This window comes from Vibrio sp. G-C-1 (genome assembly GCF_021728015.1).
Classification (GTDB): Bacteria; Pseudomonadota; Gammaproteobacteria; order Enterobacterales; family Vibrionaceae; genus Vibrio; species Vibrio splendidus.
On sequence record NZ_JAKKCR010000011.1, the window covers coordinates 1 to 115343 of the forward strand.

Annotated in this window: 119 protein-coding genes (1 of these 119 running past the window's edge); 37 read left to right on the top strand and 82 right to left on the bottom strand. The window is 45.2% G+C overall.

Translation table 11 applies throughout. The features are described 5' to 3' along the window. Window positions 1-178 precede the first annotated feature (178 nt). From L3V36_RS16090 to L3V36_RS16105, 4 genes are all read right to left on the bottom strand, one after another. Window positions 179-535, bottom strand: coding sequence for a DUF2799 domain-containing protein (locus L3V36_RS16090; protein ID WP_004735288.1), 357 nt, complete (start codon window positions 533-535; stop codon window positions 179-181). An 81-nt stretch (window positions 536-616) separates the two neighbouring features. Beyond that, on the bottom strand, window positions 617-973 hold the full coding sequence (locus L3V36_RS16095) for a gamma-glutamylcyclotransferase (RefSeq protein WP_004735287.1): 357 nt from the start codon (window positions 971-973) through the stop codon (window positions 617-619). A 49-nt stretch (window positions 974-1022) separates the two neighbouring features. Next, window positions 1023-4781 carry a translocation/assembly module TamB domain-containing protein gene (locus tag L3V36_RS16100; RefSeq protein ID WP_208775149.1) on the bottom strand — a complete coding sequence of 1253 codons (3759 nt, stop codon included), beginning with the start codon at window positions 4779-4781 and terminating at the stop codon, window positions 1023-1025. Continuing rightward, entirely contained in the window at window positions 4778-6490 is a 1713-nt protein-coding gene (locus L3V36_RS16105) for an autotransporter assembly complex family protein (protein WP_208775147.1), read from the bottom strand. Before L3V36_RS16105 ends, L3V36_RS16100 begins: the two co-directional genes overlap by 4 nt. A 195-nt stretch (window positions 6491-6685) precedes the next feature. On the opposite strand from L3V36_RS16105, the gene msrA reads away from it, so the two are divergent. Beyond that, window positions 6686-7315, top strand: coding sequence for a peptide-methionine (S)-S-oxide reductase MsrA (msrA, locus tag L3V36_RS16110; protein ID WP_208775146.1), 630 nt, complete (start codon window positions 6686-6688; stop codon window positions 7313-7315). A gap of 111 nt (window positions 7316-7426) precedes the next feature. On the opposite strand, the gene L3V36_RS16115 is transcribed toward msrA, so the two are convergent. Beyond that, a complete protein-coding gene (locus L3V36_RS16115; protein ID WP_004735283.1) occupies window positions 7427-7627 on the bottom strand; it encodes a DUF1107 family protein in 201 nt (66 codons plus the stop codon). Between the two features lie 252 nt (window positions 7628-7879). On the opposite strand from L3V36_RS16115, the gene L3V36_RS16120 reads away from it, so the two are divergent. From L3V36_RS16120 to L3V36_RS16150, 7 genes are all read left to right on the top strand, one after another. After that, window positions 7880-8431 carry a YtfJ family protein gene (locus L3V36_RS16120; protein WP_054542375.1) on the top strand — a complete coding sequence of 184 codons (552 nt, stop codon included), beginning with the start codon at window positions 7880-7882 and terminating at the stop codon, window positions 8429-8431. A 90-nt stretch (window positions 8432-8521) separates the two neighbouring features. Next, complete coding sequence (locus L3V36_RS16125; RefSeq protein WP_017078801.1) at window positions 8522-8812, top strand: DUF2607 family protein; 291 nt, start codon at window positions 8522-8524, stop codon at window positions 8810-8812. Between the two features lie 41 nt (window positions 8813-8853). Beyond that, entirely contained in the window at window positions 8854-9630 is a 777-nt protein-coding gene (locus L3V36_RS16130; protein ID WP_208775144.1) for a DUF2796 domain-containing protein, read from the top strand. 139 nt (window positions 9631-9769) lie between these two features. Beyond that, window positions 9770-10486, top strand: coding sequence for an ABC transporter ATP-binding protein (locus L3V36_RS16135; protein ID WP_004735279.1), 717 nt, complete (start codon window positions 9770-9772; stop codon window positions 10484-10486). Continuing rightward, window positions 10483-11742: an ABC transporter permease gene (locus L3V36_RS16140; RefSeq protein ID WP_004735278.1), complete on the top strand. Its 1260-nt coding sequence runs from the start codon at window positions 10483-10485 to the stop codon at window positions 11740-11742. Before L3V36_RS16135 ends, L3V36_RS16140 begins: the two co-directional genes overlap by 4 nt. A 14-nt stretch (window positions 11743-11756) precedes the next feature. Next, window positions 11757-12272, top strand: coding sequence for a DUF3299 domain-containing protein (locus L3V36_RS16145; RefSeq protein WP_004735277.1), 516 nt, complete (start codon window positions 11757-11759; stop codon window positions 12270-12272). Window positions 12273-12799: 527 nt separating this feature from the next. Beyond that, window positions 12800-13708 carry a TIGR03899 family protein gene (locus L3V36_RS16150; RefSeq protein ID WP_208775142.1) on the top strand — a complete coding sequence of 303 codons (909 nt, stop codon included), beginning with the start codon at window positions 12800-12802 and terminating at the stop codon, window positions 13706-13708. A gap of 166 nt (window positions 13709-13874) precedes the next feature. Here the strand turns inward: L3V36_RS16150 and cysC are convergent, their stop codons facing one another. From cysC to cysD, 4 genes are all read right to left on the bottom strand, one after another. Next, window positions 13875-14495: an adenylyl-sulfate kinase gene (gene cysC / locus L3V36_RS16155; RefSeq protein ID WP_017083764.1), complete on the bottom strand. Its 621-nt coding sequence runs from the start codon at window positions 14493-14495 to the stop codon at window positions 13875-13877. Window positions 14496-14519: 24 nt separating this feature from the next. After that, window positions 14520-16244 (bottom strand): SLC13 family permease, encoded by a 1725-nt coding sequence (locus L3V36_RS16160; protein WP_017080873.1) that lies wholly within the window; start codon window positions 16242-16244, stop codon window positions 14520-14522. Window positions 16245-16309: 65 nt separating this feature from the next. After that, entirely contained in the window at window positions 16310-17740 is a 1431-nt protein-coding gene (cysN, locus tag L3V36_RS16165; protein ID WP_017083766.1) for a sulfate adenylyltransferase subunit CysN, read from the bottom strand. A gap of 18 nt (window positions 17741-17758) precedes the next feature. Continuing rightward, on the bottom strand, window positions 17759-18703 hold the full coding sequence (gene cysD, locus L3V36_RS16170; RefSeq protein ID WP_226088532.1) for a sulfate adenylyltransferase subunit CysD: 945 nt from the start codon (window positions 18701-18703) through the stop codon (window positions 17759-17761). A gap of 414 nt (window positions 18704-19117) precedes the next feature. Between cysD and L3V36_RS16175 the strand changes: the two genes are divergently transcribed. From L3V36_RS16175 to L3V36_RS16225, 11 genes are all read left to right on the top strand, one after another. After that, complete coding sequence (locus L3V36_RS16175; RefSeq protein WP_017069395.1) at window positions 19118-21094, top strand: bifunctional 2',3'-cyclic-nucleotide 2'-phosphodiesterase/3'-nucleotidase; 1977 nt, start codon at window positions 19118-19120, stop codon at window positions 21092-21094. A 349-nt stretch (window positions 21095-21443) separates the two neighbouring features. Next, on the top strand, window positions 21444-22031 hold the full coding sequence (locus L3V36_RS16180) for a DedA family protein (RefSeq protein WP_208775140.1): 588 nt from the start codon (window positions 21444-21446) through the stop codon (window positions 22029-22031). Next, the gene (locus L3V36_RS16185; RefSeq protein WP_017083768.1) at window positions 22028-23161 is read left to right on the top strand and encodes an ATP-grasp domain-containing protein; all 1134 of its coding nucleotides are present in this window, start codon (window positions 22028-22030) and stop codon (window positions 23159-23161) included. Before L3V36_RS16180 ends, L3V36_RS16185 begins: the two co-directional genes overlap by 4 nt. 19 nt (window positions 23162-23180) lie before the next feature. Then, window positions 23181-23723, top strand: a complete 543-nt coding sequence (locus L3V36_RS16190; RefSeq protein WP_017083769.1) for a hypothetical protein — start codon at window positions 23181-23183, stop codon at window positions 23721-23723. Between the two features lie 2 nt (window positions 23724-23725). Continuing rightward, the gene (locus L3V36_RS16195) at window positions 23726-24475 is read left to right on the top strand and encodes an NRDE family protein (protein WP_208775138.1); all 750 of its coding nucleotides are present in this window, start codon (window positions 23726-23728) and stop codon (window positions 24473-24475) included. A 12-nt stretch (window positions 24476-24487) separates the two neighbouring features. Beyond that, window positions 24488-24925, top strand: a complete 438-nt coding sequence (locus L3V36_RS16200; RefSeq protein ID WP_208775137.1) for a YHS domain-containing (seleno)protein — start codon at window positions 24488-24490, stop codon at window positions 24923-24925. A gap of 10 nt (window positions 24926-24935) precedes the next feature. After that, complete coding sequence (locus tag L3V36_RS16205; RefSeq protein ID WP_004735264.1) at window positions 24936-25379, top strand: hypothetical protein; 444 nt, start codon at window positions 24936-24938, stop codon at window positions 25377-25379. 12 nt (window positions 25380-25391) lie between these two features. After that, window positions 25392-27146 (top strand): lysophospholipid acyltransferase family protein, encoded by a 1755-nt coding sequence (locus L3V36_RS16210; protein ID WP_017089940.1) that lies wholly within the window; start codon window positions 25392-25394, stop codon window positions 27144-27146. 71 nt (window positions 27147-27217) lie between these two features. Then, window positions 27218-27784 (top strand): Crp/Fnr family transcriptional regulator, encoded by a 567-nt coding sequence (locus tag L3V36_RS16215; RefSeq protein ID WP_004735262.1) that lies wholly within the window; start codon window positions 27218-27220, stop codon window positions 27782-27784. Window positions 27785-27841: 57 nt separating this feature from the next. After that, a complete protein-coding gene (locus L3V36_RS16220; protein ID WP_102492158.1) occupies window positions 27842-28294 on the top strand; it encodes a GNAT family N-acetyltransferase in 453 nt (150 codons plus the stop codon). Then, window positions 28294-29142 carry a DMT family transporter gene (locus L3V36_RS16225; RefSeq protein ID WP_102495618.1) on the top strand — a complete coding sequence of 283 codons (849 nt, stop codon included), beginning with the start codon at window positions 28294-28296 and terminating at the stop codon, window positions 29140-29142. The genes L3V36_RS16220 and L3V36_RS16225 overlap by 1 nt, the downstream gene beginning before the upstream one ends. Window positions 29143-29201: 59 nt before the next feature. Here L3V36_RS16225 and L3V36_RS16230 read toward each other — a convergent pair whose 3' ends face one another. Then, a complete protein-coding gene (locus L3V36_RS16230) occupies window positions 29202-29786 on the bottom strand; it encodes a LysM-like peptidoglycan-binding domain-containing protein (protein ID WP_208775135.1) in 585 nt (194 codons plus the stop codon). Between the two features lie 213 nt (window positions 29787-29999). Here L3V36_RS16230 and L3V36_RS16235 point away from each other — a divergent pair, with 213 nt between their 5' ends. Together L3V36_RS16235 and L3V36_RS16240 are read left to right on the top strand one after the other, a co-directional pair. Beyond that, window positions 30000-30620, top strand: a complete 621-nt coding sequence (locus L3V36_RS16235) for an FKBP-type peptidyl-prolyl cis-trans isomerase (protein ID WP_017078817.1) — start codon at window positions 30000-30002, stop codon at window positions 30618-30620. Window positions 30621-30754: 134 nt separating this feature from the next. Beyond that, window positions 30755-31249 (top strand): DUF2780 domain-containing protein, encoded by a 495-nt coding sequence (locus L3V36_RS16240; protein WP_017083776.1) that lies wholly within the window; start codon window positions 30755-30757, stop codon window positions 31247-31249. A gap of 311 nt (window positions 31250-31560) precedes the next feature. On the opposite strand, the gene rplQ is transcribed toward L3V36_RS16240, so the two are convergent. The 37 genes from rplQ to fkpA all read right to left on the bottom strand — a co-directional run bounded on the left by rplQ (window position 31561) and on the right by fkpA (window position 53108). Then, complete coding sequence (gene rplQ, locus L3V36_RS16245) at window positions 31561-31941, bottom strand: 50S ribosomal protein L17 (RefSeq protein ID WP_004729812.1); 381 nt, start codon at window positions 31939-31941, stop codon at window positions 31561-31563. Window positions 31942-31965: 24 nt separating this feature from the next. After that, complete coding sequence (rpoA, locus tag L3V36_RS16250; protein ID WP_004729813.1) at window positions 31966-32958, bottom strand: DNA-directed RNA polymerase subunit alpha; 993 nt, start codon at window positions 32956-32958, stop codon at window positions 31966-31968. A gap of 22 nt (window positions 32959-32980) precedes the next feature. Further along, the gene (gene rpsD, locus L3V36_RS16255; RefSeq protein ID WP_004729814.1) at window positions 32981-33601 is read right to left on the bottom strand and encodes a 30S ribosomal protein S4; all 621 of its coding nucleotides are present in this window, start codon (window positions 33599-33601) and stop codon (window positions 32981-32983) included. A gap of 31 nt (window positions 33602-33632) precedes the next feature. Continuing rightward, window positions 33633-34022, bottom strand: a complete 390-nt coding sequence (gene rpsK, locus L3V36_RS16260) for a 30S ribosomal protein S11 (protein WP_004738778.1) — start codon at window positions 34020-34022, stop codon at window positions 33633-33635. Window positions 34023-34041: 19 nt separating this feature from the next. Then, entirely contained in the window at window positions 34042-34398 is a 357-nt protein-coding gene (gene rpsM / locus L3V36_RS16265; RefSeq protein ID WP_004738779.1) for a 30S ribosomal protein S13, read from the bottom strand. Window positions 34399-34546: 148 nt separating this feature from the next. Then, entirely contained in the window at window positions 34547-34660 is a 114-nt protein-coding gene (gene rpmJ, locus L3V36_RS16270; protein ID WP_000868186.1) for a 50S ribosomal protein L36, read from the bottom strand. Between the two features lie 41 nt (window positions 34661-34701). Then, window positions 34702-36036 carry a preprotein translocase subunit SecY gene (gene secY / locus L3V36_RS16275; RefSeq protein ID WP_004736759.1) on the bottom strand — a complete coding sequence of 445 codons (1335 nt, stop codon included), beginning with the start codon at window positions 36034-36036 and terminating at the stop codon, window positions 34702-34704. Between the two features lie 20 nt (window positions 36037-36056). Continuing rightward, a complete protein-coding gene (rplO, locus tag L3V36_RS16280; RefSeq protein ID WP_004736758.1) occupies window positions 36057-36491 on the bottom strand; it encodes a 50S ribosomal protein L15 in 435 nt (144 codons plus the stop codon). Between the two features lie 5 nt (window positions 36492-36496). Continuing rightward, window positions 36497-36673: a 50S ribosomal protein L30 gene (gene rpmD, locus L3V36_RS16285; RefSeq protein WP_004736756.1), complete on the bottom strand. Its 177-nt coding sequence runs from the start codon at window positions 36671-36673 to the stop codon at window positions 36497-36499. A 7-nt stretch (window positions 36674-36680) separates the two neighbouring features. Then, window positions 36681-37181, bottom strand: a complete 501-nt coding sequence (gene rpsE / locus L3V36_RS16290; protein ID WP_004736754.1) for a 30S ribosomal protein S5 — start codon at window positions 37179-37181, stop codon at window positions 36681-36683. Between the two features lie 14 nt (window positions 37182-37195). Continuing rightward, window positions 37196-37549, bottom strand: a complete 354-nt coding sequence (gene rplR / locus L3V36_RS16295; protein WP_004736752.1) for a 50S ribosomal protein L18 — start codon at window positions 37547-37549, stop codon at window positions 37196-37198. 9 nt (window positions 37550-37558) lie between these two features. Continuing rightward, complete coding sequence (gene rplF / locus L3V36_RS16300) at window positions 37559-38092, bottom strand: 50S ribosomal protein L6 (protein WP_004736750.1); 534 nt, start codon at window positions 38090-38092, stop codon at window positions 37559-37561. Window positions 38093-38102: 10 nt separating this feature from the next. Then, window positions 38103-38495 carry a 30S ribosomal protein S8 gene (gene rpsH, locus L3V36_RS16305; RefSeq protein WP_004736749.1) on the bottom strand — a complete coding sequence of 131 codons (393 nt, stop codon included), beginning with the start codon at window positions 38493-38495 and terminating at the stop codon, window positions 38103-38105. Window positions 38496-38524: 29 nt separating this feature from the next. Then, window positions 38525-38830 carry a 30S ribosomal protein S14 gene (gene rpsN, locus L3V36_RS16310; RefSeq protein WP_004736747.1) on the bottom strand — a complete coding sequence of 102 codons (306 nt, stop codon included), beginning with the start codon at window positions 38828-38830 and terminating at the stop codon, window positions 38525-38527. A gap of 16 nt (window positions 38831-38846) precedes the next feature. Further along, window positions 38847-39386, bottom strand: a complete 540-nt coding sequence (rplE, locus tag L3V36_RS16315) for a 50S ribosomal protein L5 (protein ID WP_004736744.1) — start codon at window positions 39384-39386, stop codon at window positions 38847-38849. Between the two features lie 24 nt (window positions 39387-39410). Then, the gene (gene rplX / locus L3V36_RS16320; protein WP_004736742.1) at window positions 39411-39728 is read right to left on the bottom strand and encodes a 50S ribosomal protein L24; all 318 of its coding nucleotides are present in this window, start codon (window positions 39726-39728) and stop codon (window positions 39411-39413) included. A gap of 11 nt (window positions 39729-39739) precedes the next feature. Beyond that, window positions 39740-40111: a 50S ribosomal protein L14 gene (rplN, locus tag L3V36_RS16325; protein WP_004736740.1), complete on the bottom strand. Its 372-nt coding sequence runs from the start codon at window positions 40109-40111 to the stop codon at window positions 39740-39742. Window positions 40112-40273: 162 nt separating this feature from the next. Then, a complete protein-coding gene (gene rpsQ / locus L3V36_RS16330; RefSeq protein WP_004736739.1) occupies window positions 40274-40528 on the bottom strand; it encodes a 30S ribosomal protein S17 in 255 nt (84 codons plus the stop codon). After that, window positions 40528-40719 (bottom strand): 50S ribosomal protein L29, encoded by a 192-nt coding sequence (gene rpmC, locus L3V36_RS16335; RefSeq protein WP_004736737.1) that lies wholly within the window; start codon window positions 40717-40719, stop codon window positions 40528-40530. Before rpmC ends, rpsQ begins: the two co-directional genes overlap by 1 nt. Then, window positions 40719-41129, bottom strand: coding sequence for a 50S ribosomal protein L16 (gene rplP, locus L3V36_RS16340; protein ID WP_004736736.1), 411 nt, complete (start codon window positions 41127-41129; stop codon window positions 40719-40721). Before rplP ends, rpmC begins: the two co-directional genes overlap by 1 nt. Before the next feature lie 11 nt (window positions 41130-41140). Beyond that, window positions 41141-41839, bottom strand: coding sequence for a 30S ribosomal protein S3 (gene rpsC / locus L3V36_RS16345; RefSeq protein ID WP_004736734.1), 699 nt, complete (start codon window positions 41837-41839; stop codon window positions 41141-41143). A gap of 18 nt (window positions 41840-41857) precedes the next feature. Then, entirely contained in the window at window positions 41858-42190 is a 333-nt protein-coding gene (gene rplV, locus L3V36_RS16350) for a 50S ribosomal protein L22 (protein WP_004736732.1), read from the bottom strand. Window positions 42191-42200: 10 nt separating this feature from the next. Beyond that, a complete protein-coding gene (gene rpsS / locus L3V36_RS16355) occupies window positions 42201-42479 on the bottom strand; it encodes a 30S ribosomal protein S19 (RefSeq protein ID WP_004736729.1) in 279 nt (92 codons plus the stop codon). 19 nt (window positions 42480-42498) lie between these two features. Then, complete coding sequence (gene rplB, locus L3V36_RS16360; protein WP_017076297.1) at window positions 42499-43323, bottom strand: 50S ribosomal protein L2; 825 nt, start codon at window positions 43321-43323, stop codon at window positions 42499-42501. 14 nt (window positions 43324-43337) lie between these two features. After that, window positions 43338-43640, bottom strand: coding sequence for a 50S ribosomal protein L23 (rplW, locus tag L3V36_RS16365; RefSeq protein WP_004736765.1), 303 nt, complete (start codon window positions 43638-43640; stop codon window positions 43338-43340). Further along, entirely contained in the window at window positions 43637-44239 is a 603-nt protein-coding gene (gene rplD / locus L3V36_RS16370) for a 50S ribosomal protein L4 (protein WP_004736764.1), read from the bottom strand. Before rplD ends, rplW begins: the two co-directional genes overlap by 4 nt. Window positions 44240-44255: 16 nt before the next feature. Continuing rightward, a complete protein-coding gene (rplC, locus tag L3V36_RS16375; protein ID WP_004736763.1) occupies window positions 44256-44885 on the bottom strand; it encodes a 50S ribosomal protein L3 in 630 nt (209 codons plus the stop codon). Between the two features lie 14 nt (window positions 44886-44899). Continuing rightward, on the bottom strand, window positions 44900-45211 hold the full coding sequence (gene rpsJ / locus L3V36_RS16380) for a 30S ribosomal protein S10 (RefSeq protein ID WP_004736761.1): 312 nt from the start codon (window positions 45209-45211) through the stop codon (window positions 44900-44902). Between the two features lie 445 nt (window positions 45212-45656). Continuing rightward, window positions 45657-46841, bottom strand: coding sequence for an elongation factor Tu (tuf, locus tag L3V36_RS16385; protein WP_012604914.1), 1185 nt, complete (start codon window positions 46839-46841; stop codon window positions 45657-45659). A 146-nt stretch (window positions 46842-46987) separates the two neighbouring features. Beyond that, complete coding sequence (fusA, locus tag L3V36_RS16390) at window positions 46988-49084, bottom strand: elongation factor G (protein ID WP_208775134.1); 2097 nt, start codon at window positions 49082-49084, stop codon at window positions 46988-46990. A gap of 166 nt (window positions 49085-49250) precedes the next feature. Continuing rightward, window positions 49251-49721 carry a 30S ribosomal protein S7 gene (gene rpsG / locus L3V36_RS16395; protein WP_017073678.1) on the bottom strand — a complete coding sequence of 157 codons (471 nt, stop codon included), beginning with the start codon at window positions 49719-49721 and terminating at the stop codon, window positions 49251-49253. Window positions 49722-49824: 103 nt separating this feature from the next. Beyond that, a complete protein-coding gene (gene rpsL / locus L3V36_RS16400) occupies window positions 49825-50199 on the bottom strand; it encodes a 30S ribosomal protein S12 (protein ID WP_012604917.1) in 375 nt (124 codons plus the stop codon). A 181-nt stretch (window positions 50200-50380) separates the two neighbouring features. Then, window positions 50381-50656: a sulfurtransferase complex subunit TusB gene (gene tusB, locus L3V36_RS16405; protein WP_017085995.1), complete on the bottom strand. Its 276-nt coding sequence runs from the start codon at window positions 50654-50656 to the stop codon at window positions 50381-50383. 8 nt (window positions 50657-50664) lie between these two features. Beyond that, window positions 50665-51021 carry a sulfurtransferase complex subunit TusC gene (tusC, locus tag L3V36_RS16410; RefSeq protein WP_017085994.1) on the bottom strand — a complete coding sequence of 119 codons (357 nt, stop codon included), beginning with the start codon at window positions 51019-51021 and terminating at the stop codon, window positions 50665-50667. After that, window positions 51018-51407, bottom strand: coding sequence for a sulfurtransferase complex subunit TusD (tusD, locus tag L3V36_RS16415; protein WP_017083781.1), 390 nt, complete (start codon window positions 51405-51407; stop codon window positions 51018-51020). The genes tusC and tusD overlap by 4 nt, the downstream gene beginning before the upstream one ends. Then, complete coding sequence (locus tag L3V36_RS16420; RefSeq protein WP_004729851.1) at window positions 51401-52126, bottom strand: transcriptional regulator; 726 nt, start codon at window positions 52124-52126, stop codon at window positions 51401-51403. The genes tusD and L3V36_RS16420 overlap by 7 nt, the downstream gene beginning before the upstream one ends. A gap of 205 nt (window positions 52127-52331) precedes the next feature. Continuing rightward, the gene (gene fkpA / locus L3V36_RS16425; RefSeq protein ID WP_004729852.1) at window positions 52332-53108 is read right to left on the bottom strand and encodes an FKBP-type peptidyl-prolyl cis-trans isomerase; all 777 of its coding nucleotides are present in this window, start codon (window positions 53106-53108) and stop codon (window positions 52332-52334) included. Between the two features lie 131 nt (window positions 53109-53239). Between fkpA and L3V36_RS16430 the strand changes: the two genes are divergently transcribed. Then, window positions 53240-54217: a lipoprotein gene (locus tag L3V36_RS16430; RefSeq protein WP_026012360.1), complete on the top strand. Its 978-nt coding sequence runs from the start codon at window positions 53240-53242 to the stop codon at window positions 54215-54217. Between the two features lie 5 nt (window positions 54218-54222). Then, window positions 54223-54450: a SlyX family protein gene (locus tag L3V36_RS16435; protein WP_004729640.1), complete on the top strand. Its 228-nt coding sequence runs from the start codon at window positions 54223-54225 to the stop codon at window positions 54448-54450. A 143-nt stretch (window positions 54451-54593) separates the two neighbouring features. Here L3V36_RS16435 and L3V36_RS16440 read toward each other — a convergent pair whose 3' ends face one another. From L3V36_RS16440 to kefG, 5 genes are all read right to left on the bottom strand, one after another. Then, window positions 54594-55559 (bottom strand): isoaspartyl peptidase/L-asparaginase, encoded by a 966-nt coding sequence (locus tag L3V36_RS16440; RefSeq protein ID WP_102447447.1) that lies wholly within the window; start codon window positions 55557-55559, stop codon window positions 54594-54596. A 251-nt stretch (window positions 55560-55810) separates the two neighbouring features. Continuing rightward, the gene (slyD, locus tag L3V36_RS16445) at window positions 55811-56401 is read right to left on the bottom strand and encodes a peptidylprolyl isomerase (RefSeq protein ID WP_004729642.1); all 591 of its coding nucleotides are present in this window, start codon (window positions 56399-56401) and stop codon (window positions 55811-55813) included. A gap of 94 nt (window positions 56402-56495) precedes the next feature. Continuing rightward, complete coding sequence (locus tag L3V36_RS16450) at window positions 56496-56696, bottom strand: YheV family putative zinc ribbon protein (protein ID WP_086048637.1); 201 nt, start codon at window positions 56694-56696, stop codon at window positions 56496-56498. Window positions 56697-56907: 211 nt separating this feature from the next. Beyond that, window positions 56908-58704 carry a glutathione-regulated potassium-efflux system protein KefB gene (gene kefB, locus L3V36_RS16455; RefSeq protein ID WP_029406061.1) on the bottom strand — a complete coding sequence of 599 codons (1797 nt, stop codon included), beginning with the start codon at window positions 58702-58704 and terminating at the stop codon, window positions 56908-56910. Continuing rightward, window positions 58691-59275 carry a glutathione-regulated potassium-efflux system ancillary protein KefG gene (kefG, locus tag L3V36_RS16460; protein WP_004729645.1) on the bottom strand — a complete coding sequence of 195 codons (585 nt, stop codon included), beginning with the start codon at window positions 59273-59275 and terminating at the stop codon, window positions 58691-58693. Before kefG ends, kefB begins: the two co-directional genes overlap by 14 nt. 174 nt (window positions 59276-59449) lie before the next feature. On the opposite strand from kefG, the gene L3V36_RS16465 reads away from it, so the two are divergent. The 6 genes from L3V36_RS16465 to crp all read left to right on the top strand — a co-directional run bounded on the left by L3V36_RS16465 (window position 59450) and on the right by crp (window position 65239). After that, complete coding sequence (locus tag L3V36_RS16465; RefSeq protein ID WP_004729646.1) at window positions 59450-61372, top strand: ABC transporter ATP-binding protein; 1923 nt, start codon at window positions 59450-59452, stop codon at window positions 61370-61372. Beyond that, a complete protein-coding gene (locus L3V36_RS16470; protein ID WP_004729647.1) occupies window positions 61369-61839 on the top strand; it encodes a TIGR02444 family protein in 471 nt (156 codons plus the stop codon). Before L3V36_RS16465 ends, L3V36_RS16470 begins: the two co-directional genes overlap by 4 nt. 276 nt (window positions 61840-62115) lie before the next feature. Then, window positions 62116-63108: a hydrolase gene (locus L3V36_RS16475; protein ID WP_102447448.1), complete on the top strand. Its 993-nt coding sequence runs from the start codon at window positions 62116-62118 to the stop codon at window positions 63106-63108. 99 nt (window positions 63109-63207) lie between these two features. Continuing rightward, a complete protein-coding gene (locus L3V36_RS16480; RefSeq protein WP_004729649.1) occupies window positions 63208-63420 on the top strand; it encodes a YheU family protein in 213 nt (70 codons plus the stop codon). A 77-nt stretch (window positions 63421-63497) separates the two neighbouring features. After that, window positions 63498-64367 carry a phosphoribulokinase gene (locus L3V36_RS16485; RefSeq protein ID WP_004729650.1) on the top strand — a complete coding sequence of 290 codons (870 nt, stop codon included), beginning with the start codon at window positions 63498-63500 and terminating at the stop codon, window positions 64365-64367. A 239-nt stretch (window positions 64368-64606) separates the two neighbouring features. Beyond that, complete coding sequence (gene crp, locus L3V36_RS16490; protein ID WP_004729651.1) at window positions 64607-65239, top strand: cAMP-activated global transcriptional regulator CRP; 633 nt, start codon at window positions 64607-64609, stop codon at window positions 65237-65239. Between the two features lie 183 nt (window positions 65240-65422). Here the strand turns inward: crp and L3V36_RS16495 are convergent, their stop codons facing one another. The 21 genes from L3V36_RS16495 to pilM all read right to left on the bottom strand — a co-directional run bounded on the left by L3V36_RS16495 (window position 65423) and on the right by pilM (window position 92533). Next, window positions 65423-66214, bottom strand: a complete 792-nt coding sequence (locus L3V36_RS16495; protein WP_102441706.1) for a DUF1338 domain-containing protein — start codon at window positions 66212-66214, stop codon at window positions 65423-65425. A 257-nt stretch (window positions 66215-66471) separates the two neighbouring features. After that, entirely contained in the window at window positions 66472-67929 is a 1458-nt protein-coding gene (gene astD, locus L3V36_RS16500) for a succinylglutamate-semialdehyde dehydrogenase (RefSeq protein WP_017085988.1), read from the bottom strand. A gap of 39 nt (window positions 67930-67968) precedes the next feature. After that, window positions 67969-68988, bottom strand: coding sequence for an arginine N-succinyltransferase (gene astA / locus L3V36_RS16505; protein ID WP_004729654.1), 1020 nt, complete (start codon window positions 68986-68988; stop codon window positions 67969-67971). 107 nt (window positions 68989-69095) lie between these two features. After that, entirely contained in the window at window positions 69096-70307 is a 1212-nt protein-coding gene (locus L3V36_RS16510) for an aspartate aminotransferase family protein (protein WP_076668796.1), read from the bottom strand. A gap of 465 nt (window positions 70308-70772) precedes the next feature. After that, window positions 70773-71351 (bottom strand): aminodeoxychorismate/anthranilate synthase component II, encoded by a 579-nt coding sequence (locus tag L3V36_RS16515; protein ID WP_009848915.1) that lies wholly within the window; start codon window positions 71349-71351, stop codon window positions 70773-70775. A 147-nt stretch (window positions 71352-71498) separates the two neighbouring features. Then, complete coding sequence (locus L3V36_RS16520) at window positions 71499-72383, bottom strand: endonuclease (RefSeq protein ID WP_102447452.1); 885 nt, start codon at window positions 72381-72383, stop codon at window positions 71499-71501. Between the two features lie 47 nt (window positions 72384-72430). Then, the gene (locus L3V36_RS16525) at window positions 72431-75799 is read right to left on the bottom strand and encodes an ExeM/NucH family extracellular endonuclease (protein WP_208775127.1); all 3369 of its coding nucleotides are present in this window, start codon (window positions 75797-75799) and stop codon (window positions 72431-72433) included. Window positions 75800-75912: 113 nt separating this feature from the next. Beyond that, window positions 75913-79110: an ExeM/NucH family extracellular endonuclease gene (locus L3V36_RS16530; RefSeq protein WP_208775125.1), complete on the bottom strand. Its 3198-nt coding sequence runs from the start codon at window positions 79108-79110 to the stop codon at window positions 75913-75915. Window positions 79111-79132: 22 nt separating this feature from the next. Beyond that, on the bottom strand, window positions 79133-80236 hold the full coding sequence (locus tag L3V36_RS16535) for a porin (RefSeq protein ID WP_102447455.1): 1104 nt from the start codon (window positions 80234-80236) through the stop codon (window positions 79133-79135). A gap of 595 nt (window positions 80237-80831) precedes the next feature. Beyond that, entirely contained in the window at window positions 80832-81848 is a 1017-nt protein-coding gene (gene trpS / locus L3V36_RS16540) for a tryptophan--tRNA ligase (protein WP_004729658.1), read from the bottom strand. 175 nt (window positions 81849-82023) lie between these two features. Continuing rightward, window positions 82024-82710 carry a phosphoglycolate phosphatase gene (locus tag L3V36_RS16545; RefSeq protein WP_017077621.1) on the bottom strand — a complete coding sequence of 229 codons (687 nt, stop codon included), beginning with the start codon at window positions 82708-82710 and terminating at the stop codon, window positions 82024-82026. A gap of 119 nt (window positions 82711-82829) precedes the next feature. After that, the gene (gene rpe, locus L3V36_RS16550) at window positions 82830-83504 is read right to left on the bottom strand and encodes a ribulose-phosphate 3-epimerase (RefSeq protein WP_029222055.1); all 675 of its coding nucleotides are present in this window, start codon (window positions 83502-83504) and stop codon (window positions 82830-82832) included. 200 nt (window positions 83505-83704) lie between these two features. After that, window positions 83705-84553 (bottom strand): Dam family site-specific DNA-(adenine-N6)-methyltransferase, encoded by an 849-nt coding sequence (locus L3V36_RS16555; protein ID WP_004729661.1) that lies wholly within the window; start codon window positions 84551-84553, stop codon window positions 83705-83707. A 69-nt stretch (window positions 84554-84622) separates the two neighbouring features. Next, window positions 84623-86140: an AAA family ATPase gene (locus L3V36_RS16560; protein WP_208775124.1), complete on the bottom strand. Its 1518-nt coding sequence runs from the start codon at window positions 86138-86140 to the stop codon at window positions 84623-84625. A gap of 79 nt (window positions 86141-86219) precedes the next feature. Next, window positions 86220-87308, bottom strand: coding sequence for a 3-dehydroquinate synthase (aroB, locus tag L3V36_RS16565; RefSeq protein WP_004729663.1), 1089 nt, complete (start codon window positions 87306-87308; stop codon window positions 86220-86222). 25 nt (window positions 87309-87333) lie between these two features. After that, the gene (gene aroK / locus L3V36_RS16570; protein WP_004729664.1) at window positions 87334-87852 is read right to left on the bottom strand and encodes a shikimate kinase AroK; all 519 of its coding nucleotides are present in this window, start codon (window positions 87850-87852) and stop codon (window positions 87334-87336) included. 176 nt (window positions 87853-88028) lie between these two features. After that, a complete protein-coding gene (locus L3V36_RS16575) occupies window positions 88029-89747 on the bottom strand; it encodes a type IV pilus secretin PilQ family protein (RefSeq protein ID WP_054542267.1) in 1719 nt (572 codons plus the stop codon). A 35-nt stretch (window positions 89748-89782) separates the two neighbouring features. Then, complete coding sequence (locus L3V36_RS16580) at window positions 89783-90301, bottom strand: pilus assembly protein PilP (protein ID WP_208775150.1); 519 nt, start codon at window positions 90299-90301, stop codon at window positions 89783-89785. After that, the gene (gene pilO / locus L3V36_RS16585) at window positions 90288-90917 is read right to left on the bottom strand and encodes a type 4a pilus biogenesis protein PilO (protein WP_017095852.1); all 630 of its coding nucleotides are present in this window, start codon (window positions 90915-90917) and stop codon (window positions 90288-90290) included. Before pilO ends, L3V36_RS16580 begins: the two co-directional genes overlap by 14 nt. Then, window positions 90910-91524, bottom strand: a complete 615-nt coding sequence (locus tag L3V36_RS16590) for a PilN domain-containing protein (RefSeq protein ID WP_065682837.1) — start codon at window positions 91522-91524, stop codon at window positions 90910-90912. The genes pilO and L3V36_RS16590 overlap by 8 nt, the downstream gene beginning before the upstream one ends. Further along, window positions 91508-92533 (bottom strand): type IV pilus assembly protein PilM, encoded by a 1026-nt coding sequence (gene pilM, locus L3V36_RS16595; protein WP_102453779.1) that lies wholly within the window; start codon window positions 92531-92533, stop codon window positions 91508-91510. The genes L3V36_RS16590 and pilM overlap by 17 nt, the downstream gene beginning before the upstream one ends. Before the next feature lie 151 nt (window positions 92534-92684). On the opposite strand from pilM, the gene L3V36_RS16600 reads away from it, so the two are divergent. Beyond that, window positions 92685-95246, top strand: a complete 2562-nt coding sequence (locus L3V36_RS16600; RefSeq protein WP_208775122.1) for a PBP1A family penicillin-binding protein — start codon at window positions 92685-92687, stop codon at window positions 95244-95246. Window positions 95247-95358: 112 nt separating this feature from the next. On the opposite strand, the gene oxyR is transcribed toward L3V36_RS16600, so the two are convergent. Further along, a complete protein-coding gene (gene oxyR, locus L3V36_RS16605) occupies window positions 95359-96252 on the bottom strand; it encodes a DNA-binding transcriptional regulator OxyR (protein ID WP_017080198.1) in 894 nt (297 codons plus the stop codon). Here oxyR and L3V36_RS16610 point away from each other — a divergent pair. The 3 genes from L3V36_RS16610 (at window position 96251) to L3V36_RS16620 (ending at window position 99009) form a co-directional block, all read left to right on the top strand. Beyond that, window positions 96251-96430 carry a hypothetical protein gene (locus L3V36_RS16610; RefSeq protein ID WP_017080197.1) on the top strand — a complete coding sequence of 60 codons (180 nt, stop codon included), beginning with the start codon at window positions 96251-96253 and terminating at the stop codon, window positions 96428-96430. The two genes, oxyR and L3V36_RS16610, sit on opposite strands and share 2 nt — an antisense overlap. A 43-nt stretch (window positions 96431-96473) precedes the next feature. Continuing rightward, on the top strand, window positions 96474-97202 hold the full coding sequence (locus L3V36_RS16615; protein WP_004729672.1) for a glutathione peroxidase: 729 nt from the start codon (window positions 96474-96476) through the stop codon (window positions 97200-97202). Between the two features lie 340 nt (window positions 97203-97542). After that, a complete protein-coding gene (locus L3V36_RS16620; RefSeq protein ID WP_065682834.1) occupies window positions 97543-99009 on the top strand; it encodes a dihydrolipoyl dehydrogenase in 1467 nt (488 codons plus the stop codon). A gap of 159 nt (window positions 99010-99168) precedes the next feature. Here L3V36_RS16620 and L3V36_RS16625 read toward each other — a convergent pair whose 3' ends face one another. Next, on the bottom strand, window positions 99169-99516 hold the full coding sequence (locus L3V36_RS16625; protein ID WP_004729674.1) for a RidA family protein: 348 nt from the start codon (window positions 99514-99516) through the stop codon (window positions 99169-99171). An 87-nt stretch (window positions 99517-99603) separates the two neighbouring features. Here L3V36_RS16625 and L3V36_RS16630 point away from each other — a divergent pair, with 87 nt between their 5' ends. Continuing rightward, window positions 99604-99852: a DUF3624 domain-containing protein gene (locus L3V36_RS16630; RefSeq protein ID WP_102453778.1), complete on the top strand. Its 249-nt coding sequence runs from the start codon at window positions 99604-99606 to the stop codon at window positions 99850-99852. 261 nt (window positions 99853-100113) lie between these two features. Here L3V36_RS16630 and argH read toward each other — a convergent pair whose 3' ends face one another. From argH to argC, 4 genes are all read right to left on the bottom strand, one after another. Next, window positions 100114-101988, bottom strand: coding sequence for an argininosuccinate lyase (argH, locus tag L3V36_RS16635; RefSeq protein ID WP_004729676.1), 1875 nt, complete (start codon window positions 101986-101988; stop codon window positions 100114-100116). A 347-nt stretch (window positions 101989-102335) separates the two neighbouring features. Then, entirely contained in the window at window positions 102336-103547 is a 1212-nt protein-coding gene (locus L3V36_RS16640) for an argininosuccinate synthase (RefSeq protein WP_009848894.1), read from the bottom strand. A gap of 113 nt (window positions 103548-103660) precedes the next feature. Next, window positions 103661-104449, bottom strand: a complete 789-nt coding sequence (gene argB / locus L3V36_RS16645) for an acetylglutamate kinase (protein WP_004729678.1) — start codon at window positions 104447-104449, stop codon at window positions 103661-103663. A 12-nt stretch (window positions 104450-104461) separates the two neighbouring features. Further along, the gene (gene argC, locus L3V36_RS16650) at window positions 104462-105466 is read right to left on the bottom strand and encodes an N-acetyl-gamma-glutamyl-phosphate reductase (RefSeq protein ID WP_017077605.1); all 1005 of its coding nucleotides are present in this window, start codon (window positions 105464-105466) and stop codon (window positions 104462-104464) included. A gap of 153 nt (window positions 105467-105619) precedes the next feature. On the opposite strand from argC, the gene argE reads away from it, so the two are divergent. The 3 genes from argE (at window position 105620) to L3V36_RS16665 (ending at window position 110557) form a co-directional block, all read left to right on the top strand. After that, window positions 105620-106756 (top strand): acetylornithine deacetylase, encoded by a 1137-nt coding sequence (argE, locus tag L3V36_RS16655; RefSeq protein WP_004729680.1) that lies wholly within the window; start codon window positions 105620-105622, stop codon window positions 106754-106756. Between the two features lie 251 nt (window positions 106757-107007). Further along, a complete protein-coding gene (gene ppc / locus L3V36_RS16660) occupies window positions 107008-109644 on the top strand; it encodes a phosphoenolpyruvate carboxylase (protein ID WP_017077604.1) in 2637 nt (878 codons plus the stop codon). 373 nt (window positions 109645-110017) lie between these two features. After that, a complete protein-coding gene (locus tag L3V36_RS16665) occupies window positions 110018-110557 on the top strand; it encodes a PadR family transcriptional regulator (RefSeq protein ID WP_004729682.1) in 540 nt (179 codons plus the stop codon). 115 nt (window positions 110558-110672) lie between these two features. Here L3V36_RS16665 and metF read toward each other — a convergent pair whose 3' ends face one another. From metF to L3V36_RS16680, 3 genes are all read right to left on the bottom strand, one after another. Continuing rightward, window positions 110673-111572, bottom strand: a complete 900-nt coding sequence (gene metF, locus L3V36_RS16670) for a methylenetetrahydrofolate reductase (RefSeq protein WP_029224094.1) — start codon at window positions 111570-111572, stop codon at window positions 110673-110675. 275 nt (window positions 111573-111847) lie between these two features. Beyond that, the gene (locus L3V36_RS16675) at window positions 111848-114259 is read right to left on the bottom strand and encodes a bifunctional aspartate kinase/homoserine dehydrogenase II (protein WP_004729684.1); all 2412 of its coding nucleotides are present in this window, start codon (window positions 114257-114259) and stop codon (window positions 111848-111850) included. Between the two features lie 2 nt (window positions 114260-114261). Further along, window positions 114262-115343 carry the 3' portion of an O-succinylhomoserine (thiol)-lyase gene (locus L3V36_RS16680; protein WP_029222061.1) on the bottom strand. Its footprint extends 100 nt past the window's final position, so the window shows 1082 of its 1182 coding nt (coding positions 101-1182); its start codon lies off the right edge, out of view; it ends in the stop codon at window positions 114262-114264.

Genomic DNA, 115343 nt, shown 5'->3' on the forward strand with positions numbered 1-115343 from the left:
ATCTTCAATGGTCTCGTGTGCCATTGCTAATTCTTGTTCAAGCATAAAAAAATCCCCATCAACGTTGTTGATGGGGATTATCTGCTAACTGCAAGATCGTTCAAGTCTTCTTAAACGATCGGCATTAAGCATTTATATGCTGGCTTTTTGTTGTTCGCTGAATTAAACAATCACCGAACTATTGAACGCTATACTTTGATTCAGCACCACGCTCGTAATTAAAACGGAACCATTTATCGACGTCATCGCAAATGCCAAGGTAGGTCTCACCGCGGCGTCCTAGCGCTCGCGGGTTCTGCGAACAGTACTGAGTTTTACCCACTTCATAACCTTGGTCGTAAGCCGCATACAAATCGGCATCAATCGATGGTGAAGACGCAGCTTCTGCCAAACTTGCTTCAGTCTGCTTCGTTTTGCCTTTCATTGCCATTTCTTCGCCAAAGCTCTGCCAATCGGTCGTATTCATTGATGTTGGTGGCGGGGTTTGCGCACAACCAAATAGCATTACTGATAGCACCAATAATATATATTTCATAATTTCCTCCTGATGGAAAAGACTAGCTCGTACATTGAGACTTTTAGCTATTACGTCAGAATGCTTCCAGTAGTTCATTCACTATAGCGGGTTGTCCCGCTTACACCAGTCACCCGAAAGTATTTCTTTATTAGCTGTTAGATCAAGCTGATACAAATATACCCATGCTAATCCAAATATAGTCTCTATTTGCTCGCGACGATACTCAACAGGAACATCTTCTAGCCGATCGAGCGACTCCAAAATTTCGTCGTTAATGATATAGACCTCGCCAGCGACACTTTTCTTTCCGAAAATCATCGCCGGATACGCAACTAAATCAAAAAGTGCGTATTCCTCAGGTGTGTCAAACCTTCCTAAACACTCACACTGTTTTAAATAGTGGTGGTTTGATTGGTCTTTTCTCAATGTCCCATAAACAAAAACGAGGTGCTGCATACTCACTCCCTAGCATTCGTCATCCGCTAATCAATCACCGCTCAAAGTGTTACTCAAATTCAAATTGATAGAGAAGATCCACAGCACTGTCTAGACCCGATACTGCCTCAACGTAGAGATCCTGCATCAATCGATAACGAACGGTAAACTCGCCTAACGAGTTAAAGATACCCACACCATATTTCACCTGTAAACCTGGGAGAATATAGCCGCTTACCGTAACCTGAGAGTCATCCCCAGAGCCTGCTGTATCCAGTTGTAAATCTTGTACACCAAAGGCTTCGCCGATTTCGCCAACAACCTTACCACTCTTCGCCAAACTCAAACCGATCAAGGTTGTTGTCATCGAACCGCTGGACTCACCATCGATATCTTGGCCACGCAGAATATAAGACAGCGCGTTCGCTTGTGGCATCGCTGGATCAGAGTAAATCTCGATGGTCGGCTCTGTCGCAGGGCCTGTAACTCGAATACCTGCGGTCACATCATCCTGAGTATTATCAGGGTTACGAATCGCATTGATGGCTACATATGGTTGATCCGGTGGACCATTCATTAGAATTTTACCCTCTTCGATCAAGAGGTCTTGCCCGAATGATTGGTAAGTACCATCGACGATATTCACTTCACCAGTGATGAATGGACCTTGGTCTTTTTGAGCTACATTGAGCTTACCAACCAAGTCGCCTTCAAGACCAAAGGCAGACAATTTAAAGTCATCACCAATGGAGATATTAATATTGGTCATCACATTGAATGGGATCGTATCTTCACTTTCAGGCTCAAGATCTTTGTTCAATATCACCTGATCGGAAGACACACCAACCGCTGACGGTGGTAAGTCTTCTACCACAATTCGTCCCCATGGTAGTGCAATATCACCGGTAATTTTCGCCAGTTCTGGTGTGACATCAATGGTCATATCAGGCACGACCTTAACCTTGACCATCGGCGGAATATCAACCATCAACTCATCGGCAAAAACTCTAACGTTAGAGTGCCATGCTTTAAGATCTTGCCAATCTCCGGTTCCCTCAATATCAAGGTGGCCGTCAGGCGTTTCTACATTCGCATCAAGCTTTGCACTATAACCATCAAAGTCGAGATCGACACGGCCATCTTTCACATCAACAGGCGTAACGTCGCCTTTGACTTGAATACCATCAACCGAGAACTGACCAAAAACTTGAGGGTGCATCAAAGAGCCTTTAACTTGAAGATCACTCTCAAGGTCGGCTTTCAATAGGCTGTATTCACCTAGGATTGGTTGCAAGAAATCGAGGTGGAAAGTGGTCAGCTTAATTGCAGCATCGACCATTTTGTCTTCGGCAAGAATATCCGGTAACGACACCGTACCAGACAGGTCACCATTGTCGGAAACATCCAGCTTAAAATCGGCATCCAGTTTGTTGTCTTTCAACTGGGCATTCAATGCAACGCTTTCCCAACCCAGTGTGATTGGCTCACCAACTTGTTGAACAACCTGACCTTTCGGCATATCAACGCTTACCGTAACCTCAGGCTCACCTTGTTCAGACCACTTAGCATGGGCAGTCGCATTAACTAAGCCCTGTAATTGCGTCTCTTTAGGCACAAAGGCTTTAATCTGCTCGAAATCAAATTTATTAATGGCCACCTTGGCCTCACCCGATTTTCCGACACGAACATCTTCATCCAAACACACACTCGAACCAGATTGTTTCCAACAGTGCGCTTGAACATCGGCAAACTGTTTATCGACATCCGCCTTTATCGCGACAGGTTGATCTAATACCCAAGGACCTTGCTGAGTGGTTATTTTGACGCGATCTAACGACCCATCCCAAATAATAGAAGGCTTTTGAATCAACTCACCAGAGATGGCCAAACTTGTCGACACGATGTCAGATATCACATCAAGTGTCACTGTGTGTTTCTTCTCGCCACCACTCACCGTGAGATCAATGCTTTCCACACTTTGATCTTGATAGGTTAAGTTCTTAGCTTTGAGTACAAGATCAGCTTGAGCCTCAGGTAATGGAAGAGGAACTACAGAGCCATTAAGCGACAAGGATTCGAGTGTTGCTTCGTTATTCCAATCGACCTTATCAACATTTAAAGCAAGATCGACTTCAGGCTCTTTCGTTGGGCCGCTAAGTTGGATGCTACCGATCACTCTACCTTTCAGCTCAGGACTACTTTTTGCAAGCTCAGGGAAGAAGATCTCAACGCCCATGTCCCATTGCTTATCAAGTTGCCCCTGTGCTTTAATCGAGTTAACACCATGAGCCAAGCTCAAACCGCTGGTTTTCAGCTTTGGTTCACCGCTCGCGCTGCGATCCGACGCTGACAACTGACCTTCGATATCCAGAGGGTATTCTCGCAAGATCCCTTCAATATCCAACTTAGGCAGTTCAATCGCCCAACCGCCCGCTTCCGTCAACTCACCCGAGGTGACGATGCTTCCGCTAATGTTACCCTCGGCTTCTGGCCATTGCAGGCCCGGCTGAATGTCTTTAAGTGTCACGTCAGCTTGCCAGTTAACGAGACTCTTCCAATTCGCTTTAACGACACCGTTAAGTTCACCGCCTAGCGTGTTTAGCTTTAGACGTTCGAGCTCAATCTGTTCCGTCGTGCCTTTACCCTGTAGATCGATTGATAACTCAGGGATTTCCTTACCATCGGCCTCACCTTTAAGTAGAACATTGAAACCATCTAGTGAGCCATTAGCTTTGAATTGCTCAATTGTCGCTTGGTAATCGCTTTTTCCGGTAAGAGGCCACTGCGCTTGTCCGCCCTCTAAAAGAAGGTCAAATGGTAGAGTTGGCTCTAAGGGTTGAATATCCCCATACAACTTTGCCTCAATCAATTCAGAAAATTGGGAGTCTAGGTTCAGCTTAGCCACGCTCCCTTGCGCTTTCAGAGACAACTTCTGCCCAGCAAGGTCGGTTTCTTTCACTAACGCATCCAAAGAAAGCTCTAACGGGTAGCCACCTTTAAGCTCAACCTTCGTCGCTAAATTCGCACTTGCTTGAGGCATATCGAGCTCTAGAGTGGAAACATCTACCGTGTGCTTACCCGCTTTAGCTTCAAGGCCAAGGTGGTTGACAATAATTGGCGTTTCTTGTTCTAAGGTGAAACGGTTTAGGTCAAAACGCTCAAGTACAACCTGCAAAGGAATTAAGACTTCAGGCAACTCGATAGCCGTTTTAGTGGCAGCCTCTGGTTCTACCGTTTCTGTTTGCGGTTCTTCTGTCGATTCAGCAAGCTTAATTTTTAGGTCATTGAACAAGGTTGGCGAAACCGTCAGTGTTTCTCCCTGCATACTCAGAGCGGTTGAGAACAAACCCCATTCAATTTCATGACCCAAGATATTCAATTTGATATCAGACAACGCGATACGATTGATCACTATTGGTAGTGGTGTTTTTACCGATGTCACGGGCGGAGTCGGTTCTACTTCTTCTGTAGAGGGTGGAGGCAGTTCAGTAAATGCGAAGTCCAACCCTTGAATCGCTAAACGATCAACACACAGCTTAGGATCAAGCAAACAACGAGGGTTAATAGCCAAGTTCAGCTTTTGAACCTTGGTGTCGATATGCAGGCTGTCATCTTTAAACTGAACATTATTAAGCGTAAAGCTTGGGAACAGGGCCCCTTTAGTACTTTCCACTTTAAGTTGTGGTAATGCTTTTTCAGCGCCCCACAACACGGTGTTCAACCCTGGATTGGTGAACAAAACAAAACCGAGCAGGGCTATCAACAATAGCAAAATAGACGTCAATGAGATCGACGTCCATTTCAGGCACTTGCCCATCACTTTGATCATAATTCAGGTCCTAAACTAAAGTGCAGTTGGAACTCATCGCCTTTCTTCGCATCTAGGCCCCAAGCAAAATCTAGACTCACTGGACCAACGGGGGACGCCCAACGCACCCCGACACCGGTGCCGTGCTTCCACTCTGGCTTGTCATTAAATGCATCACCAATATCGTAGAATGCAGCGCCCCACCAGTTTCCAACCAAGCGATATTGGTATTCAAACGAACTGGTTGCGATAAATTTTGCACCCGTTAGAGCGCCACTTTCATCGCGCGGAGAGATCGACTCATAGCCATAACCACGAATACTGTTATCACCACCGGCAAAGAATCTTAGGGAAGGAGACAGCTTCTCAAACTCGTCGGCAAAGTTACCGCCAAATTGAAGCCGAGTTAGGCCTCGGTGGTTATCGCCAATGCTTCGAATCCAAGCGGTTTGGCCTTGAAAACGAACAACCTTAGTTTCGGATAACAAGGTATCATCGGCCGCTTCAAACATAATGGTTTGTTTATCGCCCCACATCGGCATCGAACCACCTCGCGTTCGAGTTCGTGAGAAAGAGAAACCCGGCAAAACAAACTGTGCCAAGTCATCTTGTAAACCTTGTTCATAGTTTTCGACCAAGTATCGAATGAACACCGTACGTTGCCAGCCGTTATCTAGGCGCCAATATCTTTCTAAGGCGAGGTTTGATTCCAAACTCTTGGTATCACGGTTATCCAAGTTCTTCATTCCGTACTTAACTTGATAGTAGTCATTAAGTACGTCATCCAATGGAATTTTATAAGCTGCAGTAATCGTCTGCTCCGGCTTAGAAATCGACAAGCTACTATTGAAGCTATGGCCTCTGTCGTTAACCCAAGGTTTTTTCCATTTGAGAGTGCCTTTCACACCAAGGTCTGTTGAGACACCGATACCCGTTTCGATTTGGTTACGCGCTTGCGGAGCAAGGCTGACCTTCATCGGGATCTCTCGACCTTCACCTAATTGACTTAAATCGGGCTCAACAAATACGGAAGAGAACCAATCTGTATTCGACAAGTTTTGGTTGTATTCGCCAACTTTGGTAATTGAGTAAGGTTCGCCATCTTTAAACGGCTTAAGAGATTGCACTTTGTCATCTTGAATTTGACTGCCCGTCACTGTGGTTGTGCCAAAGTGGTAGCGTATACCACTGTTATAATGAAGGCGGACATAAGCGCGGTTTAATTCAGGAGCGACTTCTAGCTTGCTAAGATCATACGCCCCATCGAAGTAGCCTTTCGCTAATCCAAGGTTGCGGATCGATGATTTCAAAGAATCATAATTGCCATGATTAAGAATCGAACCTTTAGACAACTTACTCTTAGCTATTAAAGCCAAAAAGTCAGGATCATCTTTGGCTTCACCAGTCAGAATGATATCTGAGGTATAAATAACAACAGGCTCTCCCGGCTCAACCGTAACGGTCATTTCGGTATCATCTTCGGGGTGAGAAAATGTGATATTAGGGTGGTAGTAACCTAACGCATTCAGGGCTTCTTTTATCATAGACTCCAAGCGAGATTGGAACCTTAATGAAACCGAGTACTCTTCTTCAGGAATCGCACTCAGATAAGCATCAACATTATCCTCAAGCGCTCCATTAAGCCCTTTAATTTCAAGGGAAACATCAGCGAAAGCGAGCGTCGATGACAATAGAGTGCCAATCAGAACTGGTAAAGTTTTTCTTATCATGCTTAATTGGTGAAGAAGTTATCAATACGTTAATAAATGAAAAGAAATAATACCGCTAAAAAGACACTGAGTCTGTAATAAATCTTGGAATAACACGGTCTAATTTAAAGACTTAATCAATATGAACCAGCCGTTAATATGAACCTGGATCTAATGTTAACTTACGCGGTAAACGTATGCGAAAAGGAATATAACATGCTAAACAAACAACAACTGGTTTCCGCAGCAACCGCATTACCGGGAAATGCAGACCCAATCCGAATCACTGAGTGCCATTTTGTCAATCAAACTGACTTGCTCGATGCTCCTATGGGTTCCCAACAAGAAGTCCTACTTGGTATGGGATGCTTTTGGGGAGCTGAGCGTTTGTTTTGGCAACTTGATGGTGTTATTTCCACATCCGTTGGCTACGCTGGTGGATACACAGTCAATCCCACTTATGAGCAGGTATGCAGCGGACAAACCGGTCATACCGAAGTCGTTCGTGTCATTTTTGATAGCGAACAAACATCTTTAACTCGAATACTTGAGACCTTTTGGGAGCGCCATAATCCAACCCAAGGTATGCGCCAAGGCAACGACTTAGGGACTCAATACCGTTCCGCGATATACACATTCAGCGAACAGCAACAAGCCGTCGCCGAGCACTCTAAACGTGAATATCAACGAGCAATGACTGAATCATTAGGCAACGAGATCACGACGGAAGTTCTGCCTGCTGGAAAATATTTTTTCGCAGAAACCTACCACCAACAATACCTAGCCAAAAATCCTAACGGTTACTGTGGGTTGGGCGGTACGGGTGTCTGCTTCCCTCCGCAATAATGTGCGTTAGGCATACAAGCTAAAACAACATCCATTAAAAAAAGGGCTTCCGCTAGGAAGCCCTTTTTCATTGGAAATCTTTTTGACGCAATGCAAATCTACAACAGTCAGTTACACCGGCAGCGCAGCAATGGTGCCGTTAACTTCTTTAAAAATAGTGAGCTTTTGTTTGTCTGAAACTTCAGGAAGAAGCACTTTGCCTTGGTCGAAGCGAAACTCTCCGATACCCTCAATAGCAAACTGGCCTTTGAACAGGACTTTAACGAAACGCGCCACCTGATGTGGACGGTAAGTAGAAAATTTTCTTAACATAATACAACCTCAATTCCATTTGAGTACTACAGTCACGTACCTGAACACCACCGTATTCAAAGCACATTAAATCGCTAATTCCTTTAGCAAACAGCAAGATAATCTATTGTTCATCTCGATATTGATGCATTATACCTTTTGGTAACAAGCCTGCAACTTATTTCTACGTCGTACGATAAAAAAGTTAAAGAGGCATTTTTCAAATTTCATATTATACTTCCAGAGCAAACCAATAAGCGGAACAAAAATATAATGAAAAACAAAACTCTACTGGCTTTTTTAGCCGCAGCCTCTCCACTCTTCGCCAATGCTCACAACTTATCTGTAGGTGAAACTCTGCCTGCTGTCGATGTTAGCAACTATGGTGAAATCGTACTAAACGACGGAAATACTGGATATCAAGCTTGGGCAACCAACGCTCTTCTAGGTAAAGTTCGCGTCGTTCAAGCAATCGCTGGCCGCAGCAGCTCTAAAGAGCTCAACGCACCACTGATGGCAGCCATCACAGCATCGAAATTCGCAGAAGACAGCTACCAAACCACTACCATCATCAACCAAGATGATGCGATTTGGGGTACTGGGTCTTTTGTTAAATCGTCAGCAGAAAGTAGCAAAGAAGAATTTCCATGGTCTTCTATGGTGCTAGATGAAGACGGCACGGTAGCGTCATCATGGGCTTTAAAAGAAGAAAGCTCTGCGATTATCGTTCAAGACAAGCAAGGTAAAATCTTGTTTGTTAAAGAAGGGGCATTAAACGAATCAGAAGTCACTCAAGTCATTGAGTTGATTAAAGCGAGCCTTTAATAAGATATTCGCGTCTTTTTCGAGACCTGACCAAAGGATATTGTTATATTATAACAGTATCCTTTTTTAATTCTGTGGTTAATCATACTCATGTGGCAAAACACACCTAACAATGTGAAACGCAAAACAGGCTTCTTGCTTGGGCTGATGCTCATGTTAAGCGTGTTAGCGGCAACACATATGGTGGATATTGACCCCGATCACCACACTTCGCATCACTGTGAGCTGTTTTCGATAAATCAGTTCATTACTGCGCACTCACTGCCACAAGTTCCAGAGTTCCATTCAGAATTTACAGCCACTATTACAGAGTCAGTAATTTCGTTACAGCGCCTGTATTTCGCTTATTTAGCACGTTCACCTCCTGTAAATATCGCTTAATTACCACTACTTTTTAATTAACCTTTATTCAGGAAAAAAACATGAAACCTACTATTTTAGCCGTTGTTATCGGCATGACTGTCTCAACGAATGTTCTAGCTAACGAAGAATTCCGCTCTCACGAAGCACACGTGCACGGTAAAGTTGAAGTGAACATCGCTCAAGATGGGCAAGAGCTGCTTGTTGAAGTAACAGCTCCCGGCGCTGATGTGGTTGGCTTTGAACATGCTCCAGAAACTGCCGAGCAAAAGAAAGTGTTTGAACAAGCGATTGCGCAACTGAACAAGCCAGAAGAACTATTTGGTTTCAACAATGCAAGCTGTACTTTGAAGTTCAAGTCAGTGACGAACACCCTAGAAGACGATCATGATGACCATGAAGGCCATGACCACGCTGAAGGCGAACATGACGACCACGAAGGTCATGACCACGCTGAGCACGATCATGACGACCACAAAGACCATGACCACGCGGAACACGATCATGACGACCACAAAGGCCATGACCATGCTGAGCACGATCATGATGACTACAAAGGCCATGACCATGCGGAACACGATCATGATGACCACGAAGGCCATGACCATGCTGAGCACGATCATGATGACCACGAAGGCCATGACCACTCAGAAGGCGGCCACGGTGAGTTCACTGTCGAGTACCACTACCAATGTTCTGACATTGAAAAACTGGATACCGTGAATACTCAGTGGTTCTCTAAGTTCAGCAACACAAAATCAATGACTGTGAACCTGCTAACTGACAGTGCTCAAATTCAAGAAGTACTTAACGCAGATCGTATTAGTTTTCGATTCTAATTAGCATTAGATTGAATTAAACGTAGATAAGCAGCCAAGTAAGTATTCACTTACTTGGCTGTACAAATCGGTGTGCTCTGGGAATTTATTATTCTAATAACTGTCCAGTAGAGACACCGCTTTAATTATTGGAGCTAATATGTCTTTTGACAGTTCATCACTTGTGGTCAAACTCGAAAATATCAGCTTTCGTTGGAAGCCTGAATTGCCCCCAACGCTAGAGATCCCCTCACTGCATATCCAAGCCCAAGAGCACCTTTTCATCAAAGGGCCTAGTGGTTGCGGGAAATCAACATTGTTAGGGTTACTGACCGGAATCAACCAAGCTGAACAAGGTGAAGTATCTATCCTTGGCCAAGATCTCACACAGCTAACACCTCGCCAGAGAGACAAATTCAGAGCCGATCATATTGGTTATATATTCCAACAATTTAACCTGCTTCCTTACTTGTCAGTCATCGACAACGTGACGCTTCCTTGTCAGTTTTCTAAGATTCGTAAGCAGCAAGTCACTGAAAGTCAGAACAGCCTGCAAGCAACCGCTCAAGAGTTGTTGCTCAGATTAAAGCTACCTCAAGCTCTAATGGACAAGCCCGTTACCGAGTTGAGTATTGGTCAACAACAACGTGTTGCTGCCGCTCGTGCTTTGATCGGCCAACCCAAAATCATTATTGCCGACGAACCGACATCGGCTCTGGATCATGACAACCGAGAAGCCTTTATCGAACTGTTGCTAGAACAAGCGAATCAGGCGGGTTCTACCCTGATCTTTGTCAGTCACGATCCAACATTAGAAAAACTGTTCACTCGAACCATAGATTTAAAAACCGTTAACCAAGCTAAGGTTGTCGTATGAAAGTAATTACTCACTTAGCCTTAAAAAGCGTACTCAACCGTAAAGCCACAGCCATTCTGACTATTCTCACCGTGGCGGTGTCAGTCATTCTATTACTCGGTGTGGAACGTGTAAGAACCGAAGCTAAGAGCAGCTTTGCGAATACGATTTCAGGTACTGACCTTATCGTCGGTGGCCGCTCTGGTCAGGTAAACCTGCTGCTTTATTCCGTATTTCGAATCGGTAATGCGACCAACAACATCGACTGGAAAAGCTATGAAGAATTTAGCCAGCACAACGCTGTAAAGTGGGCGATCCCAATCTCATTGGGTGATTCACATAAAGGCTTCCGCGTAATGGGCACGAACCATAGCTACTTCGAAAATTATCGCTATGGAAGTAAGCAACCACTTACTTTTCAGCAAGGTAAAGAGTTTAATCAGCTATTTGATGTCGTGATTGGTGCCGATGTCGCGAAGAAGTTAGATTACAAGATTGGTGATCACATCATTCTGGCGCACGGTATCAGTGATGTCGCCTTCAGTCGCCACGACAATCTGCCCTTCACCATTGTCGGAATACTCGCGCCAACCGGCACACCAGTAGATAAAACGGTGCATGTTTCGTTAGAGGCCATTGAAGCGATTCACGTTGGTTGGGAATCGGGGGCTAACCTCGGGCACACACCGAATGCTGAAGCGCTAAAGCAACGTGACTTCCAACCGAAGCAGATTACCGCGATGATGGTTGGCCTTAAATCGAAGATCCAAACCTTTGCACTGCAACGAGAAATCAATAACTACCGCCAAGAACCTTTGAGCGCCATTATGCCAGGCATTGCGCTTCACGAATTATGGGGAATGATGGCAGTAGCAGAACAAGCACTACTGATTGTTTCAGGGTTTGTTGTAATCGCGGGACTGTTAGGGATGCTGAGTAGTCTACTCACTAGCTTGCAAGAAAGACGTCGAGAGATGGCCATTCTGCGCGCGATGGGAGCAAGGCCTCGTCATGTGTTTGGTTTACTGATCAGTGAAGCAAGTGCCCTAACCTTCCTCGGTATCACATTGGGTGTTGCCGTGTTGTTTGCCTTGATCGCAGTAGTTGCTCCTATTGTGCAACAAAGTTATGGTATCAACATATCGATATCCGCAATCACACCTCATGAGTGGAAACTGCTTATGTTGGTGCAAGTTGCTGGAATCATTATCGGCTTTATTCCCGCTTTCAGGGCTTACCGTCAGTCATTGTCTGATGGCATGACTATTAGAATCTAAAATAGGAACCTACGATGCAACGCAAATTCCTACTGATACTTGGGTTACTTATGTTCCCATTTATCAGCACAGCTCACGCTGAAACCACTCAGACTGACGAATCGGTATTAACACTCGATTGGATTGACTTGATTCCAGAGTCAGAGCGAGCACAACTCGACTCATTTGGCATGCCGATGGTTAACCACGACAGCATGGACAAACCTCAACAATCGACACTTGGCGCTGTTCGCCCAGAGCTGAATGGCAGCACAGTCAAAATTCCTGGCTTTGTGATTCCATTGGAAGGCGATGAGAACATGATCACTGAGTTTCTGCTGGTACCGTACTTTGGCGCATGTATCCACGTGCCACCGCCACCACCAAACCAAATCATCTACGTGAAGTTCCCTAAAGGTGCACCAATCCAGCAGTTATGGGATGTGATCTATTTAGTGGGTACGCTGAAAACTGAGTCAATAAGCCATGACTTGGCGCAAACCGGTTATCTTATTGAAGGTACTGCGATTGAAGAATATGACGACATGTAGTCATTAGAAGGGTGGCTCAAGGATGAGCTGCCGTCACTGAACGAGTGAGATCATTCAATAACAGTTTAATAACGATTATTTTATTCTAAATTACGTAATGTAATTAGATAAGTACGCTAGAACAGCGACATAAGTAGCGAGTAATAACCCTATACTAAGCTGTTTCTTCAGCTTGTTATCATTGACTTGATTCATAACTCCTCCTTGAGAATTACAACAAATTTAACATTTTATTATCATTGGCAAAAGTAAAATTTTGTTGAAACCTTCAACTCTGCACGCAAAATCTAGCCACCAATAAGATAAAGAGTTACATTTTAGACAGTTATACCAATCACAATAAGTAAGTGTTCAGAAATAGCGTAAGAAAAAGGCTTGAGAACAAGGAAGCTCTTTTCAATAAATAGTTTTGATAAGTAGTTATTCTACAATCAAAAATTCTAACGCTGTTATCGAGCGTTTTAACAAGCTAGCGCGAGCAATTAATTACTACGATTGGTGTTGGGTCGTCTCCTTACGGTACTCTTATGTCAGAAACTAAACAGCCAGTGGTCATTGAGCATGCTAGCGATACACAGCAAAAGCATGAGAAAAAGCCTCATATTGCCGACAGTGCAAGCAGAATGCTGCACATCGCACAAAGCTTCGGCCTCGATTCCTTAATTAGTCATAGTACAAAGCCAAACGATAAAGCTGAGAGTACGCTTATCGAACGGGCACTATTACGAGAGAAAAAACGTAGAGAGCTTCGCCAAAAGAACCTAGAACAGATTCTAAAGTTGGCACACTCTTCATGTAAGGATGAAGCAGCTGGAGACCCTGATCAGGACTGGCTATACCGTTTCTTCGATATGGCACAAGAGATCCACAATACATCGATGCAGAGGCTATGGGCTCAAGTACTGAAACGAGAAGTCACCAACCCAGGCTCGACGTCAATGAAGGCGCTTCAGATCTTAAAAGACATGACACCAAAAGAAGCACTCACCCTGCAAAGAGCCGCGTCACTGGGTTGTAGCTTTGGTAGTGATAACAGCAGAAAACTATTACTCGGCTTTAAATCCCATGCTGGAATCTTCAGCTTTGGCAAAAGAGACACCACCAACACCATCAACCTTGGTGGACACAACCTGCCCTACTCTAGTTTGCTCCACTTGATTGAGCTCGGGATTATTCTAGGAACAGAATTAGAATCTGGAGAGATTGATTTCGACCCAGCCCTACACCTGACTTATCAAGGTAAGAGCATGTCACTGGCGCCTATTTCAAAAGGGGTTAAACTGGTTTATTACCGATTCAGTCCAACAGGTAATGAGCTGTGCACCTTACTTGGCAACAAACCCAACATGCAGTATTACGATCAACTGATTGCTCTATTAAGTCAGAAGTTCACGGTACAGACAGAAGTGAAAAGCAGTGTGAATTACACCGTCTAGGCACTCGACGGTGCAAAAAATAGACGGTGTAAAAAGTGAAGAATATTGAGAAGAATAAAGAGAATCTAGAGGATAGGTTTCTTGTCTCGGTAAACCAAGGCTGCACTATTTATCGGTCGTGAATAAACAGATAAACAGCTGAGTAGCCTTAGTCATACCAACGATCTCAGTTGGCTAAAATATTACGCTTCTCTAAAGCATCAATACACAATTCCACCAGTTCATCGAGTGTCTTCTCACCCGCAGGTAAATCTATCTCAGGGTTCTGAGGCGCTTCGTACACTGAGCTAATGCCTGTAAAATTCGGGATCTCTCCAGCTCGTGCTTTCTTATACAGGCCTTTAGGGTCACGCTGCTCACAAACCTCGAGTGGCGTGTTCACAAACACCTCTAAAAACTCGCCTTCAGGTAGCAAGTCTCGCACTAACTGTCTTTCAGCTTGATGTGGGGAAATAAACGCTGACAACACGATCAAACCCGCATCCGCCATCAATTTAGCGAGCTCACCAATACGACGAATATTCTCTCGGCGATCCTGCTCAGAGAAGCCAAGGTCGCTACATAACCCATGACGCACATTATCGCCATCCAATAAGTAAGTATGGTAACCAAGCTGTGCCAAGCGATTTTCTAATGCTCCAGCGACTGTCGACTTCCCAGAACCAGATAATCCCGTGAACCAGAGCACGGCTGGCTTTTGTGATTTCAGATCAGAGCGAAATGTTTTATCAATCGAGTGTTGATGCCACACAACATTCTCATCTTTTGGTTTGAGTACTGCGGTCATAATTAGTCCTTTAAATAAACAGCATTAAAATGGGAAAAAATAAGGAATTAGGGTCAGCACCAAACCCGAATAAACAATCGAGATTGGGATGCCGATGCGCAGATAATCCGTAAGGTGGTAATTACCTACGCTATAAACAAGTAAGTTGGTTTGGTAGCCGTATGGCGAAATAAAACTGGCACTGGCACCAAACAGAACCGCCATGATGAACGGCATTGGATCGACGCCATAGCCTACTGCCATACTGTAGCCAATGGGGAATGAGAGTGCCGCTGCCGCATTGTTGGTCACCAACTCAGTTAGGACCAACGTCATGAAATAGGTCGCGACTAGCGCTCCAAACACGCCCCAGCCATTAAAGGCCTCCATAAACATCAGCCCCATTCGCTCAGACAACCCAGATGAAATCATCAGTTGAGCAATAGAGAGTGCCGAACCAACGATCACGACAATATCGACGGGGAAACGGCGGCGAAGCTCACCAAGTTGTACTACACCAAATGCCACCAGCAATAATAAAAATCCCGCTAGCCCTTTAATAATCGGGACTACATCAGCGAGCGATAACCCAATCACACTAGCAAAACCGAGCAACACAAACGTCGATTTATCGGCATCAAGCTTGGCGCTTGAGTCTAGGTCGTTCATCAACACAAACTCTTTATTGTGTTGTTGACGCTGTTCTTCAAAACGTTTGCCTGGAACCAAAATCAAGGTATCGCCAGCGGTTAATGTGATGTTTCCAAGGCCACCTTCAAGGCGTTCATGACCACGACGAATGGCAACCACAACCGCATCGAAGCGATCTCTAAACTGGCTGGTCTTGAGGGTTTTATTACAGAAGCTTGCCGATGAACTGACTACGACCTCAACAAAGCTCTGGCCGTTCAGGTGGTGCTGACCAAACAGAGTTAGCCCTTGGATCTCTTGCAGTGTCGCAACACTCTCAACATCACCACAAAACAGTAGTCGATCACGAGCTTGAAGAATAAAATCAGGGTCAATAGACGCGGTTGTTTTACCGTCTCGAATCACTTCCGCTAAGAACAGTTTTCTCAATGCTCTGAGGTTATTCTCGCTAACGCTGCGGCCAACTAAAGGAGAACCAGGTTCCACTCTTGCTTCTAAAAAGTAAGGCAGATCATCTTGAGATCCATCATCGTAGCTTGGTAGGAAGTAACTCAGCGGGATAAGGATCAACACACCACCGACCAACACCGCTAAACCGATCAAGGTCGGTGTGAAAAAGTTTAAACTTGGCAAACCCGCATCTTCAACAAAGCTATTGATGATCAAGTTGGTAGAGGTGCCGATCAATGTCAGCGTTCCACCTAAGATGGCAGCGTATGACAAAGGGATTAGCAGTTTAGATGGCGCATGCTGTTGATTACGTTTGATCGCCCCGATCAAAGAAACAACCACCGCCGTGTTATTAGTAAAAGAAGAAAGTAACGCTGTGGAAATACCCAACTTCGCAACCACGGTACCTAGCCTACCTTCAGAGATATTACGGCTAACCCAACTGATTAAGCGAGTTTTCTCCAACGCACTTGATGCGAGGATAAGAAGAATTAAAGTCAGTAACGAGGAGTTAGTGAAGTTATTGGCTAAGCTCGACAAATCGATCATGCCAGCCATAAAAGCAATAAACGCCGCGCCAGCAAAGATAAAGCTTGGCTTAATACGGGTAACGAGCAGGCAAGTAATGATGCCGAGCAAAATCGCTAATACAAATCCTTGTTGCCACATATACCCGTCCTTTATGGCGGAAACGATGGGTTTCCGCCTGATTCAATAAGCTGTTACTTAGTCGTTTATGACTTCAGTAATTGGCTTAGATCTTTGGCATCCCAATGAGGGAAGTGCTTGCGTACCAATGCGTTGAACTCAAGTTCAAATGCAGAGAAGTTACCGACTTGCTGTTCAACAGAGTCCAAACGGTCTCGAATCAAACCAGCACCCACCGTCACGTTAGTCAGGCGATCGATAACAATGAAACCACCGGTATCAGCACTCTCACGGTATTTATCCAACGCGACAGTCTCGTTCAATGACCATTCACACAAGCCAATACCATTCAGTGGTAACTCATCAACTGCGTAAGTCGACAAGTTGTTGATGTCATATTGGTGACGAACCGTTTCAACCTGACCGACGGTTTTCTTACCTGCGATTTTGATGTCGTAAGCTTTACCCGGTTGCAGTGGTTGCTCTGTCATCCATACGATGTCAGCCAATACATGGTTAGTAGATTCAATTTGCGCGTTTTCCAGCACAATCAAATCACCACGACTGATATCAATTTCATCTTCAAGAGTCAGTGTTACCGCCAAACCCGCTTGTGCCGATTCAAGTTCACCATCAAAGGTCACAATGCTTGCCACCTTAGAGGTTTTACCTGAAGGCAACGCCTTGATTTCATCACCCACGCTGACACGACCAGAAGCCACAGTGCCGGCAAAGCCACGGAAATCTAGGTTAGGACGATTGACGTACTGCACTGGGAAACGGAATTCGCCCGCTGAACGTTTTTGGTCAATGTCGACGTTCTCTAACACTTCTAATAGAGACGGACCTTCGAACCATGCAAGCTCTTTGCTTGGCGCTGCAACGTTAATGCCTTCAAGCGCGGAAACAGGCAGAATTTGAATATTAGTTTCGCCTTCTAGGTTTTCAGCAAACTCTAGATATTGATCGCGAATCTCCTCAAAACGATCTTGCGAGTACTCCACCAGATCCATCTTATTAACTGCGACGATGAAATGCTTCAAACCAAGCAGGTTAGAAATAAACGAGTGACGACGGGTTTGATCCAGAACGCCCTTACGAGCATCAATCAAGATCACAGCCAGATCACACGTTGAAGCGCCGGTTGCCATGTTGCGCGTGTACTGCTCATGCCCTGGGGTATCAGCAATAATGAATTTACGCTTTTGAGTCGAGAAGTAACGATAAGCCACATCGATCGTAATCCCTTGCTCACGCTCAGCCTGCAGGCCATCAACAAGCAGTGCTAAATCAGGCTTCTCACCTGTGGTACCCACACGTTGGCTATCCGAGTGAACCGCTGCTAGCTGATCTTCATAAATCTGTTTTGTATCATGGAGCAAGCGACCGATTAACGTACTTTTACCGTCATCTACCGAGCCACAAGTTAAAAATCTAAGCATAGATTTATGCTGATGCTGACTTAGATAACCTTCAATCCCTAGTTCAGCCAATTCGGCTTCTACTGCACTATTCATTTTTCTTTCCTTAGATTCTTAGAAATAACCTTGGCGCTTTTTCAGCTCCATAGAGCCCGACTGATCATGGTCAATCGCTCGACCTTGACGCTCACTAGACGTCGCCACCAGCATTTCTTCAATAATGCCTGTTAGCGTATTCGCCTCAGATTCAACCGCTCCGGTTAATGGGTAACAGCCTAAAGTACGAAAACGAACGCTTTTCTCTTCAATCACTTCACCTTCTTGCAGCTCCATACGGTCATCATCAACCATGATCAGCATGCCATCACGCTCAACTACAGGGCGTTTGTCTGAAAGGTAAAGTGGAACAATATCGATGCTCTCTAGGTAGATGTATTGCCAGATATCAAGCTCAGTCCAGTTAGATAGTGGGAAGACACGAATGCTTTCGCCCTTATTAACCTGACCGTTGTAGGTGTGCCAAAGCTCTGGACGCTGGTTTTTTGGATCCCACGTATGGTTCTTATCGCGGAAAGAGTAAACACGTTCTTTCGCACGAGATTTTTCTTCATCACGACGCGCACCACCAAAAGCCGCATCGAACCCATACTTGTTTAACGCCTGCTTAAGGCCCTGTGTTTTCATGATGTCAGTGTGCTTCGAAGAACCATGTACAAATGGGCTACAACCCATCTCAATACCTTCTGGGTTCTTATGTACTAAAAGGTCGAAGCCGTACTTTTTAGCCGTACGATCACGAAACTCAATCATCTCGCGGAATTTCCAATCCGTATCTACATGCAATAGCGGGAATGGAATCTTGCCTGGATAAAACGCTTTGCGAGCTAAATGAAGCATCACAGAAGAATCTTTTCCGATGGAGTACATCATCACTGGGTTATCAAACTCAGCCGCTACTTCACGGATAATATGAATACTTTCCGCTTCGAGCTGTTTTAGGTGGGTTAAACGTTCTTGGTCCATTTCAGTGCTTCCTTTAAGGCTCGCGTTACGAGCAATTCATTACTTGGTCTTGCCAAGCAAGGGATTTAACTCATCCACTGTTGTGAATGGGAGTATTGGCACTAGAAGAAAACAGAAGCTTCGTTTTGAGCTATCCTTGCTATTCATCTGCCTGATACGTCCTTGATATAGGCATTATGACGAGCCTCTCATATTACTGGAAATTCTAAAATTTCATTTTTTATTCGAAAAGCTGATAAGGGATTGAATTTACCGATAAGCAGGTGAAATGAATGGACTAATATTATCGATATCAGTTGCGCATCGATTGAACAGCTTTGGGAGGCGTCTTGCAGAACACCATAAAGTAATCGATCTAAGTCACGAATTAACATTCGTTGTAATCATTGTTTCATTCGGTTTTGTTACATTACGCAACGAATTTTCTACTATCCACTTTGGAGCTACAAAATGAAAGTTGCAATGAAACCTTTGTCATTGGCTGTACTTGCGGGTCTTGGTTTGACTTTAGCAGGCTGCACAACAACACCAGATACCGATGAAGTGATTAAATTACGTGTCGTAGAAACGACGGATATCCATACCAACCTAATGGATTACGACTACTACAAAGACAAGCCATCGAAAAAAATTGGCTTAGCACGTACTGCAACTCTAGTAAAAGAAGCTCAAAGCGAAGTAACCAACAGCGTATTAGTTGATAACGGTGACTTGCTGCAAGGTAGCCCAATGGGTGACTACATGGCAGACAAAGGCATCGAAGCGGGCGAAGTTCACCCTGCATACAAAGCTATGAACCAACTAAGCTACGACGCTGCAAACCTAGGTAACCACGAATTCAACTACGGTCTTGAGTTCCTAGAAGAATCGATCAACGACGCTGATTTCCCGTACATCAGTGCTAACGTTTACGACGCAGAAACCAAAGAACACTACTTCACGCCTTATATCATCAAGACGCACACGTTCGAAGATACTGCTGGCGTAGAGCACGAAGTAAAAGTGGGTTACATCGGTTTTGTTCCACCACAAATCATGACGTGGGATAAGAAGAACCTTGAAGGTAAAGTGATCGCTCGCGATATCATTGAGACGGCTAACGAGTTAGTGCCTCAAATGAAAGCGGAAGGTGCAGAGGTTATCGTTGCTATCCCTCACTCAGGCGTATCAACTGACCCATACAAAAATGGCGAAGAGAACTCAACGTTCTACCTATCTGAAGTAGACGGCATCGATGCGATCGCATTCGGCCACTCCCACGCAGTTTTCCCAGGTAAAGGTTTTGATGACATTCAAGGCATCGACAACGAAACGGGCACAATGAACGGCGTTGCGGCAGTAATGCCAGGTCGTTGGGGTAGCCACGTTGGTGTTATGGATCTAACACTTGCACAAAAAGACGGTAAGTGGGAAGTTGTTAAAGGCCAATCAGAAGCGCGCCCTATCTACGACAAAATAGAGAAGAAATCTCTTGCTGCAGCTGATGAAGGCATCGTAACAGCACTAGAAAAAGACCACGCTGGTACTCGTGAGTTTGTTAACCAACCGATTGGTAAAGCAGACGATGTGATGTACAGCTTCTTGTCTCTAGTACAAGACGATCCAACAGTTCAAATCGTTAACCTTGCACAGAAAGATTACGTTGAACAGTTCATCCAAGGTGACCCTGACCTAGATGGTACGCCAGTACTTTCAGCAGCTGCACCATTCAAGGCCGGTGGCCGTAAGAATGACCCAGCGAACTTCACTGAAGTTGAATCTGGTCAACTGACATTCCGTAACGCAGCTGACTTGTACCTTTACCCGAACACGCTAGTTGCGATGAAGGTAACAGGTCACGAAGTAAAAGAGTGGCTCGAGTGCTCTGCTGGTCAGTTCAACCAAGTGGATGTTAACTCAACAGCACCACAACAGTTGATCGAGTGGGATAATTTCCGTACTTACAACTTCGATGTTATCGACGGTGTTGATTACCAAATCGACGTAACTCAACCTGCTAAATACGATGCAAACTGTAAAGTGGTTAACCCTGACTCACAGCGTATTGTTGGCCTAACTTACCAAGGTAAGCCAATCGACATGAAGCAAGACTTCCTGATCGCAACCAACAACTACCGTGCATACAGCGCTAAGTTCCCAGGCACAGGTGAAGACTTCATCGCATTTGATGCACCAGATGAGAACCGTACTGTTCTTGCAAACTACATCTCTCGCGTAAGCAAAGAGCAAGGTCAAGTGAGCCCAAGCGCGGATAACAATTGGTCATTTGCACCAATCAAAACGGATAACAAGCTAGATATCCGCTTTGAAACATCTCCAAGCGACAAAGCAGCAGAGTTCATCAAAGAAAAGGGTCAATACCCGATGAAACGTGTTGCGACTGACGATGTTGGTTTTGCTGTTTACCAGATTGACCTAACTAAATAGATTGCTTAAGTAATCCATAGTTAACGTTCTGAAAGGCTGAGTTTAACGACTCAGCCTTTTTCTTTTCTTCTAAATGTTCAGCCCAAAGCCCTAATTTTCGAACGACAAACTCTCATTCAACCCGCTTCCAAATGCCACGCCTTTAGCTTCAAAGCAGCAGTCAAACAGCAGTCAAACAGCAGTCAAACAGCAGTCAAACAGCACGACTCAAACCACCAATTGAATAAATCCAACACAAAAAAACACTAATCAGCTGTAAGTTTTTCTCTGCTCCTCCTGTCTATTTAATTTACTACACTCAATGAATGGCCAATAAGCCATTCATCTATAGGATAGATAAGGACATTTGATGAGCACCGTCGAGAGCATTCAAGCATGGTTACATTCAGGAGAGGAGTCGCTGCTATGGCTGATGCTTGGCATCATCGCGCTTTCTTACCTGCTTGAAGATCTTGCGATTGTTACGGCGGCAGGTATCGCGACTCAAGGTCTAATACTTCCTCAATATGCGCTGCTTGCTATTTTCATCGGTATTGCCACGGGTGATCTCGGTCTTTATTACTTAGGGAAGTCAGGACGTTATTTCCGAGGTGTTCGATATAAAGCCCTCACGAATAAATACTTTCGTTCGCTTCGTACCAAATTACGTCAGAACGCATTCAGCAGCCTTTTTGTTATCCGCTTTATTCCAGGGCTTCGCACCGTCGGGTTTACCTTAAGTGGCTTTTTCGCCATCCCACTGCCTACTTTCTTGTTTGCTGTCATCAGCGCCACCGCGATCTGGACTGGCATTGTCTTCTCTGCCATCTACTATTTAGGGACATCAGCGTGGCTGCAAGCCTCTGAATATCAATGGATCGTTATCCCGTGTGCCATCGCTTTACTGTTTATCGGTAATCGATTAATGCATAAAACCTACTCTAGAGGATTATCATGAGTTCACCGCAAGATATTCGCATCATTCCCGCACATCAAATCAATGCAGGCATGCCTTTGCTTGAAAAAGATACCGTGCGCAGTGTCTCTCCTTATGAGTTTCTTCCGACTTGGTTCTTCTACACGCCAGTCGTGATTCAAAGCCTGATGCAAGGGTTACGGCACTTTGACTGGGCACTGCCGCTCATCGCCAACCCAAGCATCAAGTTAAGCGGTATGGTAGGCGAATCAAAACACGAGATATTAAGCCTTGCCGGATCTTCAAGTCAGCGTTGGATCTCTCCGTTTATCACCCTCACCAAAACGGATCTCAGCGGTAAGAAACAAGCTGAAGATGCACGCAGCGCACTCATACAATCCGATCTTGATTTCCCGATTGTAGCGAAACCAGATCTTGGCTGTCGAGGCGTTGGCGTCAAGCTGATCAACACACAAGATCAACTTGAGCAATATGTTGAATCTTTCCCAAATAATGCTCGCTTTCTACTGCAAGAAAAGGCGCCTTATCAGGCAGAAGCTGGCGTTTTCTATGTTCGTTACCCAAACAAAAAGCAAGGCGAGATCATCTCGATCACACTCAAATATGCGCCAATGGTGATGGGTGATGGCAAGTCGACACTCAAGCAGTTAATTGAAAATAGCCCGCGTGCTGGGCAACTCAGCCACCTGTATCTACCAAGGCATGAAGATAAATTGGATCAAGTGCTCGCAGAGGGCGAAGAGTTCCAACTCGCGTTCGCAGGTAGCCATAGCCGTGGCTGCATCTTCCGCGATGGCAATCAATACATTACTCAGGCTTTAACTGAACGTTTAGACGAGATATTCGATGACTTCGATGGTTTTCATTTTGGCCGACTCGACGTCAAGTTTAAAGACATGCACAGCCTAATGAACGGCGAGGATTTCACGATCCTTGAGGTCAATGGCGCAAGCAGTGAGGCTGGGCATATCTGGGATCGCAACACACCGCTGCGAGAGATATTTTCTACGCTACTTCTGCAATACCGCATTCTTTTTGATATTGGCGCTCAGCAAAAACAACGAGGCCATAAGACTCCCTCTTTCAAGAGCTTATTCGCTGCGTGGCAAGAAGAGCGACGTCTTGTTCAACAATATCCGACCACTGACTAACTTTGTACGAGGACCATGAATGAACCCCATAGCCCAACCGAGCGCCCTCACTTCTTTCTCTCCTAGTATCAAGGGAGCGGTAGAAATATTGAATCAGGGTCTAGAGTTTTTGTTAGCGATATCTGACAGCGACTATCTGACACGAGCAAAGCCGCATGTCACAAGCTCTATTGGTGAGCATACTCGTCACACGCTCGATCTTTTTCACGCCTTAATCTTAAAAGAGAATGCGACCGTTGATTACAACACTCGTCGTCGTGGTCATCCCGTCGAATACGACCGCTCAATTGCAGTAAAAGAGATCCATTATGTGATCAACTGGCTTGAACGATTAGACCGCAGAGATCTCGAAGCGCCTATCATGATCCAAACCGAAGTTTCAATGGATACACAAGTATTCGCCAGCCTGCCTTCTACGTTAGAAAGAGAGGTCACCTTTGCTGCTCTGCATGCCAATCATCACTATGCGATGATCAAAGTGATCACGACCTTTCTTGATGTCGAAACATGCAATACCTTTGGTTATGCCCCAACCACCAGCAGCTATCTGAGGGAGCAATAATCATGTGTTCAGTATCTTGGCTGCTTGAAGAAAATGGTTATCAGGTCTTTTTTAACCGTGACGAACAAAAGACGCGAGCACTAGCAATGCCGCCTAAACAGTATCGAGTCAACGGTGTCGATATCATCATGCCACTCGACCCAACTGGCGGTGGTAGCTGGATCAGTATCAATGAGTTCGGGCTTTCGCTATGCCTACTCAATAACTATCAAGGCATAGTACCTGTTGGATCTTTAGTCAGCCGTGGTTTGTTACTCAAGAATCTATCATCGAGTCGTAACATCAGTCAGCTCTCTGAAGCATTTCATCAGCTCGACCTGCACTCTTTTGCTCCATTTACCTTGTTGGCTTTCGCGCCGAATTTAACTCAGAACAATGGTTTGGTTATCGCCTACATGTGGGATGGTATTCAACAGCACATCGTCGACACTGATTCTCCACTCTTCTCATCCGGTGTTGATTTAGAGCGAGTACAAGCCTACCGACAAGCAAAATACGATCAGCTTATGACAACAGGTAAGAATCAGCAGAACTTACTTCAATTTCACTCTCACCATCATAGCGAACAGCCTCATTTAGCGACCTGTATGCATCGTGAAGACGCACATACGGTGAGCTTTACACACTTACGCAATCTACACGGCCAAGCCTCGATGTTTTATGCACCCGGCTCGCCTTGTGAACCCATTAAGCCATGCCAGATAAATCAACAGCGCTTTACCTTCGATTTATCACCCGTAATCAATCTATAGATGGAGTCCATCATGAGAAAACTATTAACCATGGTCATGCTACTTGTTAGCCCGTACGTATTTGCCGCCGATGAAATCTACACAGGATTCTTTAGCAGTAAGGCGCTCGATGGCTACGACACTGTGGCTTATTTCACTTCAGGCAAGCCCATCGAAGGCAGTAACAAATTCAGCACCGAGTACAAAGGCGCGGACTGGTATTTCTCTTCTGAAAAGAATCTGACTTTATTTGTTAATAATCCTGAAAAATATGCCCCTCAATATGGGGGTTATTGCGCTTGGGCTGTTTCAGCAAAAAGTGACTTTGCACCCGGTGACCCGAACCAATGGACAATTGTTGATAACAAGCTTTACCTCAACTATAACCAAGAGATTAAACAGCGTTGGGAACAAGATCGAGCACAGCATATTCAAAAAGCCGACACCGTTTGGCCACAACTGATCAAATAAGGGAATAACCATGACATTCACTCCAGCTAAACATATTCCTGCGGCATTTATCGCTTTCGTATTTGTTCAGTCGCTGTTTTTTAAGTTCACAGGCTCATACGAGACTGAGCATATCTTTGGCACCTTGGCGACATGGTCTGGCTTAAGTTGGTTCGGTTCATTTGGCGGCTACTTGATTGGGTTCGCTGAATTGATTGCGGCCATTTTGCTGTTTACTCGTTGGCATGGTCTGGGTGCCATCATGAGTGTGGGGATTATGAGTGGCGCGATATTTTTCCATCTGTTTACGCCGCTCGGTATTCAAATGCCTGAGTTTAACGCAGCGGGTGAAATTGTCGGTTATGACGGCGGATTACTGTTTGGCATGGCATGCCTAGTATGGCTTTGCGGTGCATTTTTAAGTGTAAAAGATTTCAAGAATCAAGACGGTTTCCTAAACAACTTTAGTCAATAAGGTAGCTTCATTATGATTGATAGTCCTTTTCGTTTACCACGTTACACGCCTTTTGGTTTAGGTGAGTCTGTTGTCGAGTGGGCAACTGGGCTATCTAAGCTAGATAAGCTCTATCAAGATAGACCTGATGAGTTATCTAGCTTTGAATTCATGCATCACACCTTGTCAGCATTGAATATCGACTATTCCGTTTCAGCAGGCGCCACTGATAATATTCCCGAACAAGGGCCAGTAGTCATTGTGGCTAACCACCCACTTGGTGCGATTGAAGGCGTGATCCTTGCTGATCTCGTAGGATCGGTAAGAAAGGATGTGAAGGTGTTGGCCAATGAGTTGCTCAAGCGACTGCCTGAACTGGATGATCTTTTCATTGGGGTCGATGTCTTTAACAGTAAAGAATCGAAACGCACCAATGCTAAAGCTATTCGAGATGCCAATCGTCATTTAGCAGACGGTGGACTCTTGATTGTGTTCCCTGCTGGCGAAGTATCGAGTTACCGTAAAGGGGCCAAGACACTAACAGACATCGAGTGGAGCAAATCAGTCGCAAAGTTTGTTAAGCGTCACCAAGCCACCACGGTGCCTATCTTTATCAATGGCAAGAACAGTGAGCTTTTCTACCAAGCGGGCCGTGTTCACCCACTACTGAGAACGGCTTTACTTGGCCGTGAACTTCTTAATAAACAGGCGACGACTATCTCTATCTCGATTGGCTCTTCGATTCCGTATTCAGAGATCAAATCGTTTGAAAAAGAGATGGATATCGTCAATTACCTACGACTCAATACCTACCTAATGAGTCAACAAGATAGTCCGAATACGCCAATCCACGCGCCCTCTTTTGACACTCAAGTGATTGCGCCGATTCCACCAGAAGTGTTGGCAATAGAGGTCGGTTCTCTTCCTGAAGAGATGAAGTTACTTGAGCAAGGGGACTTCGAGGTCTACTGTACGCCAAGCCAATCTATTCCTAACTTAATGCGCGAAATTGGTCGAGTTAGAGAAGAGAGTTTCCGAGAAGTCGGAGAAGGCAGCGGGCTTGCCTGTGATTTAGATGAGTATGACCTTTACTACCACCAACTGTTTGTTTGGAATAAAACCAAGGCTGAATTAGTGGGTGCATACCGACTTGGTATGGTCGACAAGCTCATCGCTGAGCACGGGCTTGATAAGCTCTACTCTCGTAGCCTGTTTAACTACAATCAAGAATTCATCGATACCTTAGACAACAGTATCGAGCTTGGGCGTTCTGTAGTAAGCAAGCCTTATCAAAAGAGCCTTAACTCACTATTACTATTGTGGAAAGGTATCGCGGCCTTCGTGTATCGTCACCCTCAATACACTCACCTATTCGGCCCTGTCAGTATCAGTAATGATTACAGTCATAATGCGCGTCTGTTGATTGCGACGACCTTATCCATACACCATTACGATGAACAAAAGGCGAACCTGGTTTCTCCTTCGTCACCACTCAATACCAGTAATAATGTGTTCTGGCAGAATCACCTGCTATCGTCATTGGCGAGTGTTCCTCTGCTCTCTAAAGTGTTAGCACGTATGGAGCAAGGGAAAGGCCTACCGGTACTGCTACGCCAATACTTAGGGATGAACGGTAAACTTGTGTGCTTTAACGTCGATCCATCGTTTAATGATGCCTTGGATGGCTTGATTGTGGTTAATCTTAAGAAAGTACCATTGAAAACCCTAGGCAAATACATGGGCAGAGACCTCGCTCAAGATTATCTAGAACAGCACGCTCGACGTTGATTTAGCCTGCTCTGTACCTCTCCACAAATAAGTGCGATGATTTCGGCACTTATTTGGGTTAGGTTATTTTCATGCACACCTCTTTTATCGAACAACTACAAAGCTTTGACTTCTCTGAGAGTCAGATTGAATCTCTATTAGCTGTCGCGAAGCCGCTTGAGCTACCAACCCGACACATCCTGATCAATCAAGGTGAGATGGCGAGTTCGATCTACTTTGTACTTGAAGGCTTATGCCACGCTTGTTATCTCACTAATGACGGTAAGCAATACAGCAAAGAATTCTACTGGGAACAAGACTGGATCATCGGCTTTGAGAGTTTGATAAAGAACCAAGCGTCCCCTTACCTACTAGAAACGCTCACACCCATCACAATGTTAGAACTGCCAATGAATGCGGTTATCGAGTGGCGTGCATCAAATAACCCTCTGTATTTAAAGCTGTTAGAAACTCAGCTCATGCACAAGGAAAACAAAGAACGCTTTATGTTGCTTTATACCCCAGAGCAACGCTACCAACTGTTCTGCGAACATTACCCCGACCTTGAACAGCGCTTGAACGACAATCAAATTGCGGCTTACCTCGGTATAACCGCGATCAGCCTGAGCAGAATCAAAGGTCGAATTAACAATAGTTAATGCCAACAATCATCGCACATAGTACATTCAGAGCATCGATAATCTCTGGATGTAAACATGATCACTTGGCACTCAATTCCCTTCTCTGAACTTTCAACACAACAGCTTTATCAATTACTTAGATTACGAGTCGATGTGTTCGTTGTTGAGCAAAATTGCCCTTATCCAGAGCTCGATGGTAAAGATACACTCGCAGGTGTTGAACACTTGCTTGGCTATGCTGATGCAGAGCTAGTGGCGTGTGCCCGTTTGTTACCACCAGGTACTTCTTACGACAATACCAGCATCGGCCGAGTGGCGACCAAGCAATCAGCAAGAGGTGATGGCTTGGGTCATCAATTGATCAAAGAAGCGTTAACACGCTGTGAGACTCTTTGGCCGAGCAAGACCATCGATATTGGCGCGCAACAACACCTAGAAAACTTCTATGCGAATCACGGGTTCGAAACTATCTCTGAGATGTATCTGGAAGACGATATTCCGCATGTAGACATGAGATTTGAAAAGTAATGACGAATATCACTGTCGGTATTCTATTGTTGGTTGCAGGTAACTTGTTTGCCTCGCTTTCCGACGTAGCGGTAAAACTGTTGAATGGCGAAGTACCGCCTCTTCAGTATATTTTTTTCCGACAGTTGATATCTCTGCTCATCATCACCCCTTTGTGGCTACAGCAAAAAAAGGAACAACGACGCTTACAGCAAGCCAAAGTGACCATCATACGCGGACAGCTGATACTAATTGGCAGTGGATGTATGGTTGTCGCGATTACCCATTTATCTTTGGCTACCGCCAACGCAGTATTTTACGTCGCGCCCCTGTTGATGTTACCTCTCTCTATGTTTCTACTGAAAGAGCAACCGGCACTTGGCAAGGTTATCGCCACCACTATCGGTTTTATTGGTGCATTGATTGTCTTGAGGCCATCACAATTTCATTGGGCAGCACTGTTTGCTTTGGGTACAGCACTCACCCTCGCACTATTCAATGTATTGGTAAGAAAGCTTCCTAGTGAGCAAACGGTGGTCACTACGCTGTGGTGGACAACCTTATTCTCTATTCCAGCCTCATTAGTACTGTGCTTCTTATACTGGCAGCCGGTGTCTGGGGAACATTTGGGATACATAGCATTAAGTGCGACGCTAATCTTAAGCTACAACGGACTTGCGGTCGCTGCCTACCAAAAAGCACACTCTAGTCAAATTGCCTTGGCTGAATACTCAGGCTTAGTGTTTGTCGCCATAATAGGCGCTATATGGTTTGATGAGATTCCGGATACGTTAACCTTTATCGGAATTATGCTCATCATCTTACCGCTTGCACCTTTCAAGCGACCAAAAAAAAGAGCTAATCATTAGCTCTTTTCTATCGACTATCTGTATCTGACGAAACGCTTTAACGCAGGCTCAGTATTGAGCTACTTACTACGGCCAAAGCCACCGTCAGACAATCGGAAAAACATCACCGAAGTGTTGCCTTTTTCTAGCTGAAGAATGTCTAGTTGCCCGGTCTCGGCGAGTTTGAATCGAACTAGCTGGCCTTTACGAATCTGACTAAGTGGTTTGTCTGCCCCTTCAATACGCACTAGCGCGTTCAAGTCAGACAACGGTAAGTCGTTATTTCGAAAAACCTGCGCTAACGTATCCCCTTGCTTTACAAGATACTCCTGCCAGTTGTTGTTACTCGGTTCTGATGAACTGCTCTTGGCATTTTGCTGTTCGCTTAAGCCAACCGTGTTTATCTCAAGCTCAACGCGCGATGTTGCTGGGGCTGCGTCTACTTTAGGTTCTGGTAGCGGCACAAAAAGTAAGATCAATACGATCGGCGAAATCACCATCAATAGTCTTTGGTGTAATTTCGGCAATGATCCCCAAGCCTGCACGGTTGAGGTTTTTATTTTCTTGATATCGATCGAGCTTAATTTCTCTTTGACCTGATTCAGTCGATCCTTGAACTCTGCTAAGTGGTCTACTTTCTGTTTTTTCTTTTGACGACGATTCATGCCACTGCGTCCTATACATTGAATAACTACAGTATAAAAACCAAAGTACCAACAGTATAGATCTTTCCGCTACAACAGAGACCAAAGCAAGAAAATTGACATAGCTGTGATTTGGACACGTTAAAGCGTAAGTGATCAGGGGCTAGCCGTTTATTCAGGCTGCTAATACTGGTATTCTTACCCTTTTCGTACTGACAAAAAGAGTGACTTTTCATGTCTGAAGTAAAATTTGAAACTGTAGAGCAAAAAGCTAGCTACGGTATCGGTCTACAAATGGGCCAACAACTTGCTGGTTCTGGTCTTGAAGGCCTAAACGTTGACGCAATCGCTGCTGGTATCGCAACAGCTCTAGTTGGTGACATGCCAGCTATCGAAGTTGACGAAATCAACAACGCACTACAAGAGCTACACACTCGTGGTGAAGCTGCACGTCAAGAACTAGCTAAAGCAGCAGCAGCTGACGGCGAAGCTTTCCTAACTGACAACGCTCTTCGTTCAGAAGTAACAGTTCTTGAGTCTGGTCTTCAGTACGAAGTACTAACTGAAGGTACTGGCGAAATCCCTACTGCAGACAAGCAAGTACGTGTTCACTACCACGGCGAACTAACTGACGGTACTGTTTTCGACAGCTCTGTATCTCGCGGTCAACCTGCTGAATTCCCAGTAACTGGCGTAATTCAAGGTTGGGTACAAGCTCTACAAATGATGCCTGTTGGCTCTAAGTGGAAGCTATACATCCCTCAAGATCTAGCATACGGTGAGCGTGGCGCAGGTGCTGCAATCCCACCATTTGCTGCTCTAGTATTCGAAGTAGAACTTCTAGCTATTCTTTAATTTTTATAAAAACCTTTAGTAAAACAAAATACTATAGGTAAATAAAATTGAAATAATTCAACGGCGATGTGACTACATCGCCGTTTTTCGTTTATAGTGAATAGGTCGATTACTTTATTACTTAAGGAAGAATAATGAAGAAAATACTCATCACTATGCTCAGCAGCCTTGCTGTAGTCTCTTGCGCTAGCACTAGCGACTCTGAACAAACCGGTTCAACATCAGATACCAACTATTCCCAACTATCGCAAACAGCCCTGATGGCAGCAGTGAATATGTGGTCTCAACAAAACGAAACAACACCACTTGCTGATACCGTTGCTGATCAAGCATCTGTTACCAGCGATCAAGCAATTGGCGGTATCGGTTCAATGTTGGCGCTTGCACAAAATTCACTTGGCTCAGCAGACAATAAAGAACTCGCATCACTCATTCCTGGAATGTCTTCACTTGAATCGACTGGCTTATCATCAGTTCTAAGCTCACAAGGTGCTGTTGAAAGTGCGTTTGCTGGGTTAGGTATGGATTCGTCAATGGTTACGACATTTGCACCAATCATTCTTCAGGCACTTCAATCACAAGGTGCAACGAGTGGCCTTATGGATTCACTTGCCGCTATTTGGCAGTAGGCCATCGCGATTAGCGACTAGTTGAAGAATATTGTAAGGGCACTTCGGTGCTCTTTTTTGCGCGTGGAAGAAAAGATATTTGAGATACGAGATACGAGATACGAGATACGAGATACGAGATACGAGATACGAGATACGAGATACGAGATACGAGATACGAGATACGAGATACGAGATACGAGATATTTTTAAAAAATAGAGCAGAGCAGGCAAGTAAAAATGCCAAACATCGTGGTGCAATTTTTCAATTCGATAGAAACAAAAAAAGCCGAGCTAATGCTCGGCTTTTTGTATTAAGAATCTAGTATAGATTACTCAGCAGCTTCTTCAGCAGCTGGGCGGTCTACAAGCTCAATGTAAGCCATTGGAGCTTTATCACCAGTACGGAAACCACATTTAAGAATGCGAGTGTAACCACCTTGGCGAGCCGCGAAACGCGGGCCTAGTTCATTAAATAGTTTTGCCACAACTTCGTTATCACGAGTGCGAGCAAATGCAAGACGACGGTTAGCAACACTGTCTGTCTTAGCTAGGGTAATCAATGGCTCAATTACGCGACGTAGTTCTTTTGCTTTAGGCACGGTAGTTTTAATAACTTCGTGACGAACAAGAGAGCTAGCCATGTTGCTGAACATCGCTTTGCGATGACTGCTGTTGCGGTTGAGTTGACGACCACTTTTACGATGGCGCATGACCTAATCCTTCTAACTTTTCGATTAATCTTCAGCGATTGACGCTGGTGGCCAGTTTTCTAGGCGCATGCCTAGAGAAAGACCACGTGAAGCAAGCACATCTTTAATCTCTGTAAGAGATTTCTTACCAAGGTTTGGCGTTTTAAGTAGCTCAACCTCAGTGCGCTGTACAAGATCACCGATGTAGTGAATCGCTTCTGCTTTCAAACAGTTAGCAGAGCGAACTGTTAGTTCAAGATCGTCTACAGGACGTAGTAGGATAGGATCGAATTCTGGCTTCTCTTCCTTCTCCTCAGGTACACGTACATCACGAAGATCTACGAACGCATCCAGTTGTTCAGCTAAAATAGTAGCTGCACGACGGATTGCTTCCTCAGGTTCTAGAGTACCGTTCGTTTCCATATCGATAACAAGCTTGTCTAAATCAGTACGTTGTTCTACACGTGCCGCTTCTACAGCATAGGCGATTTTATCAACCGGGCTGTAAGTAGCGTCAACTAATAGACGACCGATAGGACGCTCATCTTCTTCAGTATGGATACGAGCTGAAGCTGGAACGTAACCACGACCACGTTCTACTTTGATACGCATAGCGATCTCAGCATTGTCATCCGTTAGGTGACAAATTACGTGCTCAGGGTTAGCGATCTCTACATCACCATCGTGGGTGATGTCACCTGCAACAACAGGGCCTGAGCCTGATTTGTTCAGTGTAATAAACACTTCATCTTTGCCTTCAGCAACGCGTACAGCTAAACCTTTAAGGTTTAGAAGGATTTCCAGGATATCTTCCTGAACGCCTTCTTTAGTGCTGTATTCGTGTAGCACACCTTCAATTTCAACTTCTGTTACGGCACAACCCGGCATAGAAGATAGAAGAATGCGGCGAAGAGCATTACCTAGAGTGTGGCCGAAACCGCGCTCTAATGGCTCAAGAGTTACTTTCGCGTGTGTCGTATTGATCTGTTCAATGTCAACAAGACGCGGCTTAAGAAATTCTGTTACAGAACCCTGCATTGTGTCCTCTCTTTTTTTAACCTTACTTAGAGTAAAGTTCGACGATCAAGTGTTCATTGATGTCAGCTGATAGGTCAGAACGCTCAGGCATACGCTTGAATGTACCTTCCATTTTGCTAGCATCTACTTCAATCCAAGTTGGCTTTTCACGTTGTTCAGCAACTTCTAGAGCCGCTTTAATACGAGATTGCTGTTTAGCTTTCTCGCGGATAGAAACAACGTCGTTAGCCGCTACTTTGAAAGAAGGAACGTTTACAACTTTACCGTTAACTAGAACAGACTTGTGGCTAACTAGTTGACGAGATTCAGCACGAGTAGCGCCAAAGCCCATACGGTAAACTACGTTATCAAGACGACCTTCAAGAAGCTGAAGCAGGTTTGCACCTGTGTTGCCTTTAAGACGTGCAGCTTCTTTGTAGTAGTTGCGGAATTGTTTTTCTAGAACGCCGTAGATACGACGAACTTTTTGCTTCTCACGAAGCTGAACGCCATACTCAGATAGACGACCGCGACGAGCGCCGTGTACACCTGGTGCGTTATCAATTTTACACTTGGTATCGATCGCACGGACACCAGACTTAAGGAATAAGTCAGTACCTTCGCGACGGCTAAGCTTCAGCTTAGGACCCAAATATCTTGCCATGATCTTTCTCCAATATTCCTAGAAACGAAACTTAAACGCGACGTTTCTTAGGTGGACGACAACCGTTATGAGGGATTGGTGTCGCATCAACAATGTTAGTGATACGGAAACCAGCAGCGTTCAGTGCACGAACAGTAGATTCGCGACCTGGACCTGGACCCTTAACCATAACTTCCAAGTTCTTTAGGCCATATTCTTTAGCCATTTCACCACAACGCTCAGCTGCAACTTGTGCTGCGAACGGAGTAGATTTACGAGAACCACGGAAACCTGAACCACCTGCTGTAGCCCATGCAAGAGCGTTGCCTTGGCGGTCAGTGATAGTTACGATTGTGTTGTTGAAAGAAGCATGAATGTGCGCTACGCCATCAGCTACTTGCTTGCGTACGCGCTTACGCGCGCGAGTTGGTTGTTTTGCCATTGTACTCTACCTTATCCGACTATTTCTTGATCGGCTTGCGCGGACCCTTACGGGTGCGAGCGTTGGTTTTAGTACGCTGTCCACGTAGTGGTAGACTGCGACGATGACGAAGACCGCGGTAACAGCCAAGGTCCATAAGACGCTTGATGTTCATCGATACTTCACGACGTAGATCACCTTCTACAGTGTATTTAGCTACACCATCACGCAGTTGATCGATCTGCTCTTCAGTTAGTTCACTGATCTTAGCATCTTCAGCAATACCCACTTCAGCTAGAATAGCTTGAGAGCGAGTTTTACCAATACCGTAAATTGCAGTAAGTGCAATTACAGAATGCTTATGATCAGGAATGTTAATGCCGGCTATACGGGCCATTATTCACTCCTAAGGGGTTCATAAAAGAATTATCCGCAGCAAAGCCCGTGATGGATACGCTGCGGCATACTACTTCTTTTGCACGCAAAAGGTAGGCCGAGGAATATACTCGACTCTACCTAGTATTTCAAGTAAAAATTTCTGCTGATTAGCCTTGGCGTTGCTTATGCTTTGGCTCACTGCAAATCACGCGAACGACACCGTTACGCTTGATAACTTTACAGTTACGGCAGATTTTTTTAACGGAAGCACGAACTTTCATTGCTAAACTCCGTAAATGGAATCGAAATAATTACTACCGAATTAACGGCCGTAACCTTTCAGATTCGCTTTCTTTAACACAGAATCATACTGTTGTGACATCAGATGAGTCTGTACCTGTGCCATGAAATCCATGATAACAACCACTACGATTAGTAGGGAAGTGCCGCCAAAGTAGAAACGAACGTTCCACGCGACCATCATGAATTCAGGAATCAGACATATAAAAGTAATGTATAGAGCGCCCGCAAGGGTTAGTCTAGTCATCACTTTATCGATATATTTCGCTGTCTGCTCACCTGGGCGGATACCGGGTACGAATGCACCAGACTTCTTCAAGTTATCAGCTGTTTCACGTGGGTTAAACACCAACGCTGTATAGAAGAAACAGAAGAAGATTATAGCTGCTGCATAAAGCATTACATACAACGGTTGACCTGGGCTAAGAGCTAATGACACGTCAGTTAACCAACCGAACGCGCTGCTTTCACCATTTTGACCAAACCACTGCGCTAATGTTCCTGGGAACAAAATAATACTTGATGCAAAAATCGCTGGTATAACACCTGCCATATTAATCTTAAGTGGCAAGTGAGAACTTTGTGCTGCAAAAACTTTACGACCTTGTTGACGTTTCGCATAGTTAACGACGATACGACGTTGACCACGCTCCATGAAAACCACGAAGTAAATTACAGCAAAAGACAATACCGCGATAAACAACAGAAGAAGCACATGCAATTCACCTTGACGCGCTTGCTCGATTGTTTGACCGATTGCAGAAGGCAATCCAGCAACAATACCTGCAAAAATCAGAATGGAAATACCATTACCGATTCCTCGCTCAGTGATTTGTTCACCTAACCACATCAAAAACATGGTACCAGTTACTAAACTCACGGTAGCAATAAGCGTAAACATGGTTTGGTTGATAACAACCAGATTGTCGACCATGTTTGGTAAGCCTGTTGCGATACCAATAGCTTGGAATGTTGCAAGTACAAGCGTGCCGTAGCGTGTATATTGGCTTATCTTACGACGGCCTGCTTCACCCTCTTTCTTGAGTTCCGCTAACGCTGGATGAACTACAGTTAGCAATTGGACTACGATCGATGCCGAAATGTACGGCATGATACCCAATGCTAATATAGATGCACGCTCAAGAGCACCACCGGAGAACATGTTAAACATTTCTACGATGGTACCTTTTTGCTGATCGAACAAATCGGCAAGTACAGCTGCGTCAATACCAGGGATCGGCACAAAAGAGCCGGCTCGGAATACTAAAAGTGCACCAATTACGAATAATAAGCGCGACTTTAGTTCACTTAAGCCGCTCTGAGCACTACGAAAATCTTTTCCTGGTTTCTTAGCCATCTGTACCTCGTTCCTCGAGATTATTCCTCGATTTTACCGCCTGCAGCTTCGATTGCAGCTTTAGCGCCTTTAGTCACGCGTAGACCTTTAACAGTCACAGCTTTGCTTAGGTCACCAGAAAGAACGATCTTAACAAACTCGATGTTCTTAGTGATAACGTTAGCAGCTTTAAGACTGTTAAGATCAACTACGTCACCTGTTACTTTCGCTAGCTCAGCTAGACGAACTTCAGCAGACACTAGGCTCTTACGAGAAGTGAAACCGAATTTAGGTAGACGTTGTTTTAGAGGCATTTGACCGCCTTCAAAACCTGGACGAACAGAGCCGCCAGAACGTGACTTTTGACCTTTGTGACCGCGGCCACCTGTTTTACCAAGGCCAGAACCGATACCACGACCTACACGCTTCTTAGAAGGTTTAGAGCCAGCAGCCGGTGATAGAGTATTCAAACGCATTCTGATTACTCCTCAATCTTAACCATGTAGTAAACCTTGTTGATCATACCGCGTACGCACGGTGTATCTTCAAGTTCTACTGTATGGTTGATGCGACGAAGACCTAGACCTTTAAGGCACGCTTTGTGCTTAGGTAGGCGACCAATTGAGCTTTTAGTTTGAGTTACTTTAATAGTTGCCATCGTGTTCTTACTCCGAAATAGATTCAACAGTTAGACCACGTTTAGCAGCAACCATTTCTGGTGACTTAACGTCTACTAGAGCACCAATCGTTGCGCGAACAACGTTGATTGGGTTCGTTGAACCGTATGCTTTAGAAAGTACGTTATGTACGCCTGCAACTTCAAGTACGGCACGCATTGCACCACCGGCAATAACACCTGTACCTTCAGCAGCTGGCTGCATGTAAACTTTAGAGCCCGAATGACGACCTTTCACCGGGTGGTGAAGAGTGCCTTCGTTAAGCGCAACAGTAACCATGTTACGACGCGCTTTTTCCATTGCTTTTTGAATCGCAGCAGGTACTTCACGAGCTTTGCCGTAACCGAAACCTACGCGACCATTACCGTCACCAACTACTGTTAGTGCAGTAAAGCTCATGATTCGACCACCTTTAACCGTCTTAGATACACGGTTAACAGCGATCAGCTTTTCTTGCAAATCATTAGCTTGTTGTTGTTCTTTAGCCATCTTCCAACCCTACCTTAGAATTTCAGACCAGCTTCGCGAGCAGAATCTGCTAGCGCCGCTACTCGACCGTGGTATTGGAAACCAGAACGATCAAATGCAACTGTAGCTACGCCTTTTTCAAGAGCGCGCTCAGCAACAGCTTTACCAACTGCTTTAGCTGCATCAACGTTACTAGTGTTCTTAACTTGCTCACGGATCGCTTTTTCTACAGTAGAAGCAGCTGCGATAACCTCAGAGCCGTTTGCCGAGATAACTTGAGCGTAAACATGGCGAGGAGTACGGTGTACTACCAAGCGAGTTGCGCCAAGTTCTGCAATCTTACGACGTGCACGTGTAGCACGACGGATGCGAGATGCTTTCTTATCCATAGTGATACCTTACTTCTTCTTAGCTTCTTTAGTACGCACATTTTCATCTGCGTAACGAACACCTTTACCTTTATAAGGTTCAGGAGCACGGTAAGAACGAATGTCAGCCGCAACTTGACCTACTACTTGCTTATCGCAACCAGTAATAATGATCTCAGTTTGGCTAGGGCACTCAGCTTTAATACCTTCAGGTAGAGCGTGCTCTACTGGGTGAGAAAAGCCTAGTGTTAGACCTACAGAGTTGCCTTTGATAGCAGCACGGTAACCAACACCTTTAAGAGTTAACTTCTTAACGAAGCCCTGAGTAACACCCACAACCATGTTATTAACTAGAGCGCGAGCTGTACCAGCCTGTGCCCATGCGTTAGTAACACCTTCTTTCGGACCGAAAGTTAGGTTGTTTTCTTCCTGTGCAATAACTACGGCGCTGTTAAGAACGCGAGTAAGCTCACCTTTGCTACCTTTTACAGTAACTTCTTGGCCGTTTAGTTTCACCTCTACGCCAGCTGGAATAGCGACAGGTGCTTTAGCAACACGAGACATAATCTACTCCTTAAGCTACGTAACAGATGATTTCACCGCCAAGACCTGCTTTGCGAGCAGCACGGTCAGACATCAGACCCTTGGAAGTAGAAACAACTGCAATACCAAGACCACCCATCACTGTAGGTAAAGAGTCTTTATTTTTATAAACTCTTAAACCAGGACGTGATACGCGCTTGATTTGCTCGATTACAGGTTTAGCTTGGAAGTACTTAAGAGTAACTTCTAGCTCAGGTTTTACTTCGCTGTCAACAGCGAAGTCTACGATGTAACCTTCAGCTTTAAGTAATGCAGCAATTGCAACTTTAAGCTTTGAAGAAGGCATTTTTACAGCAACTTTATTTGCTGCCTGACCGTTACGAACTCGGGTCAGCATATCCGAAATCGGATCTTGCATGCTCATAAGATTTACTCCAAATGATTAAGTGGCAATTACCAGCTAGCCTTACGAAGACCCGGAATCTCGCCTTTCATGCAAGCTTCACGAACCTTAATGCGGCTTAGACCGAATTTACGTAGGTAACCGTGTGGACGACCAGTTTGGTTGCAACGGTTGCGCTGACGTGATGCACTTGAATCACGTGGAAGAGATTGCAGTTTAAGAACCGCATTCCAACGATCTTCTTCAGATGCGTTTACATCGCTAATGATAACTTTTAGCGCAGAACGCTTTTCAGCGAACTTAACTACTAGTTTTGCACGTTTAGCTTCACGTGCTTTCATTGATTGTTTAGCCATAACAGTAACCCTACCCTTACTTACGGAATGGGAAGTTAAAGGCAGCCAGCAGAGCTCGGCCTTCCTCATCGGATCCCGCAGATGTCGTGATAGTAATATCAAGACCGCGGACGCGATCGACTTTATCGTAGTCGATTTCCGGAAAGATGATTTGCTCGCGAACGCCCATGCTGTAGTTACCGCGTCCGTCAAAAGACTTAGCGCTAACACCACGGAAATCACGTACACGTGGAAGTGCGATAGAGATTAAACGCTCTAAAAATTCCCACATGCGCTCACCACGCAAGGTTACTTTACAACCAATTGGGTAGCCTTCACGAATTTTGAAACCAGCTACAGATTTACGCGCTTTCGTGATAAGTGGCTTTTGACCAGAGATCGTTGCCATATCAGATGCTGCGTTTTCTAGCAGTTTCTTATCGTTGATTGCTTCACCAACGCCCATGTTTAGGGTGATTTTCTCAATCCTAGGGACTTGCATGACGCTTGTGTAGCTGAACTCTTTGGTAAGCTCAGCGACTACAGACGACTTGTAGTAATCATGCAGTTTCGCCATAGTAGAACTCCAAATTACTTCTAATTAGTTAGAAACAGTTTCGCCGTTAGATTTGAAGAAACGAACTTTCTTGCCATCTTCGATACGGAAACCGATACGGTCTGCTTTACCAGTAGCCGCGTTAAAGACTGCAACGTTAGAAGCATCAATAGCTGCTTCTTGTTCAACGATGCCACCTTGTTGACCTAGAGCCGGAACCGGCTTTTGGTGTTTTTTAACAAGATTGATGCCTTCAACAACAACTTTACCAGTTGTCAGAACCTTAGTTACTTTACCTTTCTTGCCTTTATCTTTACCAGCAAGAATGATTACTTCGTCGTTACGACGGATTTTAGCTGCCATGTTGCCGCTCCTTACAGAACTTCAGGTGCAAGTGATACAATCTTCATGAATTTCGCGTTACGAAGTTCACGAGTCACAGGACCAAAGATACGTGTGCCGACTGGTTGCTCAGTAGTGTCATTTAACAATACACAAGCATTACTGTCGAAGCGAATGACAGAACCGTCTGGGCGACGAACGCCTTTACGGGTGCGCACTACTACCGCCTTCAGAACATCACCTTTCTTTACTTTACCGCGAGGAATCGCTTCCTTCACTGTAACCTTGATGACGTCACCGATATGTGCATAACGGCGGTGAGAGCCACCCAGAACCTTAATACACATTACCTTGCGCGCGCCAGAGTTATCTGCTGCGTCAAGTGTACTTTGCATCTGGATCATTGTTAGTGCTCCGCTAAATATTAAAACTAGACCCTCTCGGGTCGGGCTGCCTCTTTAAAAGGGACGCGAATTGTACCACCCTTTTTTTAAATTGGGTAGACAAAAAACAAGCGGCTCCAAAAAATAATTTGGAGCCGCTTATAAGTTATAGAATTACAAAGATTAAATCTTCGCTTTTTCTAGAACTTTAACCAATGTCCAAGACTTAGTCTTAGACAGAGGACGACACTCAGCGATTTCAACTTTGTCGCCTAGGCCACAAGTGTTGTCTTCGTCGTGTGCGTGTACTTTAGTCGTGCGTTTGATGAACTTACCGTAAATTGGGTGTTTTACAGTACGCTCAATAGCAACAACGATAGACTTGTCCATCTTGTCACTTACTACACGGCCTTGCTGGATGCGGTTAGTTTCGCTCATTATGCGCCTGCCTTTTCAGTCAAAACAGTTTTCACACGTGCGATGTCACGGCGTACAGCTTTTAGAGTATGAGTTTGCTGAAGTTGACCAGTTGCAGCTTGCATGCGCAAGTTGAACTGTTCACGTAGCAAATTCAATAGCTCAGCGTTAAGCTCTTCAACGTTCTTTTCGCGTAGATCTTGTGCTTTCATCACATCACCTGCTTAGTTACAAAAGTAGTTTTAACAGGCAGTTTACGCGCCGCTAGGCGGAACGCTTCACGTGCCAACTCTTCAGGTACGCCATTCATCTCGTACATAACTTTGCCTGGTTGGATTTGAGCAACCCAGTACGCAACTGAACCTTTACCTTTACCTTGACGAACTTCAAGAGGCTTTTCAGTAATTGGTTTGTCTGGGAAAACACGGATCCAGATTTGACCTTGACGCTTAATGTGACGTGTCATAGCACGACGTGCCGCTTCGATTTGACGTGCAGTCAGACGACCACGGCCAACAGCTTTAAGACCGAATTCGCCGAAGCTTACTTCAGTACCTTTAGCTAGACCACGGTTACGACCAGTCATAACCTTGCGGAACTTAGTACGTTTTGGTTGTAGCATCGTTCGACTCCTTACTTACGGCCTTTACGCTGCTTCTTAGGCTTATCGCCTTTTGGCTCTACTGCGTTAGCAGCTGGCATACCGCCTAGAATCTCACCTTTGAAGATCCAAACTTTAATGCCGATCACACCGTATTGAGTGTGAGCCGAAGAAGTTGCGTAATCAATGTCTGCACGTAGAGTGTGTAGAGGCACACGGCCTTCACGGTACCACTCTGAACGTGCGATTTCAGCACCGCCAAGACGGCCGCCTACTTGTACTTTGATGCCTTTAGCGCCTAGACGCATAGCATTTTGTACCGCACGCTTCATTGCACGACGGAACATAACACGACGCTCTAGTTGAGACGCGATGCTATCAGCTACAAGCTGACCATCTAGCTCAGGCTTACGTACTTCAGCGATGTTAATTTGCGCTGGTACACCTGCGATTTTAGCTACAGCTGCGCGTAGCTTCTCTACGTCTTCACCTTTCTTACCGATAACAACGCCAGGACGAGCTGTGTGAATAGTCACACGGATGCTCTTCGCTGGACGCTCGATAACGATACGAGATAATGATGCTTTTTGTAGTTCCTTGGTAAGGAACTGACGTACCTTGAAGTCGCCGTCTAGGTTGTCAGCGAATTCGTTGGTATTAGCAAACCATGTAGCATTCCAAGGCTTGACGATGCCAAGACGAATACCATTAGGATGTACTTTCTGACCCATTGCTTACTCTCCTAGTCTTTAGCGATCTGCTACAACAATAGTGATGTGGCTTGAACGCTTCAAGATACGATCCGCACGGCCTTTAGCACGAGGCATAATACGCTTCATGATAGGGCCCTCATCTACGAAGATTTTAGCGACATTTAGATCGTCGATATCTGCACCTTCGTTATGTTCCGCGTTAGCGATAGCTGACTCAAGAACTTTCTTAACTAAAACAGCAGCTTTTTTGTTGCTGAAAGTTAGAATTTCTAGAGCCTGGTCTACCGACTTACCGCGAATTTGGTCTGCAACTAAGCGAGCTTTCTGTGGAGAAATACGAGCAAAGTTATGTTTAGCTAAAGCTTCCATCATCTACTCCTTATTTCTTCTTAGCTTTCTTATCTGCAGCATGACCGCGATAAGTACGAGTTGGTGCAAATTCGCCTAGTTTGTGACCGATCATTTCTTCGGTAACGAAAACAGGGACGTGCTGACGACCATTATGGACAGCGATGGTCAAACCAATCATTGTTGGGATGATCATTGAGCGACGGGACCAAGTCTTAATAGGCTTTTTGTCTCCGCTTTCCACCGCTTTCTCTACCTTCTTCAGCAAGTGTAGGTCAATAAAAGGACCTTTCTTGAGAGAACGTGGCATGGCGATTCCTCTTTATAAATTATTTAGTGCGACGACGTACGATGTACTTGTCAGTGCGCTTATTCTTACGAGTCTTGAAGCCCTTAGTAGGAACGCCCCAAGGAGATACTGGGTGACGACCACCAGATGTGCGGCCTTCACCACCACCATGTGGGTGATCCACCGGGTTCATTACTACACCACGTACGGTTGGACGTACGCCGCGCCAGCGTGAAGCACCAGCTTTACCAAGTTCACGTAGCATATGCTCAGAGTTACCAACTTCACCGATCGTTGCACGACCTTCAGAAAGTACTTTGCGCATTTCACCAGAACGTAGACGGATAGTTACGTATGCACCATCGCGAGCGATGATTTGAGCATAAGCACCAGCCGAACGAGCTAGTTGTGCACCTTTACCAGGCTTAAGTTCAACACAGTGTACAGTAGAACCTACTGGGATGTTGCGCATCGGCAGAGTGTTACCTGCTTTGATTGCAGCATCTACGCCAGATTGAATCTGGTCGCCTGCGTTAACACCTTTAGGTGCAATGATGTAACGACGCTCACCGTCTGCGTACAGAACTAGAGCGATGTTAGCACTACGGTTTGGATCGTATTCTAGACGCTCAACTTTCGCTGGGATGCCATCTTTAGTACGTTTGAAGTCAATCAGACGGTAATGGTGTTTATGACCACCACCGATGTGACGTACTGTAATACGACCGTTGTTGTTACGACCACCGTTCTTAGAGTTTTTCTCTAAAAGTGGTGCGTATGGCTTACCCTTGTGCAGGTCAGCGTTAACAACTTTAACGACGTGACGACGACCAGGGGAAGTCGGCTTACATTTAACAATAGCCATTTTTACTACTCCTGTTATTCCGCGCCGCCAACGAAGTCAAGATCTTGACCTTCTTTCAAAGTAACGTAGGCTTTCTTAACGTCTGAACGACGGCCTTCACGCATACCTTGACGTTTGGTCTTACCCTTTAATACAAGAGTATTTACAGACTTAACTTCAACTTCAAATAGCTTTTCTACAGCTGCTTTGATCTCTTTCTTAGTTGCATCTTTAGCTACTTTGAAAACGATAGTGTTCGCTTTCTCAGCTGCCATAGTTGCTTTTTCAGAGATGTGCGGAGCACGTAGAACTTTTAAGATACGCTCTTCAGTGATCATGCTAGCATCTCCTCAACTTGCTTAACTGCGTCAGCAGTCATCAGAACCTTGTCGAAAGCGATTAGTGATACTGGATCAACACCAGCAACATCACGTGCATCTACTTTGTATAGGTTACGAGCAGCTAAGAATAGATTTTCATCTACTTCGCCAGTCACAATCAGAACGTCGTTTAGCTCAAGCTCTTTAAGCTTAGCTACAAGTTCTTTTGTTTTTGGTGCTTCTACAGAGAAGTTATCAACAACGATTAGACGCTCTTGACGAATCAACTCAGACAGAATGCTCTTCATAGCACCGCGGTACATTTTTTTGTTTACTTTTTGGCTGTGATCTTGTGGTTTCGCAGCAAAAGTAACACCACCTGTACGCCAGATTGGGCTACGAATTGTACCAGCACGTGCACGGCCAGTACCTTTTTGGCGCCATGGCTTAGCACCGCCGCCTGATACTTCAGAACGAGTCTTTTGAGCACGAGTACCTTGACGAGCACCTGCTGCATATGCAACAACTACTTGGTGTACTAGAGCTTCGTTAAAGTCACGTCCGAAAGTAGTCTCGGAAACAGTTAGTGCATCAGCACCTTTAACCATCAATTCCATTACTTACTCCTAGACGTTATGCTTTAACAGCAGGTTTTACGATCACGTTACCGCCTGTTGAGCCTGGTACTGCACCTTTAATAAGGAGTAGATTGCGCTCAGCGTCAACACGTACGATCTCTAGGTTTTGAGTCGTTACACGCTCAGCTCCCATGTGACCTGCCATTTTCTTGCCTTTAAACACGCGGCCTGGAGTTTGACATTGGCCAATTGAACCCGGTGCGCGGTGAGACAAAGAGTTACCGTGAGTCATATCTTGAGTAGAGAAATTCCAACGCTTGATAGCGCCTTGGAAGCCTTTACCTTTAGATGTACCAGTAACGTCTACTTTTTTAATTTCGTTGAAAAGTTCTACGTTTAGCTCAGCGCCAACTTCAAACTCTTCGCCGTTTTCTAAACGGAATTCCCAAAGACCGCGACCTGCTTCTACACCCGCTTTCGCGAAGTGACCAGCTTCAGGTTTAGTTACACGGTTAGCTTTCTTAGCACCAGTAGTTACTTGGATTGCTGCGTAGCCGTCTGTCTCAAGAGTTTTAACTTGAGAAATACGGTTCGCTTCAACCTCAACAACAGTTACTGGGATAGAAACGCCTTCTTCAGTAAATACGCGGGTCATACCCACTTTACGTCCGACTAGACCAATCATTATTCTTATCTCCCTTAACCTAGGCTGATTTGAACATCAACGCCAGCTGCAAGATCAAGACGCATTAGAGCATCAACAGTTTTATCTGTTGGCTCAACGATGTCGATCAAACGCTTGTGAGTACGAATTTCGTACTGGTCACGTGCATCTTTGTTGACGTGTGGAGAGGTAAGAACAGTGAAACGCTCTTTACGAGTAGGAAGTGGAATAGGACCACGAACCTGTGCGCCAGTACGTTTTGCTGTTTCAACGATTTCCGCAGTTGAAGCATCGATTAACTTGTAATCAAAAGCTTTAAGGCGGATACGAATACGTTGGTTCTGCATGAGACAGAGCTCCAATTATTAAAAATTACACAAACAATATCGCCACTCAAGCTCGAAAGAACGAGAGAATGCCGATTGATTTATGTGAAACCGTAGCATCCAAAATCAGGACGCATTGTCAGTTAACTTTTGAAGTAAACACGAAGTTTACTATTTTTATTAACCGCGAACATAAGCTGAGTATACATTACTAGGTAAGACCTACTCCTCAGTGCTCATTGGTTCACAAACCGGCGTTAGCCAGTGCGATGCATTATACAGATCACGTTTTAGTATGCAAGTAGTGTTGGGAAAATAATCGGAATATATTAAAAAGGAACTTGGGGAGGTATGGAGTATTGCGCGGGAAAGGAATGTTTCTCTATAAATAATAAAAGGGAAGCCGAAGCTTCCCTTTTCAGATGCGTGCTCTTCTAATGAAGAGTGTGCAAAAATCTAAATGCTATTAAGCGAAGATTTTAGCTACAACACCAGCACCAACTGTACGGCCACCTTCGCGGATTGCGAAACGTAGGCCTTCGTCCATTGCGATTGGAGCGATTAGCTCAACAGTCATTTGAACGTTGTCACCTGGCATTACCATTTCTACGCCTTCTGGTAGAGTGATATCGCCTGTTACGTCAGTTGTACGGAAGTAGAACTGTGGACGGTAACCCTTGAAGAAAGGAGTGTGACGGCCGCCTTCGTCTTTAGAAAGTACGTATACTTCAGACTCAAACTTAGTGTGTGGGTTGATTGAACCTTTAGCAGAAAGTACTTGGCCACGTTCAACGTCATCACGCTTAGTACCACGTAGAAGTGCACCAACGTTCTCACCTGCACGACCTTCGTCAAGCAGCTTACGGAACATTTCAACACCAGTACAAGTAGTAAGAGTAGTTTCTTTGATACCAACGATTTCTACTTCGTCACCTACACGTAGGATACCGCGCTCGATACGACCAGTAACTACTGTACCACGACCTTGGATTGAGAATACATCTTCAATAGGAAGTAGGAACGGTAGATCAACAGCACGCTCTGGAAGTGGAATGTAAGAATCTAGTGCTTCTGCAAGCTCAACGATCTTGTCTTCCCACTGCTTTTCGCCGTTTAGAGCGCCAAGTGCAGAACCTTGAATTACTGGAAGGTCGTCTCCTGGGTACTCGTACTCAGAAAGAAGTTCACGTACTTCCATTTCTACTAGCTCAAGTAGCTCTTCGTCATCAACCATGTCACATTTGTTCATGAATACGATGATGTAAGGGATACCAACTTGACGACCAAGTAGGATGTGCTCACGTGTTTGTGGCATAGGGCCATCTGTAGCAGCAACAACTAGGATACCGCCGTCCATTTGAGCAGCACCAGTGATCATGTTTTTAACATAATCGGCGTGTCCAGGACAGTCTACGTGTGCGTAGTGACGTTCAGGAGTATCGTACTCAACGTGAGAAGTTGCGATTGTGATACCGCGCTCGCGCTCTTCTGGAGCGTTATCGATAGATGCGAAATCTTTAGCAACACCGCCGTACACTTTTGCAAGTGTAGTACAGATAGCAGCAGTTAGAGTTGTTTTACCGTGGTCAACGTGGCCGATAGTACCAACGTTTACGTGCGGTTTCGTACGTTCAAATTTTTCTTTAGACACAATCGTGTTCCTTCCTAGTTATGATTCGCCACGTTCATTATTGAGCGAGACGCGCCAGAAATTGCTATTTTATGCGCCAACTCTCGTTAGCGCAATATTTGGACGCATTGATCTTTCAAAAAATGAAAAAAATGCGTCCCTTTTGTTTAACCACGCTCTGCAATGATTGCTTTTGCAACATTGTTAGGCACTTCAGCGTACTCACTAAACTCCATAGAGTAAGAAGCACGGCCTTGTGTCGCAGAACGTAAATCAGTTGCGTAACCGAACATGACAGACAACGGAACTTGTGCACGAATTATCTTCAGGCCAGCTGTCCCCTCGTCCATACCTTCGATGATGCCGCGACGACGGTTAATATCGCCAACAACGTCACCCATCCAGTCTTCTGGAGTAGTTACTTCAACTTTCATCATAGGCTCAAGCAGAACCGGTTGCGCTTCAAGTGCACCCGATCTGAAAGCCATAGAGGCAGCGATTGTAAACGCCATCTCACTTGAATCTACTTCATGGTAAGAACCATCATATAGTGTAGCTTTGATATCCAAAACTGGATAGCCAGCAAGTACACCATTGTTCATCTGTTCTTCAACGCCTTTAGCGACTGAAGCGATAAACTCTTTAGGTACGATACCGTTGGCAATTTCATCAACGAAGACAAAGCCTTCGCCAGCTTCTGATGGTTCAAGTTTTAGCCACACGTGACCGTACTGACCTTTACCACCATGCTCACGGATAAATTTGCCTTCCGCTTTCGCAGTACCGCGAATCGTTTCACGATAAGCTACTTGCGGGTTACCAACGTTGCAGTTGACGTTAAATTCACGCTTCATACGGTCAACGATGATATCTAAGTGTAGTTCGCCCATACCAGAAATCAGTGTCTGGCCAGTTTCCGCATCCATATCAACGCGGAATGATGGGTCTTCTGCTGCTAGTTTACCTAGAGCGATAGTCATTTTATCTTGATCAGCTTGAGAGCGAGGCTCTACAACGATCTGAATAACTGGATCTGGGAATTCCATACGCTCAAGAACGATTTTATGGTTCTGATCACATAGAGTTTCACCAGTAGTAACATCTTTAAGGCCGATAATGGCTGCGATGTCACCTGCTCGTACTTCTTTTACTTCTTCACGTTTGTTTGAGTGCATTTGAACAATGCGCCCTAAACGTTCACGTTGTTTCTTCACAGAGTTGTAAGCTGTTTTACCGCTTTCAACAACTCCAGAGTAAACACGGATGAAAGTTAAAGTACCAACAAATGGGTCTGTTGCAATTTTAAATGCTAGCGCTGAGAACGGTTCTTTGTCGTCCGCGTGACGTTCAATTTCATTCTCGTCGTCATCAATACCTTTAATTGCCGGTACATCGACTGGAGAAGGAAGGAAGTCAACCACTGCATCTAGAACAGCTTGTACACCTTTGTTTTTGAATGCACTACCACAAGTGGCAAGTACGATTTCATTATTAAGGGTACGAATACGAAGACCTTGCTTGATTTCAGCTTCTGTTAATTCACCTTCTTCAAGGTACTTATCCATCAGCTCTTCATTTGCTTCTGCAGCAGCTTCAACAAGTTCGGTACGATATTCTTCAGCCATTTCTTGCATGTCTGCAGGAATATCTTCGTACGAGAAAGTCATGCCTTGGTCAGCTTCGTTCCAGTTGATTGCCTTCATCTTGAGAAGATCGACAACACCTTGGAAGTTTTCTTCAGCACCAATGTTCAGTTGAATTGGAACAGGGGTTGCGCCTAGGCGGTCCTTGATCTGTTCAACTACGCGCAAGAAATCTGCGCCTGTACGGTCCATTTTGTTAACGAAAACCATACGTGGAACTTGGTACTTATCAGCTTGACGCCATACTGTCTCTGACTGAGGTTCAACACCAGACGAGCCACAGAAAACAACAACTGCACCATCAAGTACACGCAAAGAACGTTCTACTTCGATTGTGAAGTCAACGTGTCCAGGAGTGTCGATGATGTTGATACGGTGGTCCGAGAACTGAGCTTCCATACCACGCCAAAACGTAGTCGTTGCTGCTGAAGTGATCGTAATACCGCGCTCTTGCTCTTGCTCCATCCAGTCCATGGTTGCTGCACCATCGTGAACTTCGCCGATTTTGTGAGAAAGACCGGTATAGAACAGAATACGTTCACTTGTGGTTGTTTTACCTGCATCTACGTGAGCAACGATACCGATATTACGGTATTGCTCTATAGGAGTTTTACGAGCCACGGTTGAATCCTCTTATTAGAGACTTAGGGACTATTGCTATGTCTAGATTATGCGTTAAAAGCGATGCTTCGCTAAAAAGTGCTTGCCCTAGAAATAGCAATAGTTCCTAGCATAAGCATAGGAACTAAAGAAGTGCTGCAAGGAACCTTGCAGCACTAAAAAGGTATTACCAGCGGTAATGTGCGAACGCTTTGTTTGCGTCAGCCATGCGGTGAACGTCTTCACGTTTCTTAACCGCAGTACCTTTGTTCTCAGACGCGTCTAGCATTTCAGCAGCTAGGCGTTGAGCCATAGATTTTTCACCACGCTTACGCGCAGCTTCAACTACCCAACGCATAGCAAGAGCGTTACGGCGAACCGGACGAACTTCTACAGGTACTTGGTAAGTTGAACCACCCACACGGCGAGATTTAACTTCTACCGCTGGGCGAACATTTTCAAGAGCTTCTTCAAATACAGCTAAGTGATCTTTACCAGATTTCTCAGCCATAGTTTCTAGTGCAGTGTAAACAATCTTCTCTGCAGTAGATTTTTTTCCGTCAACCATAAGGATGTTAACGAATTTTGCCAGCAGTTCAGATTTGAACTTAGGATCTGGAAGGATCTTACGCTGGCCTATTACGCGACGACGTGGCATGGAATTTCTCCGTTGTCTTCTTCAGGTTTTTTCCAAAACTTTTCAGAATAATAAATAAATAGTGTTTGGCCTTACTTAACGCTTTCTTTTTAAAAAAGACGCATTAAGACTTAGGACGTTTCACACCATACTTAGAACGACCTTTCTTACGGTCGTTAACGCCTGCACAGTCAAGTGCACCGCGAACAGTGTGGTAACGCACACCTGGTAAATCTTTAACACGACCACCACGGATAAGAACAACACTGTGTTCTTGAAGGTTATGACCTTCGCCGCCGATGTATGAAGTAACTTCAAAGCCGTTAGTTAGACGAACACGACATACTTTACGTAGTGCTGAGTTCGGTTTTTTTGGAGTAGTAGTATATACGCGAGTACATACACCACGTTTTTGTGGGCACGCTTCTAGTGCAGGCACGTTGCTTTTAACAACCTGCTTTACACGAGGAGTACGTACCAACTGGTTAATAGTTGCCATTAACTAGCTCCTGATTTACTTGAAAGTAAGCTTGATGAAAAATCTAGCCCTATTACACATAGTGTAAATAGGGACGCAAAATTCTATTCAGCAGTGGGATGTGTGTCAAGAAATATACAGATCTTTTTTAGCCGTCTAGAGCTCAGGATGGTCTTTTTTTAACCATACTGACAAAACGCAGCTACCAAGTTACTGATTTGTCGTTCAAAACCGTTAGTTTGACGAATCCGTCGAAGTCCACTTGTTCCAGAGTGCTTGAAGCAAGTTGTTGTAAACCTCGGCTATCGAGATCTGTTTTTAATACCGACACATGTTCAACGGTTGAGATTTGATTGAATAACTCATGATTTGGAAGGCAAACATACACCGCATCTTCAACCAAAAGGATGTGATCCTTTTGTTGCGAGTACGCCAATGCAAGCTTGAGTTTGTCTACTGATTTTACAATATGAAGCATAACGTTCCCTAGAAAGTCAGTATTTTTTGGCTCTGAGCTAACTTCTGCGTCAACTCATTCACTTCTAGCGCAGTCACATCGATCAGTAAGTTATCGGTCGAAAGACCAAACTGATTGAGGCTATGTTGACACACGTAAACCTGCTCGATGTCGTAGAGGTCCATAAGCTTGAATGCAGAAATATAGTCACGTGATAGGGATTCATCAGGCTGTTGAGCCTTGAGAAGCTGTGTAACGCCATTACCGACAAAGAACACGGTAATGTCTTCACTATAGGCTGAAGCCGCTAGCAGTGCGTCTAGCCCTTCTCTGCCCGCTGCCGTCGTATGAGGAAAAGTGTTAAATACAAAGGCCAATTTACTCAAAACTGTACAACCCTATCTTGCGTCAAAAGTGCTTCAGATAAGCTCCCTAACCCAGCTTGGGTAAAACCAGCCGCCAAGTTAGATGCACTCAATTGATGTTGCGTTGCTTCATCCGTGCTGATCACTCCGCGTCTAAGCGCAGCAGCAACACACGTTTCAAGGCTAACATTGTGCTCATCCGCCAGTTTTTGCCAAGCGGAAGCCAAGTCGAATTCATCATTAGCAGGTACGGTAAGGTCAGAGCCATTACTGACGCCATCTTGATAGAAGAATACACTGTGAAGTTTGTGGCCCTGATTAATTAGAGCCACTGCAAACTGGTAAGCACTTCTTGCCGACTGTGAACCGTAGACCGGTCCATTCACTAAAAGTGTATAGCTTAACAACCCTCTTCATCCTCTGTTTTACGTTGTCGGATGTATAGGTATACGGTGTGCTTAGAGATGTTCAATCGCTCAGCAACACGGTTAATCGCGTCTTTAATATCGAAAATACCTTTGTCGTAAAGCTCCATCACGATTTGACGGTTCTTAGTATTGTTCGATACTGATTTGTCGGCATTGATTTCTTCAATGGTGCGTTCAACCGTCTGGTCGACAAGCTCTTCCACATCACTCGCAAAGTTTACTGATGATGCTGCTTCGTCCGCATCTTGCGTAGGCATGAAAGATTGCAGTACTTGTGAGAATGGCGCATCTAAGTTTACGTTAATACACAACAAACCAATCACTCGGTCTTCACCATTGCGGATAGCAACCGTGATCGACTTCATCAATACTCCGCCTTTAGCGCGAGTAAAGTATGAACGTGAGAAGTTACGCTTAGAACCTTCAATATCTTTCAGCATCTTCAATGCGAGATCGGTGATCGGCGAACCAACCTGACGACCTGTATTTTCGCCGTTGGCAATTTTAATCGCAGAAGTATTGAGGTCTTCTAAAGAGTGTAAAACGATTTCACAAAACGGACCGATAAGACTCGCAATACCGTCAACCACGGCCTCATAAGATCTTAGAATGATTTTATCGTGTTCACTGAATGGCATAACGTGGACTGATTCCATTTCAAGTAACACATCTGCATTGACTGTTTCTGTAGTAGTCACTTATTCCTTACCTTCGTGTGAAAAATCAACAAATTTATGTAAGTTTATCAGAAAATTTTAATTGCACACCTAGCTAACATTGCAACTAGTGATTTAGAACAAGTTTAAAAATCAAATACTCACCTTCAAATCATAAAAAAAGCCTAACTCAAAGTTAGGCTTTTTATTCAATCAACGTATTTTAGAATAAAACTTTTAGCTGATATTACTGAGCAGGAGCCGCTTCAGCGTTATCAATTTTAAGTAGTTCAACTTCGAATACTAGCGTTGAGTTAGCAGGGATAGTCGGTGTGTCTTGCTCACCGTATGCTAGCTCTGGCGGGATAACGAACTTGTACTTAGAACCAACTTGCATCAGTTGTACGCCTTCAGTCCAGCCAGGGATTACGCGGTTTAGTGGGAATGTTGCTGGTTCGCCACGATCGTAAGAGCTGTCGAACTGAGTACCGTCTGTTAGCGTACCTTTGTAGTGTACTTGAACGGTATCAGTGTCTTTTGGAGAAGCACCTTCACCAGCCGTCATTACTTGGTAAAGTAGACCAGATTCAGTTTGCTTAACGCCTTCAGTTTTAGCGAACTCAGCACGGAAATCATCACCGGCTTTCTTCACTTCTGCAGATTTTTCTGCCGCTTGTGCTTGCATTGTTTCAGCAACACGCTTGTCTAGAGCTTCTAGAGCTGCACGAGTTTCTTCTTCGTTAAGTGCTGTTTTCTCTGCGAATACGTCTTCGATACCTTGAAGAACCATATCTTTGTCTAGGTTAATGCCTAGCTCGCTTGGCTTATCAATGCTTGTGCTTAGGTAGTTCGCGAAAGATACACCGATTGCGTATGCCGCTTTGTCATCTTCTGTTTTAAAGTTTACTGCTGCAACTTTAGCTTCTTCTACCTGTGGAGCTTCTGCCTTTGGTTCTTCTTTCTGACAACCAACTGCTAGCATAACCGTTGCGGCAAGCAGTGATACTTTTAAAACTGATTTCATTGAATTCTCCAATTAATGGCCAAGCCATTGGTTATTGTGCACAAATCTAATGATTAGATTGGTGTGAATACGTTAGTTATAACAATATACTAGTCATATGTCTTTCGACACAAACCGGATTATTAGATGTGATGCGAATATTTTTCCACTCATTGCTATGTACGATTGTCATCACCTTGTTAAATGGTTGCTTTTTCTTTCAAGATGATGAGCAACGTTGGGAAATTGAACCCAATGGTGCCACCAGCTTTGCCCTAAGCAGAGATGGACGCTTCGCTCTGCTCTACTCTCAGCAAAAACAACTGTTACTCTGGGACCTCGTCCAAGATAAAGAACTCGCTCAACTCGGCCCACAAGATCAATCAGAAAACCAAGTATCGCGTATCCGCATCTCTGACAACGGCCGCTTTGCGATTACCGCCAGCCAGATGAATTTCGCCGTTTGGGACTTATCTTGGACTCAAGCTGAGGGGCTATGGTCTATTTCCGATGGCCTAATTCGTGATGTCGATATATCCAGCAATGGTGAAAAAGTCTTACTTGGCCTGTCTAATGGCAAAGCTATCTATGTGGACTTAGTCACCGGACGCCGTCTTGAGTTCCTTGCTCACCGAGAAAAAGTTAATTCAGTCTCCCTCTCTTCTAATGGCCGCTACGCATTATCAGGCGGCAACGACTACAAAGCTTACCTTTGGGATACCGAATCAGGCTTGGTGTTACGTACCTTCGAGCATGAACAAAGAGTAGTACGAGTTGCACTACAACGGGATGGAGAATTGGCTTTTACTTCCGATGGCGGTAACCAAGCGATGATCTGGAATTTGGAAACAGGTGAACCTCAAGCGCAATTGCAGAGCTGGTCTCGACAGCTGATATTCTCTAGTGCTCGCTTTTCTGACGACGGCAGTATGTTGGTGACGGGTACGCCATCAAGCCAAGTGAGTGTGTGGAATACTCAAGATGGAAAACGCATTTCTCGTCACGATGCCGAGCCATTAAAAGATGCTCGCCCTCCCCGTGCGGTAGTGTATGATGCAGCCTTTGATGAAAAGAACCGTGTGATATCGGGCACCTCTGCGGGCATCGCCCAAGCTTGGAATGTGGATTAAGAACGATGACAGAAAAGCGAATTGAACAACTAGAAAGCCGCGTGAATGACCTAGAGTGTCAGCTAGCTTTCCAAGAACAGACCATTGAAGAACTCAATGAAGCGCTTAGCCAACAACAGATGTTGATCACGAGAATGCAAGACCAAATGAAGTTCGTGGTGGGTAAAGTGAAAAATATGGATGGCTCAAACCTCGCTGATGCATCAGAAGAGACGCCACCTCCACACTATTAAGCGCCGTTCAAAATGACGAATTGATTCTAGTGACATGTATCGCTAGAAATCTGCAAACTAAAAGGGCGACAGATACTCATCTGCCGCCCTTTTGTTTATTTCACCTGAGTGAATAAGCTAAAGCCAATTAAGCCAATACAATCTTAGTCATCGACATAAATCTTCACTTCCACACAACCGTTCGTATCAACACTCGCACGATACATCCCTGAACTGTTCATACCGAAGTGGATATCACCTTGGCCATCAATCGCAATCAAGCCACCTTCTCCGCCCATGGTTTTCAATTCACCTTGAATGATCGTTTCACAAGCCGTGTGCACATCTTCTTTGAGATAACGCATTCGTGCTGCCACATCACTGGCAACCATTTTGCGTAGGAAGAACTCGCCCATTCCTGTCGTTGATACGGCCACGTTGCCATTTTCAGCAACAGTGCCTGCACCGATAATTGGAGAATCTCCCACACGACCATACTTCTTATTGGTCACCCCACCGGTGCTGGTTGCTGCAGCTAAGTTACCGGCTTGGTCTAACGCTACTGCGCCAACCGTGCCGTACTTTTTATCATCTGGATATTTTTGAGCTTGTTGTTCATCGTATTTTGCTTCAGACAAAGCAAAGATACCTTTCTCTTTCATCGACTGAAGTTGGTCATAACGACGCTCAGTAAAGAAGTAATCTTGCTCGGTGAATATATACCCATGCTCAAACGCAAACTTCTCTGCGCCTTCACCAATCAGCAGCACATGATCGCTTTTAAGCATCACATCACGCGCAAGCTCTATCGGATTTTTAATATGACGGACACCGGCAATAGCGCCTGCATCCATTTCGCGACCGTGCATCACAGAAGCATCCATCTCAACAAATTCGTCATGAGTTAAAACCGAGCCTTTACCGGCATTAAAATGCGGGCTGTCTTCCATCACCTTGACTGACGCAACCACTGCATCCAGCGCATCGCCACCCGATTGCAAAACTTGATAGCCAGCCAAAACCGACTTCTCCAAAGCCTCGGTAATACCCGTTTTTAATTCATCGCTCATTTGCTCTCGCAAGATAGTTCCTGCACCACCATGAATGGCAATTGAAAAAGGCTGTGACATGCGAACTCTCCACTGACGTCGTCTTATAATGTTGTGCTATCAATACCACATCCATGGTTTGATGTCTGATAGCGAAAACCAAACTTTTTACGAATGCTTAGATTTGCGGACACTTAGATTTGCGGACACTTAGATTTACGGATACTAAGTTCGCTAGATTAAAAGTCAGCTCAAAAAGCGAGACTCCTAAACGAAAAAAACCTCCACAAGGGAGGCTTTCAATATTCTTAAACTAAACCGTTAGTTCGGTATTAGTGAGAACCACAGCTACCGCCGCCGCAGCAGCCGTCTTTTTTCTCTTCAGCGTGGTCATGGCCTTCGCCACCACAGCAACCGCCTTCGTGGTCATGGTCGTGACCGTGGCTACCACAGCCGCCTTCTTGGTGTACGTGACCGTGTTGAACTTCTTCTTCAGTCGCTTCACGAACGGCTACAACTTCAACGTCAAACGTTAGAGTTTGGCCGGCTAGCATGTGGTTACCATCAACAACAACTTCGTCGCCATCTACTTCAGTCACTTCAACTGGGATTGGACCTTGGTCAGTATCCGCTAGGAAACGCATGCCAACTTCGATTTGCTCAACACCTTGGAATACGTCTGCAGGAACACGTTGAACTAAGTCATCGTTGTGCTCGCCGTAAGCGTCTTCTGGAGTAACCGTTGCTGAGAACTTGTCGCCAGCTACTTTGCCTTCAAGCTCTTTTTCAAGACCTGTAATTAGGTTGTTGTGACCGTGAAGGTAATCTAGTGGAGCTTCTGCAGTTGATTGGTCAACTACTACGCCATCTTCAAGTTTCACTTGATATGCAACACTAACTACTACGTTCTTTTCAATTTTCATGAGAGCTCCAAGGAGGTTTGGACTAAGCTCGAACAGTTGAGCTTAGGAAAAATTCTGTACCGGGATATTATGGGGATCAATTAACGAAACTCAATCATTCTGGCTTAAAAATACCGATCATTTCTTGATTCGCGTGTTCAGATTTCTCTACAGTTTTCGGTTTGCGCTGCTCTGTGAAGTCACAATCGACGCATTCCACCAGCTCGATGTTATTTTCAACCCACCAGCGGAGTGTGTCTTGAGTCTTGCAGCTTGGGCAGCTCGCCCCTGCGATAAAGCGTTTTTTCTGTTTCACGTTCATATCCTTTACTACTCTGGATTCGCAGTTCTTCCCACATGCTCTATTCGAGACTAAGCAGAGACCGCGTTTATTATTAGATTGGTTCTTTAAGTTACAGTTTTTAAGAGCAACTACAGAGCTAAGCTCAAGCGATTAGCTCTAATTTCTAAGCTCTAAGCTCTAAGCTCTAAGCTCTAAGCTCTAAGTTCTAAGTTCTAAGCGCAGGCTATTGCCAATAGTTTCTTGATTGGTGATCATTTTCCATCTCATGTCCAAAGATCTCTTCAAGCTCTTTACGAGCCTCTTTCGCTCTCTGAGCTAACTCGGCATCTTCGCTATGCTGAGGAAGCAACTCTTTGAGCATACCATTATCCAATTTCCTAAAATGTGCTTCTGCTCGCTTCGCTTTATATGGATGCATACCAAGTTCAGTCAATGTTTGACGACCTAAATCTAGAGCCCCAAGGAAAGTTTCACGAGAATAGTTGCTTACACCATGGTTAAGTAATTGATACGCTTCAACACGGCTTCGAGCACGCGCTAAGATCTTCAACTGTGGGAAATGCTGCTTACACAAATCCACGGTTTTCATGATTTCGTCCGGAGAGTCGGTACACAGCACAATAGCTTCGGCCTTATCAGCTCCCGCAGCTCGTAATAGTTCAAGGTGAGTTGAGTCACCGTAGAATACCTTGTAGCCGAATTTTCTAAGTATATGGATTTGGCTGGCATCACTTTCAAGAACGGTGATACGAATCTTATTGGCATACATTAGACGTCCAATGATCTGACCGAAACGACCAAAGCCCGCAATAATCACTCGAGGGCTGCGATCAACCACATCAGAAGACATCGCGCTTTCACTGATTTGATTGAGTTGACGAGCAAAGAAGCGATCTTGCAGCTTAAGCATCAATGGCGTGGTTACCATAGAAAGGCTCACAACAACCAGTAAGAACGACACTTGGTCGCCGCTTAAGATGCCTTGTGCACTCGCTGCGGTAAAAATAACGAAAGCGAATTCACCACCTTGGCTGAGAATCATCGCCATACGGCTGCGCGCTTTTGCCTGTGTTCCAAAGATACGAGCTAGCGCATACAGCACTAAGCCTTTCAATACGACTAGAGACGACACCGCGATCAATATTGCGAATGGACTTTCTGCCAGTAAACCTAGATTTACCGCCATACCCACAGAGATAAAGAACAGACCAAGCAGTAACCCTTTGAATGGGTCTATGGCGATTTCAAGCTCATGTCGATATTCACTTTCAGCCAGAAGTACGCCCGCTAAGAAAGTACCCAGTGCCATCGACAAACCTATCTGTTGCATGATCACGGCAATACCAATCACTAATAACAGCGCTGCGACCGTGAACAGCTCACGTACGCCACTCATGACTACGTATCGGAACAGTGGCCTCAATAAGAAGTGACCACCGACAAGCAAACCAATCACACCACCTAGCATCCACAGCATGTCAGCCCAACTGCCGCCCGTATTACCCGCAAGTAGAGGCAACATCGCTAGCATTGGAATAACGGCAATATCTTGGAAAAGTAATACTGCAAAGCCGGATTGCCCCGCTTCTTTACCACCGAGCTCTCGCTCTTCAATAACACGTAAGGCTATGGCTGTCGAAGACAGCGCCAAACCCATACCTATTACGAGGCTGGTTTGCCATGTTAATCCGAACAAACAGGCGATGGCGGTAATAATCAAGGTGGTGATCAGCACTTGCGCACCACCGAGTCCGAGAATAGGCGCCCTCATCTGCCACAGTTTTTTAGGGTTAAGCTCTAAGCCAATCAGGAAAAGCAGCAGCACCACCCCGAATTCGGAGAAGTGCAGAATCGCCTCGACATCACTGATTAAACCAAGCCCCCACGGACCAATCGCCACGCCAGCTAATAGATAGCCGAGTACTGAACCTAAGCCAGCTCGCTGCGCGATAGGAACCGCAACCACAGCAGCCGCTAAAAATATAACGCTACTTTGTAGAAAATCATTAGTCAGAGCCATCATTCGCCCCTATATCTTGTAGCGGGTCTCGCAGCCAATTTCGATACGCTTCTGCGTGTTGGTAAAGCGTCATATCTGAAACATTTCTCGCCCAGTGTAAAACTAAGGGGGATATCCAGTGCATCTGACACAAAGCAGCAGTTAGCTCGAATGGTTGCAAGATCTCTTGTAATGGATATTTATTATAGCCTGCGGCTCCAAACGCCTCTTCTTTACCACCGGTAGTAATAACACTGCGCCAGTGTTTGCCTTTAAGCGCACTCTGCTCACCGAATGCAAATCCTTTTCCTAACACACGATCAAACCACTCCTTCAATAACGAAGGACAGGAATACATAAACAGAGGATGCTGGAACACAATCACATCGTACTCTAGGAGTAAGTCATGCTCATAAGGCACATCGATAAAGAAGTCTGGGTAGATGGCGTAGAGATCGTGAATTTTGACATGACCGAGCGACTCGACCTTTTTAACCATCATTTGATTAGCAATAGAGGTGTGCGGCTCTGGGTGTGCGTAGATTATTAACACCTTTGGCACGGCTTTGTCTGTCGAGGGAGTATTACTCATTCCTTTGAAACATTCCTTTGAGGGCTAAACGGTGGCAAGGCCACAAGAATTTAAGCAAAAGTTATTAATATGTTATTGGCATCATAACGCAAATTGCATTGTGATCGACTTTTATCTGGTTTCAGCCTACTATGCAGGCGTCTGTTCACCTCTAATTTCTATGCTATTTCAATTATGATTACTTTCTCTGATATTCAATTGCTCCGCGGTGGTAAGCCACTCCTCGACCAAGCATCTGCGACTTTTCATCCTGGCGACAAGATCGGTTTGGTTGGTAAAAACGGCTGTGGTAAATCTACGCTATTCGCCCTAATCAAGGACGAACTGTCTATTGATGCTGGCTCATTCAGTAAACCAGCTCATTGGGAAATGGCTTGGGTTGCTCAAGAAACACCAGCATTAGAAAGAACAGCCATTGAATACGTGATTGATGGCGACCGTGAATACCGTGGCCTTGAAGATCAACTAGAGAAAGCGGAACAAGCCGACAACGGCACATTAGTCGCAGAGATCCACGGCAAGATTGAAACCATTGGTGGTTACAGCATCAAAGCACGTGCTGCCGAGTTATTGGATGGCCTAGGCTTTCGCCAAGAGCAAATGACATGGAACCTAACCCAGTTCTCGGGTGGTTGGCGTATGCGTTTGAACTTAGCGCAAGCCCTTCTATGTCGCAGTGACTTACTGCTACTCGATGAGCCTACCAACCACTTGGATTTAGACGCAGTAATGTGGCTAGAGCGCTGGTTACAAAACTACCCAGGCACACTCGTTCTTATCTCGCACGATAGAGACTTCTTAGATCCTATCGTCAACCGCATCGTGCATGTTGAAAACCAGCAGCTCAATGAATACACCGGTAACTACTCATCGTTTGAAACCCAACGAGCGCAAAAGTTAATCCTGCAGCAGGCAATGTTCCAAAAGCAGCAGAAACAAATGTCTCACATGCAGAGCTACATTGACCGTTTTCGCTACAAAGCATCAAAGGCTCGCCAAGCGCAAAGCCGTATTAAAGCACTAGAGAAAATGGAACAAGTGCTGCCCGCTCAGTTTGATAACCCATTCAGTTTTGAATTTAGAGAGCCGGACGCGCTACCAAATCCAATCATGATGATGGATGAAGTATCGGCAGGTTACGACGACAACCTGATTCTAGAAAAGATTCGCCTTAACCTTGTTCCGGGTAGCCGTATCGGTCTGCTTGGTCGAAACGGTGCGGGTAAGTCGACACTAATCAAGCTGCTTTCAGGCGAACTGAAACAGCAAGGTGGTGAGCTGAGCTATTCGCAAGGCGTTAAGATGGGTTACTTCGCTCAGCATCAATTAGAGACGCTGCATCCAGAAGAAACGCCACTGCAACACATGATGCAGATTGCGCCTAAACACACAGAACAACAACTGCGTGATTATCTAGGCAGCTTTGGCTTCCAAGGTGAAAAAGCACTCGATAAAGTCGCGCCATTTTCGGGTGGCGAAAAAGCGCGCTTGGTATTAGCGCTACTGGTATGGCAAAAACCAAACCTGTTGCTACTCGATGAACCAACCAACCACTTGGATCTCGACATGCGTCAGGCGTTGACCTTCGCCCTACAGACATTTGAAGGCGCGATGGTTATCGTATCGCACGACCGTTACCTACTTCGTGCGACTACTGATGATTTATACCTTGTGCACGACCGTCAAGTTGCACCGTTTGATGGTGATCTAAGCGATTACTACAAGTGGCTAACCGAACAACAGAAAGTTGAGCGCAAAGAAGCACAAGCATTGGCACCAGCAAAAGACGGCGCCAACAGTGCAGCAGCGAAAAAAGAGCAGAAACGTAAAGAAGCAGAGTTCCGTAAACTGACGGCACCACTTCGTAAAAAGCTGACTCAATTTGAAAAGCAGATGGATAAGTTAACGCTATCTCTCGAAGAAGCTGAGCAAGAATTATCCGACACTTCACTGTATGAAGCTGAAAATAAGGCTAAACTGAATAAAGTACTCGCTCTCCAAGCGAGCAGTAAGTCACAGCTAGAAGAAGTTGAAATGGATTGGATGTCCACTCAAGAAGAGCTTGAGCAGATGGAACAGGATATGGATAGCTTATGAGCCCAGAGCACGCCCCAATATCACTAACACTGGAACGACTATGGCAATTTAGCCTTCAGTATTACAGTGTGCGCGGTGTAAAGGATGCGTGCCTAGCTTTGCAAAACCAGTTCCACGGCAACGTCAATCTACTGCTGCTTCTCAAATGGCTTGATGAGCAGCAATTGTCTTTTGCCGAAGAAGAGTGGCACAAGGTACAACAGTGCTTAAGCCGCTCTGAAACCCTGCTTCATAGCTATCGAGAGCTGCGTAAGCATCTCAAACCTCAAGTCGTCGATTCCCTCTACCGTGAAGCGCTCCAATTTGAACTGCAGTTAGAGAAGCAACAGCAATCTGATCTCGTCGACTGCATTAATTCTCTTCAGCTTACGGCTAACCAACAATCACCACTCGCTTTTCAATACTGTCGCTTATTAGGGGCTGAAAACCTCTACGACGCTTTTTCTGAACCAGCACCTCAACCCTAACGCGTTTCCTTTCTCTTATCTTCAATCAAGATCCAAGCTTACCTTGGTAGTATCGCTCTTCGTTTTCACACGGGAGTGGCGCGCATGACTGGCAATATGTTTGAAGCTCAATCTCGACAATATTCAACTAGTTACCTACGCCTTGTTTTTGTAGCCCGTATCAGTGAAACCCTTGCGCTTATACCGAGAATCAACCAAGCTCAAATAAAAACGTGGGCGTTTCGCTAAAAGCTCAACACTTTATCAAAGCCCATAAAAGAAGCATGGACTGTTTTTATGACAATATTTACCGCAGCCGCTGGTTTATCTAATCCGCACTTACAAACCTTAGTGCCACGATTTATTAGAAAGCAGGCGTTGTTTGACCCTCAATGGCAAACCTTAGAAACACCCGACGGTGACTTTCTCGATCTTGCTTGGAGCGAATCACCAGAGGGTGACACCTCAAGTAATGAGGCTCGAAGTAACAAGCCGATATTCGTTCTATTCCATGGCTTAGAGGGAAGCTTTGAGAGCCCTTATGCCAACGGACTGATGAATGCCTTTGCTAAAGATGGCTGGCTATCAGTGATGATGCACTTTAGAGGTTGCAGCGGAAAACCAAATCGCTTGGCTCGCGCTTATCATTCTGGTGAAGTCGAAGATGCGCGCTTTTTCCTAAGACATCTACACGCCCAGTTTCCCAATAACCCTAAGGTAGCGGTTGGTATCTCTTTGGGCGGTAACATGCTGGCGAACTATTTGGCTGAGTACGCGGACGACCCATTGCTGTCGGCGGCGACGATTGTCTCTGCACCTTTTGATCTGGCTTGTTGCTCTAGTCGTATTGAGCGAGGTTTCTCTAAGCTCTATAAAAAGTACCTGCTCAACTCTCTCAAATCGAATGCCTTGAAAAAGATTAAGCTGTTGCAAGAAAAGCTCGGTATCACAGCCGAAACCATTAAGAAGATAGACAAGCTGTATGAGTTTGATGAACGGATTACTGCGCCTCTGCACGGGTTCAAGAATGCTCAGGACTACTATGCTCAGTGCTCAGCACTTCCTAAACTTAATAAGATTAAACTACCGACTCAGATCATCCATGCCAAAGACGATCCGTTTATGACAGACGACGTAATTCCAAAGTTCGTGTTACCTGACAACATCGACTATCGCCTGTTTCAAAAAGGCGGCCATGTGGGGTTCATTACCGGTAGCACGCTCAAACCAAGGTTTTGGTTAGAAGAAGCATTACCTGCTTACTATGAAAGTATCCAAGATTCGGCATAATGGCCGAGCCTTTTTTAAGGACTGAGTAGTAGACGTCACTAAACACAGTAATCAACACATCAATAAACCTATTTATGAACATAAAAGAGAGAAGTATTTATGATCATCCCATGGCAAGACATTGCGCCAGAAACACTGGAAAACCTCATTAAAGAATTCGTGCTGCGTGAAGGCACAGACTACGGTGACGTAGAGGTTTCATTGCAAAACAAGATTGACCAAGTGAAACATCAATTAGCCTCAAAGGAAGTCAGCATCGTATTTTCTGAGCTGCATGAAACCGTTGATATTCAAGTCACAAAACGCTTCTAGGCTGCGCTCATAAAGGAGCCGTGTTATAGTGGTAAACGATTGCTAACAAGTAAGTTACTCAAAAGACAAGGGTTGTCATGTCCGCTAAACATCCAATTATTGCGGTGACGGGTTCATCAGGAGCCGGCACCACCACTACCTCAGAAGCCTTCCGAAAAATGTTCAATATGATGGACGTGAAGGCCGCTTGGGTTGAAGGGGATAGTTTCCATCGCTTCACTCGACCAGAGATGGATGTCGAGATCCGTAAGGCTCGCGAGCAAGGTAAGCACATCAGCTACTTTGGTCCACAAGCCAACGATTTTGGCGCATTAGAAGAGTTCTTCCGTCAATACGGTAATGAAGGCACGGGTAAAGTCCGTAGTTACCTACATACCTTCGATGAAGCCGTGCCTTACAATCAAATGCCGGGCACCTTTACGCCATGGCAAGAGATCCCAGAAAATTCCGATGTGATGTTCTACGAAGGTCTTCATGGTGGCGTGGTAGATGGCGACATCAATGTCTCACAACACGTCGACTTGCTGATCGGCATGGTGCCAATCGTCAACCTTGAGTGGATCCAAAAATTCGTTCGTGACACACGCGATCGTGGGCACTCACGCGAAGCAGTAATGGATTCCATTGTTCGCTCAATGGATGATTACCTTAATTACATCACCCCACAATTTTCGCGTACTCACATCAACTTCCAGCGTGTCCCAACCGTAGATACATCGAACCCACTTAACGCTAAAGGGATTCCAAGTTTAGACGAAAGCTTCGTGGTTATACGTTTGCGTGGCATCAAAAACGTCGATTTCCCCTACCTTCTGGCTATGATAGATGGCTCATTTATGTCACGCCACAACACGCTTGTGGTGCCAGGTGGCAAGATGAGTTTTGCTATGGAGCTCATTGTAAGGCCCATCCTACAACAGCTCATCGAAACCGGAAAAATAGGTTAACAAGACGCCATTCTGGTTGATTACTTTTCATACCGTGATCATGTGCACAATTTTGCGTAAAAAATCGTGGCTTGGTCACGATTAAAATCAAGAAATAGTACCTGAAAAAGGATACTATTCTTAAACGAAACACAAGATAGCTTGCAGCGCTCAACGAGTGCTCTTATCCTACAAGTCAATCCAGGCTTAGCTAAAATACGGAAAGCGGCAAGCATACCCTGCAGAGGAAGTAAGATATTATGGTTCTAGGTAAACCCCAAACCGATCCAACATTAGAGTGGTTCCTTTCACACTGTCATATTCATAAGTACCCTTCAAAAAGTACTTTGATTCATGCTGGTGAAAAGGCAGAAACCTTGTACTACATCGTTAAAGGTTCTGTGGCAGTTCTTATCAAAGACGAAGAAGGTAAGGAAATGATTCTTTCTTACCTAAACCAAGGTGACTTCATTGGTGAACTTGGCCTCTTCGAAGAAGACCAAGAGCGTACTGCATGGGTTCGTGCAAAATCTCCTTGTGAAGTAGCTGAAATTTCTTTCAAGAAATTCCGTCAACTTATCCAAGTGAACCCAGATATCCTAATGCGCCTTTCAGCGCAAATGGCAAATCGTCTACAAGTAACTAGCCAAAAGGTTGGTGACTTAGCGTTCCTTGACGTAACAGGTCGTATCGCTCAAACGCTACTTAACCTAGCGAAACAGCCAGATGCAATGACTCACCCTGACGGCATGCAAATCAAGATCACTCGTCAAGAGATTGGCCAGATTGTTGGTTGTTCTCGTGAGACAGTAGGTCGTATCTTGAAGATGCTAGAAGAGCAGAACCTAATTTCTGCACACGGTAAAACTATCGTGGTATACGGCACTCGTTAATCTCGATTAACTGAGCCAAAAATTTGAAAGCCACCAAATGCAAATTTGGTGGCTTTTTTGTTTTCTAAAGATCTAGAGAGCAGATGCGAGATACGAGAAGAACTCACTGAATCCTATTTGTAAACTTCCTCGAAGCGAAGCGTACTCGCATCTTTAGGGTAAAGCCCGTGCTCATATCTTTATTTAACCGTTGGTGCTCTCAAAGATCTTGTCAGCCGATGCTGCAACAAATCCTGTATAAAGCTCACCATTCGCCATCGCATAACGCTTAGCGAACTCATAGAAGCCACCAGGAATCACCTCATTGCCTCCAACAAATGAAACTGGGACTTTGTCTGCCATTGTAGATGATTGCTCTAATAAGACCTCTGGAGAGCCTTTAACCTGACCGCCAGATGCATTGATCGTGAAACCTGAATCACTCAAATAGTCATTCACAGTCTGTACTTCATCGAACTCATTAAGCTGGTTCACACTCACCGTAAAGTGGTTTGCACCGTAACCATGAGCCGCTAGCCAAGACGCGTATTCACTCTCTTTTGCTAAAACTTGGAAATCCGCGAAGCTCAGATCCCAAAGGCGACCACCAAACAAGAACTCATGACCTTGAAGCTTGCTTGCGTCCACTTGCTCAACCAACTTAGCAACGATCTGTTGTAAGTCACTTGAACACTCTTCTACCTTCAACTCACTAATGAACACTTTCGGTTGGTTTGGATCTGGGTGCTCGTAGTGCTTAGCCACTAGCTTCTTGCTCTCAAATAAGTAATCGCCACACGCCTTGTAACCTAACTCAAGGAAAGGTTTAGCCAATGTTTCAATACCTAGCGGTGCAACATTGAAAGTACGCAGTGCAATGTGATCATTAATCAGGGCTTCGTCTTCTTTCAGCAAGTGATGCACTTTCTCAGCCGATGGACAAAGCCTATGAATGTAATCGTCCCATAGTGATTTAAAGAGTAGATCGGGCGTCATGGTGACTCCTTGTCAGAGGTTCTAGCAAGCTAGTAATTTGGATTAGAGAGGGAGAGGCTGGACACAGAGTCAGCAGCCATCAGCCTGTGACATACTTGTTCTATTATTATCTACCGCCCAATCTAGGTGTTGGACGTGATGGAAAAAGGAAGCGATAACACCACTTCCTTATTACTCAATTAACCAATGAATCTGTTATTCATGAACCTAGAGCTCATAAGCTTGTGATTCATCAAGTTATAGCTTAAAAGCCAAAACTACAGCTCAATACCTGGGCTAAATGTAGCCGGCAGTTGAGTTTCACCACCTTCCATTGAAGCCATAGGGTAAGCACAGTAGTCAGCTGCATAGTACGCACTTGGACGTAGGTTACCTGAAGCACCCGGACCACCAAATGGTGCATCACCACTTGCGCCTGTTAGCTGGCGGTTACGGTTAACAATGCCCGCACGGATATGGTCAACGAAGTATTCCCACTCTGAATCGTCTGTTGAAACTAATCCTGCAGACAAACCAAAGCGTGTGTCATTAGCCAGTTCAACGGCTTGCTCTAGCGATTGATAACGAACCACTTGCAGTAATGGGCCGAAATACTCTTCATCTGGCAGTTCAGCAATGTTGGTTGCATCGATAATGCCCGGAGAAACAAACGCCGCTTGACCCGCTTTTGCTTCTACTAGGCTGACACCGCCTAACGATTGCAGATTCGCTTGCGCGTCCAGAATAAACTTAGCCGCAGCTTCAGAGATCTGTGGGCCCATGAAGGGTGCTGGCTCAGCGAATGGCTGATCAACACGAATCTTCAAGGTAGCCGCAACGAGCTTATCGAGCAGTTGATCGCCCTTCTCGCCAACAGGAACATACAAACGACGTGCACATGTACAACGTTGGCCCGCACTGATGAAGGCCGACTGGATAATGGTATAAACCGTCGCGTCAGCATCACCAAATTGGTCAGTGATCACCATAGGGTTGTTGCCGCCCATCTCTAGCGCCAACATTTTGCCCGGTTGACCAGCAAACTGACGGTGAAGGATATGACCGGTATTAGCACTGCCCGTAAATAGCACGCCATCAAGACCTTTAGCATCAGCCAGTGCGATACCGGTTTCTTTAGCGCCTTGCACTAGGTTAATCACGCCAGCTGGAAGGCCTGCTTCTTGCCATAGTTTCATCGCAAACTCACCCGTCCAAGGTGTCTGCTCTGACGGCTTAAATACCACGGTATTACCCGATAGCAATGCCGGAACAATATGACCGTTAGGCAGATGACCAGGGAAGTTGTAAGGACCAAATACCGCCATTACGCCTAATGGGCGATGACGTAGTACGATTTGGTTGCCAGCGGCTTCACGTGAAGCTTCACCCGTACGTTCGTGGTAAGCACGAATAGAGATAGCGATTTTACCCGCCATCGCACCCGCTTCAGTGCGAGTTTCCCAAATCGGTTTACCCGTCTCTTTTGCAATAATCTGTGCAATTTCTTCGCTGTTCTCTTTTACCTTCTCAGCAAAGTTCAATACGATCGCTTCACGCTCTGCAAAGCTCAATTTTTTCCATACTAAGAAAGCGTCACGCGCCGCTGCTACTGCAGATTCAACCTGTGCTGGTGTTGCACTATCGCCTTGCCACACGACTTCATTATTGTATGGGCTTACTGATGTCATGGCGTCGCCTTGACCTGCCACCCACTGTCCTGCTATCCACTGAGTCATACTTCTATCCTTAAAATCTTCGACAGATAATCGCCGCTCTTACTGAGCCAACATGCGAACGAATTCGCCTTCTTTTACTTCAAGAGCGCTTGCTACTTCAGATGATAAAATCACTGTGTCGCTAGCTTGGTCATACGCGCCTTTCGCGGCTACTGCGCGGAAGTTCTCAAACGAGGTATTACCAATGAGGAAGTCTTTAGAGCTTGAATGCTCTGCAATTGTCACTTGAGCTCGAATCGCATGACGCACTGACTCGATATTTCTTAGATCACACTCAACCGTTGGGCCCCCATCAAAGATGTCAACATAGCCACGGTTGGTGAAACCTTCACGTTCCAGCAACTTAAGTGCAGGGCGCGTATTGTCATGAACCTCTCCAATCACCGCCTGAGCTTCTTTGCTCAGCAAGTTCACATAGATAGGTAACTTCGGCATTAGGTCAGCAATGAAGCCTTTCTTACCAATACCCGTTAGGTAATCGGCGAGCGTAAAATCAATCGAGAAGAAATGCTCTTGCAGCCACTGCCAGAAAGGAGAGTTACCTTCCGCATCCGATACACCACGCATCTCAGCAAAAATCGTTTTCGAGAAACGCTCTGGGTGCTCTGACATGATCAAGAAGCGACACTTAGACATCAAACGACCATTCAATCCACCACGGAAAGCCGGGCGCAAGAACAGTGTGCAGATTTCACTGCATCCGGTGTAGTTATTGCCAAAAGTCAGCAGCTTAACGACGTTATTCACGCCAAGCTTTTGCGATGAGTGAACCACTTTACTGATGTGGTAAGAGTAAAAGGGAACATCCCAGCCAATTGAGGCTTCGATGCCTGTCGTGCCTGCGACTTCTCCCGTTTCAGTGTCGAAGCCAACCATTAGGTAGCCTTCATCACCAGGTTCAGTCACGTCTTGTTTAGCAAAGCTGTATTCAGAATGAGTAATACGGTTGGTTAACAGTTCTTCGTTAACCGGAAGAGATGTGAATCCGTGACCAGATTCAACCGCGCAGGTATGCAGCGCATCGTAATCAGATAATTTTATTGGGCGAACAACTAGCATCAATATTCCCTCCAGATGCAAAACAGGCCCAAAACGAGAATCTTGGGCCTTTAGCAGTACGTCATGGGATCGCTCTAATGGCGATCATTCCTATGACGCCGCTCAGGCTAAACTAGCGTAGCGATTGCTTTGTCTAGTTTTGATAAACCTTCTTCAATTTCTTGTGTAGTGATAACCAGTGATGGAGTAAAACGAACCACGTTTGCACCCGCAACCAGTACCATCAAGCCTTGTTCGCCTGCTGCTACCAATACATCACGAGCACGACCTTGCCATGCTTCATTAAGTGCAGCACCTAGCAATAGGCCTTTACCGCGAACTTCACTGAATATTTGGTATTTATCGTTAATCTTAGCTAAACCATCACGGAACATTGCTTCACGTTCTTTCACGCCAGCTAGCGTTTCCGGTTGGCTAACGACATCAACAACCGCTTCAGCAACGGCACACGCCAGTGGATTACCACCGTAAGTAGAACCGTGCGTACCGACTTTTAGGTGCGTCGCAAGCTCAGACGTTGTTAGCATTGCGCCGATAGGGAAACCGCCACCTAGTGATTTCGCTGTGCTTAGAATATCAGGTGTTACACCTAGGCCTTGGTAAGCGTAGAAATTACCCGTACGACCATTACCTGTTTGCACTTCATCAAAGATAAGCAGCGCATTGTGCTTGTCACACAATTCACGAACCGTGTTCACGAACTCAGATGTTGGAGAGATGATACCGCCCTCGCCTTGCAGAGGTTCCATCATGATTGCACATGTGCGATCTGAGATGTGCGCTTCTAGCGCGGCAATATCGTTGTAAGGCAGGTGAGTTACATCGCCCGGTTTAGGACCGAAGCCATCAGAGTAAGCCTCTTGACCACCCACAGTTACGGTAAAGAAAGTACGACCGTGGAAACCTTGTTTGAATGCAATGATTTCAGACTTCTCAGGACCGTGAACATCCGCTGCCCAACGACGAGCTAGCTTCAATGCTGCTTCGTTCGCTTCAGCACCAGAGTTGGCAAAGAATACTTTTTCTGCAAAACATACGTCGGTTAGCTTCTTCGCTAAACGCAATGCAGGTTCGTTGGTCATGACATTACTTAAATGCCAAATCTTGTTTGCTTGCTCAGTAACTGCGTTAACCATTGCTGGGTGACAGTGACCCAAACAGCTCACAGCGATACCGCCAGCAAAGTCGATATACTCTCGGCCTTGTTGGTCCCAAACGCGTGCGCCTTCCCCTTTTACCGGGATCATTTCCATTGGGTTATAACAAGGCACCATCACCTCATTAAACAGACTACGTTCTACTTTTTTTTCCACTGTCATCGTACATTCCTTTTCGATACCGCAAGCTTCGCAAATAAGCGTACTGGTTCATAAGTGAGACAAAGATATTTTCTCTCGCCATAATCCCGCTGCAGCATTATATTTACATTTAATTAACGTTTTCAATAGTAGATTATTCTTTAGCTATCCCTAACAACCAGCTAAACGTCACTACCTATGACTATTTATGCATCAATCAATCTGTTTTATGAAGCTTTTTTTACCTAAACGTATAACCTGCAACGGCAAAGCCTTACTGGCATTGCGGTATATTGGGTTCGAGACGAAATAAGGCGAATAATTTTGCATAGGCTAAAAACTTAGCCTTAAGAGGGAGAAATGTTATAAAAAGTGATCAGCGTCAGAGGAGTAAGAGACGCGTAGCGCCCGAATTTAAACGCTTAACGAATGGGCTAACAGGTTTAACTGGCTTATTTAGACGGAGAAAGGGTCAAATTTAAACACTCAACGCGCTAAGAAGTTAGCGAGAAGCTGGTGTCCTTGCTCTGTTTTAATCGACTCAGGGTGAAATTGCACCGCATCAATCGGCAAGGTTTTGTGTTGATACCCCATGATCTCATCCATGCTGCCATCTTCAAATTCCGTCCAAGACGTCAGTTCAAAGCAGTCAGGAAGCGTGCCATTTTTTACCACTAGGGAATGGTAACGTGTCACAGTTAGAGGGTTATTAAGCCCTTGAAAAACGCTCTTACCATTGTGGCGTATTGGAGAGGTTTTACCGTGCATCACTTGTCTGGCTCGTACTACTTCACCACCAAACACTTGAGCGATGGCTTGATGACCAAGACACACACCTAAGATCGGCAGTTTACCCACGAAGTGTTCAATAACTTGCAGAGAGATTCCCGCATCATCAGGCGTACAAGGACCTGGCGAGATAACTAAATGGCTAGGATTCAGCGCTTCAATACCCGCAATATCAATCTCATCGTTGCGAACAACTTTTACAGTGACCCCTAACTCACAGAAATACTGATACAAGTTATAGGTAAAAGAGTCGTAGTTATCGATGATAAGTAACATGGGTCGAAATCGTAGTAGTACTGAAGAAAATAACAGGGTGTATTGTGCAGTAAGAGATTAGAAAGGCAAGTCTTTCTACTTATTTACTATTTAAACGAGACCAATAAAGAAGAGGCGCACTAGGCGCCTCATATCACTTTATTAAAATTACTTACAATCTTTCTCGAAGATAGTATCACCCCAATGAGGGTTATCTACGAATGGGTTACGGTTGCCCTGAATCTTTTGAATTTTGCTGTTGCGGTTGAATTCAAAGTGATCAACTGGGTCTTGCTCATTCCATTCTAAAAGTACACAAACATTACCTAAAGCAGCGCCGTTATTAGTTACGCTCGGCACAAGTTCAAGGTCTGGGTTAGATACATCGCTGGTATCTCTGCCTTCATAGCGAGTTGCCATGTAGAACATCATACGAGCAACATCACCCTTCACCTCATCACGAGGCTCAAATGAATCGCCGTCTTTTAAGTTACCCGCTTCTGGAGATTCTGAAGTTGGCGAACCACCATTATCAAACTCTAGGTTACCGCGCTCAGAGTTGATAGACGCGTCTGTTGGTCGAAGGTGGTGAATGTCCGTATATGCTGCAGCACGACTGTCATTGAACTCACCATTCGATTTAGGGTAACTGTGCTCACGGTTCCAAGCATCACCATCGTTGTTGCCGCTGCTGGTAAATGTTTTCAGCTGTGAGCGACCGGTATACATCAGAATTACGTTACTGCTGTAGTTTGGATCTTCATCAGTCGTAGCGAGAGCATCCCATACGTCACCATAAGAGAGCTGTGTAATCCCCGTTGATATGATGTTGTTCAGTGCATCTTTCAGCTCGTCGCCTGTTTTGTTCAATGCGCTGTCGTAGTAGCCATCAGGATTGTGTACTTCACCTGGTGGAACTGGTGGCTCAACAATCGTTGTTTGACAAGTTACCTTAGGTAGCGTGCCGACAACATGTGGATCATGTGCTTGTTCATATGCCGCATTAACACTGAATGTACACGGGATAAGTAAAATCAGTAGTGTCTTTTTCATACTTTTAATTAGGGGCAGTAAAGCCCCTACTCCTTAATGCAATGAGGTTACTTGTTAAAACGACGACGTAGGAAGCCAAGTCCTAATAGGCTCAATAGACCGCCTAGGCCAAATGAACCACCATCGCTGCCAGAATCACTCATTTGAGTAATAGACACTTGCTTCGTTTCAATCACTTTACCCTCCACAGCTGTTGTTACCGTGTAGTCACCAACCTCTAAACCTGAGATAGGTACTTCCGTCCAACCCAGCGCAATTTCGAACTGATCAAGAACGTCTTTTTGAACATTTGAAGAGGTCGCGACAAAGGCTTGAGTTGCATTATTGAAGCTCACCGACACTTCGTCTCCCACTTTTAAGTAAGCAGAATCTGAATACTGAGTGAGGTCAACAAAGTGATTAAAGGTACCGCCACCGATAGGAGCCTGTGGACGAGGTTCGTTAATAGGCTCATCAGGAAGCTCGACTGGCGTACCCGGCTGCACAGGTTGATCTGGATCAGGGAATACTGGGTCAACAGGATCAATTGGTTTACCAGCAAAGGCGATTGATAGCACAACTGGATCATGACCTGCTGCGCGGAATGAGTCCGAGTACGCTTGGCCAAGCTCATGCCTAGAATCCAACGTTTGAGATTCACTAGCGTTGATATTCCAATGGGTTGCACCAATAACTTTCGACTTAAGTCCCGCAGAAGTCAGAATGTAGTCAAGGCTGCCATTCTCATCCCCTTGAACTACGTTGTAGCTATTTGGATCTACAATCTGCATTACGTTTTCAAAACCATAGCTATCGGCAACAATCACGCCTTCTTCGTGCAGAGACTCTTCCCCTATAAAGGTTTTCTCAGCCGTCTTGATCTCGTAATTTTCAGGTGCGCCAGAACGATCTGTCAGTACTGTGATAGCATCTTCGTTATTAAATGCATTTAGACTACCAAGAATGACTTTTTCGCCTTCCATCTTAGCCAACTTCTGGCCTAGGTAATCCGCAGCAGACACACGTAGATTCTCACAACCGCCTTGGCGATCGTCATCCGATGTATCTTCTAGACAAATTTGATCTTTATCAGCAAAGTGGTTTACTGCAACTACAAGTTTCTCTTCACGATCTTTAAATGAGAATACTGGTACAACCGCTGCATGCTGAGTCGTAAACTCACCATTTTCCGCTTCTTGCTTTGGCATAGGGATCACTTGTAGTGAATCTAAGCCAACTGTACTCGGACGGAAAATAACAAAGTTCGCTGTCGCTAGCTCACCTACCGTTGTTAGTCCTTCACTGCTAGCAATGTTGTACTGCTTAGCCTCTGGAAGATCAGCATTAAGCTGAGTTACTAGGTAAGAAATCGCTGAGCTTTCTTCAAAGCCGTTGTTTTCAATTTCCATCAAACCAACGATGTCAGCATCCAATGCAGTTAACGCCGCAACAAGCTTTGCTGTTTGGTGATCAAACTGAGTTGAATCTTGCGCTCCAGGTGTAGCATCAAACGCTAAGAAGTCATTGCTCTCACCGCCACCCTGCAAGCTATTGAAGAACTCTTGGACGTTAAACGTTGCAATACGAACGTCACCCGCATCAACTTTAGGTGCTAAGTCACGGTTATTACCACGTGCAATGAAAGTATCGTTGTTCGCATCTTCCGTTACATAGAAACGGTAGTCTGAGTAAGAGTACCCAAGCACCCCCTGAAGGTTACTTGCTCGGTCGCCAACACGAATGAAATCTTCTGTCGAACCATTTTGATCAATATCTGTTTTAGCAAAGTCTGGGTACCATGCCGGTGCGCCAACAGTATCTTTTGCAAATGATTCAACCACTAAGCGTGCGTCATCATTACAGTCCGCTGCTTTTTCGGCTTCGTCAGTACCCGGGAAGTTCGCTTGGTTCGGATGAACGCTTTCTTTTCCTTGGCTAAGGACTAGGTTGTAACGCTGAGGTCCCTCATCCATGCTGTAGCTACGTGAAACGCGCATATCAACCGCAGAAGTTATGTTAACAAGCATGCCTTCATGACGTTCTAGGGTGAAATCAAATTCCGAGTCCGAAGCAACTTGCTCCAGGTTCACAGCCGTTACAGAGCCAGTACCGACAGCTTTAATAGTTGTTGCAGGGATTTGAGTCCAACCAAAGTTTTCCTCGACAGGACCATTGACCTGAACCTTATCACCCACACTTAAGCCTGTTATATCACCGACAACAAAGATACCATCTGATGTTTTTGGATCGCTGTCCGGCGTTTCATCTTGCATGTAGAAACCGACTGCAACATCACCATCAAGCGCTTCACTTTGAATCGCAGTGATAACCCCTTCAACTGTGAAGGTTTCATCAGAGATGAACTTACCATTGGCTGGGTCTGTGTATGGAGAAGCCCAAGAATCGCCCTGGAGTTCACTGATCAGAGTATCTGGCGATGGATCTGGATCGGGATCTGGGTCAACCGAGCCATTAACTTTACCTAAGCCATCAAATGTGTCTTTCGCTAGCTCTGTCCAGTCCGATTCATTGTAAGTAGCTGACGGTGAAGTACCATTTCTTTGCAAAGTAACATCTTTACCCCAACCACTCGCTGTCGGAACCGCGCCAACAACATCAACTAGGCTATCACCATTGAACAGACCGACGGCATCACCACCATTGTGATACAAACCACCCGTAATAGAGCTTACGCCATCATCTAACGTTATAGTTGCTGAGTCGTGCAGAACAACCAGTACCGATTTCGCAGGTAATGTTTGTCCGTCAAGGATCACCATATCCAATGGAGTCTCATCACCATCTTTATAACGAACTAATTTATAGCCCGTTAGGTCGATATCTTCAGAGCCATTGTTATAGAGTTCGATCGCCTTGTTGTTTGAGCTGCCTTCTACATATTCAGTAATAACAACTTCACCGGCACCGCCACCTAGCTCAACTTTGCCAAAATCACTCCAATCATTCATATCTACAACTTCAAACTTATCCGCATCATAAGTTGTACTTGGAGACATAGCCGTTCGGCGTAAAGTAACGTTTTCATTGAACTTACTGCCATCGCCAGCACCGACGATATCAACAACACTGCCATTGTTTCGCACTGCTACTGCATCATTACCATTGAAGTAAGTCACTGTAGATTCAACGTCACCTTTGCCTTTTAGTTCAGCATCAGCGCTTGCGTTGACGATGACGTAAGTTTGGCCCGATGCCAATGTCACACCATCTAAAGATTGACTGCTGTTCCAATCACCACCATTTGGTGCAAGATCGACGGTATATCCATCCAAATTAGCAGAAGAAGAGCCGACATTGGCAATTTCAATTGCTTTATTGCTCCCTGAGCCTTCAGTGATCTCAGAGATGATGATATTCGCATTTGCCATAGGTGCGATAACCGCACCAACAGCAATCGCTATTAAACTTTTTTTCATGTTTGAACCTCAAAGGTAAACAGATTTATATCCATATCAGCCAAGTTAACGCTGTGTTTCCTAGGCTTTACTCAAAAGAAAGGGTTAGTAAAAATTACTAACCCTTTTATCAGTTACTGACGACGGCGGCGTAGGAAACCAAGACCCATCAGTGACAACAGAGCACCGAAGCCGAAGCTACCACCTGAACCATCGTATTCAGGAGTCACTGGCGAAACATTGCTTGAATCTTGCTTGCTAATGTTGGTAGCCATTGTCATCGACTCAATAACTTGAGAAGAAGATGCCCCAGCATTTTGTGCAGCAACACGGTCACCGATTAGCTTCATGGAAATCGTATAAGTACCCGTATCAAGACCAACCACGTCAAACATTACTGTTTGTGCACCGTCTTGACTTAACGTTACTTTCGGCAAAGAGACATTTTGTGGTTGTGGAGAAATAGAGATTTCAGCAACATCACCAGATCTCGCATCAGCCGAAACCGGGAATGCAATGTCAGCACGGCCGCTCTTCACAGCAATATTCACATTCGACTCACCCGCTTCGCCGTACTTGTAGCCTAGCGATACCATTGCTGGATCGTGGTCAGAAGAACGAATTGGTGTTTCTCTAGCGAATGGGTTAGAAGCCTCATCAGATGCTTTCTTGTAGTTGCTGTAATCATTCAATGAAGATTCAGCCGCATTGATATGCCAGTCAGCAGCATCAACCAAACGATCTTTCAGTGAAGGCGTGATTAGAAGATGGTCCAGAGAACCGATCTCGTTGTTGTATGAGTAACTCCAAGCTGTTTTGCCTACTGGTGTTTTCAAGTCAACCGCATTTAGGTAGCCAAATGTTGTCGTGATCTTTTGACCATTCTTTTCAAACACTTCATCACCAACAAGGGTGTAGCTTGATGCGTAAATGTTTTTACCAGTTGGGTTCTCAGTAAGAACAAGCATTGGATCTTCGTAGGTGTATGAGTTCATGTCACCCAATACCACTTGGTCGCCACCAATTTTTGCCATTTCTGTACCTAGCTGGTATGCAGCCGATACACGGAAGTTTTCACACGAACCTTGGTAGTCATCGTTGCGAACATCATCATTTACCGGATCGAAATCAGCCCAAGTTTCCCAACCAACCCAATCTTCATGACAAGTCGAACCTTTTGATTTTAAGTGGTTAATCGCAACAGTTAGACGTTTACCGGTATTTAGAACATGGAAGGTCGCCGCAACTGTGTTACGTTGATAGTTGTCACCACTTTCACGAACTGCACCGTCACCATCAATAACCGCACCACCATCAGGGTATTCCACTAGCGGAGCATGCTGCTCAGGCATTTGAATAATTTTACCTGACACAATCGAAACTTTAGACGGACGGTAAATCACACCCGACGTAATCGCATCTGTACCAATCGTGTCGTTTTGATCCAAAATGGTATCGCCATTCTTATCGAAGCCAACGAACACATAGCGATTGTGGATCGAGTCTTGATCACCGCGCTTCGCGTAATCTTCTTCATTGTATTTTGCGTTAACAGAAGCTAGAAGCGTCTTGATTGCACCAAAGTCACCAAAACCGTTGTTCTCGATTTCCATCAAACCAAGAATATCTGCATCTAGACCGTAGATAGCCTCTACAATTTTTGCTTTCTGCAGTTCGTATTCTTCTTCTGATTCTGCGCCACGGTTATCACCATGTTGGTTCGCACTGCCACCGTATGGTGAGTTGAACAGGTTCAACACGTTTTGTGTCGCCACTTTCACGGTAAAGCCTGCATCGTACTCTTCATTAACGATGTCATACTCACCAGAGCTTGAAACTGGACGTGGTGTGTTAGGAGTAATATCAGCACTTGTCATCTGATAACCGCCCGCATCAGGGTCTTTCACCACAAAACGATATTCATCGTAGGTATACGCAATCACACCTTCTACGTTATTAATGCCGTCATTAATACGAATTGGGTTGTCGTAGCTAAAGTTGGAGTAGTAAGGAATTTTGCCGTTACTTGGTGCTTTTTCACTGTCTAGGAGCAGAGTTGCATCGCGGTTCTGTTCAATCTTAGCAATCGACTCAAAGCTGCCTGCTACATACTCTTGGTTCGGATGGAAGTTTGGTGTTTCATACGCAAGAGCTAAGTTATTACGGAACTGACCTTTGTGGTAAAGTTCGAAATCGAAAGCGAATGCACGTGTTACGCGCATATCTTGATTACCGTCCTTATTGTCATCCATATCTTCAACAAGCTTAACGAACATGCCCTCATGACGCTCTAACGTGTTTGCAAAAGAAGCACCATCTTCAGGAAGACGTTTTAACTCAATAGGGCTAGGAGGAGTAACGCTATTGCCAGTTTCTACCCAGTTTCCTGACATATTAAACTGTGTTTGACCAAAGTATTCACGAACGGTACCAACCACAGTCACTTCTGTACCGACGGCGGGTTGAGTGCCTGAGAATACAAACAGACCATCTGAGGTCAACGGGTTGCCATCGTTATCGTAAAGGAAGAAGCCTTTTGAAAGACCACTACCAGCACTTGGCAATACGTAACCAACATACGCTGTTAGTTTGTATGACGCTTCTGTCTCATAAAATTTGTCTTCTTTTAATGGCGTTCCAAACTCTGCTTCAACCAGCGGAGAGAATTTACCAGTGCCCTGCACTTCAGCGATTGTGACTTCTACTGGCGGCGGCGGCGGCGTTGGTGGCTCTTCAAGAGTCAGCTTACCGAGGTCTTCGTAAACATCCGTACCTACGTTAGCCCAATGCAGTTCGACATACGCACTGTCTGGCGTTGTTGCATCGTTTGTACGACGCAAAGTAACCTCTTTACCCCAAGTTGAACCGCTAACACCAATAATGTCGTGAATGGTGTTTGGGTTATCATCTGCACCAATCCATACAGGATCATCACCGTTAAAGTTCAGTGCGTCATGCCCAATGCCGCCGTAACTACCTGAATACACGATCGTCGCACCATTAGCTGCAACCGCATCTTTCAAATCAGAAGTCGCGTTATCGCCCACAACAACAATACTCTCACCTGCCGCAATGGTGACATCTTTTAATACTGGAGTTGCATCATCCGGCTTTAAAACTTTATTTTTGTAACCGCTATAATACAGAGCGTGATCAGTAAACGTGAATGGCGTTGTACCGGTATTGCTAATTTCAATGGCACTGTTAATTGCATAGCTATCAACGCTAGATTCTACATATTCTGTAATCAGAATATTATTGATATCCGCTAACGCAGCACCGCTAAGCACACTACTAATCGCACCAGCAAGTAGAGTCATTTTTTTGTTCATTTTCGATATCTCTCTGATTTAATTAGAAGTAAACACGCGCGTAAGCGTAAGCATCTTGTGCTGCTTCACCAGTGTTCCACTCAAGCGCAATCACGCTAGAAGGTGTAGGACGGTAGTTAACACCGAACGTGCTCCATACGCGTTCATCGCCCCAGCTGTACTTATCATTTCCACTGGCCGCTTGCTCGTTACGGTTATCAATCTCCCACTTCTCATACTCTTCGAAGTTGTATGATGCAGTGAACTCCCAGTTGTCTGTCAGCAGATATTTAGCAGACGCAAGGTAACCTTTATTCTCTTGAGTTTCGTACTCATTAAACACGCCAATACACTGTCTTTCTCCAGTAAAATCATCCTCTTGCCATAAAGTACATTCGCCAATATCTTCTTCTTCGTAGAATGCATTTACACCAAGGTGGAATGTTTCTGTCACAGCAAGGCGTGCACCTGCACCTAGTAGGCGCTGCTCACCATATTTTGATTTACCATCAGAACCACCGCGTCCTTCCGCACCAGCAACCATAGAAAAGCGATCGCCAAAGTAACCAATGTAACCACTAACGACTTCACCAAGATCAGAGCCAGAAGAAGATTCTGCGCGGTTGGTGTAAGAGGCGCCTACTTTGATCACACCGAAGTATTTACCTTCATACTTAGCCGTCATGTCTTGGTCACCCGCTTCACCCGTTTCTACCGTAGTATCAAAGGTAAAATCACCCCACTTGTCGTAGTCATCAAATGCAGTATCGGTTAGACCTACCTCTACGTAGTGCTCTTGGTTCTTGCTCTTGTAAAGATCGTATCCAATAAAGACTTTATCGATCGCCAGAACCATATCACCCGAGCCATATGCCCAATTCTCACGTTCATAATCTAGCTCTAAACGGTAATGCATCTTGTCGTTCTTACCTTTCACACCCATGGTTGCGAAAGAATCATCGATGAAGGATTGGTCTGCGTAAAACTCATCATATTCAAAATTAGAACCGATATGCCCACCAACACCAACTTCTCCATAGAGTTTTACAAAGTCACCTCTTTCATTTTCATAAATGGTTACAGCATTTACTGCCGATACCATAAACAAAGAAGAAATAGCTAGTGCCACTGCATTTCTTTTTAACATCACTTATTTCCTTTAAATTAACATTCGAAATGGAATATCGTTCCAAATCTAGTTGGCGTAAAAAAAGCACCTTGTTATTTTATAAATATATTTTTGGTGAAAATTTATACGTAAAACAGTACAGATTCACAAGTGTGATTCTAGAGATAGCCAAACTCATCTGGTTATATTAAACCTGTGTAATCTCTTATTTTTATGTAATTCGATAAAGCAATAAACACCATAAATGAGTTGTGTTTCACATTTATATAATGAATATTACGAGTTTGATTATAAATTCAACAGAAGAAGTAACATCAGAAATGATATTTCTAATTAATACGGAAAATCAGTTCAATGTCTCAGAAAGATGGTCTAACCAGTGATATGCAAAATATTAATAGTAATGATAATTTCTTATTAATATTTCACCCATTAGGGTCTCAGATATTAATAATCACTAGTTTTTCATGATTATTATAATTAGGAATAATAGATAGAATGTTCCAATAATTGATTAGTCGCTTAAATAGAAAGAATCAGAGGAAAGATGATGGATCAAAAAAGCCTCTACATAATAGAGGCTTAGATAGAGGAGAAGTAAAGCTCTTAGTAACTACGGGCGAGTAACAAAACCAACTGCTTCGTATGCTTTTTTCAGTGTCACGGCAGCGCGCTCAGAGGCTTTTTCTGCACCCGCTTTCATTACTGCATCCATGTAAGCACGATCAGCACGGATACGGTGGTATTCAGCTTGGATCGGCTCAAGCATCTCAACCAATGCTGCGCCTACATCTTTCTTGAACGGACCGTACATTTCAACGCCTTGGTATTGCGCTTCGATCTCTTCGAACGTTTTACCCGTCGCTGCAGAGTACAGACCCATTAGGTTAGAGATACCCGCTTTGTTTTCCCAATCGTGAGCAATACGTGGTGGCGTTTCTGCATCCGTTTGCGCTTTGTTGATCTTCTTGATGATCGACTTAGGCTCTTCTAGCAGAGTAATTACGTTCTTACGGTTGTCATCCGACTTAGACATCTTCTTAGTCGCATCTTGCAGGCTCATTACACGTGCATTCACTGTTGGAATGTAAGGTTCTGGCACTTGGAAGATTGGCGTTTCAGGGCCGTAGATGTTGTTAAAGCGATTTGCGATATCACGCGCTAGCTCTAAGTGTTGTTTCTGGTCGCTACCTACTGGCACCTGGTGAGCACCGTAAAGCAGGATGTCTGCAGCCATCAACACTGGGTAGTCGTATAGGCCTACGTTTACGTCGTTTGAGTGACGTGCAGACTTATCTTTAAACTGAGTCATACGGCTCAGTTCACCCATTTGTGTGTAACAGTTAAGAAGCCAACCAAGTTGAGCATGCTCTGGTACGTGTGACTGAACAAATAGCGTGCTCTTCTTTGGATCAACACCGACAGCAAGACAGATTGCTAATGCGTCTAGGGTCGCTTCATGCAGTGCTTTCGGATCTTGGCGAACCGTAATTGCGTGAAGGTCTACAACACAGTATTGGCAATCGTAATCATCTTGCATCTGTTGCCATTGACGTAGAGCACCCAAGTAGTTACCGATACTTAGTTCACCAGATGGTTGAACACCACTCAATACGATGGGCTTGCTCATGCTTTTAATTCCTTTGCTTGTTCGCTAAGCTCGTTAACTTAGTTTCTTAACCTAGTGTCTGAAAAACTTAGCTTCTTAACTTTAAAATAGAAAGCCGCACAGCTCTTCTGTACGGCTCATCCAGTGTACTCATTGATAAGTATTTTGCTAGTAGGTTAGCTAACTTTTGTCCGCTTTATGCTGAAACTAGAACGACATCTAGTAATTGTGCAATGTTGTCTGCGACATAGTCAGGGTTTGATACTGAAATCGGCTCACCGTGGTTATAGCCGTAAGTCAGACCAAACGAGTGGCAGCCTGCGTTCTTAGCCGCTTTGATGTCGTTGCTTGAATCGCCTACCATCAGCATATCTTCAGCCTTCACATTATGCTTTTCCAGCAACCAGTTCAACGCTACTGGGTTCGGCTTTTTCTCTGGGAAAGAGTCGCCACCCAACACATCAACAAAGTACTTATCGATACCGTGCTGCGCCAGAACATCTGGTACAAATTTCGATGGCTTGTTGGTGACAAGCGCCATGGTGAAGCCCGCTTTATCTAGCTCAGCTAACGTCTCTTTAACCGATGGATAAAGGTGGCTTAGCTTATGGCCGCCCTGCTCATAGAAATCATCAAACAGGATACGCGCTTTCTTCAAAAGATCAGGTTCAAGGCTTGGATCAACCGTAAGATTACGGCTCAATGAACGTCCAATAAGAACATCAGCACCATTACCCACATAGTCGCGAACTTGTTCTTCGCTTACTGAAGAAAAACCCAGTTCCTGACAAGCTTGGTCAGCGGCGACAGCCAAATCAGGCACGCTATCTAACAAGGTTCCATCCAAATCAAAGGCAATCAGTTTTATTGAGCTTAATGACATCTTACTTTCCTATTTATTATGTTCGTCTTATGAGTTGAGCTCCAAGACGTAAAAAAGGGGCCAATTAGCCCCTTAATTTAAATTTTTTGATTTTAGGTCAACAGACCCTAGTTCTACTTTTATGCGTTAACTTTTGCAAGCTCTGCACGCATCTCATCAATCACTTCTTTGTAATCTGGTTGATTGAAGATAGCTGAACCGGCAACGAACATATCTGCGCCCGCTTCTGCGATTTCACGGATATTATCTACCTTCACGCCGCCATCAATCTCAAGGCGGATATCACGGCCTGATTCATCAATAAGTTTACGAACAGCGCGCAGCTTATCGAGTGTGTGAGGAATGAAAGATTGACCGCCAAAGCCAGGGTTCACAGACATTAGTAGAATCATATCTACTTTATCTAAGATGTAATCAAGGCAAGAAAGTGGCGTTGCTGGGTTAAGTACGACACCCGCTTTACAGCCGTGTTCTTTGATTAGCTGTAGAGTACGGTCAACGTGCTCAGACGCTTCAACGTGGAAGGTAATCATTGATGCGCCGGCTTTAGCAAACTCAGGTACGATGCTGTCTACTGGCTTAACCATTAGGTGAACATCGATAGGAGCTGTGATGCCGTAGTCGCGCAACGCTTTACAGATCGGTGCACCAAAAGTCAGGTTAGGTACGTAATGGTTATCCATCACATCGAAGTGCACAACGTCGGCACCGGCTGCGAGTACTTTTTCTACGTCTTCACCAAGACGAGCAAAATCTGCAGACAAAATCGATGGAGCGATTAGAAAATCTTTCATACCAAACCTCTTAAGAGTGAGTAAATTGCGAATATCACCGCCTTGTGACATCTCGTACACGAATACAAGACTCAATCCCAAGACTATTTGGTGTGCAATTCTACCTAAGCACCTAAGCAGATTCTAGCAGTTCGAAAGATTAGTTTATGAAAGTACCCGTTGGTCACTCAATTTAATGAGTTCGAGGGTTATGGTGACGACTACAATTCTGTTGAAGCGTGTTGCTGGTTTTTCTCTTTATGAAAAAGTGCCAGTAACTCATCAACTTTATTACGCCCTGCGCCATTACGGCTAATGGTGCGCTTAACCTTGACCACGTTCAGTTCCGCACCATGATATAAACGGCGCGTTAAGGTAGTGTCATGGTTTGAAATCAAGACAGGGATGCCTCGTTCCATTGCCGCTCTTTCTGCAACATCAGCCAAGGCCGCTTGATCATCTAAGCTGAAGCCATTACCCGCATAAGAGGTAAAGTTAGCAGTACTAGACAATGGCGCATAAGGAGGATCACAATAAACCACACAGCCTTTACGGGCGCGGCTAAAGGTCTCGCTATAACCTTCACAAACAAACGTCGCTTTCTTCGCTTTCTCAGCAAAAAACTCCAACTCAGCTTCTGGAAAGTAAGGTTTTTTATAAGAACCAAATGGAACGTTAAAACCGCCCTTCTTGTTGTAACGACACAAGCCATTGAAGCCAAATCGGTTCATATACAAGAAAGCTAACGAGCGATACATGACGTTATCTGTACCATTGAACTCAGCGCGAACATCTAAGAACACTTCTCTACGGTTATTCTCCGGACAGAACCAACGCTTCGCTTCAGTGATATAGGTTTCAGGATCGGTTTTAAGTAGATTGTATAGGTTGATAAGATCGGGATTGATATCTGCAAGCAGGTACTGTTCAAAATCAGTATTCAAAAATACTGAGCCGGCACCGACAAACGGTTCTACCAATTTACGAGCAGGTGGCAGGTGACGTTGGATGTCTTCAACTAGGCCATATTTACCACCAGCCCATTTTAGAAAGGCACGCTGCTTTTTCATTTACTGCTCTATCTATCAACTCAAAAATAAGGCTGCGGAATGTAACATATTTTGAGGCTAAGCTCAGGGTTATTTCGCACGTTCTATCTCTCGATGCACTTGATTCATCGATTTTGCCCAAGGTTCCAACTGCTGAAGTGGTTTTGATAACGCACTTACGGCATCTCGCGCGACTTGAATCGTTGGATAATCTTGATAAGTGATAATAAACCACTTGGTGTCGTTACGAAGTGTTGGATAAATACGAACCTTGTCCTCGACGTCATATTCTTCAATAAAAGACTGAACATCTTCTAATGACGTCATCGCGCTCAACTGTAAGGTATAAGCGCGTGGCGAGATAGCTTGTAACTCTTCGCGAGCAAATGAGAAGGTGATCTTTTTCGTCGGCGGTGTTGATTCCGTTAGGTCAGTATCTTCATCAACTGAAGCTTGTGACTCGTTTTTCGCCGCATCAGGTTGTGCGCTAACCGCGGCACCTGTGTTTTCTTCTACGGCAGCATCAATCGCACTGGTATCGGCACTTTTCGGCTTGTCATCAAGCAAGGCATCAACCACATCAGAAGTAATCACCACACGTTGCTGCTCTTGTTTCACCTCGCCAACACTGGCTGTACCTTCCACCACAACCGGTGGTAAAGATGAACTGTCATCGTCAGCACCTTGATAGCTCATGTCAGCTTCGGCTTCAGAATCTGAAGATCCGTCGACTCCGGCTTGCTCGGTACCACTTTCCACTTCAAACGTTGGGATAGCGGTCTGTTCAATGGGAGCGATAAGTGATTGCGCTTTATCGTCAGGGGTTGGTTGACTGAACATCCACCAATAGCCACCACCAATTAAAATCAACAACAAGGCCACCACAATCGCGATATTGATGGGTGAGCCAATAATTGAGCGAATAATAATCCTTTTTTCCACTTTCAATTCTCCTAAAGCCATTAACTCGCCAGGCAAAGGTTGCGCTTTATTAAACGCACGTCGCACGCGAGTTTCAGACTCATCATCAACATATCGAATCACTAGGGATTCAAAGAAATGTTCCGCTTCTGGTTGAGAAAGATCATCGATCTCGAGGTCTATAGGCTTGTGTGGTTGCCCGTAACTAAGACGTGTTAGTAGCGTGTCTAGATGGCCAATTTCCGAGAAGAGAACGATATTGATCGTCCATTGAGGGTTTGATTGAGCTTCAAGTACCAACATCCATAATTCGGATACCAATAGCTCAGACAGTCGGTGGGCATCATCTACAACGATAACCACATTACACGACTCTCCATCCAGTAGCCTTGCGAGACTATCTGATAAAGAATCATGTTGATTAAACAGGGGTTCAGAAACAATTTGGCTAAGAATAAGCGCGCGACGTTGTTGATCGTCTTGGCTTGGGTGACAAAGCAGTAAACACTGATTTTTTTCTGTCGACCATGCTTCAAGGTAACGTTGAGCCAACCAAGATCGGCCAGAGCCAGCTTTGCCCGCAACCGTTACAAGGTTTGAACCAAAGTTAGTCAAAAGCTGTAAGCGCTCTAGCAGCTCAACTTGAGATTCTAACTCTAATACTCTTAATTCATGAGCCAAACTCATTGGGGATCCCTACTGATAAGATCGATCAGTAAAACGCTTCAGCTACCTAGAGTTTAGCTAGGCAACCTCACAACCAAATTTAAAGAGTACGGCAGAAATCAATCGCTTGTTTAATGATGTCTTGAGGCACATCAGCGACCACTTCAGCGGTACCAATACTTGTTGGTAATACCAAACGTAACTGACCAGACAGCACTTTTTTATCACGCATCATGTGCTTCATAAAGTCTTCAAAAGACATACTTTCTGGCGTATGGATTGGCAGTTTCGCATTCTTGAGTATAGAAATAATTCGCTCAAGTTGCTGCTGAGAGATCAGTCCCTGTAATTGAGCGGTTTTCGCTGCCATTACAGTGCCTGACGACACAGCTTCACCATGTAGCCAATTACCATAGCCTAGTTCTGCTTCGATCGCATGACCAAATGTATGACCTAGGTTCAATAACGCTCTGATTCCTGACTCTTTTTCATCTATAGCAACCACTTCAGCCTTAATTGCACAACAACGAGCAATCGCGGTAATCAGTGCATCTTCATCAAGTTGATAAAGTTTCTCTAGATTCTGTTCCAACCAATCAAAGAAGACTTCATCGTAAATGATGCCGTATTTGATCACCTCAGCAATGCCCGCTGCGAACTCACGCTCTGGAAGCGTTGATAAGCAGTTAGTATCGATGATGACAGATTTGGGTTGGTAAAAAGCGCCGATCATATTCTTGCCAAGGGGATGGTTCACTGCAGTTTTACCACCTACAGAGGAGTCCACTTGAGAAAGAAGGGTCGTCGGGATTTGAATGAAATCAATACCGCGCTGGTAGCAAGAGGCAGCAAAACCGACCAAATCACCGATAACACCACCACCCAAAGCAATCACCACCACATCGCGGCTGTAATTTCCTTCAAGCATGTAGCTCATCACTGAGTTGAACGTTTCAAGTGTTTTGTATTGCTCACCGTCTGGCAACTCTAAAAGAGAAGTTTGACAGCCTACTTGATCCAACAACGATAAAATTTTATCGGCATAAAGAGGCGCTACTGTCACATTACTGATAACAACAACTTTCTGTTTGCCTGATAAAAAAGAAAGGTACGCCGGGTCTTCAAATAACCCGGCGCCAATAGAGATAGGGTAGCTACGCTCAGCTAGATTGACCGTAATCCGTTCCATGGGTTTGCTCTCCGAAAAAATGAACTTAACGTTCTTCTAGCATTTTTACGATCTGGTTGGCTACCACTTTTGCACTTTGATCGTCGGTACGAACTGTATAGTCCGCCACTTCGTCGTATAGTGCGTTGCGAGATACAGCTAGATCTTCTAGCACATCACGCGGGTTGTCTGTTTGAAGTAGAGGGCGTTTCTTGTCGCGGTTAGTGCGAGCAAGTTGCTTTTCAATTGTTGTTTCTAGGTATACAACAATGCCTCGTGCAGATAGACGGTTACGGTTTTCTTTGCTCAGCACTGAACCACCGCCTGTCGCAAGAACAATACCTTGTTCTTCTGTCAGATCGTTGATTACAGATTCTTCGCGCTTACGGAAACCATCTTCGCCCTCAACATCAAAAACCCATGCGATGTCTGCGCCAGTGCGCTCTTCGATCACAGTGTCAGAGTCTAGAAACTCCATATGAAGTTGGGAAGCTAGGTGTCTACCAATTGTACTTTTGCCGGCGCCCATTGGGCCAACAAGAAAAATATTGCGTTTCTCAGCCATGTTTTTAGCAGTAATTTACAACGTTAATTCAATGACATCGCCACAAGGTAGGTCAGTACAAGTACTGAAATTAAAAGGCCCGTGGCACCGATTCCTCACAGATAATTCGTGATAAGACCCGAAATTATCAAGGTTAGGTGCCACTAATGCAACTTTATTTTTAATCTAATTGTTCATTACTGAATCACAACTTTGGGTGTAACAAAAATAAGTAGTTCACTTTTACCCACATTTTCATAGCTACGACGGAATAATGCACCCAAAACTGGCAGGTCTCCTAACAGAGGAACTTTGTCCACTGTACTGCTCACACTGTGCTGAAATATCCCGCCAAGTACGACTGTTTCACCATTATTAACAAGCACTTGCGTCCCTATGCGTTGAGTATCAATGGCAACAGCCTCACCCGTTCCGGTTTTCACTACTTGCCCTGGCCTATCTTGAGTCACGCTTAAATCCAATACCAAACGATTGTCGGGCGTGATTTGTGGTGTCACCTTAAGACTCAACACTGCTTTCTTAAATGCGACCGAAGTAGCACCACTTGAAGACGACTCTAAATAAGGAATTTCAGTACCTTGCTCAATATAAGCGGGTTTTTTATTGGTGGTGATTAAACGTGGGCTGGAAATAATCTCAGCTTTTGACTCTTGTTGTAGTGCCGACAATTCAAGATCAAGCAAGGTATCTGAACCCAGTTTGGCCACCTGAAACGCAATGCTTGATGCATTAGGAGATGTCGCCCCTAGATTAACGTTGAGGAAATCGTCAATCGCACTGTTCCCACCATTATCGTCATACGGCGTAATTTGCGATGGATGGTTACCCTCTATCGAGCCGCCAACTTTGAAGCTACCGTTGGTGGAAGAAACACCCCAACGCACCCCTAACTCATCAAGGTTACCCTCGGTAACGGTTACAATGCGCGCCTCTATCTGGACTTGCTTCACGGGGATGTCCAAAGATTCAATGATGCCTCGTATCACGGCAATGTTTTCTTCCAGTTCACGAATCAATAGGGAATTAGTGCGTTCATCAATGGTAATCGAGCCACGATCGGACAACATGCTCACCGCACCTTCACCGCCAATCATGTCGGCAATGTCGGTGGCTTTAGCAAAATTAATCTTGATGATTTCCGACTTAAGCTCCCCTAACTCCTCTTCCAAGCGAGATTTCTCTAACGCTTGTTGCTCTCGAAGATCGAGTTCTGCTTTTGGCGCCACCAAAATAACATTGCCATCAACGCGCTTATCTAGTCCTTTAACTTGCAAGATAATGTCGAGAACTTGCTGCCAAGGTACGCCATCTAAACGTAAAGTGAGGTTACCCGCTACTGAGTCAGACACCACGAGATTGAAATCGTTGTAGTCAGCAATCAGCTGCAGGACATTTCGTACCGGGATATCTTGGAAGTTAATCGATATCAGTTTGCCCTCTTTTTCTAAAACGCTTTTCTCTTTGGTCGCTTCATTGATAACAGGCTTGCTGATCACCACCTCTATGAAACGACCTTTTAGGTTATATTCATACTGATAGTCACCAGCGATCGTCGCCAACAGTCGTGTGCTGGACGTCTCTTTATAGACTTCAATACCTTCCACTAGGGTCGCGAAATCCTTCACATCCAAAAGATAAAGCTTATCGTCATTAACTTGAGTATTGAGTAATTCGATACTTAACCCTTCCTGAGCACGTTGAACATCCACCACAGCGGTGCTGGTTGCCAGCTCAATAATAATGACGGCGTCTTTATCTTTGTTTACCCTAAAATCAATATTCTCCAATTGATTAGGTAAGCTCTCAGCGTGACTGAGCACACTAAAGACCAACATCACAGACACAGCAAAACCTTGTAGAGCCTTGCTCACTAATCCACTTATTCCTTTAATCATATTTACATCTCATATCCACATCATGTGACATTGGTTTACTTCAGAGCCAGTCTAACGTTGCGCTTATGCCAACAACCTAAGCCATCTGGAAGAGTTTCATTAATCTGAACGTACTGGCTCGTCACTTTAGTAACTCGGCCGTTGTTTAAGCCGATAAACTGGCCTTTTTTGACGTTTACCACGTTCCCTTTGGGTGTTTGCACTACCCCAAATACACTTGTTCCGCTTCCCATGACGCCTCTTAAACGAAGCTTACTCAAAGGGTACTTCTCTAATTTCCCATTACGAGAACGCGCGCTAGGTTGCCAACAGTCCTTCTTAACTAAAGGCTGGTTTTGCACGATGGCTTCTTTAGGCAGTTCAAACGGAGGACGAAAGGCTCGCCGCTGATAAGTAGCGGCCAAAAACTCAGTCGCAGGAACCAATTGTTCCACCTCTTTTCTCGCTTTGGCCTCAACTTGCACTACAAAGTCTTCTAACGAATCTTCATTCGCTTTACAGCCCGTGAGCACAAGCAATAGTAATGTTGAATAAAACACGCTATTGGGTTTCATCATTGACCTCCGATTTAAATTGGTAGGTATAAGCTCGAACCCTGAAGTGCAGCGTGCTACTTTCTTGACTGACTCGCTGCCAATTCACGTCATCAAAGCTGATGATGCGTGGCAGCTTAGCGATGGCCGCAGAGAAATCACCAATCTCGTGGTAGTCACCCGTCAGCTCGATGTTGAGCGGTAAACGATAAAGAAACTCTTTGTTCTGCTTCTGCCCCCAGTCAATTCGCGTAAATGTCAGCTTATTATCCAATCCAAGCTCATTCACAGAGGCCAACATACTGGCGAGCTCTTTTTGAACGGGCAATTGCTCCAATAGATAGTCGTAACGGCTAGTTAGCTCATCCAACTGGCTCTGAAGCTTAGGTAAGGCCGCAACCTTATTGGCCTTTATTCTCAAGGTCGCTTTTAAGGTCTGCTCCTGTTGCTTCATCTGTTGCAGTTCATCGTCGAGCGGCAGCACATAAAGCCAAGTGCCAACACCTTGGATTAACACTATCAACACCAGAATCACGAGAAGCTGAGGCAACAATGGCCATTCGGTGATCTCATCAAGATCGAGATCTTGCAAACTCATCCTGTTTTGCCAACTAATCTTATTTTGAAGGTTAGCCATGATTCGCCCCCTTCTCTTTTATGTTCGCGGTGGTGCTCTCTGCGGTCGTGCTTTCTAAAGACACAGGGCTAAACACAAAAGAGACCTTAAAGGTCTGAAACTCTTTATTGAAGCGCTTGCGATTATGAACGATAGAGTGCATCTCGACCCCTTTCAGAGAATCTGAACGCTCGAGGTTGTCCAACATCGTAGCGAGACGAGCAGTACTGTCGCTAATGCCCGACATTTCAATCTCCTGACCATTCATCTTTATCTTGTCGACATACACACCCTCGGGAATCAGCTCCGGCATCAGGTTCATAAAGTCGGTGGTCTTGTTGCGACCAAGCTGCAACGATTCGACTACATCAAGCCTAGTCAAAATCGCTTTATGCTCCTGCTCTGCGACCTTTAATGACTGAATCTGTCGGTCGAGCTCGGCAATATATCGATTGAGGTAACTAAGACGTGCTTGCTGCTTGGCTTGTTGGTCGTAAAAATAGTGACCAACCGCCCATTGCCCTGCAAGCGCGATGATGACACCAAGAATGATCAGATGGATAAAGCGCTTCTTATGCTGAGCGCGAATCTCATCACGCCACGGCAGCAGGTTAATTTGATGCAACATGCTTTTCTCCCTGCCACTTGAGTCCACTCATCGCCATACCCGCCGCAATACCGAAATGTTGCCAGTTCGTTGGTAACCGACGTCGCTTCGCCACCTTATTCTCAAATAGAGATAAAGGGTTCAGTGACTCGCAACTCAACTGAAAATGACGTTCTAGCTCTTCGGTTACCATAGGAATGCTGGCGCCCTCGCCCATCAGCCAGATCCCTGAGATAGGTTGCTGTGCATTTCCTGATGAATAGAGCTGTAATTGACGCTTGAGCTTCTCAATCAAATTAACAATAAATTGATGTATATCTTCAGTGGTGGCGAACACACTCTCGATATCACTTGCAGCACCATGGCTACGAAGATCTTTGGTACCAAAAGCGATATCTTTATAAAACGGTGCCAAACCTTGTGGAATAATGCCTAACGACGTTTGGTCGATTCCCACATCCACCAGCAGCCAATTTTTCTTTTCGGGGTACAGGCGCGATGCCATTTGCCAGATGTTAAGCAACCCATGCGCCTGTGTGTCTACCACCACAGGTTTAAAACCAGCTTTGGTCAAAGCATCCGCTCGGCTATCCACCACTTCTTTACGAGTGGCGTATACCTGATAACTGCTTGTCGAACCTTTACCAAATCGTTTGTCTTCCAGCTTTACAAAATCTAAACTCAGCTCCTCTATCGGAAAGGGAGATTGATGAGCAAAGGTTTGATAGATCGCAAACTCCTTTTCTCTGTCTTCTAACTCACTCTCTATTTGCAGTACTTTGCTGATCACCGTGTTATCAGGTACTGAAATGGCGACGTTGCAACAGCCAAAAGGCAGCCCTTTCCTAAGTTCTTTAAGTTTCTTAACAGTTTTCTGATACTCCAAAGTATGGTTAGCTGTAAAAATGTCGTCCGAAATCGGCAGCTCTTTGTATCCCACTAGGGCATACGACTCCCCCACGGGTTTTAGTACCACGGCTTTGATGCTGTGATGATTTATATCTATACCTGTAATTAATGATGAACCCATGTGACCTAGCTCCTGAAGTGCCAAGCATTTCGTTGATTATCTAGGGGTTGTGATTATTAGTTAAATAAGCGTTAATAAACGAAAGCTAAGTTTTTAGCCTAGAGTACAAGGGTTTGCTGCTTATCAGCCTTAACTAATCAGGGATTATCCGGTGAAGTTCATAAAGCGATTATTCATATTTACATTGATTTGCATGATTCTTGGAGTCAGTACAATTTTTGGGTTTTATTATTACGTAAAACCAGAGTTGCCTGATGTTGCCACTTTGCGTGACGTGAAGCTCCAAACGCCAATGCAAGTCTTCAGTCAAGACGGTAAGTTGATCTCTCAATTTGGCGAAAAGCGTCGCAACCCAGTGACTTATGACGAGATTCCTCGCCACTTAGTTGAAGCTCTGATTGCCACCGAAGATAGCCGTTTTTACGAACACCCAGGTATTGATCCAATCGGTATCACCCGTGCAGCGCTCGTCGTCGCAATGTCGGGTTCAGCCAAACAAGGGGCGAGCACCATTACTCAGCAGCTTGCGCGTAACTTCTTCTTATCTAATGAGAAAAAGATCATGCGTAAGATTAAAGAGATCTTCATTGCGATCCACATTGAGCAACTGCTTAGCAAAGAAGAGATCATGGAGCTTTATGTAAATAAGATCTTCCTTGGTCACCGCTCGTACGGTTTTGGCGCGGCTGCGCGTGTTTATTTCGGAAAGGATCTCCCTGAGCTCACCCTGAGTGAAATTGCTACGCTGGCGGGTATGCCAAAAGCACCGTCCACGATGAACCCTATCTATTCGATTGAGCGCGCGACTCACCGTCGTAACGTGGTATTACGTCGTATGTTAGACGAGAAATACATCACTCAAGCAGAGTTCGATGAAGCTCGTAGCGAGACATTGATATCGAAATACCACGGTGCAGAGATTGAACTGAGCGCGCCGTATGTTGCTGAAGTAGCACGTGCGTGGATGGTTGAACGCTATGGCGAAGCCGCTTACACATCAGGTATGAAGGTTTACACGACCGTTGATTCGAAACTGCAAAAAGCAGCGAACCAAGCGGCGATTAAGAACCTACTTGGCTACGATGAGCGTCACGGCTACCGTGGTGCAGAAAAAGTATTGTGGCAGACGGCTCAATCAGCTTGGGATCAGGAACAAATCGTTAAACACCTTAAGTCTCAACCAACCTATGGTGACTTAGTCCCTGCGGTTGTTACCGCGGTTGATTCGAAAAGCGCTCAAGTTTGGGTTAAAAACCAAGGCGAAGGCACTATTGAGTGGCAAGGCATGAACTGGGCGCGTAAATTCCTAACGGATAATCGCCAAGGACCAGCCCCTTCTCAAGCGAAAGAGATTCTTGCTGTTGGTGAGCAAGTTTGGGTTCGCCATGAAGCAATTACAGGAGACGAAGTATCTGAAGAGCCGACAGAAGAGTCAGCAGAGGCGAAGTCAGAAACACCTGTTGAATGGCGACTAAGCCAAGTACCCAATGCGAACACTGCTTTTGTTGCAATGAACCCGAACAACGGCGCGGTATTGTCGATGGTGGGTGGCTTTAACTTTGTTCACAACAAATTCAACCGTGCGACGCAATCTATTCGTCAGGTGGGTTCTGGTATCAAACCATTTATCTACTCAGCGGCGATTGATAAAGGCTTAACGTTAGCATCACTGATCAACGATGCGCCTATCAATCAATGGGATAAGAGCCAAGGTACCGCATGGCGACCAAAGAACTCACCACCGACCTACGTGGGTCCTACGCGTTTACGTATTGGTTTAGCTCAATCTAAAAACGTAATGGCTGTGCGTGTGCTGCGTGAAGTTGGTTTAGATGATACTCGTAATTACCTAACTCGTTTTGGTTTTGATATTGACGAAGTACCGCGCTCTGAAACCATTGCTCTAGGTGCGGGTAGCTTAACGCCAATGAAAGTAGCACAAGGTTATTCAGTATTCGCTAATGGCGGCTACTACGTTGAACCTTTCTACATCAGCCGCATTGAAACACCATATGGTGAGACTGAATTTGAAGCGACACCAAAAGTGGTTTGTAAGGACAATTGCGATCATAAGGTTGCCACAGACCCAATGGCCGATGAGTTTGTGGAGCAAGATGTGGATGCCAAAGTGCAATACGCGCCTCAAGTCATCTCTGAACAGAACGCATTCCTTGTTCGTGAAATGATGTACAGCAACATCTGGGGCGGTGGTGACTGGAGTGCTGGCACAGGTTGGAATGGTACAGGTTGGCGAGCTCAGCCGTTGAAGCGTCGTGACATTGGCGGTAAAACCGGTACAACCAATGACTCGAAAGATACATGGTACAGCGGCTACGGCCCTGGCATGGTGGCAACGGTATGGGTTGGTTTTGATAACCACAACCGTAACCTAGGTCGAACTAAAGCGAACTCTAACCTTGGCAAGAGCCAGATTACAGGTGCCGAAGCGGGCGCTAAAACGGCAGAGCCTGCATGGGTTGATTTCATGGGTACGGCGTTAGCGGGCGTTCCTGCTGAGCGTAAAGAGATTCCGGAGAACATCGTTCGTGTTCGTATCGACCGTGAAACTGGCTTACTGACTAATAAGTTCGATAGCTCATCAATGTTCGAGTACTTCGAGAAAGGCACAGAGCCAACTGAGTACATCACTGAACGTTTCAATGATGACATCTACTCAACGTCATCAGGCGAAGCAGTAGAAGAGCTATTCTAGCTAGGGTTTGTTGAACTTAGTAAGATGAACCAACAAAAAAGGGTTGATATGAATTCATATCAACCCTTTTTTTATATCTACATCTGAACGAACTCCACTCTAAACTCGAGTGCTAAGCCGTTTTTTCCAATTGAGTTCGGATAGCCTCAGCCAGTTGTTCAAAACGCCCCTTTAGCGGAGAGCCCGGTCGGTAGGCAACAACAATGCGACGTGAAGGTGTTGGATTCACCGCTGGCACGTAACACACACCATCTTTTTGTTTTTCCTTTGGAACCGATAACTGAGGTAACAAGGTAATGCCCGCCCCTGCCGCTACCATGTTACGCAGCGTTTCTAAGCTGGTCGCTTTAAAGCGTTCATCATCTTTTGCACCCGCAGCAAAACAGAAGCCCAAAGCTTGATCTCGTAAGCAGTGACCATCACCCAGCGCAAGTACGGTTTGTCCATTTAATTGCAGCATATCGACAGCATCCTGCTGTGCCCATTCATGATCACACGGCACGGCAACGCTTAATGGCTCGTCATAGACATCAATCTCTTTGAACGCCGCCGTTTCATCTACCGCAGCCAGCACCAAGCAATCAAGCTTGCCATCTTCTAACTGGCTCACTAACTGATGTGTCTGCGCTTCGTGCAGGTAAAGCTCAAGGTCTGGGAAACTCTCTTTTAGATAAGGAATGATCTTAGGCAAAATGTACGGGCCAACGGTCGGGATAAAACCAATATGCATCGGCCCCGTCATCGCTTCACCGTGTCCACTTGCCATATCTTTAAACGTCTTTACCTCGTTGAGAATGCGCTTGGCTTGCTCAACAAGTTGTAAACCTGATTCTGTAAATATTACCTTCCTTGGGCTACGCTCGGTTAACTGAAGTCCAATTTCATCTTCCAGTTTGCGTATTTGACCGCTCAATGTCGGCTGACTTACAAAGCACGCTTCTGCTGCTTTTCGAAAATGTTTGTGCTCAGCGAGCGCCACCAAGTATTCAAAGTCACGAATGTTCATGCTCAGTCTCTTACCTCAGGTTTTAATAAGAACAAGGGTTTTAATAGAAACATTTAAAAGAAAAATGCTCTTGATAGAATTTACCTATCAAAACCATAACATCAAACGATTAGAGCTATCAAAGGATTTATCTAATAATGGGCTCAACGAAACGAAACAGAGCAAAGAAAAACGTTAAGCTCTGATAGAACAAAATTAAAATACTATTTAAGGAAATCAATATGTTTGCATCTAAAGAAGGTCAATCAATCCCTCAAGTAACATTCCCAACTCGCCAAGGTGATGCATGGGTTAACGTAACGACGGAAGAGCTATTCAAAGACAAGACAGTTATCGTATTCAGCCTACCAGGTGCGTTTACACCAACATGTTCTTCAAGCCACCTACCTCGTTACAACGAGCTGCACTCTGTATTCAAAGAAAACGGTGTTGATGACATCCTTTGTGTTTCTGTAAACGACACGTTCGTAATGAACGCATGGAAAGCAGACCAAGAAGCTGAAAAAATCACATTCATCCCAGATGGCAACGGTGACTTCACAGACGGCATGGGTATGCTAGTTGAGAAAAACGACATCGGCTTTGGCAAACGTTCATGGCGCTACAGCATGCTGGTTAAAAACGGCGTGGTAGAAAAAATGTTCATCGAAGAAGACGTACCAGGCGACCCGTTCAAGGTTTCTGATGCTGATACTATGCTTAACTACCTTGCTCCTGAACACAAAGAGCAAGAGTCAATCACAGTATTCACTAAGCCAGGCTGTCCTTTCTGTATGAAAGCGAAACAGAACCTAATCGACAAAGGTCTAAACTACGAAGAAGTGGTTCTAGGTAAAGACGCAACAACAGTAAGCCTACGTGCAATCTCTGGTCGCACTACCGTTCCTCAAGTATTCATCGGTGGCAAACACATCGGTGGTAGCGAAGAACTAGAAACTTTCCTAGGTTAATCACTTAGTCGCTAATAAACGCTTAGCAATTAAATAACCTAAGTAATTAAATAGCTTAGTAATACCCGCTAACCCACCCTCTTGTGGGTTAGCTATTCCAAACCACTCTTATCTGAACTTTGGAAAAAGATACAGCTTCTGACTCGCCAACTTTTAACTAACCTATAGTTAATTAAAAGAAGAGTTAGCAACAAGAAGCAGTGAGTAACAAAAAGCTGAATCACAAGCTAAACCTAATAAAACAGAATCACAAAACTGACCCACAATCCTGACTCTCAAAAAATCACCAGAGTTGGAGGGGTTCGTTCACACTAAATTTAGCCATTGCGAGAAAATTATTATGAAACAAGTCAATGTAGATGTAGCAGTTATCGGGGGCGGTACAGCAGGTCTAGGTTCTTACCGCGCTGCAAAAGCACACACTGACAGTGTCGTGATGATTGAAGGCGGCCCTTACGGTACAACCTGTGCTCGTGTTGGTTGTATGCCATCTAAACTGCTTATTGCAGCTGCAGAAAGTGTACATCACATCGAGAAAGCTCCGGCTTTTGGCGTTCACCCACAAGGTGATATCGTGATTAACGGCCGTGAAGTGATGGACCGAGTGAAATTTGAACGTGACCGTTTTGTTGGTTTTGTTTTAGAAGGTGTTGATGAAATCCCAGAGCAAGACAAGATCTCTGGCTACGCAAAGTTCTTAGACGACAACACGCTACAAATCGATGACCACACGGTTGTCAGCGCTAAGCGTATTGTTATCGCGACCGGCTCTCGCCCTGCATACCCTGCAGTTTGGAATGAACTTGGTGACCGCCTGATCATTAACGATGACGTGTTCAGCTGGGATGATTTACCAGAATCGGTTGCGGTATTTGGCCCGGGCGTTATTGGCCTAGAGCTTGGTCAGTCACTGCATCGCTTAGGTGTGAAGACCAAACTGTTCGGTTTGGGTGGTCAAGTGGGTCCAGTAACCGACCCTGAAATCATGGCGTATGCAGATAAAGCCTTCAATGAAGAGTTCTACCTAGATGCTGACGTAAAAATCGAAAGCATGAAACGTATTACTACTGAATCAGGTGAGGCGCGCGTCGAAATCCAGTTCATCAATAAGCAAGGTGAACTAGAAACCAACATCGTTGAGTATGTGCTGGCAGCAACAGGCCGTCGTCCTAACACTGATAAGCTTGGCCTAGAGAATACCTCTCTTGAGCTTGATGAGCGTGGTGTTCCAATTGCCGATCACTACACGCTACAAACATCACTGCCATCAGTATTTATTGCCGGTGATGCAAGCAACCAACTGCCTCTACTGCATGAAGCAGCAGACCAAGCACGTATTGCGGGTGATAATGCAGGTCGCTTCCCTGAGATTCGCGCAGGCTTACGCCGCTCTAAAATCTCAGCGGTATTCTCTGACCCACAAATCGCGATGGTTGGTGAAACATACAAAGAGATCATAACTCGCTTAGGCACATGTGGTTGTTTCGCAACGGGTGAAGTGTCTTTCGAGAACCAAGGTCGTTCACGAGTGATGCTACGTAACAAAGGTATTCTGCACGTTTACGGCGAGCAAGGTACCGGCCGCTTCCTTGGTGCTGAAATGATGGGACCAAACGCAGAACACTTGGCTCACCTATTAGCTTGGGCACACCAGAAAAAGATGACGGTTTCTGAAATGTTGGATATGCCATTTTACCACCCAGTAATTGAAGAAGGTGTACGAACAGCGCTACGTGACCTGAATGCGAAACTGCACCTTGGTCCGGAGATGGTGAAACACTGTCTAGATTGTGGCCCTGGTTGTTAATCTCAGGCTATCGTTAGCCATGAGCAAACGCTAGATACTAAAAAGGAAAGCCATTGGCTTTCCTTTTTGTTTTTGGCTTCGAGCATCGTCATTCCAGAGCCGAGGGACGAGGTATCTGGAATCTCTTGAAGCCATTACTTGTCGCTAAAGGCTTAGCGATTACTTCTCAGCAGCAATCACCGAGATCTCAACAAGTAACGCTTCACGAGCCATGTCGCCCGTCACACATGCGCGAGCTGGAGCGTGACCTTCTGGAACCCATGCATCCCAAACTGCATTCATTTCTTGGAAGTCTTTCATGTCTTTCAAGTAAATCGTTGCTGACAGCATGTGTTCCTTGTCGCTACCCGCTTGCTCAAGTAGGGCTTCCACTTTATCCAGCATCGTTTGTGTTTGCTCAGTGATGTCTTTGGTTGCATCAGCACACACTTGGCCACATAGGTAGATAGTGCCGTTGTGTTTAACAATACGGCTCATGCGTTGTTTGGTTTCTTGGCGCTCAATCATCGACTTTCTCTCTCTGTGTCACCGTGATCCAATATCTTGTGACGTGTTATTATCAAGGCAACAAGCATAACGCGAATCAAACCTAAGATGACATGCATTCATTGCAATAAAAGTGAAAAAATCCGTAACAAACTCGGCCGCTGCCAGCGCTGTATGAATCAGCTGATGGTGTTGTCGATTTTAAGTTGGGGAGCATGGTGGGTGTTTTTCAAAGAAGACCCAAAAACCATCAATGCCATCGCTTTGATGATGGCCGCTTTCGCATTCAGTAGCTTGCTGTCGTTACATGGGATAATGAAATTTGTCGTGCTGCCTTTAAGGAACAAAAAGCGCTAACAGAGAGACTTTGCTAGATAAGTGATAAAGACTAGATAAGCGATAAAGGCTAGATGCCCAATTAAATGACCCGACTTAGCAAGCCATCATCATTTCCCAAACAGCAGATAGAAAAAAGCCCCAGAACCAATCGATTCTAGGGCTTTCTTAGAAAATTCTAAGAAAAAGCAGTGGTACTTTAATAGACCGGACTTTTCTTAATTTGTTCCCAAAAAAGATCAATTTTTTGATCTTTTTTTTAGGGACTATAAAATCAATGCTTTATGCAACATTAACCTTAGCGATGATCTGCTCTACCAAGTTCACTTCCAAGGCCACTTCATCACACGCGTGTTGACGAGGACACTGGTCACAATCTTTCAGCACCTTCTCTGGCAGCAGAGATTTTGATGTCGGTAAGAAGTCATGCTTCATAAAGAACTCTGGAGTACGAGTCAGTACAAACACCTTCTTAATGGCCATTTGTCGTGCTTTATCAACTAAGTGCTGCACAATCGCGGTACCCTGCCCTTGACCTTGCCACCCAGCCTCAACACCGAGCGAGCGAATTTCCGCTAAACCAGAGTCATACACATAGAGTGATGCACAACCTGTCACCTCACCATGATGTTCTGCGACAGCAAACGAGCCAATATCACGCACCAGTTCATTACGAGAACGAGGTAGGTTTTCACCCATGTTCGCCCAGTAGGCCACCATGCCTTCCAACGCTTCAATATCCGTCAGACGAGCAGGACGAACCTTGACGATGGAAGTGTCACGCTGTGATAAACGCTTCTCAGCTTGGTCAACCGCGTAAGCCACTTGCTGTGGTGATACACCGCCTAGCGCGCTACGTTTTTCGAGACACGATTCAATAGTCAAGATGTCATACACATCCTCTTCAATCACCTCAGAGAACTCTTTCATCTCTGCGATGGTTAACTCTTCTAATGCGCAGCCTTTAGCAATCGCCGCCACTACCGTCACACCAACAATATGGTGAGCTTCACGGAAAGGAATGCCTTTCGCTACTAGGTAATCAGCCAGTTCGGTTGAGTTCGCGTAGCCTTGTTTCGCTGCTTCAAGTGTACGTTCGCCATTCACTTTAATGCCATCAAAACAAAGAGCAGCCATTTCCATACAATCATTCCAAGTGTCTAAAGCGTCGAACAGACCTTCTTTATCTTCTTGCATGTCTTTGTTGTACGCCAAAGGCAGGGCTTTCACTGTCATCATCATTGCGGCTAATGAACCATAAACACGGCCAGTTTTGCCACGGATAAGTTCGAGCGCATCCGGGTTTTTCTTTTGTGGCATCAGAGATGAACCTGACGTCACGGTATCCGCTAACTCGATGAAGTTCGATTCACCTGAGTTGTAGAAAATCATATCTTCTGCAAGACGTGAAAGGTGAAGCATTGAAATAGAAGCGATCGACATCAGCTCCATCACATGATCACGGTCAGAAACTGAATCTAGAGAGTTGCGCGTAGCACGACGGAAACCTAAGTTGTGAGCTAACTCTTCACGGTCCATCGGGTAAGCAGTTCCTGCAAGGGCACCAGAACCCAGCGGACATGTATCTAGACGCTTAATCGCATCATTCAAACGTGAGTAATCACGCTCAAGCATTTCTACGTAAGCCAAACACCAGTGAGCAAAAGTTACCGGCTGAGCACGTTGTAAGTGAGTGTAGCCAGGAAGCACGGTTTCTTGATGCTGAGAAGCAACATTCACCATTTGGCTTTGCAGGCGATCAAGCGCGAGTAGCAGTTGGTTACCTTGTTGACGACACCATAGTTTAAGGTCGGTCGCCACTTGGTCATTACGAGAACGGCCAGTGTGAAGTTTTTTGCCCAAATCACCGACTTTACCGATAAGTTGTTGCTCAACCCAGCTGTGAATATCTTCTGCATCAGAACGTAAGATCTGTTCAGGGTCTTCCATCACTTCGAGTTTTAGCTCGTTCAGTGCAAGCTCTAGTCTTTGCTGCTCTTCTTCTGTTAGAACGTTGACCGATTGTAGAGCCTTTGACCAGGCAATAGAGCCCACAATGTCTTGCTCAGCCAATCGGTAATCAAAACGAAGAGAATCGTTAAAATCTTTGAACCGGGTGTCTGCTGCTTGGGTAAATCTACCGCCCCATAATGCCATTGTGTATCTCCTAATTGCACAGTGCTCACTGTTTTTTGCAAATGATAATTCTGATTAAGATTCAGTATTTTTCTGATGGTTTAAACTTACGGCAATTCAAAATGAAAATAAAGTATTAATTCATTATTTTCACATATTTATTCACCAAGAACTCAATCCGTTGATTATTTTCAGCGTGGAGCGCGAATTATATGCCATTCGACAGTAAAAACCGAAGCTGATTTATTAAACAAACAGAAAGCAAAAAGCCCACTCACTAATCAATAGTAAATGGGCTTTGCATAATGATGTCTGTTTACTGGCCTTCAACCTTCGCTAAAGGCTAGCTCACTAACTCATTGTTCGGATTACTTTTGGCTATTCAGAGCACGGATACGGCTTGATAGCGAGTAAAGACGGATAAAACCTTCAGCGTGGCTTTGGTCGTAAACTTCATCTTCGCCAAAGGTTGCAAACTCTTCTGAGTACAGGCTGTTGTCAGAACGCTTCTGAGTCACGGTTGCATGGCCTTTGTAAAGTTTGATAACCACTTCACCATTCACGTCTTGTGCTAGCTCATCTGTTGCTGCAAGAATTGACTTACATAGCGGAGTGAACCAACGGCCGTCATATACAAGGTGAGAAGCCTTAACACCCAGCTCTTCACGGAATTCGAATGCCGCTTTATCAAGAACCAATTGCTCGACTGCACGTAGTGCTTCCATCATGATTGTGCCACCTGGAGTTTCGTAACAACCACGAGACTTCATACCAACAAGACGGTTCTCTACGATATCGATACGACCAACACCGTGTTTAGCACCCTTCTCGTTTAGGTAAACCAGCGCGTTGTATGGCGTCATTGTTTCGCCATCAACCGCAACCACTTCACCTTTTTCAACTTTAAGCGTCACTGTTTCAGATTCGTTTGGCGCTTGCTCTGGGTCTACAGTCCAAGCCCAGCAATCTTCATCAGGTGCGTTCCATGTGTTTTCTAGAACACCACCTTCTGTAGAGATATGCCATGCGTTTGCATCACGCGAGTAAATCTTGGTAAGAGAAGCCGTACAAGGGATGTTACGCTCAGCTAGGTAGTCTAGACACTCTTCACGGCTCACTAGATCCCATTCACGCCAAGGTGCAATTACGTGTAGGTCTGGTGCTAGTGCAGCAAATGCACCTTCAAAACGAACTTGGTCATTACCCTTACCTGTACAACCGTGACATAGAGCGTCTGCACCTACTTTACGTGCAACTTCAACCTGTGCTTTCGCAATGATTGGACGAGCCATTGATGTACCTAGAAGGTATTTACCTTCGTAGTAAGCGCCAGTTTTTAGCGTTGGGTAGATGTAATCTGCCACCATCTCTTCTTTAAGGTCAGCGATGTAACACTCAGACGCACCAGAAGCTTTTGCTTTCTCTTCGATTCCAATCAGCTCTTCATCGCCTTGGCCTACATCAGCAACAAATGCGATAACTTCGCAGTCATAGTTCTCTTTCAACCATGGGATGATTACTGATGTGTCTAGACCGCCAGAGTAGGCTACTACAACTTTCTTTACGTTAACTTTGCTCATTTTCTTTCTCCTAGTTTCCATACTGCACATGGCGGTCAGCGTTGGAAATCACTTTAATAATTATATATTTAATTTATTTATCTAAATTCTTTAGTAGTCACTCGTAGTGAGGTCTACTGAGGTAAAAACTGTGTTCCTATGCTCTTACCTGCAAAAAGTTGTGTCAGCTTGTCTGGGTATCGCCAGGTTGCAACTTCAATTGGTCGTCCTAGGTCATTAGCCGCTTCTAGTGCAGCTTGTACTTTCACGATCATGCCATCGGTAATCACTTTACCTTTAATAAGGTCATCGGCTTGTTGCTGATTAAGGCTTGGAATCAGGTGGCCTTTACCATCTAACACACCACTGACATCAGAAAGCAGTACCAGTTCAGCATCAAGCGCGCCAGCTACAGCAACCGCAGCTTGGTCTGCATTAACGTTCATCAGTTGGCCTTGCTCAGTCAAACCAATCGAGCTAATGATTGGCAGTGCACCAGCATTAAGAATCGCTTGCAGGACGGTTGAGTCGCCCGGCTCAGCTTTACCTACTGCACCCAATTCAGGGTTTAGTTCGCTGACTTTACATAGACCACCATCTGCTAGGCTCAAACCAACGGCGTTGATGCCGTCTTTAATCGCCTGACCTTGAAGCAATTTGTTGGCCGTGCCCGCTAGCGCACCAGCGATCAAAGGAATCTGATCATAAGGAGTAACACGTAGCCCTTCTTTCTTAACGGTTTCAAGGTTCAACTTATTCATCAAATCATCAACAAGGTAACCACCGCCGTGAACAATCACGATTGGTCGCTGTGCCTGCTGTTGGTAAGCTGAAATCGCACCAAATAACTTGCTAAGTGTTTCACCACAAGATAGCGCAGCGCCACCTAACTTTATGATTAATGGTTGATTATTAAGGCTCATATCTAGATTTCCTTACACTAACGCAGTTAATGGTGCAAAACCATAACGTAAATTTAAACACTGCATCGCTTGACTAGATGCACCCTTTAATAAGTTATCAATCGCTGAAACAACGATGATGTGCTGACCTTGTACCTTCCAGCCTAAATCGCAGAAAGGTGTTTGTTCTACATCTTGAATTCTTGGCAATGTCTCTTCGAGTAATCTCACAGCTGGTTTACCTTGATAAGCTTGCTCGAAGGCCTCTTGTATCTGTTGTTCTGTCACACCGTCAGCCAGTTTCATGGTAATGGTCGCTAAAATGCCACGCTTAAAGTTGCCTAGGTGCGGGGTGAAAATCACATCACATCCTAGATGTGCAGCCATTTCAGGTTGATGACGGTGGTTGAATACACCATAAGCTTGCAGGCTTACTTCGCAGAAGCTGTTGACCATACTCGCCTTGCGGCCTGCTCCAGTGACACCACTGGTCGCGTTAATCACCGGCCATTGATTCTCATCCAGTAGCTTCGCTTCAACCAAAGGCTTAATCGCCAGTTGTGATGCCGTTGGGTAACAACCCGCGACGGCGACAAGTTGAGCCTCTTTGATTTCTTGTTCGTTCCATTCAGCTAAACCGTAAGCCGCTTTGTCTAGCCATTGTTCGTGTTGATGTTCAAAACCGTAAAACTCTTGATAGAAGTTTTCGCCTTTAACTCTGAATGCACCCGATAGGTCGAACACTTGGCAATCGTTCTCAAGGAAGATTGGCGCTAGGTCGTGACTTACCTCGTGTGCAGTGGCTAAGAAAATCACATCAGACTGTTTAGCCACTTCTTCCGGATTTGTTAAAGGTTGCACTGGCATATCAATCAGGCCAGCTAACTTACCGTGCAGTGCAGCGATAGGTTTGCCTGCGTCTACACTATTGGCTGAGACATATAAACCTGATAGCGTGAGCTCAGGGTGTCTGTTTATCATTAGAGCCAGTTCTGCTCCTGTGTAGCCGCTTGCGCCAATGATCGTGGTTTTCAACATCTCAACACATCCATTCTTGAGGTAAGTTACATTTCAAATTTGACTATTCATACTTAATTTTTAGCTTTATTTGATTTCTTATGCATTAAATATGATTTAATATGTGTTTTACCGACTTATGGTTTTCCTGTCAATAGTAGAAGTGAAGTTATTATGCAATTACCGAGTTTTCTTGAGGTCTATAAAGGCCTAATTTCCACCGACTCCATTAGCTCAACCGATCCAAGCTGGGATCATGGCAACGAGAAAGTGATCGAAAAAATGGCTCAATGGTTTAAAGACGTAGGCTTTAGTGTTGAGGTGGTAGAGGTCGAACCCGGCAAGCATAATATGGTCGCAAAGATGGGTTCTGGCGAAGGGGGCTTACTGCTTGCAGGACACAGCGATACGGTGCCATTCGATGAAGGACGTTGGAATTTCGATCCTCACGCACTCACAGAACACAACAACCGCTTCTACGGATTAGGCACCGCCGATATGAAAGGCTTTTTCGCTTTCGTTTATGAAGCCGCGAAGAAGATGGATTGGAGCAAACAGACCAAGCCGCTTTATGTATTAGCAACCTGTGATGAAGAAACCACTATGTTGGGTGCGCGTCACTTCACTGAGAATGCACCATTTAAACCGGACTACTGCATCATTGGTGAGCCAACCAGCCTTGTGCCGATTCGTGGTCATAAAGGCCATGTCGCTAATGCTGTGCGAGTAACGGGTAAGTCAGGCCACTCTTCTGATCCGGCATTAGGCGTTAACGCCATCGAGATCATGCATGAAGTGCTGTTTGCTTTAATGCAGCTGCGTGACAAGTTAGTCAAAGAGTATCATCACCCGGGTTTCGCGATTCCAAGCCCTACTCTAAATCTTGGGCATATTCACGGAGGAGATAGCGCTAACCGTATCTGTGGCTGCTGTGAACTACACTATGACGTTCGTCCTTTGCCCGGTATTAGCTTAGATGGCTTAGATAACATGCTGCGCAGCGCACTTAAAGAAGTGGAAGCAAAATGGCCGGGCAGAATTGAAATTACTCCCCTGCATGAGCCAATCCCAGGCTATGAGTGCCAGCACGACCATCCATTTATCGGTGGCATGGAATCAGTTTGTGAGATTGAATCGCAAACCGTGAACTACTGTACTGAAGCACCTTTCCTTCAAGAGTTATGTCCAACCTTGGTGTTAGGTCCAGGCTCAATTGACCAAGCTCACCAACCGGATGAGTTCTTAAGCTTCGATTTTATTGACCCAACAATTGATGTTCTGAGTAAATCGATCCGTAAATATTGTTTTTAGTTATTACTTCCCTTCCAATATTTTCGTATATGAGCCACCCAAAAAGGTGGCTTTTATTCTGTTATCCCTGACACAGCCTGATCTTGTAATTAAATTTCACTTTTTCTCTAAGTTTTGAAAAATTTACTTCTCCCGCATTTTTAAACCTAATAATTGCAAACTTAGAATGCTTTATTTGACTAGATACAGCACTTTTCGCTAGATTGTGTACTTAACAAGGAACAATGGATGTAATTTTTTTACGAGGCAGGATGACAATGAACGAGAAATACGCCGCTCTCAAGAGTAACGTAAGCATGCTGGGACGCTTGCTAGGTAACACAATCCAAGATGCACATGGTGACGTTATCTTAGAGAAAGTGGAGACTATCCGTAAACTTTCCAAATCCGCCCGCGCAGGCAACAAAGCTGACCGTGACAGCCTAGTTGAAGAAATCAAAAACCTGCCGAACGAACAACTCACTCCTGTTGCTCGTGCATTTAACCAATTTCTCAACCTCACCAACATGGCAGAGCAATACCACACCATCTCTCGCCACTGTGAGGAGCATGTTTGCGAACCAGACGTGCTGCAATCTCTATTTTCTAAACTAAATCAAAATGACATCAGCAAGCTAGACGCGGCTCAAGCCGTTCGCGACCTGAACATTGAACTCGTTTTGACCGCTCACCCAACAGAAATCACTCGTCGAACCATGATCAACAAGCTGGTTAAGATCAACGAGTGTCTGTCTAAATTAGAATTAAGCGACCTATCACACAAAGAACGCGTGAAAACCGAACGTCGCCTAGAGCAGCTTATCGCTCAAGGTTGGCACTCTGATGTGATTCGTCAGCAACGCCCGACACCACTTGATGAAGCTAAGTGGGGCTTTGCGGTTGTAGAAAACTCTCTATGGGAAGCCGTGCCTGATTTCCTACGTGATATGGATGGCCGACTAAAAGGTTACCTTGGTGAAGGCCTACCAATCGATGCGCGCCCAGTTCACTTCTCATCTTGGATGGGTGGCGACCGCGATGGTAACCCATTCGTAACGCACACCATCACCAAAGAAGTACTGCGCCTATCTCGCTGGAAAGCCGCTGATCTTTACCTAGGTGATGTGAACGAGCTGATTACCGAACTGTCGATGACGAAGTGTAATGATGCCGTTCGTGAATTGGCTGGCGATGAGCACGAAGCTTACCGTGCAATCCTTAAGAGCCTACGTACTCTGCTGAACAACACGCTAGAAGTGCTTGATGCAAAACTGCACGACGCAGAAGTACCGAAGAAAGAAACACTACAGAATATCGACCAACTTTGGACACCGCTTTACGCGTGTTACCAATCGCTGCACGAATGTGGCATGGGCGTCATCGCAGACGGTTCTCTACTTGATACCCTGCGCCGCCTAAAAGCATTCGGTGTGCACTTGGTTCGTCTCGATGTTCGTCAAGAAAGTACACGTCACTCAGATGTCCTATCTGAACTGACTCGCTACCTAGGCATTGGCGATTACGACCAGTGGAGCGAGCAAGACAAGATTGCTTTCTTAACCAATGAATTAAGCTCAAAACGGCCACTGCTACCGCGCGACTGGGAGCCATCTGAACAAGTAAAAGAGGTTTTAGACACTTGTAAGGTCGTTGCTGCTCAACCTCGCGAAGCCTTTGGTGCTTACGTAATTTCTATGGCTCGTACAGCATCGGATGTGCTGGCTGTTCACTTGCTACTGCAAGAATGTGGTTGCCCGTACCGCATGGACGTATGTCCATTGTTCGAAACGCTGGACGACTTGAACAACTCAGAAGCAGTAATGAAACAGCTAATGAGCATCGATTTGTACCGTGGCTTTATCCAGAACCACCAAATGGTGATGATCGGATATTCTGACTCAGCAAAAGATGCTGGCGTAATGTCTGCAGGTTGGGCGCAATACGACGCAATGGACAAGCTGGTTAAGGTTTGTGAAGAAGAAGGCATTGAACTGACTCTATTCCACGGTCGTGGCGGTACAGTTGGTCGTGGTGGAGCGCCAGCGCACGCTGCACTTCTTTCTCAGCCACCTAAGAGTTTAAAAGGCGGCTTACGTGTAACAGAGCAAGGCGAAATGATCCGCTTTAAACTTGGCTTGCCAGATGTTGCCGTAAACAGTTTCAACCTATACGCAAGTGCGATTCTAGAAGCAAACCTTCTGCCGCCACCTGAGCCAAAGCAAGAGTGGCGCGATCTAATGGAAGTGCTTTCTCAAGTTTCTTGTGAGGCTTACCGCAACGTGGTTCGTGGCGAAGAGAAATTTGTACCTTACTTCCGTCAAGCGACACCGGAGCTAGAGCTCGGCAAACTGCCACTCGGTTCTCGCCCAGCAAAACGTAACCCGAACGGTGGCGTAGAAAGCTTACGTGCGATTCCATGGATCTTCTCTTGGAGCCAAAACCGCTTGGTACTTCCAGCTTGGTTAGGTGCAGGTGAAGCAATCCAATACTCAGTCGATCAAGGCCATCAAGCGCTACTTGAAGAGATGTGCCGTGAATGGCCATTCTTCTCTACTCGTCTAGGTATGTTGGAAATGGTGTACTCGAAGTGCAACATGGAGATTGCGAAGTACTACGACCAACGCCTTGTTGATAAAGAACTGCTGCCGTTAGGTGAGTTACTGCGTGAACAGCTGCAAAAAGACATCAAAGCGGTACTAAATGTAGAGAACAACGAGAACCTGATGCAGAGTGACCCTTGGGGACTTGAGTCAATTCGTCTACGTAACATCTATGTTGAGCCACTAAACATGCTTCAAGCGGAACTGCTTTACCGTACTCGTAAGTGTGAAACACCACCAGCAGAGCTAGAAGAAGCACTAATGGTGACGATTGCAGGTATTGCAGCAGGTATGCGAAATACTGGTTAATTAGTGATTCCTACTATAACTTAATCAGCATTTACATCTACAAAAAGAACAAAAGGTCGCCATGTGCGGCCTTTTTATTTCACCAGATAACCACTAGTAAGTATTTTGTCAGTTTTTTGGGTTATTTTGTCCATGTATTCTACTTTATGCTTATTATTTAGATATACTACTGCTCCGCTGCGGAAACACTCCAAAAAAATAATCTGCAGCAACTTGACCTATAAACTGGTCAACCTAGGTGATAAACGGCTTTGTAAGGTGACATAACCAACCGCCGAGTTGGTGCTACTTAGACATAACCAATATAACGTGCCATTAGAAGCACACTTGTTGTCTAAGTATTTGTTTACTGTTTACCATTTGGATTTCAGACATGTCATTACCACACGTAATTCTAACCGTTTTAAGTACACGCGATGCTACTGGTTACGATATCACAAAAGAATTCTCTTCAAGCATTGGTTACTTCTGGAAAGCTAGCCACCAACAAGTTTACCGCGAGCTAAATAAAATGGCTCAGAACGACCAGGTAACTTGCGTGCTTGAGCCTCAAGAAGGCAAACCTGATCGTAAAGTTTACTCTATCACTGACGCAGGCCGTGGCGCGCTAGGTGAATGGTTTGAACAACCAACTGCACACCCAACCGTTCGTGACGAGTTCTCAGCTAAGCTAATGGCTTGTGCTGTACAACCTGCTGACGCTTACCGTGTACAACTTGCTGAGCTAGTTGAAGAGTCTCGCAAACTGGTTTCTCACTACAAAGAAATCGAAGCGGCTTACTACGCAACGCCATCTACACTAGACAAGCAAGCACGCCTAGAGCGTCTAACTCTTCGTCGTAACCTACTTATCCGTGAAGCATGGATTGTATGGGCGGACGAAGTACTGCTTGAACTTGGTGCTCTTGCTTAAGTTAAGCTAGACGCTAGAAAAGCAAAAGGCTTGAACTCTTAGAGTCCAAGCCTTTTTTTTATCTATCGGATTTGAGATTTACAGCAAATAGCGCTTTAACAAGGCTGAAGCTTAATTACAGCGCAGCAACTTGTGGGCGAACACCTAGGGTATGGCAAAGTGCGTAGGTCATTTCTGCACGGTTTAGCGTGTAGAAGTGGAAGTCTTTCACACCTTCACGGCTCAGCGTACGAACCATATCGATCGCTTGGCTCGCACCGACTAACTGGCGAGTCGTTGGATCATCATCCAAGCCTTCGAATTGCTTCGCCATCCAGCCCGGTACTTTTACGTTATTCATCGCAGCGAAACGAGACGCTTGTTTGAAGTTAGAAACAGGCAAGATGCCCGGAACAATCTCAACATCAACACCAGCCGCCACACAACGGTCACGAAAACGTAGGTAGCTTTCTACATCGAAGAAGAACTGAGTGATGGCACGGTTAGCACCGGCATCCACTTTGCGTTTTAGGTTAATTAGATCAGATTGAGCGCTTTTTGCTTCAGGGTGAACCTCAGGGAATGCCGCTACTGAAATATCAAAGTCATGGCGAGATTTAAGCAGCTCGACTAAATCAGACGCGTACATCTCTGGCGCACCGCCGCCTGCTGGAATGTCACCACGCAACGCAACAATGCTTTCAATGCCATTTGCCCAGTAGTCGTCAGCAATTTGAATCAGCTCGTCGCGGCTCGCATCAATACATGTAAGGTGTGGTGCTGCCACTAGGCCAGTTTGGTTCTTAATTTCTTTAATGATTGAGTGGGTACGGTCACGTTCACCCGAGTTTGCACCGTAAGTTACCGATACAAATTTTGGTTGAAGTGTTTTAAGACGGTGAACAGAGTTCCACAAGGTCTCTTCCATCTTCTCACTGCTTGGTGGAAAAAACTCAAATGACACATTGATGTTGTCAGAAAGCTCAGCGATATTCTGATTTAAAGCGTCGATATGACTAGCGTGTGTGTATCCCATCTTACTCTCCCTGTGGCAAAAGCAACCACTAAAACTCAAATCCTTAAACGACGTTTAGACGTCTATATGTCTGTAGAATGTATTGAATACGATTTAATGTCAACAGATCCATTATGAATTTTTCTCAAGTAGATCGTGAGTAAAACTCAAGTCGTTAGATGGGTCGAAAAGCAGAAATAATGTAGAAAAAAGGCTGAGAAACACATCGTGCTTTCAGCCTTATTTATCTTAGTGAATAGTATGCCATTTAGACACTAAACCAACCGATCTGAAAATCAAAACAGGCTAGACATTCTGTTTAAGTCAGATTGAATTGCACCAGCAGTGACTTCACGCCCTGCACCTGGGCCGCGAATAACCAATGGATTATCTTTGTACCATTTGCTCTCAATCGCAAAGATATTATCGCAGGGCAGTAAGTTCGCCAGTGCGTGCTCTTTCGATAGTGCTTCAACGCCTACGGTTGCTTTACCATTCTTCTCCAAACGCGCTACGTAACGTAGAACCTTTTGTTGAGAGTGCGCTTTTTCCAAACGCTCAGCCAACTCTTCGCTTAGAACAGAAGCTTTATCGAAGAAGTCATCCACTGATAGCTCTTGCAGCTCTGCAGGTACGAGCGATTCCACTTTGACGTTTTCAGGTTCGATATCCAAACCCGATTCACGCGCTAGAATCACCAGCTTACGCATGACATCTGAGCCATCAAGGTCAGCTCTTGGGTCTGGTTCAGTCAGTCCTTGTTGCCACGCTAAGTCGACTAACTCGCTGAATGGCACTGTGCCATCAAACTGTTGAAACAACCAAGACAAAGTGCCAGAGAAAATACCAGACAGAGCAATGATATCGTCACCGCTCTCACGCAGGTCTCGCACAGTGTGGTTGATAGGTAAACCAGCACCCACTGTCGCGTTGTACAGCCAATGACGGCTGATCTTAGCGAAAGCATCTTGTACCTGATGGTAATACTCGCTTGATGCAGAGCCAGCCACCTTGTTAGCCGAGATCAGGTGGATACCTTGTTGTGCAATTTGCAGGTACTTTGCAGCAAGCACAGGGCTTGCAGTTACATCGAGTACTACTGCTTCATCGTAACCCTGAATAGAACCTAAACGCTCTAGCCAGTCGTTACCATTGTTAGCAATCGCTTCATCATCAAAACGTTTACCAACTGAAGTCGCATCAATGCCTTGATCATCGAACCAATAGGTTTGGCTATCAACCACCGCAACCAATTCAAAGTTCATCCCACGACGCTTTTCAAGTTCCGCTTTTTGCTCGGAAAACAGGCTTAACCAACTTGAGCCAATATTGCCCTTACCACACAAGGCAATCGCCACACGCTTCTGAGCTTGGAACAGTTGAGAGTGAATGCCTTTCACAAGGCTTGATGTTTCACTCTTACGAATCACAGCCACCAAGCTTAAGCCTGAGTTCGCTTCTGAGATAAACTCCACTGGCGAGCTCTTGAGCTGCTGGTAGAAGCCGTAGCAATGGTTCGGGTTCTTAGTCACACCCGCCCCCACTGCAGCAATCAGAGAAAAACCTTCTTTCAGTTTAATCTCAGCTTCAATCGCGTGGTCTTGTAGATATTCCAGAGCGCCACCAGCAATCTCTTCTGTGTAAGCAAGACGCAAGCAGTGTTGATCGGGTTCTAATTCATAAGCAAGCGGCTCTAATTGAGCACGCTTAAGCCCTTCAAGGACTTCACTCTCCAGACGGTCGAAATCATGGCCGTGACCAAAAGTCAGTTGCACGATAAGAACTTCATCCAAAGAGGTAATGATTTTTGCACCACGCCCCGATGCCAGTACTCGCTCTATCTGTGTAGAGCCCGCCTCCGGCTGGTAGCTGCAGCGCAAGCTGAGATCCATAGCACTTTGAGCGACAGGCTGTAGCGTTCGGCTGTGTAGCACTGGAGCCGCAAGACGAGCTAATTCACTGGCTTCATCAAGGCGAAGCAGAGGTAATAAACACGCATCCGAAACCAAACGAGGGTCTGCGCTGTAAACGCCCGCCACATCACTCCAAATCGTCACGCGTTCAACTTCAGCCAAAGCACCAATCACGGTTGCTGAGTAATCCGAACCGTTACGACCAAGCAGCACCGTTTCGCCTTCGCAGTTCTGAGCCATAAAGCCAGTAATTACCACGCGGCAATGTGCATGCTGCGCCAAGGCTTCTTTAATCAGAGGATAAGAGCGTGCGCGGTCAACTTCAGGTTGAGCACCCGCTTCTGCACGTAAAAAGGCACGCGCATCTTGAGCAACTGCTTGTAAGTCATGCTGGCACAACAACGTCGCCAACAAACGTGAAGACCAAACCTCACCATGACCCAGTACTTGTGCTTTTTGTGCTTCACTCAAGGGAGCTGTAAGCTCACCCAAAGCGGTAAATTCTTGTTGAATGGTTGCCGTTAGTTGCGAGGCAGCTTCACCTTCAAGCAGAGCCTCAATCAGTTCAAGTTGAAACTGACGAAGGGTTTGCAGGCATTCATGAGCAATACGACCATCTTTGTCGAGCGCTTCGACAAACTCAATTAAGCGGTTGGTTGTTTTGCCTGCGGCCGATACCACCACCAAGTCCGTCGCTGATGAATATTCTCTAAGAATGTTGACCACGCGTTGGTAACACTCAGGGTTCGCTAAACTGCTGCCACCAAATTTATGTAGCTGGCGAAAGGTTGCCATTATTAAACCTCCCCTTCAGCAATAAAGCGTTGTGTTTTTTCAAACGCTTGCTTGAGATCGTCGATTAGGTCTTCCGCATCTTCAAGGCCAACAGAAAGGCGCAGTAGTTGTTGAGAAACACCCGCTTCTGCCAATGCTTCTTCGCCCATCGCACGGTGAGTCATCGACGCAGGGTGACAAATCAGGCTTTCAACCCCACCCAGTGATTCAGCCAAAGAAAATAGCTCTAACTTATCTACAAAATATTTAAGTGCTTCAAAAGAGCCCGCAAACTCAAAGCTCAACATGGAACCAAAGCCCAACTGCTGTTTCTTCGCGATCTCGTGACCCGGGTGTTCAGGAAGGCTTGGGTGGTAAATAGTGCCCACCAGATCTTGTTGTTGCAGAGCCGTCAGAATTTCACGTGAACTCTCTTCGTGAACACGCATACGCGCACCTAGCGTACGAATACCACGTAGAGTCATGTAACTATCAAATGGTGTGCCGGTCGCACCAATACAGTTGCCCCACCATGCTAGCTCTTCAGCGTGCTCTTCAGTTTTCGTCACGACAACGCCACCAATAACATCTGAGTGTCCGTTGATGTATTTGGTGGTTGAGTGGATAACAAAATCAGCACCCAGCTCTAAAGGCTTTTGGAACACAGGCGTCAAAAATGTGTTATCGACAGCAACCAGAGCACCAACCTCTTTCGCTTTACGGCAAGTCTCTGCAATATCAACCACACGAACCAACGGGTTCGATGGCGTTTCTATTAAGATCAACTTTGGCTTGAGCGCGATCGCCGCATCCAACGCTGCTTGATCCGATTGATCAACGAACAAAACTTTGAAGTCACCTTTTAACGAGCGGGTATTAAACAGGCGGTAAGTACCACCGTAGCAGTCGTGTGGTGCGATAATAAGATCATCGCCACCTAAGAAAGCCGAAACCCATAAGTTAAGCGCCGAAGTACCGCAGTTAGTCACCACTGCACCTTTGCCAGACTCAAGCTCAAACAATGCCGTTTCTAATAAACCACGATTTGGGTTACCAGAACGGGTGTAATCGTACTTTGGCACTTCACCAAAAGCGGGAAACCCAT

Coding starts and splice junctions, on each gene's coding strand:
- tusB (WP_017085995.1), bottom strand. CDS start 50,656: ATGCTTCATATTGTAAAATCAGTAGACAAACTCAAGCTTGCATTGGCG.
- rpsH (WP_004736749.1), bottom strand. CDS start 38,495: ATGAGCATGCAAGATCCGATTTCGGATATGCTGACCCGAGTTCGTAAC.
- rplV (WP_004736732.1), bottom strand. CDS start 42,190: ATGGAAGCTTTAGCTAAACATAACTTTGCTCGTATTTCTCCACAGAAA.
- L3V36_RS16485 (WP_004729650.1), top strand. CDS start 63,498: ATGTCCGCTAAACATCCAATTATTGCGGTGACGGGTTCATCAGGAGCC.
- aroK (WP_004729664.1), bottom strand. CDS start 87,852: ATGGCTGAGAAACGCAATATTTTTCTTGTTGGCCCAATGGGCGCCGGC.
- L3V36_RS16515 (WP_009848915.1), bottom strand. CDS start 71,351: ATGTTACTTATCATCGATAACTACGACTCTTTTACCTATAACTTGTAT.
- rplQ (WP_004729812.1), bottom strand. CDS start 31,941: ATGCGCCATCGTAAAAGTGGTCGTCAACTCAACCGCAACAGCAGTCAT.
- pilM (WP_102453779.1), bottom strand. CDS start 92,533: ATGGGTTCATCATTAATTACAGGTATAGATATAAATCATCACAGCATC.
- L3V36_RS16580 (WP_208775150.1), bottom strand. CDS start 90,301: ATGAAACCCAATAGCGTGTTTTATTCAACATTACTATTGCTTGTGCTC.
- argH (WP_004729676.1), bottom strand. CDS start 101,988: ATGGCATTATGGGGCGGTAGATTTACCCAAGCAGCAGACACCCGGTTC.
- L3V36_RS16115 (WP_004735283.1), bottom strand. CDS start 7,627: ATGTTAAGAAAATTTTCTACTTACCGTCCACATCAGGTGGCGCGTTTC.
- L3V36_RS16440 (WP_102447447.1), bottom strand. CDS start 55,559: ATGTCACAGCCTTTTTCAATTGCCATTCATGGTGGTGCAGGAACTATC.
- slyD (WP_004729642.1), bottom strand. CDS start 56,401: ATGAAAATTGAAAAGAACGTAGTAGTTAGTGTTGCATATCAAGTGAAA.
- L3V36_RS16090 (WP_004735288.1), bottom strand. CDS start 535: ATGAAATATATATTATTGGTGCTATCAGTAATGCTATTTGGTTGTGCG.
- ppc (WP_017077604.1), top strand. CDS start 107,008: ATGACAATGAACGAGAAATACGCCGCTCTCAAGAGTAACGTAAGCATG.
- rplE (WP_004736744.1), bottom strand. CDS start 39,386: ATGGCGAAACTGCATGATTACTACAAGTCGTCTGTAGTCGCTGAGCTT.
- L3V36_RS16205 (WP_004735264.1), top strand. CDS start 24,936: ATGACATTCACTCCAGCTAAACATATTCCTGCGGCATTTATCGCTTTC.
- L3V36_RS16130 (WP_208775144.1), top strand. CDS start 8,854: ATGAAACCTACTATTTTAGCCGTTGTTATCGGCATGACTGTCTCAACG.
- L3V36_RS16520 (WP_102447452.1), bottom strand. CDS start 72,383: ATGAAAAAGACACTACTGATTTTACTTATCCCGTGTACATTCAGTGTT.
- rpoA (WP_004729813.1), bottom strand. CDS start 32,958: ATGCAGGGTTCTGTAACAGAATTTCTTAAGCCGCGTCTTGTTGACATT.
- argE (WP_004729680.1), top strand. CDS start 105,620: ATGCAATTACCGAGTTTTCTTGAGGTCTATAAAGGCCTAATTTCCACC.
- L3V36_RS16560 (WP_208775124.1), bottom strand. CDS start 86,140: ATGAGTTTGGCTCATGAATTAAGAGTATTAGAGTTAGAATCTCAAGTT.
- rplX (WP_004736742.1), bottom strand. CDS start 39,728: ATGGCAGCTAAAATCCGTCGTAACGACGAAGTAATCATTCTTGCTGGT.
- L3V36_RS16095 (WP_004735287.1), bottom strand. CDS start 973: ATGCAGCACCTCGTTTTTGTTTATGGGACATTGAGAAAAGACCAATCA.
- rplD (WP_004736764.1), bottom strand. CDS start 44,239: ATGGAATTGATGGTTAAAGGTGCTGATGCACTAACTGTTTCCGAGACT.
- L3V36_RS16535 (WP_102447455.1), bottom strand. CDS start 80,236: ATGTTAAAAAGAAATGCAGTGGCACTAGCTATTTCTTCTTTGTTTATG.
- rpsC (WP_004736734.1), bottom strand. CDS start 41,839: ATGGGTCAGAAAGTACATCCTAATGGTATTCGTCTTGGCATCGTCAAG.
- cysC (WP_017083764.1), bottom strand. CDS start 14,495: ATGACCGCAGTACTCAAACCAAAAGATGAGAATGTTGTGTGGCATCAA.
- L3V36_RS16640 (WP_009848894.1), bottom strand. CDS start 103,547: ATGAGCAAAGTTAACGTAAAGAAAGTTGTAGTAGCCTACTCTGGCGGT.
- L3V36_RS16210 (WP_017089940.1), top strand. CDS start 25,392: ATGATTGATAGTCCTTTTCGTTTACCACGTTACACGCCTTTTGGTTTA.
- rpmJ (WP_000868186.1), bottom strand. CDS start 34,660: ATGAAAGTTCGTGCTTCCGTTAAAAAAATCTGCCGTAACTGTAAAGTT.
- rplC (WP_004736763.1), bottom strand. CDS start 44,885: ATGATTGGTCTAGTCGGACGTAAAGTGGGTATGACCCGCGTATTTACT.
- L3V36_RS16175 (WP_017069395.1), top strand. CDS start 19,118: ATGAAAGTTGCAATGAAACCTTTGTCATTGGCTGTACTTGCGGGTCTT.
- L3V36_RS16150 (WP_208775142.1), top strand. CDS start 12,800: ATGTCAGAAACTAAACAGCCAGTGGTCATTGAGCATGCTAGCGATACA.
- rpmC (WP_004736737.1), bottom strand. CDS start 40,719: ATGAAAGCACAAGATCTACGCGAAAAGAACGTTGAAGAGCTTAACGCT.
- L3V36_RS16145 (WP_004735277.1), top strand. CDS start 11,757: ATGCAACGCAAATTCCTACTGATACTTGGGTTACTTATGTTCCCATTT.
- L3V36_RS16630 (WP_102453778.1), top strand. CDS start 99,604: ATGACATGCATTCATTGCAATAAAAGTGAAAAAATCCGTAACAAACTC.
- rplB (WP_017076297.1), bottom strand. CDS start 43,323: ATGGCTATTGTTAAATGTAAGCCGACTTCCCCTGGTCGTCGTCACGTC.
- L3V36_RS16625 (WP_004729674.1), bottom strand. CDS start 99,516: ATGATTGAGCGCCAAGAAACCAAACAACGCATGAGCCGTATTGTTAAA.
- rpsS (WP_004736729.1), bottom strand. CDS start 42,479: ATGCCACGTTCTCTCAAGAAAGGTCCTTTTATTGACCTACACTTGCTG.
- rpsN (WP_004736747.1), bottom strand. CDS start 38,830: ATGGCTAAACAATCAATGAAAGCACGTGAAGCTAAACGTGCAAAACTA.
- L3V36_RS16555 (WP_004729661.1), bottom strand. CDS start 84,553: ATGAAAAAGCAGCGTGCCTTTCTAAAATGGGCTGGTGGTAAATATGGC.
- L3V36_RS16545 (WP_017077621.1), bottom strand. CDS start 82,710: ATGTCATTAAGCTCAATAAAACTGATTGCCTTTGATTTGGATGGAACC.
- L3V36_RS16475 (WP_102447448.1), top strand. CDS start 62,116: ATGACAATATTTACCGCAGCCGCTGGTTTATCTAATCCGCACTTACAA.
- L3V36_RS16140 (WP_004735278.1), top strand. CDS start 10,483: ATGAAAGTAATTACTCACTTAGCCTTAAAAAGCGTACTCAACCGTAAA.
- kefG (WP_004729645.1), bottom strand. CDS start 59,275: ATGAGTAATACTCCCTCGACAGACAAAGCCGTGCCAAAGGTGTTAATA.
- L3V36_RS16240 (WP_017083776.1), top strand. CDS start 30,755: ATGAAGAAAATACTCATCACTATGCTCAGCAGCCTTGCTGTAGTCTCT.
- aroB (WP_004729663.1), bottom strand. CDS start 87,308: ATGGAACGGATTACGGTCAATCTAGCTGAGCGTAGCTACCCTATCTCT.
- L3V36_RS16215 (WP_004735262.1), top strand. CDS start 27,218: ATGCACACCTCTTTTATCGAACAACTACAAAGCTTTGACTTCTCTGAG.
- L3V36_RS16530 (WP_208775125.1), bottom strand. CDS start 79,110: ATGAACAAAAAAATGACTCTACTTGCTGGTGCGATTAGTAGTGTGCTT.
- msrA (WP_208775146.1), top strand. CDS start 6,686: ATGCTAAACAAACAACAACTGGTTTCCGCAGCAACCGCATTACCGGGA.
- metF (WP_029224094.1), bottom strand. CDS start 111,572: ATGGGATACACACACGCTAGTCATATCGACGCTTTAAATCAGAATATC.
- oxyR (WP_017080198.1), bottom strand. CDS start 96,252: ATGAACATTCGTGACTTTGAATACTTGGTGGCGCTCGCTGAGCACAAA.
- rplW (WP_004736765.1), bottom strand. CDS start 43,640: ATGATCACTGAAGAGCGTATCTTAAAAGTTCTACGTGCTCCGCACATC.
- secY (WP_004736759.1), bottom strand. CDS start 36,036: ATGGCTAAGAAACCAGGAAAAGATTTTCGTAGTGCTCAGAGCGGCTTA.
- L3V36_RS16235 (WP_017078817.1), top strand. CDS start 30,000: ATGTCTGAAGTAAAATTTGAAACTGTAGAGCAAAAAGCTAGCTACGGT.
- rpsQ (WP_004736739.1), bottom strand. CDS start 40,528: ATGAGCGAAACTAACCGCATCCAGCAAGGCCGTGTAGTAAGTGACAAG.
- rpmD (WP_004736756.1), bottom strand. CDS start 36,673: ATGGCAACTATTAAAGTAACTCAAACTAAAAGCTCAATTGGTCGCCTA.
- L3V36_RS16120 (WP_054542375.1), top strand. CDS start 7,880: ATGAAAAACAAAACTCTACTGGCTTTTTTAGCCGCAGCCTCTCCACTC.
- L3V36_RS16190 (WP_017083769.1), top strand. CDS start 23,181: ATGAACCCCATAGCCCAACCGAGCGCCCTCACTTCTTTCTCTCCTAGT.
- rpsK (WP_004738778.1), bottom strand. CDS start 34,022: ATGGCAAAACAACCAACTCGCGCGCGTAAGCGCGTACGCAAGCAAGTA.
- crp (WP_004729651.1), top strand. CDS start 64,607: ATGGTTCTAGGTAAACCCCAAACCGATCCAACATTAGAGTGGTTCCTT.
- trpS (WP_004729658.1), bottom strand. CDS start 81,848: ATGAGCAAGCCCATCGTATTGAGTGGTGTTCAACCATCTGGTGAACTA.
- L3V36_RS16160 (WP_017080873.1), bottom strand. CDS start 16,244: ATGTGGCAACAAGGATTTGTATTAGCGATTTTGCTCGGCATCATTACT.
- L3V36_RS16195 (WP_208775138.1), top strand. CDS start 23,726: ATGTGTTCAGTATCTTGGCTGCTTGAAGAAAATGGTTATCAGGTCTTT.
- L3V36_RS16525 (WP_208775127.1), bottom strand. CDS start 75,799: ATGAAAAAAAGTTTAATAGCGATTGCTGTTGGTGCGGTTATCGCACCT.
- L3V36_RS16620 (WP_065682834.1), top strand. CDS start 97,543: ATGAAACAAGTCAATGTAGATGTAGCAGTTATCGGGGGCGGTACAGCA.
- L3V36_RS16185 (WP_017083768.1), top strand. CDS start 22,028: ATGAGTTCACCGCAAGATATTCGCATCATTCCCGCACATCAAATCAAT.
- L3V36_RS16495 (WP_102441706.1), bottom strand. CDS start 66,214: ATGACGCCCGATCTACTCTTTAAATCACTATGGGACGATTACATTCAT.
- L3V36_RS16465 (WP_004729646.1), top strand. CDS start 59,450: ATGATTACTTTCTCTGATATTCAATTGCTCCGCGGTGGTAAGCCACTC.
- rplR (WP_004736752.1), bottom strand. CDS start 37,549: ATGGATAAGAAAGCATCTCGCATCCGTCGTGCTACACGTGCACGTCGT.
- L3V36_RS16180 (WP_208775140.1), top strand. CDS start 21,444: ATGAGCACCGTCGAGAGCATTCAAGCATGGTTACATTCAGGAGAGGAG.
- rplN (WP_004736740.1), bottom strand. CDS start 40,111: ATGATCCAGATGCAAAGTACACTTGACGCAGCAGATAACTCTGGCGCG.
- L3V36_RS16615 (WP_004729672.1), top strand. CDS start 96,474: ATGTTTGCATCTAAAGAAGGTCAATCAATCCCTCAAGTAACATTCCCA.
- rplO (WP_004736758.1), bottom strand. CDS start 36,491: ATGCGTTTGAATACTCTATCACCGGCTGCTGGCTCTAAACCTTCTAAG.
- rpsM (WP_004738779.1), bottom strand. CDS start 34,398: ATGGCCCGTATAGCCGGCATTAACATTCCTGATCATAAGCATTCTGTA.
- L3V36_RS16665 (WP_004729682.1), top strand. CDS start 110,018: ATGTCATTACCACACGTAATTCTAACCGTTTTAAGTACACGCGATGCT.
- kefB (WP_029406061.1), bottom strand. CDS start 58,704: ATGGCTCTGACTAATGATTTTCTACAAAGTAGCGTTATATTTTTAGCG.
- L3V36_RS16230 (WP_208775135.1), bottom strand. CDS start 29,786: ATGAATCGTCGTCAAAAGAAAAAACAGAAAGTAGACCACTTAGCAGAG.
- argC (WP_017077605.1), bottom strand. CDS start 105,466: ATGTTGAAAACCACGATCATTGGCGCAAGCGGCTACACAGGAGCAGAA.
- L3V36_RS16435 (WP_004729640.1), top strand. CDS start 54,223: ATGACAGAAAAGCGAATTGAACAACTAGAAAGCCGCGTGAATGACCTA.
- fkpA (WP_004729852.1), bottom strand. CDS start 53,108: ATGAAATCAGTTTTAAAAGTATCACTGCTTGCCGCAACGGTTATGCTA.
- rplP (WP_004736736.1), bottom strand. CDS start 41,129: ATGCTACAACCAAAACGTACTAAGTTCCGCAAGGTTATGACTGGTCGT.
- L3V36_RS16470 (WP_004729647.1), top strand. CDS start 61,369: ATGAGCCCAGAGCACGCCCCAATATCACTAACACTGGAACGACTATGG.
- rpsE (WP_004736754.1), bottom strand. CDS start 37,181: ATGGCTAAAGAACAACAACAAGCTAATGATTTGCAAGAAAAGCTGATC.
- L3V36_RS16105 (WP_208775147.1), bottom strand. CDS start 6,490: ATGATAAGAAAAACTTTACCAGTTCTGATTGGCACTCTATTGTCATCG.
- L3V36_RS16575 (WP_054542267.1), bottom strand. CDS start 89,747: ATGATTAAAGGAATAAGTGGATTAGTGAGCAAGGCTCTACAAGGTTTT.
- pilO (WP_017095852.1), bottom strand. CDS start 90,917: ATGGCTAACCTTCAAAATAAGATTAGTTGGCAAAACAGGATGAGTTTG.
- rplF (WP_004736750.1), bottom strand. CDS start 38,092: ATGTCTCGTGTTGCTAAAGCACCTGTCGCTATTCCAGCTGGCGTAGAG.
- L3V36_RS16510 (WP_076668796.1), bottom strand. CDS start 70,307: ATGACAGTGGAAAAAAAAGTAGAACGTAGTCTGTTTAATGAGGTGATG.
- rpsJ (WP_004736761.1), bottom strand. CDS start 45,211: ATGCAGAACCAACGTATTCGTATCCGCCTTAAAGCTTTTGATTACAAG.
- L3V36_RS16675 (WP_004729684.1), bottom strand. CDS start 114,259: ATGGCAACCTTTCGCCAGCTACATAAATTTGGTGGCAGCAGTTTAGCG.
- L3V36_RS16590 (WP_065682837.1), bottom strand. CDS start 91,524: ATGTTGCATCAAATTAACCTGCTGCCGTGGCGTGATGAGATTCGCGCT.
- rpsG (WP_017073678.1), bottom strand. CDS start 49,721: ATGCCACGTCGTCGCGTAATAGGCCAGCGTAAGATCCTTCCAGATCCT.
- rpsD (WP_004729814.1), bottom strand. CDS start 33,601: ATGGCAAGATATTTGGGTCCTAAGCTGAAGCTTAGCCGTCGCGAAGGT.
- L3V36_RS16200 (WP_208775137.1), top strand. CDS start 24,488: ATGAGAAAACTATTAACCATGGTCATGCTACTTGTTAGCCCGTACGTA.
- cysN (WP_017083766.1), bottom strand. CDS start 17,740: ATGAATAGTGCAGTAGAAGCCGAATTGGCTGAACTAGGGATTGAAGGT.
- argB (WP_004729678.1), bottom strand. CDS start 104,449: ATGAGCCTTAATAATCAACCATTAATCATAAAGTTAGGTGGCGCTGCG.
- L3V36_RS16100 (WP_208775149.1), bottom strand. CDS start 4,781: ATGATCAAAGTGATGGGCAAGTGCCTGAAATGGACGTCGATCTCATTG.
- L3V36_RS16225 (WP_102495618.1), top strand. CDS start 28,294: ATGACGAATATCACTGTCGGTATTCTATTGTTGGTTGCAGGTAACTTG.
- L3V36_RS16135 (WP_004735279.1), top strand. CDS start 9,770: ATGTCTTTTGACAGTTCATCACTTGTGGTCAAACTCGAAAATATCAGC.
- rpe (WP_029222055.1), bottom strand. CDS start 83,504: ATGAAAGATTTTCTAATCGCTCCATCGATTTTGTCTGCAGATTTTGCT.
- astD (WP_017085988.1), bottom strand. CDS start 67,929: ATGACTCAGTGGATAGCAGGACAGTGGGTGGCAGGTCAAGGCGACGCC.
- rpsL (WP_012604917.1), bottom strand. CDS start 50,199: ATGGCAACTATTAACCAGTTGGTACGTACTCCTCGTGTAAAGCAGGTT.
- L3V36_RS16430 (WP_026012360.1), top strand. CDS start 53,240: ATGCGAATATTTTTCCACTCATTGCTATGTACGATTGTCATCACCTTG.
- L3V36_RS16220 (WP_102492158.1), top strand. CDS start 27,842: ATGATCACTTGGCACTCAATTCCCTTCTCTGAACTTTCAACACAACAG.
- L3V36_RS16610 (WP_017080197.1), top strand. CDS start 96,251: ATGCTCAGTCTCTTACCTCAGGTTTTAATAAGAACAAGGGTTTTAATA.
- L3V36_RS16125 (WP_017078801.1), top strand. CDS start 8,522: ATGTGGCAAAACACACCTAACAATGTGAAACGCAAAACAGGCTTCTTG.
- astA (WP_004729654.1), bottom strand. CDS start 68,988: ATGCTAGTTGTTCGCCCAATAAAATTATCTGATTACGATGCGCTGCAT.
- L3V36_RS16480 (WP_004729649.1), top strand. CDS start 63,208: ATGATCATCCCATGGCAAGACATTGCGCCAGAAACACTGGAAAACCTC.